This is a genomic window from Mammaliicoccus fleurettii, assembly GCF_002018435.1.
GTDB lineage: Bacteria > Bacillota > Bacilli > Staphylococcales > Staphylococcaceae > Mammaliicoccus > Mammaliicoccus fleurettii.
In genome coordinates, this window is record NZ_MWJM01000007.1 from 57,672 (window position 1) to 144,110 (window position 86,439).

74 protein-coding genes and 1 pseudogene (1 of these 75 cut by a window edge) are annotated in these 86,439 nt (G+C 31.5%); 31 read left to right on the forward strand and 44 right to left on the reverse strand.

All coding sequences use genetic code 11. From position 1 onward, the window contains the following. The 6 genes from B2G86_RS07225 to B2G86_RS07250 form a co-directional block, all read right to left on the reverse strand. Positions 1-225, reverse strand: partial view of a PTS lactose/cellobiose transporter subunit IIA gene (locus B2G86_RS07225; RefSeq protein WP_078357458.1) — the 5' portion only. Its footprint begins 90 nt before the window's first position; the window shows 225 of its 315 coding nt (coding positions 1-225); its start codon is at positions 223-225; its stop codon lies beyond the left edge, outside the window. A gap of 24 nt (positions 226-249) precedes the next feature. Continuing rightward, positions 250-1,230 (reverse strand): tagatose-bisphosphate aldolase, encoded by a 981-nt coding sequence (gene lacD, locus B2G86_RS07230; RefSeq protein WP_078357459.1) that lies wholly within the window; start codon positions 1,228-1,230, stop codon positions 250-252. Positions 1,231-1,234: 4 nt separating this feature from the next. Continuing rightward, on the reverse strand, positions 1,235-2,167 hold the full coding sequence (gene lacC, locus B2G86_RS07235; protein WP_078357460.1) for a tagatose-6-phosphate kinase: 933 nt from the start codon (positions 2,165-2,167) through the stop codon (positions 1,235-1,237). 12 nt (positions 2,168-2,179) lie between these two features. Beyond that, positions 2,180-2,695 (reverse strand): galactose-6-phosphate isomerase subunit LacB, encoded by a 516-nt coding sequence (gene lacB / locus B2G86_RS07240; RefSeq protein ID WP_078357461.1) that lies wholly within the window; start codon positions 2,693-2,695, stop codon positions 2,180-2,182. Positions 2,696-2,712: 17 nt separating this feature from the next. Further along, positions 2,713-3,141 (reverse strand): galactose-6-phosphate isomerase subunit LacA, encoded by a 429-nt coding sequence (lacA, locus tag B2G86_RS07245; protein WP_078357462.1) that lies wholly within the window; start codon positions 3,139-3,141, stop codon positions 2,713-2,715. A gap of 188 nt (positions 3,142-3,329) precedes the next feature. Continuing rightward, positions 3,330-4,085, reverse strand: coding sequence for a DeoR/GlpR family DNA-binding transcription regulator (locus B2G86_RS07250; protein WP_078357463.1), 756 nt, complete (start codon positions 4,083-4,085; stop codon positions 3,330-3,332). A gap of 446 nt (positions 4,086-4,531) precedes the next feature. On the opposite strand from B2G86_RS07250, the gene B2G86_RS13185 reads away from it, so the two are divergent. Further along, positions 4,532-4,636, forward strand: a complete 105-nt coding sequence (locus B2G86_RS13185; protein ID WP_142242930.1) for a type I toxin-antitoxin system Fst family toxin — start codon at positions 4,532-4,534, stop codon at positions 4,634-4,636. Between the two features lie 111 nt (positions 4,637-4,747). Here the strand turns inward: B2G86_RS13185 and B2G86_RS07255 are convergent, their stop codons facing one another. The 8 genes from B2G86_RS07255 to B2G86_RS07290 form a co-directional block, all read right to left on the reverse strand. After that, a complete protein-coding gene (locus B2G86_RS07255; RefSeq protein ID WP_078357464.1) occupies positions 4,748-5,404 on the reverse strand; it encodes a hypothetical protein in 657 nt (218 codons plus the stop codon). A gap of 36 nt (positions 5,405-5,440) precedes the next feature. Next, a complete protein-coding gene (locus tag B2G86_RS07260; protein WP_078357465.1) occupies positions 5,441-6,061 on the reverse strand; it encodes a TIR domain-containing protein in 621 nt (206 codons plus the stop codon). Beyond that, complete coding sequence (locus B2G86_RS07265; protein ID WP_078357466.1) at positions 6,061-7,461, reverse strand: SIR2 family protein; 1,401 nt, start codon at positions 7,459-7,461, stop codon at positions 6,061-6,063. Before B2G86_RS07265 ends, B2G86_RS07260 begins: the two co-directional genes overlap by 1 nt. Before the next feature lie 64 nt (positions 7,462-7,525). Further along, a complete protein-coding gene (locus B2G86_RS13505; protein ID WP_078357467.1) occupies positions 7,526-8,755 on the reverse strand; it encodes a restriction endonuclease subunit S in 1,230 nt (409 codons plus the stop codon). 1 nt (position 8,756) lies between these two features. Further along, complete coding sequence (locus tag B2G86_RS07275; RefSeq protein WP_078357468.1) at positions 8,757-10,307, reverse strand: type I restriction-modification system subunit M; 1,551 nt, start codon at positions 10,305-10,307, stop codon at positions 8,757-8,759. A gap of 4 nt (positions 10,308-10,311) precedes the next feature. Beyond that, positions 10,312-10,800, reverse strand: coding sequence for a restriction endonuclease subunit S (locus B2G86_RS07280; RefSeq protein ID WP_241837737.1), 489 nt, complete (start codon positions 10,798-10,800; stop codon positions 10,312-10,314). Between the two features lie 169 nt (positions 10,801-10,969). Next, the gene (locus B2G86_RS07285; protein ID WP_078357469.1) at positions 10,970-13,759 is read right to left on the reverse strand and encodes a type I restriction endonuclease subunit R; all 2,790 of its coding nucleotides are present in this window, start codon (positions 13,757-13,759) and stop codon (positions 10,970-10,972) included. A gap of 460 nt (positions 13,760-14,219) precedes the next feature. After that, positions 14,220-16,445 carry a beta-glucosidase gene (locus B2G86_RS07290; protein WP_078357470.1) on the reverse strand — a complete coding sequence of 742 codons (2,226 nt, stop codon included), beginning with the start codon at positions 16,443-16,445 and terminating at the stop codon, positions 14,220-14,222. 140 nt (positions 16,446-16,585) lie between these two features. Here B2G86_RS07290 and B2G86_RS07295 point away from each other — a divergent pair, with 140 nt between their 5' ends. Further along, positions 16,586-17,797 (forward strand): helix-turn-helix domain-containing protein, encoded by a 1,212-nt coding sequence (locus B2G86_RS07295; protein WP_078357471.1) that lies wholly within the window; start codon positions 16,586-16,588, stop codon positions 17,795-17,797. Positions 17,798-18,093: 296 nt separating this feature from the next. On the opposite strand, the gene B2G86_RS07300 is transcribed toward B2G86_RS07295, so the two are convergent. The 4 genes from B2G86_RS07300 to B2G86_RS07315 form a co-directional block, all read right to left on the reverse strand. Beyond that, complete coding sequence (locus tag B2G86_RS07300) at positions 18,094-18,606, reverse strand: YfiT family bacillithiol transferase (RefSeq protein WP_078357472.1); 513 nt, start codon at positions 18,604-18,606, stop codon at positions 18,094-18,096. Positions 18,607-19,065: 459 nt separating this feature from the next. Next, positions 19,066-21,414: an immune inhibitor A domain-containing protein gene (locus B2G86_RS07305; protein ID WP_078357473.1), complete on the reverse strand. Its 2,349-nt coding sequence runs from the start codon at positions 21,412-21,414 to the stop codon at positions 19,066-19,068. A 272-nt stretch (positions 21,415-21,686) separates the two neighbouring features. Then, the gene (locus B2G86_RS07310) at positions 21,687-22,205 is read right to left on the reverse strand and encodes a transcription repressor NadR (protein WP_078357474.1); all 519 of its coding nucleotides are present in this window, start codon (positions 22,203-22,205) and stop codon (positions 21,687-21,689) included. A gap of 1 nt (position 22,206) precedes the next feature. After that, positions 22,207-23,298, reverse strand: a complete 1,092-nt coding sequence (locus B2G86_RS07315) for a cysteine desulfurase family protein (protein ID WP_078357475.1) — start codon at positions 23,296-23,298, stop codon at positions 22,207-22,209. An 87-nt stretch (positions 23,299-23,385) separates the two neighbouring features. On the opposite strand from B2G86_RS07315, the gene B2G86_RS07320 reads away from it, so the two are divergent. From B2G86_RS07320 to nadA, 3 genes are read left to right on the forward strand one after another with little or no spacing between them, the layout of a single operon-like run. Further along, complete coding sequence (locus B2G86_RS07320; protein WP_078357476.1) at positions 23,386-24,960, forward strand: L-aspartate oxidase; 1,575 nt, start codon at positions 23,386-23,388, stop codon at positions 24,958-24,960. Then, complete coding sequence (gene nadC / locus B2G86_RS07325) at positions 24,911-25,744, forward strand: carboxylating nicotinate-nucleotide diphosphorylase (RefSeq protein ID WP_078357477.1); 834 nt, start codon at positions 24,911-24,913, stop codon at positions 25,742-25,744. The genes B2G86_RS07320 and nadC overlap by 50 nt, the downstream gene beginning before the upstream one ends. After that, the gene (gene nadA / locus B2G86_RS07330) at positions 25,745-26,845 is read left to right on the forward strand and encodes a quinolinate synthase NadA (RefSeq protein ID WP_078357478.1); all 1,101 of its coding nucleotides are present in this window, start codon (positions 25,745-25,747) and stop codon (positions 26,843-26,845) included. Positions 26,846-27,032: 187 nt separating this feature from the next. On the opposite strand, the gene fadH is transcribed toward nadA, so the two are convergent. From fadH to cstR, 6 genes are all read right to left on the reverse strand, one after another. After that, positions 27,033-27,797: a 2,4-dienoyl-CoA reductase gene (fadH, locus tag B2G86_RS07335; RefSeq protein ID WP_078357479.1), complete on the reverse strand. Its 765-nt coding sequence runs from the start codon at positions 27,795-27,797 to the stop codon at positions 27,033-27,035. A gap of 283 nt (positions 27,798-28,080) precedes the next feature. Continuing rightward, a complete protein-coding gene (gene xylE, locus B2G86_RS07340) occupies positions 28,081-29,541 on the reverse strand; it encodes a D-xylose transporter XylE (protein ID WP_078357480.1) in 1,461 nt (486 codons plus the stop codon). Positions 29,542-29,561: 20 nt separating this feature from the next. Then, complete coding sequence (gene xylB, locus B2G86_RS07345) at positions 29,562-31,052, reverse strand: xylulokinase (RefSeq protein WP_078357526.1); 1,491 nt, start codon at positions 31,050-31,052, stop codon at positions 29,562-29,564. Between the two features lie 5 nt (positions 31,053-31,057). Then, positions 31,058-32,380 carry a xylose isomerase gene (gene xylA / locus B2G86_RS07350; RefSeq protein ID WP_078357481.1) on the reverse strand — a complete coding sequence of 441 codons (1,323 nt, stop codon included), beginning with the start codon at positions 32,378-32,380 and terminating at the stop codon, positions 31,058-31,060. 281 nt (positions 32,381-32,661) lie between these two features. Beyond that, the gene (locus tag B2G86_RS07355) at positions 32,662-33,417 is read right to left on the reverse strand and encodes a sulfite exporter TauE/SafE family protein (protein WP_078357482.1); all 756 of its coding nucleotides are present in this window, start codon (positions 33,415-33,417) and stop codon (positions 32,662-32,664) included. Beyond that, positions 33,417-33,677 carry a persulfide-sensing transcriptional repressor CstR gene (cstR, locus tag B2G86_RS07360; RefSeq protein WP_000220507.1) on the reverse strand — a complete coding sequence of 87 codons (261 nt, stop codon included), beginning with the start codon at positions 33,675-33,677 and terminating at the stop codon, positions 33,417-33,419. The genes B2G86_RS07355 and cstR overlap by 1 nt, the downstream gene beginning before the upstream one ends. A 135-nt stretch (positions 33,678-33,812) precedes the next feature. Between cstR and B2G86_RS07365 the strand changes: the two genes are divergently transcribed. Continuing rightward, positions 33,813-34,877, forward strand: coding sequence for a DsrE/DsrF/DrsH-like family protein (locus B2G86_RS07365; protein WP_078357483.1), 1,065 nt, complete (start codon positions 33,813-33,815; stop codon positions 34,875-34,877). 33 nt (positions 34,878-34,910) lie between these two features. Beyond that, on the forward strand, positions 34,911-36,245 hold the full coding sequence (gene cstB / locus B2G86_RS07370; RefSeq protein WP_078357484.1) for a persulfide dioxygenase-sulfurtransferase CstB: 1,335 nt from the start codon (positions 34,911-34,913) through the stop codon (positions 36,243-36,245). A 113-nt stretch (positions 36,246-36,358) separates the two neighbouring features. On the opposite strand, the gene B2G86_RS07375 is transcribed toward cstB, so the two are convergent. Beyond that, positions 36,359-37,507, reverse strand: a complete 1,149-nt coding sequence (locus B2G86_RS07375) for an ROK family transcriptional regulator (RefSeq protein ID WP_142242931.1) — start codon at positions 37,505-37,507, stop codon at positions 36,359-36,361. 319 nt (positions 37,508-37,826) lie between these two features. Here B2G86_RS07375 and psm-mec point away from each other — a divergent pair, with 319 nt between their 5' ends. After that, positions 37,827-37,895, forward strand: coding sequence for a phenol-soluble modulin PSM-mec (gene psm-mec, locus B2G86_RS13190; RefSeq protein ID WP_103323307.1), 69 nt, complete (start codon positions 37,827-37,829; stop codon positions 37,893-37,895). Positions 37,896-37,979: 84 nt separating this feature from the next. Here the strand turns inward: psm-mec and mecI are convergent, their stop codons facing one another. Both mecI and mecR1 read right to left on the reverse strand, forming a co-directional pair. Continuing rightward, the gene (gene mecI / locus B2G86_RS07390) at positions 37,980-38,351 is read right to left on the reverse strand and encodes a mecA-type methicillin resistance repressor MecI (protein WP_000369214.1); all 372 of its coding nucleotides are present in this window, start codon (positions 38,349-38,351) and stop codon (positions 37,980-37,982) included. After that, positions 38,351-40,108, reverse strand: coding sequence for a beta-lactam sensor/signal transducer MecR1 (gene mecR1, locus B2G86_RS07395; protein WP_078357486.1), 1,758 nt, complete (start codon positions 40,106-40,108; stop codon positions 38,351-38,353). The genes mecI and mecR1 overlap by 1 nt, the downstream gene beginning before the upstream one ends. 96 nt (positions 40,109-40,204) lie before the next feature. Here mecR1 and mecA point away from each other — a divergent pair, with 96 nt between their 5' ends. Further along, positions 40,205-42,214 carry a PBP2a family beta-lactam-resistant peptidoglycan transpeptidase MecA gene (mecA, locus tag B2G86_RS07400; protein ID WP_078357487.1) on the forward strand — a complete coding sequence of 670 codons (2,010 nt, stop codon included), beginning with the start codon at positions 40,205-40,207 and terminating at the stop codon, positions 42,212-42,214. A gap of 45 nt (positions 42,215-42,259) precedes the next feature. On the opposite strand, the gene B2G86_RS07405 is transcribed toward mecA, so the two are convergent. The 3 genes from B2G86_RS07405 to B2G86_RS07420 form a co-directional block, all read right to left on the reverse strand. Beyond that, positions 42,260-42,688 (reverse strand): MaoC family dehydratase, encoded by a 429-nt coding sequence (locus B2G86_RS07405; RefSeq protein ID WP_078357488.1) that lies wholly within the window; start codon positions 42,686-42,688, stop codon positions 42,260-42,262. A gap of 96 nt (positions 42,689-42,784) precedes the next feature. Further along, positions 42,785-43,528, reverse strand: coding sequence for a glycerophosphoryl diester phosphodiesterase (locus tag B2G86_RS07410; RefSeq protein ID WP_078357489.1), 744 nt, complete (start codon positions 43,526-43,528; stop codon positions 42,785-42,787). A gap of 959 nt (positions 43,529-44,487) precedes the next feature. Then, complete coding sequence (locus B2G86_RS07420; RefSeq protein ID WP_078357490.1) at positions 44,488-45,657, reverse strand: hydroxymethylglutaryl-CoA synthase; 1,170 nt, start codon at positions 45,655-45,657, stop codon at positions 44,488-44,490. Between the two features lie 101 nt (positions 45,658-45,758). On the opposite strand from B2G86_RS07420, the gene B2G86_RS07425 reads away from it, so the two are divergent. The 3 genes from B2G86_RS07425 to brnQ all read left to right on the forward strand — a co-directional run bounded on the left by B2G86_RS07425 (position 45,759) and on the right by brnQ (position 49,657). After that, positions 45,759-46,916 (forward strand): thiolase family protein, encoded by a 1,158-nt coding sequence (locus B2G86_RS07425; RefSeq protein WP_078357491.1) that lies wholly within the window; start codon positions 45,759-45,761, stop codon positions 46,914-46,916. Further along, positions 46,916-48,193: a hydroxymethylglutaryl-CoA reductase, degradative gene (locus tag B2G86_RS07430; protein ID WP_078357492.1), complete on the forward strand. Its 1,278-nt coding sequence runs from the start codon at positions 46,916-46,918 to the stop codon at positions 48,191-48,193. Before B2G86_RS07425 ends, B2G86_RS07430 begins: the two co-directional genes overlap by 1 nt. 108 nt (positions 48,194-48,301) lie before the next feature. Beyond that, positions 48,302-49,657 (forward strand): branched-chain amino acid transport system II carrier protein, encoded by a 1,356-nt coding sequence (gene brnQ / locus B2G86_RS07435; RefSeq protein ID WP_198931331.1) that lies wholly within the window; start codon positions 48,302-48,304, stop codon positions 49,655-49,657. Between the two features lie 1,145 nt (positions 49,658-50,802). On the opposite strand, the gene B2G86_RS07440 is transcribed toward brnQ, so the two are convergent. From B2G86_RS07440 to pgaC, 4 genes are read right to left on the reverse strand one after another with little or no spacing between them, the layout of a single operon-like run. Beyond that, positions 50,803-51,843 carry an acyltransferase family protein gene (locus tag B2G86_RS07440; protein WP_078357494.1) on the reverse strand — a complete coding sequence of 347 codons (1,041 nt, stop codon included), beginning with the start codon at positions 51,841-51,843 and terminating at the stop codon, positions 50,803-50,805. Continuing rightward, on the reverse strand, positions 51,836-52,687 hold the full coding sequence (gene icaB, locus B2G86_RS07445; RefSeq protein WP_241837738.1) for an intercellular adhesin biosynthesis polysaccharide N-deacetylase: 852 nt from the start codon (positions 52,685-52,687) through the stop codon (positions 51,836-51,838). Before icaB ends, B2G86_RS07440 begins: the two co-directional genes overlap by 8 nt. Then, entirely contained in the window at positions 52,674-52,991 is a 318-nt protein-coding gene (gene icaD / locus B2G86_RS07450; protein ID WP_078357495.1) for an intracellular adhesion protein IcaD, read from the reverse strand. Before icaD ends, icaB begins: the two co-directional genes overlap by 14 nt. Next, entirely contained in the window at positions 52,943-54,187 is a 1,245-nt protein-coding gene (gene pgaC / locus B2G86_RS07455) for a poly-beta-1,6-N-acetyl-D-glucosamine synthase (protein ID WP_078357496.1), read from the reverse strand. The genes icaD and pgaC overlap by 49 nt, the downstream gene beginning before the upstream one ends. A 164-nt stretch (positions 54,188-54,351) precedes the next feature. Here pgaC and B2G86_RS07460 point away from each other — a divergent pair, with 164 nt between their 5' ends. Together B2G86_RS07460 and B2G86_RS13310 are read left to right on the forward strand one after the other, a co-directional pair. Beyond that, positions 54,352-54,915 (forward strand): TetR/AcrR family transcriptional regulator, encoded by a 564-nt coding sequence (locus tag B2G86_RS07460; RefSeq protein ID WP_158079029.1) that lies wholly within the window; start codon positions 54,352-54,354, stop codon positions 54,913-54,915. Positions 54,916-55,304: 389 nt separating this feature from the next. Then, a complete protein-coding gene (locus B2G86_RS13310; RefSeq protein WP_158079030.1) occupies positions 55,305-55,469 on the forward strand; it encodes a hypothetical protein in 165 nt (54 codons plus the stop codon). A gap of 77 nt (positions 55,470-55,546) precedes the next feature. On the opposite strand, the gene B2G86_RS07465 is transcribed toward B2G86_RS13310, so the two are convergent. Further along, positions 55,547-56,584, reverse strand: a complete 1,038-nt coding sequence (locus tag B2G86_RS07465) for a family 20 glycosylhydrolase (RefSeq protein WP_078357498.1) — start codon at positions 56,582-56,584, stop codon at positions 55,547-55,549. Between the two features lie 386 nt (positions 56,585-56,970). On the opposite strand from B2G86_RS07465, the gene B2G86_RS07470 reads away from it, so the two are divergent. The 11 genes from B2G86_RS07470 to B2G86_RS13560 all read left to right on the forward strand — a co-directional run bounded on the left by B2G86_RS07470 (position 56,971) and on the right by B2G86_RS13560 (position 70,442). Further along, positions 56,971-57,591, forward strand: a complete 621-nt coding sequence (locus B2G86_RS07470; RefSeq protein WP_078357499.1) for an NAD(P)-dependent oxidoreductase — start codon at positions 56,971-56,973, stop codon at positions 57,589-57,591. 544 nt (positions 57,592-58,135) lie between these two features. Further along, on the forward strand, positions 58,136-59,698 hold the full coding sequence (locus tag B2G86_RS07475; RefSeq protein ID WP_078357500.1) for an IucA/IucC family protein: 1,563 nt from the start codon (positions 58,136-58,138) through the stop codon (positions 59,696-59,698). Further along, positions 59,699-61,384: an IucA/IucC family protein gene (locus tag B2G86_RS07480; RefSeq protein WP_078357501.1), complete on the forward strand. Its 1,686-nt coding sequence runs from the start codon at positions 59,699-59,701 to the stop codon at positions 61,382-61,384. It begins immediately after the preceding gene. Further along, a complete protein-coding gene (locus B2G86_RS07485; protein ID WP_241837739.1) occupies positions 61,368-62,537 on the forward strand; it encodes an MFS transporter in 1,170 nt (389 codons plus the stop codon). Before B2G86_RS07480 ends, B2G86_RS07485 begins: the two co-directional genes overlap by 17 nt. Continuing rightward, positions 62,521-63,645: an alanine racemase gene (locus B2G86_RS07490; protein ID WP_078357503.1), complete on the forward strand. Its 1,125-nt coding sequence runs from the start codon at positions 62,521-62,523 to the stop codon at positions 63,643-63,645. Before B2G86_RS07485 ends, B2G86_RS07490 begins: the two co-directional genes overlap by 17 nt. Positions 63,646-63,834: 189 nt before the next feature. Next, positions 63,835-64,764 carry an ABC transporter substrate-binding protein gene (locus B2G86_RS07495; protein WP_078357504.1) on the forward strand — a complete coding sequence of 310 codons (930 nt, stop codon included), beginning with the start codon at positions 63,835-63,837 and terminating at the stop codon, positions 64,762-64,764. Continuing rightward, positions 64,754-65,752, forward strand: coding sequence for a FecCD family ABC transporter permease (locus B2G86_RS07500; RefSeq protein ID WP_078357505.1), 999 nt, complete (start codon positions 64,754-64,756; stop codon positions 65,750-65,752). The genes B2G86_RS07495 and B2G86_RS07500 overlap by 11 nt, the downstream gene beginning before the upstream one ends. Continuing rightward, positions 65,749-66,732, forward strand: coding sequence for a FecCD family ABC transporter permease (locus B2G86_RS07505; protein WP_078357506.1), 984 nt, complete (start codon positions 65,749-65,751; stop codon positions 66,730-66,732). Before B2G86_RS07500 ends, B2G86_RS07505 begins: the two co-directional genes overlap by 4 nt. A gap of 928 nt (positions 66,733-67,660) precedes the next feature. Next, complete coding sequence (locus tag B2G86_RS07515) at positions 67,661-69,718, forward strand: heavy metal translocating P-type ATPase (protein WP_420798271.1); 2,058 nt, start codon at positions 67,661-67,663, stop codon at positions 69,716-69,718. 15 nt (positions 69,719-69,733) lie between these two features. After that, positions 69,734-70,291, forward strand: coding sequence for a YdhK family protein (locus B2G86_RS07520; RefSeq protein WP_078357509.1), 558 nt, complete (start codon positions 69,734-69,736; stop codon positions 70,289-70,291). A gap of 73 nt (positions 70,292-70,364) precedes the next feature. Beyond that, positions 70,365-70,442 (forward strand): type II toxin-antitoxin system YoeB family toxin, encoded by a 78-nt coding sequence (locus tag B2G86_RS13560; RefSeq protein ID WP_256681906.1) that lies wholly within the window; start codon positions 70,365-70,367, stop codon positions 70,440-70,442. A gap of 139 nt (positions 70,443-70,581) precedes the next feature. Here B2G86_RS13560 and B2G86_RS07530 read toward each other — a convergent pair whose 3' ends face one another. The 4 genes from B2G86_RS07530 to dcuS form a co-directional block, all read right to left on the reverse strand. Next, on the reverse strand, positions 70,582-71,766 hold the full coding sequence (locus B2G86_RS07530; RefSeq protein ID WP_078357510.1) for an NAD(P)-dependent malic enzyme: 1,185 nt from the start codon (positions 71,764-71,766) through the stop codon (positions 70,582-70,584). 21 nt (positions 71,767-71,787) lie between these two features. Then, complete coding sequence (locus B2G86_RS07535; protein WP_078357511.1) at positions 71,788-73,137, reverse strand: 2-hydroxycarboxylate transporter family protein; 1,350 nt, start codon at positions 73,135-73,137, stop codon at positions 71,788-71,790. A 122-nt stretch (positions 73,138-73,259) separates the two neighbouring features. Further along, positions 73,260-73,973, reverse strand: coding sequence for a response regulator (locus B2G86_RS07540; protein ID WP_078357512.1), 714 nt, complete (start codon positions 73,971-73,973; stop codon positions 73,260-73,262). Beyond that, positions 73,967-75,574 carry a DcuS/MalK family sensor histidine kinase gene (dcuS, locus tag B2G86_RS07545; RefSeq protein WP_078357513.1) on the reverse strand — a complete coding sequence of 536 codons (1,608 nt, stop codon included), beginning with the start codon at positions 75,572-75,574 and terminating at the stop codon, positions 73,967-73,969. Before dcuS ends, B2G86_RS07540 begins: the two co-directional genes overlap by 7 nt. 89 nt (positions 75,575-75,663) lie before the next feature. On the opposite strand from dcuS, the pseudogene B2G86_RS07550 reads away from it, so the two are divergent. Then, a pseudogene (locus B2G86_RS07550) lies at positions 75,664-75,756 on the forward strand (type II toxin-antitoxin system YoeB family toxin); the annotation flags it as partial. 104 nt (positions 75,757-75,860) lie between these two features. On the opposite strand, the gene lhgO reads toward B2G86_RS07550, so the two are convergent. The 4 genes from lhgO to B2G86_RS07570 form a co-directional block, all read right to left on the reverse strand. Next, on the reverse strand, positions 75,861-77,051 hold the full coding sequence (gene lhgO, locus B2G86_RS07555; RefSeq protein WP_078357514.1) for an L-2-hydroxyglutarate oxidase: 1,191 nt from the start codon (positions 77,049-77,051) through the stop codon (positions 75,861-75,863). A gap of 63 nt (positions 77,052-77,114) precedes the next feature. After that, positions 77,115-77,819 carry a FadR/GntR family transcriptional regulator gene (locus B2G86_RS07560; protein WP_078357515.1) on the reverse strand — a complete coding sequence of 235 codons (705 nt, stop codon included), beginning with the start codon at positions 77,817-77,819 and terminating at the stop codon, positions 77,115-77,117. Next, the gene (locus tag B2G86_RS07565) at positions 77,820-79,742 is read right to left on the reverse strand and encodes a TRAP transporter permease (RefSeq protein ID WP_078357516.1); all 1,923 of its coding nucleotides are present in this window, start codon (positions 79,740-79,742) and stop codon (positions 77,820-77,822) included. Continuing rightward, complete coding sequence (locus B2G86_RS07570) at positions 79,732-80,754, reverse strand: TAXI family TRAP transporter solute-binding subunit (RefSeq protein WP_078357517.1); 1,023 nt, start codon at positions 80,752-80,754, stop codon at positions 79,732-79,734. The genes B2G86_RS07565 and B2G86_RS07570 overlap by 11 nt, the downstream gene beginning before the upstream one ends. Before the next feature lie 263 nt (positions 80,755-81,017). On the opposite strand from B2G86_RS07570, the gene B2G86_RS07575 reads away from it, so the two are divergent. From B2G86_RS07575 to B2G86_RS07595, 5 genes are all read left to right on the forward strand, one after another. Further along, entirely contained in the window at positions 81,018-81,410 is a 393-nt protein-coding gene (locus B2G86_RS07575; protein ID WP_078357518.1) for a (deoxy)nucleoside triphosphate pyrophosphohydrolase, read from the forward strand. 2 nt (positions 81,411-81,412) lie between these two features. Beyond that, positions 81,413-84,295: a DEAD/DEAH box helicase gene (locus B2G86_RS07580; RefSeq protein WP_078357519.1), complete on the forward strand. Its 2,883-nt coding sequence runs from the start codon at positions 81,413-81,415 to the stop codon at positions 84,293-84,295. A 197-nt stretch (positions 84,296-84,492) separates the two neighbouring features. After that, positions 84,493-84,936, forward strand: a complete 444-nt coding sequence (locus tag B2G86_RS07585) for a LytTR family DNA-binding domain-containing protein (protein WP_078357520.1) — start codon at positions 84,493-84,495, stop codon at positions 84,934-84,936. Then, positions 84,933-85,403, forward strand: coding sequence for a DUF3021 domain-containing protein (locus tag B2G86_RS07590; RefSeq protein ID WP_078357521.1), 471 nt, complete (start codon positions 84,933-84,935; stop codon positions 85,401-85,403). The genes B2G86_RS07585 and B2G86_RS07590 overlap by 4 nt, the downstream gene beginning before the upstream one ends. Then, positions 85,396-85,860, forward strand: coding sequence for a DUF4188 domain-containing protein (locus tag B2G86_RS07595; protein ID WP_078357522.1), 465 nt, complete (start codon positions 85,396-85,398; stop codon positions 85,858-85,860). The genes B2G86_RS07590 and B2G86_RS07595 overlap by 8 nt, the downstream gene beginning before the upstream one ends. Before the next feature lie 87 nt (positions 85,861-85,947). On the opposite strand, the gene B2G86_RS13195 is transcribed toward B2G86_RS07595, so the two are convergent. Next, positions 85,948-86,439: LPXTG cell wall anchor domain-containing protein (locus B2G86_RS13195; protein ID WP_142242932.1), on the reverse strand; the 492-nt coding region annotated here is incomplete at its 5' end.

Below are 86,439 nucleotides of genomic sequence, written 5' to 3' on the forward strand. Positions count from 1 at the left end.
CGTTACACTATATGCAATGTCTTCACCAGAAGCTTCTTTAGTTAATAATTCTGTTTGTGCATTATGTGCGCTTACAATATGTTGATTAGCATCTTCTATTAATTGTTCTGCTTCATTAAAGTCCCCTTGTTGTGCTGCATTTAAAGCGATGAGTAATTTTGATCTAGCATCTCCTGCATAAGCTACTATTTCAAAACCTAACATTGTTGTTTCTTCACGATTCATGGTTAACACTCCTTTAATCCCTTGTTATAATTTCTCCCTAACTGAAACAGCTGTTTGTTTAAGCACCTTATTTAATGCATTAATATTGTTAAACCCTTCTGTCTGCAACCATTTTCTAGCCGCTTCTTCCCCTTTTTCTATGTAAATAGGTACGACTCCTGCCCAAGTTGCCCGTCCACAAAGGACACCATTGAATTTAGCGCCAGATGCATGTGCAAATTCCAAAGTATCTTGAAATAATTTTGCTGATACACCTGCACTCAAATAAATATATGGTAGATTTGTAGAAGCTTCTTGCTCTTTAAAATATTGCATAGCTTCTTCTTTCGTATATACCATTTCACTTTCGCCAAATCCTTCAACGTACGCCATGTTTACAGGGACTTCGACTTTTAATACATCGACATTAAATCTCTCTTCTGAGAATACTTTCATAGCACCATTAACTTTCCTAGGCTTTACTTTAGCGAATTCAACACTTCCATTATCAGGAATGTTATCGTCATAAGTTAATACTTCTAAGAAGAATGGCATATTTTCAGCTACACACTCAGAACCAATTCTTTCTATGTATGCCTTCTTCTTAAGATTGATACTTTCAGAATCATCAACATCATAATATAGAAGAAATTTAACAGCATCTGCACCATGCTCTTTAATTCTTTTAACTGACCAATCTTCTAGACAATCAGGTAATCGTCCTTTAGTGTTCACGTCATAGCCTGTTTTTTCATAGGCTAATAATAATCCTGACTCTTCATTACGTGCTTTAGAAGCTGGTAAACCGTATTCGGGGTCCAGCAATATGGACGAAGCATATTCTGTCAAAGTTTCAGAAACCAATGACTTTAAATTTTCTATTTGTTCTAATGTTGGTTCTGTATCTTGATACTTGGCCATCATACGTTTTAAAGCACCTCGTTGATCAAATGCTAAAGCTGAAATGATACCTTTCTCATCGCTTAAACTTCTTAATTGTTCAAATTTCCGATCTTTTTTACTCATTTATTCACACCTCAATAATATTGATTTTGTTATAAAGGTCATCATAGTTCTTTAAATTGATAGAACCTGTAACTGTTTCTTGTGCGTTTAACATACCTATAGTATTCGCCTTTTTAAGTAATGCTTCGTCTGTTGCATTATTCATCAAAGCAGAAGTAAAACCAGCAATCATTGAATCGCCTGAACCAACAGGATTCACTACTTGAATTTGAGGTATATCTACTTTGTAATATTTGTCGTTATGTTTAGCGAATACACCATTTGAACCTAAAGAGACAACCACCCACTCGATATTTTCAAACATTGGGTTTGCTACTGCTTGCTTCAAGGATTCAATATCTTCATCTATATGTTCTCCAAGCAATTCAGACAGCTCATCGATATTCGGCTTAATTAACAATGGTTTATATTGTCCTCTTAACACTTCTATAAGCGCTTTATTAGAACAATCTAGTATTGCGGTAACAGCGTGTTTATCACAAATCTTTATTAAATTCGAATAAAATTTACTATCCACGTCTTTAGGTAAGCTTCCAGATATTACAACAATGTCTGATTTACTTACAAGTTCTTCAAAATGTGCTTTGAAATGCTCAATTTCTTCAGAACTAATAGTAGGACCATCTTCAAGAATTTCTGTTTGGTTTCCTTCGTGTAATATAGCGATACAATTTCTTGTGTTGCCTTGAATTTCAAAAAAATGATTGGTTATTTTATGCTCATTCAAAGATTGTTCAAGATATTCTCCAAGTTTACCGCCTTTTAAACCTGAAGCTACAACTTGTTCGTTTAACTGATTTAAGACTCTCGTTACATTTAATCCTTTGCCACCAGCTGTTTTACTCCATTTATTCGTTCTATTCACATGATTGATTGATAAATTATCCACTTGATATGATATGTCTACTGAAGGGTTCATCGTAATCGTTAAAATCATAATAATTTCCCTTTAATCATGATATTCACCTTTATCCCACTTCTCTAAAAATTCATCAAAGAACTGAGGATCTGTTTGGTTTTCGCTTTCCGTTTCTAAATATTTAATTTTGGAAATCAACTTTTTGTTCTCTTCAGTAGGTTTGTATTCAGCATCTATAAAAGCTTCAATAATATCGCACATTAATAATTCACCAACGATCTTGCCCCCAAAACCAATCACGTTAGCATTTAATTCTTCTTTTGCATAAATAGCAGTAGTCATATCTCTTACTAGTGCAGAACGTATACCTGGAACTTTATTAACAGCATTATTTATACCAACACCCGTCCCACAAATACATACACCTAAGTCTGCTTCTCCACTTGAAACTGCTTCTCCAACCTTTTTTCCGAAAATAGGATAATGTGTTCTTGCAAAATCATATGTTCCACAATCCATCACTTCATGACCAAGCGTTTTTAAAAATTGTGAAACTGCCATTTTTGTATCTGTAACAATATGATCACAACCAATTGCAATCTTCATATAAACTTCCTCCTTATTTAGCACATTTTATTTAACATATCGACACGAATTTGATGTCTTCCACCGTCATATTTACCATTAATAAACGCTTTAACAATGTTAATTGCAAGTTGTTCACCAACAATTTCTGAACCTAACGTAATCATTCTCGAATTATTATGTCCCCTAGTCATATACGCTGATCTTTCTTCAGAAACTTCTGCAGCAATCATGCCTTTTATTTTTGTTGCTACCATGAAACTACCTGCACCATATGCATCTATTACAATCCCTAAATTCTTTTCATTTTTCTGTACTTCTTTAGCAACATTTAAAGTTGCATCTACTAAATCAACATCTTTATCTTCTGTAGTATCGACAACTTTATAATTGTTGTTTAATAAATATTGTTTGATACATAATTTTAAATTTTTCCCATTCTCATCTGATCCGATTACGACATTCATTCATATCTTCCTTTCCATTTGTTTATTTCATGTTGCTTTAAACAATATAAACGCTTACAACAATCATTATGTTTAAATTATAAACTCAATTAAACATATATTCAACATTTATTGTTGCATTTTGTTTAAAAAGTATAAAAAAAAGACAAAACCTGTTTAGATTTTGTCTTTTTATGTTTAATTTTTATTTATATGATGACTTCTGTAAAATCTGCTATTATTTTATTTTTATCCTCGTCGTTACCATCTGTTATGACTCCGTTTAATGATTTTAAATCACAAAATGAAACGAAATCTTCTTTTCCAATTTTAGAAGAATCAACAAGTAAGTATTTCTCTATCGAATTTCTAAGCGCCAATTTTTGTGTATATGCTTCTTCATGTGTTGACGTCATTACGTCTATTCCTTTTACGCCGTTAGCGCTGAAGAACATTTTACTAAATCTCATTGTTTCTAATGCACTGTTTGTCATGTCCCCTGTGAACGATTCAGTAATTTCTCTCATTTCTCCACCTATTAAATAGACTTTGAAATATTCACTTTTCTTTTTAAATAAAATATTAAATACAGGCAAACAGTTTGTTATGACTGATAAATTTTTATTATGAATTTCTTCTGCTAAAAATTCTACAGTAGTACCTGGTCCTAGAAATACTGTGTTTCCTTCTTCAATAATTGTGGCTGCCTTCTTAGCTATTTGTTTTTTCTCTTCAATATATTGTGTATGCTTCTCTTTATGTGACATTTCTTTAAATTGAAAAGCCGAATTACTTCTTGCACCACCATGTATTTTGGTTAGTACACCCTGTCCATCTAATTCAGCTAAATCTCGTCTTATTGTCATATCAGAAACATTGAGTTCTTCAACTATTTCAGCAATTCTGATTGATCCTTTTCTATTTACTAAGTCTGTTATTTCATCTAATCTATCATATTTATTCAATGCATATAGCCCCCTTATAATATTGTTGATTTTACAATAAAATTGTTTGAAAAAGAAACATTTACATACTAATATATCAGACTTTGTTTGATTATGTTAATTTTTAATAAATTAATTACTTTTATAAAACAATTTCAAAAGTTAAATAGAACAAAGGTATTAAAGAAAAGCACCTCAATATGGGAGGTTAAATATATAATTGTGAATGAAAAAATCCCCTTACTACAGATATCGTAGTAAAGGGGGAATGTTATATTAACAAATAAATTCATTAGAAACTTAAATCAACTAATCTAGTATAAGATAATAAATTACCTATCCTCACTTGCATAAATCTAATATAAAAAATCAAAAATAAAGTATTCTCTAAACAACCATTAAACTAAAATATAAATGTCGTCAATCACACTTCATAGACACAGATTTCTGTGGAGGAGGTGATGTCTATGGAGATTATGCTTTCTAACATAGTCTCACCTATAATCGTAGGTGCGACACTTATGCTATTATCATACTGGTTAGATAAACGTAAGACAAAAGACGACAAATAACCAGCATCAAATAAACCCCCTTACTACCACAAATAGTAAGGGGGTTTGATGTATGTCTCGGAAATTATGCTCTATAGTTATTATACAAAATCTCCTAGATATTGTAAATAATCAACTTCTTAAAGATTTTGAATAATACAGATAATCATTTAGATAATCTAAAGTTAATATACATCTTTTATTCCTAGAATCCATTAGATATATCATTTCCTTTTCAAATACAGATAACATCATAATTAAAGATATTATTTGAATAGCTAATCCAAGCAGTAATAGAGCTAAATCTTTTAATTGTTCAAACTGCAAGACAGCATCATTCGAATTAAAGTAAAAAGCACAAAAAAAACCTGAAGGAATCCAGAATACATATAAAAAAATCCTATTAATTCTACCTTTTTTATTATTAAGATCATCTTTTTGTTCAGCAATTTCTATTTTCAATTCTTCTTTTAACAACTGAATACTGCTTTTATCATTAATATTATTCTCATTTAAAATCTTCATTACTTCGTTAGACATAGAGTATTTAATAACCTTAGACCTATAAGTTCTGCTTTTATAACCAATTATGATAGAACAGCTTAAAACAATAATAGTCAGAATGATATATCCCATTATAGAATTCAAACCAGAAAAAAAGTTCAAACAATATAATATAGAACAGATAATTCCTATAGTAAAAATTGATCTTAAAACCCAATCGAATTTATAAATTTTTTTATGTTTTTTATACACTTCATTTGAAACTTTGAAACATTTATCACTCAAATTTGAAACCCCCATAATAAATCGCAATGTTTCTATTTACATCTTTTTAGTTAAGTTAAATTCATTCAATCGATTTCTTTTCTCTAGAGCTAAATCAATATATTTTTGTGTATTTTCTTTAAATGTTTCGTAAGGTACTAAAGATATATATGAGTCATGATTAGAATCATATAGCTCAACACACTTATTCTTTTTAAATTCAGGCTTTATATTCAAAGTGTTTCTACTAACTAAATTATCAAATTCTAATAGATTATTAACAGTATGTTCTTGATTACAAGTAGAACAATTATGCACTGTCTCTCTCATAATTGATGCTTTTGCTTCTTCAGTGTACAAAGCTATAACACCATTTGTTTTATTTTTCCGTCTTTCTTCTAAGGAATATTTTAATTCATCATATAACCAATCATCCCATTTTCCATCACCATTTTTTTGATAATTAATTGCTTTTGGCGTTAGAATAACTATTGTTATCGATGTATTTTTTAATTTTTCATATAAGTAATCTTGTATTACCTCTTCTGATTGACCTGTTCTATCTTCGTTCTCAGATCTATTATATATTTCTCTATCATCATCAAAATGTTTTTCTAAATCTTCTTTTAAAGCTTGTCCATCTGAATATCTAAATGATATAAATATATTAGTTCCCATTAAAACTCTCCCCTCTTGCGTTTATTGTCATCTAATTTCATAATAATATCTTCAACTAATTCATCTACAGTTTCAAATTTCTTTTGCTTATTATTTTTGTGTAATTTTTTGTATATTTTTTCAGCAGCATGACCTGTTTGTCTTATCGGCAAATTGTATAAACCTAACTTTTCACTAATTTTATATTCTTTAATCATTCCATCAGAAATAACTAAATTTTTTTCTTCATCAAACTTGTTACCAAATAAATATATAGTAACTCCACATTCTTTTAGTAATGATTTTCGATATTTTTTATATTTTTTAGTATTGTTATATATTGGAAATGGACGAACTTTAAATTTACTTTTTATTATATTTGTTTTTATTTCATTATTTATAAATCCACTAGCTAAATTTCTTCCAACACCTGGACTTAAAGCATTTGTAACAATATAGCCTTCTTCACTTAACCTCTTACCGAGTTTTTCACAAAACTTATCTGCAGATATTTTCTCACTTTTTAACTTTATAGTTTCACCAACATCTTCATATGCCCCAGAAACAAATATTCTATTAGCTAAATATAATCGTTTTATATTTCTTAACACTTTATCTAAATCATTATACTCATTTATATATAAAACTTTAATACCGTATCTTAATAAATCATTTTTAAATAAATTTTCTTTAATTCTTTGATAATTAAACTCTTTTTCTGTTTTGCAGTCTTTTCTAATTTTTTGTTTCATAATACAATAATGCATTCTTGTATTACCTTCTAACATGATTCTAACTTTCCCTAAAATACTTTTAAGATTTGGGTCTTCAAAACTAAAACCAAGAAACAAAAATGTTTTACTTGTTAAATCAGCTTTCAATTTATTCAAAAATATTTCATTTTTTCTATCATATATTTCGTAATCATCTTTAATGAGTATTGCCGATTCTGGTATAGTTACGTCTCCATGCATTTTATAAATTTTTAAATCTGAATTTTCAGTATTTATAGACATATCACTCACACTTTTTTTCACATCAACAATCTTACCTGTTCTTTCAAATGCATTCTCAAGATAATGATCATAATTCGTTGTCCATATTGTTTTAATAGGTAAAGAGCTTATAATCTTATGTTTTTCATTTTCTTTACCATCTGTTTTAATTTTATTTTTAATAAGTTGAGAAATAGTATTACGACTACCTGTTTCATTGTATATATATTGTGCCACTGACACTAAATCTTCTTTCTCTTCTTCAACATCTAATCCAATAGAATGAGCATCCTCTCTCAATAATTCCTTCCAATTAAGACCACCAGAATCCATCGATAATCCGGCTCCGACAAAAAGTGCAGAATTGTCATTATGTAGTTCTTTTACATAGTTAAACAAAAATGATTGAATTTCATTAGTATCCATGACATTCCCCTCTATTTTTTTGAGATATAATATTGTGGTTAATATGTTAGTTGTGCCACATGGCCTATATAAACATCTTCTGTAAAAAGCCTTTTTTACGCTTTTTCAATAACTCAACTTTATCTGATTGTTTTAAAATTAATTCATCAAATTTTCTAAAGAAGCTACCTATTTTTCTTTGTTCTGAATAAGATGGTATTTGTAATTTCACTTCATAGAAATCTTTATCACTAATATTAAGCAATCCATCCATTCTTGCAGTAGAGCTTATTTTAGTTCTTAATTGACGATCAACAGATTTGTTATGAAAATATTTTTCTAAAAAATAGCTATCAATATTATTATTAGGTCTAAAACTTTTATAAACATTTGGCACCAAAGCTTCATCTTCTTTTAGCATATAGACAATGCCATATTTGGCAAGCTTTGAATTTCCTTTATTATATGACAAATCACCTTTTTTAATATGAGTGTATTTTCTCAAACTATTGCCAGCAATAACTTGAGAAAATCTTTCTTTTTGATTTAGCCAACCTCTTGAAGCAGATATAGTTAAAATGGGTAATTCTTTTGTCGTACTTTCTTGTCCTTTCAAAGAAACAGTTATATCTTTTAATTTAAAGTGGTTCCAATCTGAGTAGTTATTCTCATCTTTAAATCGTAGTTCTTGTGAGAATATCTTCTGCATATATCCCTTCTTCTGTTCCTCTAACAAAGCTAACTTCTTCTCCTCTAACTCAATCTGTTGATCAAGTTTGCTGAAAAATTCACCAATTTTTTGTTGTTCACTGTATGAAGGCAAATATAAACTCATTTTCGAATATTCTTCACTATTGATTCCTGGTTGACCAGATCTTATAGACATTGTAGCTACCCAATTATGATAATTATTAGTAAAAGTATATTGGAAAACAAATTCAGGTATTGAGCTATTATTAATTTTGAATTTTATCAAGAAACCTGCAAAATAGTATGTTTTGTTTTTATCATAATTTTTATGAATATATGTTTTTCCTGTACTTGCTCCTGTTCTTGCAAATAAAATATCATTTTTACTAAGATTATATTTCAAGTCAATTGTATCTGGGCTAGTTAATGTACTGTTAATTAGGGTTCTATTTTTTTCATTTATATCAGTAATTCTCACATATACATTTTCACCATCAAAGTTAGTAGCTGAGGCACCTATGCCATACATAGGTTTTTCACTAATTTCACCTAACTTCTTCTCTTCCCATTCTCCACTAAACCCCGGAAACCTCAATTCAGGTACATTCTTAACTTCATTAGTCATGTTACAACACTCCTAATTCTTTTAGATATCCATTTATTTCTTGTTCTAACTCTTCTATTTCTGAATCAATATCTTTAATTTCTTTCTGAACCGCTTCTAAATCAACTGGTTCTTCTTCTTCAAATGTATCTACATATCTTGGTATATTTAGGTTATAGTCATTCTCTTTTATTTCTTCTAATGTTGCTGCGTAACTATATTTATCTATGCTTTCTCTATTTTGATATGTTTCTAATATTTTACTAACGTCTTCATCTGTTAAGTGGTTCTGATTTTTTCCTTTTTCAAATGATTGTGATGCATCAATAAATAGTACATCATCCTCTTTTTCTCTACACTTCTTAAATACTAATATACTCGTTGGTATACTTGTTCCAAAGAATAGATTTGATGGTAATCCTATAATTGCATCTAGGTAATTCTTCTCTTCAATTAAATACTTTCTAATGACACCTTCTGCTGCGCCTCTGAATAGTACACCATGTGGTAAGACTACTGCCATTGTTCCATTGTCATCTAAGTGGTAAATCATATGTTGGATAAATGCAAAGTCTGCTTTTGATTTTGGTGCTAATTTACCATAATTGCTGAAACGTTCGTCATCTAAGAATGCTGGATCTGCACTCCATTTTGCACTATACGGTGGATTAGCTACGACCGCTTCAAATTTCTCTTCTATAATTGCTGGATTCTCTAATGTATCTCCATTTTCTATTGAGAAATTATTATAATTCACATCATGTAGTAACATATTCATTCGAGCTAAGTTGAATGTTGTACTGTTATATTCTTGACCATAATAATGTCTCACATTTGCTTCTCTACCTACTCTTAACAATAATGATCCTGATCCACATGTAGGGTCATAAACATTTTTCAAATCTTTCTTATTAGCTGTAACAATTTTAGCTAATATTTTAGATACTTGTTGTGGTGTATAGAATTCTCCAGCTTTTTTACCAGCTGTTGCAGCAAATTGTCCGATTAAATATTCATATGCGTCACCTAACATATCTATTTCTATATCACTATGTACAAATGGTAATGTTGATAAATTAACCATTACTTTAGATATTAATCTTGAACGCGCTTCGTTTGTATTACCTAAACGTGATGAATTTAAATCCATATCATCAAATAGGTGGTCGAAGTCATCTTCACTTTCTTGACCTCTAGTTGAAGTTTCTATTTTACTAATTGCTTTATGTAAATCTTGTACTTCGAAATCTTGTTTTTCTATTCTCTTAATTAATGAGCTAAATAAATCTTGAGGTTCTATAACGTAACCTATTCTTTCAAGTAACTCAGCTTCTAATCCTTCTTTATAGTCTTCAATTTCCCATGCTTTTTCATAAGTCATACCTTCATCTTCACTAAGCAATAGTTCAACTTGTACTTCTGTCTTTTCTGATAAATAACGATAGAAGATTAAACCTAAAATGTAATTTCTAAATTCACTTGCATCCATGTTTCCTCTTAAATCATTTGCAATACTCCATAATTTTTTCTGTAATTCTGCTTGTTGCTGACGTTGTTTTTCTGTAATTGACATAATCTTATTCCTCCTCGAATAGTTGTGCTGTTAAATAAGCATCCATAAGACTTTCTCTTTTTTCTTTTAAATATTTTAATTTTTTTCTTTTATAAGCTAAATCTCCAACTAATTGCTGTCTTTCTATAGATGGTAGAGATATTTCCATATCTTGCAGCTGTTTATGTGTTATTTTTTTAATCATGCTTCCACCTTGTTTAAACAAGTTTAATTGTTTTAAAGCTTTAGGTGAATGATTAAACCAATATACTAAGTAACGTGGATAGACTTTTTTACTATCTACTTCAATATGAGTGTAGTTATACGGCAATATTGAACCTGAATATTTGCTACCTACTAGAACACATTCTCCAGTAATCATGTTAAACACAATTTGGTCTTCGTATATACATTTGGCGTTATGATCTTCTTTAAGCGTAAGAAATTTTGGTTCGGGAACATCATATTTATATCTTCCTAAATCATAATCCATTGTGTTCTGATCATAAATCATAAGGTGCTTACCTTCATTACTTTCAGAAGGCTTCAACCGATTTATAATGGAACCACTATGATACTTTATTAAAGGTTTAATGGCACTCAACTCCTTGAAGTTTTGTTCTACTACAATAATATAGCACATAAAATAACTGTAGTAAAGTTAAACTACAGTTATTTTGAAGCTATTCAGTATTCCCATATTTTTTTACAGTTTCAATAACAAAGCTTTTAATTTTATTTGCATTGTTTCTTCTTACTAGGAATCCACCATCTAATCCTTTATCAATTGTGTTCTTATTAATATTTCCACTAAATTCATATTCATCAATAATATTTTCTAGTAAATCTGTTGGATAAGATTTATTTTTAGCAAATTCATCAATTTCACTGTGTTTAGCATTTTCTTCATATTTATAATATGCTTCATTAATATCAGTATCTTCATTTAAAGTTGGGATAACTTTATCTAAGAACTGACGAATTAAATCTGCTTTAAGACGTAATTGTTCATCGTCTGCTTTATCTAATAATGAATGAATTTGTTTTCTATTTTTATCTCGCTCTGTTTTATCTTTCAAATCAATTTGACCGATTAAGTTCATAATATATTGAACATTAATAATATCATTTCTTAGAATTTCTACATTAAAGTCGATGTCATCTAATATTGAGACTTCTTCTTCAGGATCTTTTTGTTGTTTAATCACTTTATCGTATAAGTTTAAATACTTACCTTTATAATCTTCAAATGTTTGTTCAGAAATACCTAGATGTTCTTGTGTAAATTCAAATTCTTCAAACGTTTTAAGTCTAACAAGTGTGCTAGCAAGTTCTCTAAATGAAAGTACAAATTCTTTTTGATCATCTTCACGTTCAAGTTTATCAACATCTTCTGGTGTTATAGCTATATTAAATAATTGTTTCAAGACATCTTTAAATGCATTTAAATACTCGTCGTATGAACCACTTAATACTGTATCTGTATTATCAGTTTGAGAGAATATTTCAATAGCTTCATCAGTTGCTTGTTTTAAATCTCTATAACACACTATATTGCCATAAGGTTTAGTTTCTTTTTCAATTCTATTTGTTCTTGAGTATGCTTGGATTAAATCATGATGTTTTAAATTCTTATCTACATATAATGTATTTAACTTCTTACTATCAAAGCCAGTTAAGAACATGTTTACAACGATAAGAATATCAATCTTTTCACCAGGCACTACCTTTTTCATTTTTTTAGAGACATCTGAGAAGAATCCATCAAAATAATCTGTAGAATGATTTGTTCGGAATGTATCATTGAAATCTGACATTACATGATCTAACTCAGCTCTAGAATAGACAAAGTCTTCATCCTCATTTGAATCTTCATTAGGTATAAACGAGAATATTGTTGTGACATTTAGATTATGTTTTCCATCTTCTTTAGCTTTTTTAAACGCTTTATAATATGCAATGGCCATTGGTATGCTCTGCACTGTCAACATAGATGTATAGTCACCATTTCTGGTTTTTTTATTATAATTTTCTATTATATGATCAGTGATACCTTCTATTCTTTTATCCGCCATCCATACTTCTTTTGTATTAATTTTGTTGACATATTCCTCAGGTAAATCTTTTTTAGGATCAAACGTTTTCGCATAATCAACAGAGAAGCCAAGTACATTGCCATCTCTAATGGCATCTTTAATTAAATAATGATGTAAACATTTGTCGAATATATCAGCCGTAGCACGACCGTCTTGACTTTTATTTACTTCAAACCTTGGCGTACCTGTAAAACCAAAATATTGCGCATTCTTAAAGTGTTGCTTAATTAATTTGTGCATTTCACCAAACTGCGTTCTATGACATTCGTCTATAATAAAGATTACTTTATCTTTTTCATATCTATCCATTACAGGATTATCAGATTTAATTGCATGTGACATTTTTTGTATCGTTGTAACAAGCAAAGGTAAAGTAGGATCTCCAAGTTGTTTTAAAAGCTTTTTCGTATTATCAGTTAAATCAACAGAGTCTTGTTGAAACTTATTAAATTCAGCTAATGTTTGACTATCTAAGTCTTTACGGTCAACTAAGAATATGACTTTCTCAATACCTTTTTGCTGTGATAAAATTTGACTCGCTTTAAATGAAGTTAATGTCTTACCACTCCCAGTTGTATGCCAAATATAACCATTATTATTCGTTTCTAAAGCACGGTCAATAAGCTTTTCTACAGCATATTCTTGGTAAGGACGTAGTGCCATCAAGGCTTTATCAGTTTCATTAACGACCATATAACGACTAATCATTTTTGCTAAATGACAAGGTTCTAAGAAACTGTCAATAAAGCTCTTTAAATGATTAATACGTTCATTCTTTTCATCACTCCAATAGAACATATGACTCTTCAAAATCGTTAAATCACTATTCGCATAATAACGTGTTTCCATCTTATTACTAATCACAAATAACTGAATATATCTAAATAACCCAGTATAATTCTGTTTACGATATCGTTCTACTTGATTAAACGCTTCAGAAATTGCTACGCCACTACGCTTTAACTCAATTTGAACTAAAGGTAATCCATTTATCAAGATCGTAACATCATACCTACTCTTATATGTATCTTTCACACTAACTTGATTTGTTACTTGGAATTTATTTTGACACCAATTATCCTTATCAAGAAACTCCAAATAAACAACTGATTCATCATCACGTTTTAACACATACTTATCACGTAAAATAACCGCACTATCAAAAACAGACTTACCATTAATATCTGTAATTAATCTATCAAATTCAGAATCCGTTAATGGTTTATTTTTAAGCTCATCCATGTGACGATTATTGAGTATATTTCTAAAGTTACTAATAAGTTCATCATGCAAATGAATATTCACACGCTCATAGCCAATATTACTTAATTGATCTAACACATCATTCTCTAAAGAATACTCACTTTGATATCCCATTTATTCCCCTCCGTTAATTGCCTAAAGTTATTTATTACAATATGTAAATATTTTTTCCAAGTTAACATTAAGTATTGTTCTCGTTAATATATAGCATAATTTCCATAGAAATAACTTAATACTATATTATTTTAGTATTCAACTTTATACACTTTGATTTTACCATAATGTAATTTATTTTTTTCAAAATTTTATAAATATTTAACTCTTATCCAAATACACAAACCATAAATTCTCATACTATTATATTAGTAAACAAAGTGTCCGTGAGATAATATCTTAGAAAATTAAAAAGAGCAGAAATTCTTTGGTAAAACTGAATTCCTGCTCTTATTTCTTATATAAATCATTCACACTTCTTCTGATTTGTGTAAATATGACTATCCTTACTTACTCTTCTCTCGACTTGTGTGAATATAGCTACCCTTGCTTACACTTCTCTCGACTTGTGTTAATATGACTACGCTTGTTTACTCAACTCTTCATTTGCTGCATCTATAAAGTCGCGAACTATTTTGATGTCTATGTTAACCATGATAAGTGAGCGTAATGGCACGTTCTCAAATATTGAGGTTAGTTCTGGGTTCTCTATTACGGCATCTATTATTTTATCTAAATTGTATTGTTCTAGTGACTGCTTGAATGCTTCTTTTCTTGTTACGATTTCTGATAGGTATGTGTCTTCGTGTATCTGATTTGATGTTGTTTGGTTTGTTATATTTAGTGTGATTGGTTGTTCTAATCGTATGTCTTCTACTGAAGATCCTGCATAAATTATATATTCTCCGTCGTCTATTTGCCATTGTCCTCTGTTTTCATTGTACCAACGCATTGCTTTATGTGGTATTTCAAAGTTGATTGTTTTTGTTTCATTCACTTCTAAAGCGACGCGTTCGAATTCTCTAAGTTCTTTGAATGGCATATCGATATCACTTGTACGATTTCCTATATAAATTTGTACAACTTCTTCTCCAAATATGTTCCCTGTATTTTTAATATCTAGACTAACCTTTAGACTACTCTCTTGATTCGTTATTTGCATATTACTGTAATCAAATGTTGTATAACTTAAACCGTGACCGAATGGAAATTGTGTTTCAATATTTTTTGTATCGTAATATCTATAGCCTACGTATATACCTTCTCTATAATTTTCATCTGCTTTACTTTGATTAAATGTTAAGTAGGAAGGGACGTCTTCAATCCGTTGTGGTACTGTTTCTGCTAATTTACCTGCTGGATTCTGTTTACCAGTTAATATATCGTAAATTGCTTCTCCTACCGCTTCTCCTGGTAAATATGTTTCAACGATAGATTTCACTTTATCCGCCCATGGCATAAGTACTGTTCCACCATTTTGTAAGACTATCGTTACGTTTTCGTTTTCTTTTGTTACTGCATCTATTAAAGCTAATTGATTGTCTGGTAATGATAAAGAGTCTTTATCTAGTCCTTCTGTTTCATAACTTTCAGGATACCCTAAGAATAATACTACTTGATCATTTTGTTGTGCTACTTTTACTGCTTGTTGTTGAAGTTGTTGATCTACTTCATGATTATTTATATTGTAACCTTGTGCATATACATATTGTTGATTTTTAAATGCTCCTAATGGTGTTACGACATGATATGGATTTACTTTAGACGAACCGCCACCTTGGTATCTTGGATTTTCTGCAAGTTCACCAATTAATCCTAATGATGAAGGTTTCAAAGGTAGATTTTCGTTTTCATTTTTTAATAGAACAATACTTTTCCGTGCAAGTTCTCTTGCGAAATCGTGGTAAGTTTCTTTGTCATAAGACTGTACTTCTTCTTTAATTTGATAGTCTTTCATTAAAGTTAAAACACGATCCACTGAAACATCTAAAATATGCTCGTCTAATTGACCATTTTTTATAGCATCTTTCACTTCAGTTAACGTAGCTTCACCTTTACCTGGCATTTCTAAATTTAGACCTGCCTTCAATGACTGTGCACGACGTTTAACTGCTGACCAATCAGATACGACTACACCTTGATATCCCCATTCATTTCTTAATAAATCTGTAAGCAACCATTTGTTCTCTGAAACAGGAACTTGATTCAAAAAGTTATAAGAACTCATTATTGTTGCAGGTTCTGCTTCTTTTACGATTGTTTCAAATGCACTAAGATAAATTTCTCTTAATGTTCGTTCGTCAATGTTAGATGAATTTGTAAAACGTTGATTCTCTCTATTATTAGTCGCAAAATGTTTAACACTTGCACCGACACCTTGAGATTGTAAACCTTTAATATATGCTGTACCAAGTTTACCTGATACAAATGGATCTTCAGACATATATTCAAAATTTCTACCTGCTAGAGGATTTCTCTTAATGTTAATCCCTGGTCCTAACAATACTTTCACTTTTTCACTTTTAGCGATTTGTCCTAAATATTCCCCGTATTGACGTAACAAATCTTTATCAAACGAACATGCAATTAATGCTAAACTTGGGAAACTAATTGTTTCAATACTTTGATTCAAACCTAAAGCATCAATATCCTCTTCTTGTTTCCTTACTCCAGAAGGTCCATCAGTAAGTAATAGTGACTTTAATCCTTCATTTTTCAATTCTTTTGTATACCAAAAATCTTGTCCCGTTACAATTTTGATCTTGTCATCTAATGATAAGTTTTTAATGATTTCACTATTTTTCATAGATACCACTACCTTTATATTGTTATAAATATCTGTAAAGATGAATGCTCTTTATATTCAAACTATAATATAGGACAATGATATTTAATTGTATTTATTCTAGAAAAATAGTATATTCTCTATAAATAAGGAGTGATTTTATGGATCATACTATAAATGATGAATTAGATTATATATGTAAACTGACACAAACTAATACGGGTATGAATATTTTCATCAAAACTTCAAACAACCTGATTAAAGAATATAAATTTCCTTATTTAGAAAACCCCTTTTTCTCTTCAGAAGACTTATGCGAACAACTTTTTACCGAAAATGAAGCAACTGCTGAAATACCGTTCATAAAATCACTCAATAACATAGAGTATTATTCATGTATAAGAACAGCAAAGTTCGACTTTATCATGGGTCCATGTGTATTAGAAGAAGTGTCTAATAATCTCTTTTACGATTATATTAAACGCCATAACGTACCACTTTATTTAAAGAAAAGTTTACAAACTTATTTAAACTCGGTTCCACATTATAAAAAAGCTAATCTCATTAACATGAGTCAACTTGTATACTTTCTATTATTTAGAAAACAAATTAAAGCGTCAGATATCGAAGACCATTCTCAAAACATAACTAATGCAGAAGAAAATATCGATTTTGAACTTTCAATTAAACGTGTAAAAGAACAATTACATCATGATATTTTATTAGAAAATAATTTTAATAAGTATATAAAAAATGGTGATGTAGAACATATAAAAAGTGCATTTAGAAATACACTGTATATAGATAAAGTTGGCGTAGTGACTCCAGACAATCTTATTCGAAATGATAAGAATTTAGCAATTGCAGCAGTAACAATTGCAACTAGAGCAGCTATAGAAGGCGGCTTACACTATGAAGTCGCATATTCACTAAGCGATATCCTTATTCAAAAAATAGAAACAGAACAAGAATTTGTACTCGTAAAAACAGTTGAACGAATCTTTATAGAATTTGCCACTAAAGTAAAGAACTTAAATACAACTAAATATTCACAACCCATACACCAAGTTCAACAATATATTTATAACCACTTATACCAACCATTAACATTAGACAAGTTGGCAGCACAAGTACATATAAGTTCAAAATACTTATCCCATCTATTTAAAGAAGAAGTAGGCGTAACTTTAAGCACCTATATAACAGAGAAAAAACTAGAAGAAGCTAAAATATGGTTAGATAACTCAAACCTATCCATTTCCGAAATCGCACATCAACTCAGCTTTTCAGATCAAAGCCACTTCATAAAAGTATTCAAACGCAATAACGGAATAACCCCAAAGCAATATCGAGTTAGTAAAGTAGAGAAATAAGAAGGAGGTCTAGTTGGTGCTGAGAAGAGATGCGTTATAAGCAGTTCCCAGCGAAATTGCTGATAAGAGGTGCAGTATAAGCAGTTCTCAGCGAAATTGCTGATAAGAGGTGCAGTATCAGCAGTTCCTAGCGATATTGCTGGTAAGAGGTACAGTATAAGCAGTTCTCAGCGAAATTGCTGATAAGAAGTACAGTATAAGCAGTTACCAGCGAAATTGCTGATAAGAAAAGCCATAAAAATTGACCTGATAACAAAAATAGAAGCTGAGACATAAATTTGTCCCAGCTTCTTAATTTATTTCGACAACGCTAATTTTATATGTGCAAGATGATGTTCTTCATGAAATGATAATTTAGCGATTTTATATGCTACTGTTGTTTCTCCGGTATCTTCGTGTAAGAATGCTCGATATAGTTGATCTTCTGTTAATTTACGACCAACTGCTACGATACGTTCGTTCATACCTTCTAACATTCTAAGTGAACATTCTATCGGTAAATCATTATCCGGTAATTTAATCCATTCTTCTTGGTCAAAAGCTACTATTGTCGGTATTCTATCATCTGTTAAAGCTATTTTTAATCGTTGATACATATTGAGTTGAGAGTCAGCTATGTGATGGACCAATTGTCTTACTGTCCAACTGCCTTCTCGATATGTCTTATTTAACTCTTCACTATCTAATCCATCTACAACTTTTCTTAACCGATTAGAGTAATTTTCAATTTCATCTAACCATTGCTGTATATGGTCCATTGTTACTTTTTCAGGTAATTCCAATTCTCCAATAGGAAATCTTGCATCCATGTTAATCACCTTTTTTAGTTATTTTAAATTCATCTTCATTATATGACATATTCTCTATTTCTTGAAATCTAAACATAGAAGCGACTAAGTGGCTGGGCAAATTTGTCCCAGAAAATCAAAAATTATTCTCTATTTCTTTTATCTTGTGTGAATATGGCTATCCTTGCTTACACTTCCCTCTACTTGTGTGAATATGGCTATTCTTGCTTACACTTCTTTGAACTTGTGTGAACATGGCTATCCTTGCTTACACTTCTTTGAACTTGTGTGAATATAGCTACCCTTACTTACACTTTCCTCTACTTGTGTGAACATGGCTATCCTTGCTTACACTTCTTTGAACTTGTGTGAATATAGCTACCCTTGCTCACACTTCCCTCTACTTGTGTGAATATGGCTATCCTATGAATAAGAGGCTGAGACAAATTTGTCTCAGCCTCTCCTAGTCTTCTTAATTTATTATTTTGTAATTTTAACTTTGCCGACTGTATTATCTTTACTTTTTGCTGTTACTTCAAATTTCAGACCGTGATTTGGTAATAATACGCCTGCATCTTTTTGTCCTTTGTTTGAGTAATCTTTGCTGTCGTCGAACAGTGGGTTTTTCTTAATTTTATTATCATGTAATTTATAACCTTCTGCATTTTTAAGTTTCATTTGAGGCTGATGGTCTAAACTGAATGCTGCATCTCTTATTTGGAATTGTGTTGTTGCAGGATCATCTGCTACACCTTTTTTCTCCCAGTTTAATGCATTTTGATCTGCATCAACAATACTAATGAAACCTTGTCCTGGATGGTTACTTACATTGTTATCAGAGAAACTCTTGTCTACATACCAAACTGTCAAACCTTTGTTATAAGACATTGTTCCGCCACCGCGTTTAATGTTTTGTAAGCCTTTATCTGGACCTGTGAAGTTTCTCCATTGTAATAAGTAATAGTTCTCGTCATATCTATTACCATCACTTTGTTCAAAGCCTTGTAATTCAAATTTAGAATCCGCTTCTGCATCATCACTTAAAATTTCTTTACCGTCATTTGATGATACTTTGATTTGGTCGATAAACCAACCAGGATTAGATTCATATTTATCAGTTACATATAAGAATCTTAGTTTTACTTTTTTACCATCGTATTTAGATAAATCGAATTTCGCATCAACATAGCCGTTAGACTTACCGTCTATACCATTACCTTGGTTTTGTCCACTTCCTGCTGGGTCATCGTTATTTGTGATACTTCCTTTAACGTTTTCCCAATTTTCACCGTCATCTGTAGATACTTGTACGTATCCGTAATCAAATCCTTGTTCGATGTCATACCAAGTTTTGAAATTTAATTCACTCGTCTTAGCTGATGTTAAATCTAAAGAAGAAGTCATAGAGTATTGAGAATCATCATCCGCTCCACTCCAGTAAGCCTTCTTACCTTGTGCTGGTTTTTGTATTAATGTAGATTTTTCAGGTAAATTAACTTTTAGAGCATCACTGTTTGTACCTTTAGTTGTTGCTTCATCAATTAATTCAGAAGTTTCGCCATTAAATTCAGTTGCATCAAGCTCATTACCTGTTTGCCAGTTACCACCATGTTGTTGTTGAAGCATTTCTTTCATGTATGGATCAAATCCAGTTGGTTCAGTACCTGGAATTGCACCTGCCCAACTTCCTGAAGACATAATTGACCAGAATGATACCGGTTCGCCTTTACCTGAATATTCCGTGTCGTACTCATCTGGTAAACCTAAATCATGTCCGTATTCATGTGAGAACACGCCTGCAGCACCATCTTCTGGTTGAACAGTATAATCAATAGCTGCTAATTTACCATCGAATTGGTCAAGACCTGAATCTGTACCAGGAATTGTGTAGGGTTCTCCTTGCTCATCGAAATCAAGAGACCATCTATGAGACCAAATTGCATCAGTACCTAATTTACCGCCGCCTGCTTCTTCACCTGGACCAGAATGTACAATCATAATGTGGTCAACGATACCATCTTTTTCATCATAAACACCGTCACCATCTATATCATCACGATCCCATTGATCATAGTCACTTAAATTAATGGTTGAATCTTTAGCAGCTTGTTCCAAAGCTTCTTTAATTAATTCTTTCGGCTTACCATCACTACCGCTATCATCTGGAACGTTACCACCATAATAACTTGCATCATGTTTTGCTTTATACCAACCATGTACTTGGCCGTCTACATCATAACTGCCACCAGATTGATTTTTATAATATTGTTTCATACTCATTAAGTTCTCATCGTTTGGACCTTTATAACCATTTTCTCCAAACACCATATCTTGAAAATGAGAAATCGGGTATTCGTCATAATACATATCCGTTTCGTCTTTCGTAATCGAACTGTTTGGATAGTCTGGAAATTCCATAGCAAGAACTAGTACTTTATCTTTACGCACTTTGCCATTATATTTTTCTTCTTGAACTTTATCTACACGCTTACCGTTATTTTGTTTCTTATACATTTCTTTTTTATTTTTTTCTAATTTACCAAGACGCTTACCATTATTCCCCTTGTTATATCGCTTATCAAAAAGGCCTTTATTAGGTATGTATTTTTGACGATATTGTTCACCTTTGTGATCCATATATTGCTTTAATTTTTCATCCTTTTGTTCAGGTGTATTCGAAGATTCAATCACACCTTCTTTTTCCAACGTTTCAAGCAAACGATCTTCATTAGGCGCGACATTATTTGCAGATGCTTGAGAAGCAAAAGCAGGTAATGCAATCAGAGCACTCAACGAAGCAATTGATAATTTCTTTAAAAATAAACTCACTTTAGAAAATCCCCCTTTTTATCTAATATAAATATATTATATACAATTATCCATAAAATAGTAGAAAGAATTCAAAAAATTCTAAATTTTATTATTTAGTATATCAAAATAATACACCCCCTATTAATTCGATAAGCCGAATAATATGGGGGTGCTAAGTTTAGAAATGTTGTGAACAGGAGGTGGGGGTGAGTAAATCGCAAGATATCTCTGGAGTCTTCGTGCGTTTTTACCAGATTTTACCTGAATCGCACGAAGTCTTTCTCACATCGTTATTCTACTATATACTGATGTTGCTTTAAGTCTCTTACAGCATTGTCTAATATTTTTTCTGTATGTGCTGAGATTGTATGTAAATGCAGATTATCTGTAAGGTGCGCTAACATTTGTCCTTCGAATTTCTCCATTTCACTTATAAATTTATCTAAGTCTTCTTGGGTTTCAATCATGAGGTCTGCTTTTATACTTCCATAAACTGGATGATCGATTGCGACATCATTTATCATTGCGCCATTGTCTATAATGATTTGCAGTTCTTCTTCCATTTGCTCGTTATCATGTTGGCAAACGATTACGCGTTTATATGCTTTTCCTTGTGGTTCATTATTGATAACATAACCTCTGCTAGTAGAAGTTATCATGTGATTTTGTGATTTGAGTATAGATATATCTTTCACAATAATTTGTCTTGATACATCAAATTGTTGGCTAAGTTGCTTCCCACTAATTGGTTTATTTGATGTCTCAAGTAATTCCAGAATTTGTTCTCTTCGTTTAAAAGGGTTATTCATTTCACTGATCTCCTCTTACAATTGTTTTTAAGTGATCAAAACATTTATCAATATCTTCTTTTGTCGTAAATTTACTAATGGATAAACGTATATATTGATCGTATGTTTTTTTGGGTATTGAGTCTATTTTAACTTGTAAACCTCTACTTAACAATGCACCATGACCGCAAGCTGTTCCTGTAGATATACATATATTTCTATTTGATAGATATTGCATTATATATTGTCCTTCATATTTTGGAGACAACAATGCAACTATATGTGGTGCACACTCTCTGTAAACTATTTGTGTAAACTCTAACTCTGTCGATTTCTTTATCATATATTGCTGCATAGATTTCATATGTTGTATGTTACTTGATAAAGATAATGCTTTTGTCATTGCTATAATACTTGGTGAATCTATTGTACCATTTTGTGTATACATTTCATGAAAGTAATATTCATTTAATGGCTTCACATATTCATGATTCATTAATAATCCACCTGAACCTTTAGTTCCATGAAACTTATGTCCCGAAAATGCATATGAACTAAATGATTGTACATCGGCAGTTTCTATTTTATGTACAGCTTGCACACCATCAACATGTATTGGAACATTATGATGTCTTGCGATCTCACTTAATGCCCCTACTGGCAATATGTAACCAGTCTCTGAATTCACATGTTGAGCTATGATTAGAAGGACTTCATCTGACATCATTTCTTTAGTTTTTTCTAAATCAACCTCCCCCGTACCCTCTAAAGGTAAGTCTAAAATTTCGAATTCTGTTTTGAAATTTTCCAACGCTGCATGTACTGAAGGATGTTCATATGGAGATACAAGTATCGTCCCTCCATTTTGTCCTTTTAAATAACTATGTATCGCAATTTCATTTGCATGTGAACCACTTCTCGTAAAAATAACTTCTTTGTTTGTTGAAAAGTGTTGCTTAATATAGTGTTTACATTCATCCAACAGTTGTCTTGTATGCAGACCTCCGATATGTAAACTTTCACTATTATAATATGCTTCTCTTTGTGTATCTTGATAAACATCTAGTACTTCACTATCAACCATCGTAGTTGATGCGTTATCTAAATAAATCATTTATAATCCCCCACTTGTTATTTATCTTTTAGTGTGTCAATATATTGTATATAAAATGATAACATATATGTAAAGTAAGGTGTAAACTTGAAAAAAGTTATAATTATTGGTTCTGGAATTGCTGCATTGTCTGCTATTCGCTCACTTAATGAACATACCGAGATTTATTGCATTACGAAAGATAAATTGAATACTCATAACAGTTCACTCGCACAAGGTGGTATTTGCTTTTCTAAATTTGAGGATGATGATGGACTTTCTCATATACAAGATACTTATAAAGCTGGTAATAAGCTCGGCGATATGACTGTTATTGAACCGCTCATCCAACATAGTCATGAGATTATCCAGCAGATGATAGAAGAAGGTTTAACCTTTGATAAACAAGTCGATAAACATAATTTAGACTTTGCAATGGAAGGCGCTCATTCTAAGCCACGTATTCTGCATATAGGCGGTGATCAAACTGGCGCATACATCACAAAATATTTAATCGATCAGTTATCATCAAAAGACTTAACGATTTATGAAGAAACTGAAGTTGTTGATTTATTAAGAGACGATTCAAACGAAATATGTGGTGTTCTTGCCCTCGATAAACATGGAAATAAGACAGAATTTTTAGCGCATGATGTCATTTTAGCAACAGGTGGTTATAGTAATCTCTACCCAACTAACTCAAATGCATCAACAACGATAAGTTCAGGTCATATTATTGCTTATCACCATCAACTTCCGTTACGACATATGGAAATGATTCAATTTCATCCAACTTTACTAGGGACTAGAAACGATACATACGGTCTCGTTTCAGAAGCTGTGAGAGGTCATGGAGGCTTTTTAGTGAACGATTTTGGAGAGGCATTTATGAAAAATATTCATCCTTTAGGTAGTCTAGCACCTCGAGATGTTACGAGTAGAGCCATTTTCCAACAACAAACAGAAGGTCATCAATGTTTTATTAACATAGAGCATATCGAGCATTTCTCTACACGATTTCCAACAATATACCAAAATGTCATGAGCCATTTTCCAAATGAATATCACAATCATCTTATACCTGTTACACCTGGTGCACATTACACAATGGGTGGCGTAGAAACTGATATTTATGGAAGAACGGATGAGCAACATTTTTATGTAATTGGTGAGGCAAGTAACACAAACTTCCATGGTGCAAATCGTTTAGCAAGCAACTCCCTTTTAGAAGGACTTGTTATGGGACACCTTTGTAGTCAAGCTATTAACCAATCTTCCATTAGAGATATTCATATGACTAATTCACAATCTTTGAGCATACCTAAAATGAATACTCATGAAGTTGAAAGAATGCGACAGTTAAGCTTTGAAATACTAGGCATTGAACGAAATGGTCATGATATGACGCAATATTTAAGTGACTTACAGCTATGTTTAAAAAATTCTACAGTTACAACTCAATGGTCAAAAGATGATTGGCAAAGATATGTTGCCATTAAGACGTTAGAGATGGTTTGTCTATCTGCTTTAAATCGCACTGAATCAAGAGGTGTTCACTTTAGAACGGATTACCCAAATGTACAACAAACATTACAACATACAGATATAGAAATTTTAATGGAGGATATATTTCATGCTAAACAAGTTGCACGTACAAGAAAAACTCAAACAATTTTACCTTGAAGATAATCATTATGGTGATTTATCGTCGAGCATTTTTGATATAAATCAACAAGGAACATTAACGCTATTAAGTAAAGATGAAGGTATTTTTTGTGGAGAAATCATTCTTCAAGAAAGTTTCAAAATCATCGAAAGTGATATTCAAACTGATATTGCAGTTAAAGATGGAGATTCAGTTAAAAAAGGACAAGTACTTGCAGTGGTTAAAGGAAGTGTTACTACTTTACTCACTATGGAACGCATCACTTTAAATTTAATTCAACGTATGTCAGGTATCGCCACGTCTACCCATCAAATCGTTCAAAAAGTACAACATACTAACGTTAAAATTGTTGATACGAGAAAGACGACGCCTGGATTAGGTATGTTTGAAAAGCACGCTGTTCATGTAGGTGGAGGTTACAATCACCGTCGAACATTAAATGACGGATTAATGTTGAAAGACAATCATATTAGCTTTAGCAAATCAATTGATGATCTAGTATCAAAAGCTAAAAGACATATCGGACCCATGGATAAAATTGAAATCGAAATAGAAGATGAGCAAACATTGACTGACGCTGTTCAAGCAGATGTAAATATTATGATGTTCGATAATTGTACACCTGAATGGATTAAAGAACATATCGTTAAAGTACCGAGTCATATTCAAACAGAAGCTTCAGGAAATATTAACATAAACAATGTCGTTCAATATGCAGAAACAGGTGTTGATTACATTTCTATCGGTTCATTATTTTATGATCAACATGCATTAGATATCTCAGCAAAGGTGGTTATTTAAATGTTCAATCCTACAATAGAAAAAGCACAATCTATACCTGAAAAATACTTAAATATGACAACAGAACAACTAGAAAATAAAATTACAACCATTAAAGAAGCGCTTGGAGAGCGACTATTTATGCCGACACATCATTATCAAAAAGATGAAGTAGCACAATTCGCTGATATAATGGGAGATTCTCTTGAATTAGCACGAATTTGTAAAGAAAATACTCAAGCTCAATACTTTGTTTTTAATGGTGTGCATTTTATGGCAGAAACTGCTGATATCCTTACGAACGACAATCAAAACATCTATTTACCCGATTTATCAGCAGGTTGCTCTATGGCAGATATGGCAAATATTGATCAAGCGTTACACGGATATGATGTCTTAACGAATCGATTAGGCGATAACATACTTCCGCTTACTTACGTAAACTCAACAGCAGCTATTAAAAAATTCGTCGGCGAAAATGGCGGTTCTTGTGTCACAAGTGGGAATGCAGATAGTGTGATTCAATGGGCACTAGATCAAGACAAACGCATACTGTTTCTGCCCGACCAACACTTAGGGCGCAATACCGCCTTTAAATTAGGTATTAAACTAGAAGAAATGGCCGTATGGAATCCTATTCAAAAAACATTAGAATTTGACGGAAATGATGAAGATATTAGAATTATTTTGTGGAAAGGACACTGTTCCGTTCATGAAAAGTTCTATCCAATTCATATAAAACAAGCACGTAAAAAAGACCCTAACGTCAATGTCATCGTCCATCCTGAATGTCAATTTGACATCGTACAAATGGCAGACTACGCGGGGTCTACAAAATATATTATAGATATGATAAAAAACGCACCAAAAGGCTCACATTGGGTGATTGGGACAGAGATGAATCTCGTTAATCGATTAAAAACAACATACACAGATGTTACTATAGAATCACTCAATCCACTTATGTGTTCATGTCTCACAATGAACAGAATAGACTTACCACATTTAGCATGGTGTCTAGATAAAATTCAAGACGGACATAAAGAGAACATCATCAAAGTAGATAAAGAAACTGCATATTATGCCAAGCAATCATTAGAACGCATGTTGAGTATCGTATAAACTATCCTATGACTAAGAGGTGCAGCAAAATGGAGACAGAGACAATTAATTTGTCCCTGCCTCTAATTTGCTTTTTTATTGTGGATGATTTATATAGCGCTAATGTGCTTGTTTTAGGAGTCTTGCTCGTTAGAATTTCTAACTCCACTCTATAACTTTATAATTTCACCATGCTTTCCACTGTTATCTAAAATGGGTTTCTATTTAACCATTGTCCACCATCCATCGTGATACAATCTCCATTTATATATTCCGCTTCTTTTGAAAATAAGAATCTAGCTAATCCTGCGATTTCTTCTGGTTGTCCCATTCTTCCTAATGGTACGCTATCTAATGTTTGTTGTTTTGCTTCTTCTGATAATGATAACTTTTTAGCGCCACCTGTATTATCTATTGGTCCTGGTGCAATGGCATTAACTGTTATACCGTATTTACTTCCCCATTCAACTGCAAGTGTTCTCGTCATTGCAAGTACACCTGCCTTAGCACTTGCTGAATGTATCACACCTGCTCCTGCAGTCCATGAATATGTTGCTACTATATTTAATATGCGCCCTTTGTGTCCACTTTTAATCCATTCTTTACCTACTGCTTGTGAACAATAAAATGTGCCATTTAAGACGATATCAATTACAGAGTTCCAACCATTTATAGTTAAATCTTCTGCTGCACATAAAAAGTTTCCTGCTGCATTATTAACAAGTCCATCTATTTTACCAAATGTTTTAATCGTTTCATCTACAGTATATTGTACTCTTTCAGTATCTCGAACATCCATATCTATACAAAGAACTTGACCATCATATTGTTCCATTTCTTTTTTAGCTTCTTCAAGACGGTCTAGAGTGCGACCAGTTATAACAACTTTAGCACCATCAGCAGCAAATCGTTTAGCCATTGCTTTTCCCATTCCACTACTGCCACCTGTTACGATTATCACTTTATCTTTCATATATATTCTCCTTAATGTTACTATATTTGAATAACTAAATTTAGTAAGCGCTTACATATAGTGTACAATAAGTTAGAATAAAGAACAATTGAACAGCTGTTACTAATCAATAAGACTATTGTCACTCTATATCACTATAATATAAAGAACCATCCAAGCTATTTAGCCTAGATGGTTCTTTGTTCTATTTTAATATCCAGATCCTACTTTATCTCCATCTTCATCGTACTCAGTTACTTCACCATCATCATCAATAATATATGATCCGGCTAAGTTACCCTCTTTAACTTCTATCTTGTATTGATTCTGTGAATACTGGTGGTTCAACATTGTCTGATGTTGTTTTTACTTTTTTATCTTTTTGCCATATTGTTTCTAACTCTTCTAATGTCTTACCTTTTGTTTCAGGGATGAATTTCCAAACGAATATTCCTGATAGTATACTCATTGCTGCGTAGAATCCGTATGTCATTGTTCCACTGATATCCATCATAAATGGATATGTTGATGTGATTGTAAAGTTTGCTAACCACTGTACGGCTACGGCAATAGCCATTGCACCGCTTCTTATTCTATTAGGGAATATTTCTGATAATAATACCCAAATAATTGGTCCCCAACTCATCATAAATGAAGCTGTATAAATAACCATGAAGATTAATGTAATGATTCCGAAGATCCCATTAGCTGTTAATACACTCATACCGATCATACCGATTGCCATTCCTGTTGATCCAATTATAAGTAATGGTTTACGTCCAAATTTATCTACATAGATTATAGCAATTAATGTAAAGGTTACATTTACTAATCCCATTACTACTGTTTGCATCATTGATGTATTGCTTCCTACACCTAAATTTTCAAATATTCTTGGTGCGTAATAAAGTGCAACGTTTATTCCGATAAATTGTTGGAATATTGATAGTAATATTCCGATAATAATAACTGTCTTACCGAAGCTGAATAATGGTGCTTTTATTTCTTTAGTTTTACTTTTTGTAGATAATATATCATTTAATACTTTCTTAGCATGCTCACTTGATGAATATATTTTGTTAAGTACAGTCAGTGCATCTTTATCTTTATTAACTAAAATTAAATACCTTGGTGTTTCAGGCACTAAGAATAATAATACGAAAAAGACGACTGCTGGAATTGCTTCTGTCATAAACATGTAACGCCAACCGATTAAATCAACCCAGCTTTGCGATTGACCGAATGTAATTCCATAGTTTACGAAGTATACGACTAACATACCAAATATAATTGCAAACTGATTCCAAGACACAAGTCTACCTCTTATTGAGGATGGTGAAATCTCACTGATATACATTGGTGAAATTGCAGAAGCTAATCCTACACCAATACCACCTATAATACGATAGATGTTAAACATAATAAGTAATCCAAGTGTTGATTCTCCTCTATCAAAAAACAGAAATTCTGGATAACCTGTTAAAACAGCAGAGATTATAAATAGTATAGCTGCTACTTGTAAAGATTTCTTACGTCCTAAACTTTTTGAAATATTTGAAGATAATATTCCACCTATGATACACCCTATTAATGCACTTGATACGGTTATACCATGTACGAAACTCCCATAATCAGCTGTAATATATTTTTGTAATGATTGTTCTGCACCAGAAATTACTGCTGTATCGTAACCAAATAATAGTCCACCAAGAGTTGCTATTAACGCAATCTTAAAGATAAACTTCTTATTATCATAACTACTCATTACCCCATCTCCCCAGTTCTTTATTTAAATTGAGTTAAACCTTTCGTTATTGGCTGAGTTGCAGTATAAATTAATTTATAGATGTTAAATAGTTTTTCATATGATTCTGTATGACTCGAAACAGGTGATACGTGTTCACGATAATTAATCCAAGTTTCGTTCATATCATTGAATGAATTAAACCATTGTTCACCCATTGCTGCTAGCATAGCTGCACCATATGCAGGGCCTTGTTCTTCTGTTCTTGTTGTAATTGGTACATTAAAGACATCTGCTTGAATTTGTAGCCACTCTGCATTTTTAGCACCGCCACCGATAGATACAATTTCTTTAATATCTATATCTTTACTTCTCATAATTTCAATACTTTCATTTATAGAATATGTAATGCCTTCAAGAACAGAACGTTTCATATCCAATTGAGTTGTATTTGCATCTAAGCCTATAAAGCTACCCCTAATAGATGCATCGTTATACGGTGTACGTTCACCTAATAAATATGGTGTATACATCAAACCATTTGATCCTAATTTTGATTTTGAAATATCTTGTAAAAATGTATTAAAGTCTTCAGATGGCTCAATCAATTGTTTGAGCCACTCTAAACTATAACCTGCAGAAAGTGTTACACCCATTACGTATTTTTGATTTGGTACACAATGACTGAAATAATGCATATTACCATCATTCTCGTAATTCGCACTATTCTCAATAGATAGTGCCACACCTGAAGTCCCAATACTTACAAGTTGTTTCGTTTCATCTGTAATTCCTGAACCGAGTGCTCCACAAGCATTGTCAGCTCCACCTTGATAAACATTTATTTCCCAGTCAATATTTAACTTCTCTTTAATGTCTTTTGTTAAAGTACCGCTTCTATCATGGGAAGCTATTACCTCTGGACAAATATTAAAATCAATATTTAATTGATTTAATATTTCTTTAGACCATTTTTCAGATTTAATGTTATACATAATTGTTCCAGCAGCATCTGATGGCTCTGTATAAATATTGCCAGTCAATTTATAAACAACATAGTCTTTAGGTAACATAAACTTATGAATTTTATTATAATTTTCTGGTTCATGTGCTTTTAACCACATTAATTTAGGAAGTGTAAATCCTTCGAGGACTGTATTTTGTGTATGTTTAAGTAACGTTTCTATACCAATAGCTTGTTTAATGTCTTCAACTTCTTGAGATGTTCGCGTATCATTCCATAAAATAGCTGGTCTTATACTATTACCATCTTCATCAACGACAACTAAACCATGCATTTGTCCTGAAAAACTAATACCTGAAATCGTTTCTTTATCAAACTTACTTAATAAGTGATTTAAACTATCTAATGTTGCTTTATACCAAATATTCGGATCCATTTCACTGTAACCAGATTGTGGATGCTCAGTCTTATAGCTAATACTGTGTGAATCAACTACTTCACCTTTTTTATTAACTACTATCGATTTCAAGCCACTCGTACCGATATCAATGCCAATTACGAAGTTCATCATTATCAGTCTCCATTATTAATATTTAAAATATATTGATTAATTTGAGTTTTAATAACTTCTAAATGATCAGATTCATTCTCGATTTTTTTAATATTATGTGCATATTCTTCAAGTTCTTTAAATGAAGTAGTACCTTCAACAATTTGTTTGCCTATACCTTCATTAAATGATTGGTATTTTTTATTAATAATATTTTCAAAGAAATTATCTTCTATCATTTTGTAAGCTACTTTTAAACCTAATGCAAATGTATCCATACCTGCAATATGTGTTAATAATAAGTCTTCTTGTTTAAATGAAGTTCTTCTAGGCTTAGCATCGAAGTTTAAACCACCTGGATTTAAGCCACCATTCTTAAGAATTTCGTACATAGCTAAAGTTGTATCATACACATCAGTTGGAAATTCATCCGTATCCCAACCTAGTTGTGGATGTCCCTGGTTAGCATCAACTGAACCTAACAATTGATTATCACGTGCATATCTCAACTCGTGTTGGAAAGTATGTCCAGCTAAAGTTGCATGGTTTGCTTCAATATTAAACTTGAAGATTTTATCTAAACCATATTTTTGTAAAAATGCATGTCCAGTAGCAACATCTGTATCATATTGATGAGAAGTTGGTTCTTTCGGTTTAGGTTCAATTAAAAATTGTCCTTCGTAACCAATTTCTTCAGCATAACTTTTCGCCATTTTGAAGAAATTAGCTAAGTTATCTAATTCTAATTTCATATCAGTATTTAATAAGCTTTCGTAACCTTCACGACCACCCCAGAATACAAAGTTTTCAGAACCTAACTTTTTAGCAATTTCTAAAGATTTTTTAACTTTTGCTGCTGCATATGCGTATACTTCAGCATTAGAAGAAGTTGCTGCACCATGAACAAAACGCTCGTGAGTGAAATTGTTAGTTGTATTCCATAATAATTTCTTACCAGTCTGTTTCATCTTCTCTTGAATTAAATCTACAATCACATCTAAATTTTCATTAGATTCTTTTAAAGTTTTACCTTCTGGAGCAATATCTACATCGTGGAAACAGAAATATTCGATACTTAATTTTTCCATGAATTCAAAAATTGCTTCAACACGAGCCTTCGCTTTACCCATTTCATCTAAATTAACCCAATCACGCTCAGCCGTACCAACACCGAATGGATCTGAAAGGTCAGCTGTGAACGTATGCCAGTATGCAACACTAAATCTTAAATGTTCCGCCATCGTTTTGTCGCCAAGTTTTTCTTCTGGATTATAATATTTAAAACTAAATATATTATTTGAGTTAGAACCTTCGTATTTTATTTTATCAACGTTAAAGTATGTCATGATAATCCCCCTAGTTTTAGTTGGTTAGTTTATTAAACAAACTAACTTTAAAAACAATATAGCATAACGAAATAAATATGTAAACGCTTACTCATTAAATTAAAAATATAGATTTAACCCAAATTTATTTTCATAACTTCTAGCTATTAGTGATCAGGTAAAATCTAAAAAATTCAAATATAAAAAAGGAGTGGGTAGAAATCTAATTTTATGAAAAAGATTTCGTATCCCACTCCTTTTAACCTATTATAGAAAATATCCTACATAAGTCATATGTGCAATTAAATTATAAATTGTATTATGGCGATTACTATTAATATAATTAGCATTCCTCGTTGAATAGAATCAGGTACTTTCTTACCCACTTTCAATCCTATCGGTGCAAAAATAATACTACCAATTATCAAAAAAATTGCACTTTCTACTGGTATATATCCTTGCATTAATTTTATAAAAAATGCCCCTACTGAAGATATAAAAGCAATTGCTATGCTATTGTTCACTACCGTATTCATTGGTAATTTAAATAATGCTAATAATACAGGAATGATGATAAATGCTCCACCTGCACCCACAATTCCCGAAATTACACCAATTCCAAATCCAACTATAATAAGTAGCAAAGGTTTAGATTTCGTCTCTTGTGTAGTAGGTTTAACTTTAATAAACATCAATATTAAAGCAAGTATGGCGATTATTACATATACCGTATTTACAAAAGTAGCATTAAACAAACTAGCTAAAATTGCCCCTAACATGCTTCCAATCAACATACCCCCTCCCATATATATAACAAGTTTAGGAGAGAAAGCTGGTTGTTTTCTTGCATTTAATGATCCACTAAGTGTACTGAAAAATACTTGACTAGAGGTAAGTCCCGAAGCAATATATGCACTATACGCAGGTATACCTATTAATGGTGGCAATATAAGAATAGCTGGGTAAATAATAATTGCGCCCCCAATACCTATTAATCCAGATATAAATCCACCCAGTACGCCAATTAGCAACATAATAGTCATATTTGCTATATCCATTATTTACTTTTAACTAATAAATTAACTGCTTCATTAATTAATTCTTGAGAACTTTCATTATTTTCTTCTGCTGTTTTGACGCATTCTATTAAATTTTCACTAATTATAATCCCCATTAAACGTTGTATAGAACCTTTAGATGCACTAAGTTGCGTAATTATATCTTTGCAATCTTTTTCTTCTTCCATCATTTTTACGACACCATTTAATTGACCTTGTATTCTATTTATACGATTAATCATTTTTTTATCATAAGTCATATTCATTTCCTCCACATAAATTGATTAAGTTAATAATAATAAATTAAAACAAAATTGTCAAATACCCCTATAGGTATTTGACAAATGATTCTATCCGTTTTATTATACCCTCATAGGTATTTATAGGAGGTAAGTATGGAACAATACAAAGAAGTACACATTAATTCATTAAACAAAGAAGAATTAGAAAAATTGGCAAAAATGGGTCAATTGATTGATGTTAGAACAAAAGAAGAATATGAATTAGGACACATTAACGGTTCAACTTTACACCCAGTAGAAGAGATTAAATCATTCAATAAGAATAGCAACAAAACGTATTATATACATTGTAAAAGCGGTAACCGAAGCACTAAAGCTTGCGATTATTTAGCCAAACAAGGTTATGATGTCGTGAATTTAAAGGGTGGATATAAAGATTATGAAGCAAAGAACTTCAATAGTGCTCCTTTAATAGAAAAAGATATTGAAATCAAAGAGAATCGTAAACAATTTGATTTTAGAGGTCTTCAGTGCCCTGGACCTATTGTTAATATCAGTAAAGAAATTAACAATATTTCAACGGGTGAGCAAATCGAGCTAACAGTTACAGATCCTGGTTTCAATAGTGATATTAAAAGTTGGGCGAAACAAACAGGGAATACCCTTGTAAATCTTACTGAAGAAGCAAATGTAATTAATGCAATTATTCAAAAAGAAAAGCCAAAAGAATTTGAAATCAATGACACTGCTACAGGTACAACAATTGTTTTATTTAGCGGTGAGTTAGATAAGGCAGTAGCAGCAATGATCATCGCAAATGGCGCTAAAGCAGCAGGTAAAGATGTAACTATTTTCTTTACTTTTTGGGGCCTCAACGCATTAAAAAAAGCGCAATCAACTCGCGTTAAAAAGAAAGGTATTTCCAAAATGTTTGACCTTATGTTACCTAAGGATCCAATACATATGCCATTATCAAAAATGAATATGTTTGGACTAGGTAATATTATGATGCGTTATGTAATGAACAAGAAAAATGTTGATTCTTTATACTCACTTATCGATCAAGCAATCGATCAAGATATAAAGTTAATTGCTTGTACCATGAGTATGGATGTTATGGGAATTTCAAAAGAAGAATTAAGAGATGAAGTCGATTATGGTGGCGTAGGTACTTATATTGGACATACTGAGCAAGCAAATCATAACTTATTTATCTAATTAATAAAATCTATTTTAAAAAGGAGTTTTTTTATGTTTTTCAAACAATTTTATGAAGACAATTTATCACAAGCATCTTATTTAATTGGATGTCAACGTACAGGAGAAGCAATGATTATTGACCCTATACGAGATTTAACAAAATATTTAAAAGTTGCAGATAAAGAAGGATTCACAATTACTAAAGCTGCAGAAACACACATTCATGCTGATTTTGCTTCAGGTATTAGAGATGTGGCAAATAAATTGAATGCAAGTATATACGTATCTGATGAAGGTAAAGATGAATTTAATTATAAAAATATGCCTAAACAAACACATTTCGTTAAGCATCAAGATATTATCTATTTAGGAAAGATTAAATTAGAAGTCTTACACACTCCAGGCCATACCCCTGAGAGTATTAGTTTTTTACTTACTGACGAAGGTGGGGGTTCCAGTATACCAATGGGATTATTTAGCGGTGACTTCATCTTTGTTGGTGATGTAGGTAGACCAGATCTATTAGAAAAAGCTGTAAATGTTGAAGGTTCTACAAAAATCGGAGCAAAACAAATGTATCAGTCCATACAATTTGCTGCAACATTACCAGACTATATTCAAATTTGGCCAGGTCATGGTGCAGGGAGTCCTTGTGGTAAAGCGCTAGGTTCATTACCTACAACTACTTTGGGTTATGAGAAAATAAACAACTGGGCTTTTAATGTTAAAGATGAAACTTCATTTATCGAAACTTTAACACTCAATCAGCCAGCTCCACCACACCATTTTTCACAAATGAAAAAAATAAATCAATTTGGTATGCAAATGTACCAACCATATAATGTTTACCCTAGTTCAAGCAATACACAAACTGCTTTTGATCTTCGAAGTAAAGAAGCATTCCATGGTGGTCATATGCATGGAACTATCAATATTCCTTTTAATAAAACTTTTATAAATCAAATTGGTTGGTATTTAGATTATGACAAAGATATTGAATTAATTGGCGATAAATCTACCGTTCAACAAGCTATTCATGCTTTACAATTAATTGGTTTTGAAAATGTAAAAAGTTACCGTTTGCCACAAACAAATATCGTCACATCATCTATTCATAGTTCTGAAATGACTGGTGAAGAACATAATGTATTAGATGTTCGTAATGATGATGAATGGCGTAAAGGTCATTTAAAACAAGCAATTCATATTCCTCACGGTAAACTTTTAAATGAAGATATACCTTTCGATAAAAATGACCTAATTTATGTACATTGTCAATCAGGTGTTAGAAGTTCAATAGCGGTAGGAATATTAGAATATAAAGGATTTACGAATATTGTTAACGTTAGAGGTGGCTATCAACATTTACCAGCATCTTTAAAATAGTTTTCTTCTGCAATAGAACTATAAAAATCCCTCAATCCGAAAATTCAATTCGGATTGAGGGATTTTTTTATAAAGACAATTACGAACTTTGATTATTCATTTGAATTAGTCTTTTATGATTTTATATCTAAGTATATATCATTAATCTGCAGTACTTTTTGGATAATTGCTAATGTGCCACCTAACAAAGTTGCAAATTTCACATTTGATGTTAATTTTATTTGAATTTCGTTACGTGAATATTGTTTGAACTGGTTCTTAATTGCTTCTAATATTTCAGGCATTTCATTGAACAATGGACAGTTAATGTAAATTGCATTCGGATTAAACTGGGTGTTTAAATTATGTATTAAAACAGCAATTTTATTTATAAATTGTTCCATTTCTTCAACTACGACTGGATTTTTTTCATTATAAAATTGAATTAATTTGCTAAGTGTCATCTTCTCATTTAGTTGATTACTTAAATTATGCAATAAAGCTTCTTGTGAAAAAATATCTTCAATCTTATGAAAGATCTCCACATTATCACTAACTTTTGAGACAAGTGTTTTTCCAATTTCACCCGCTTCTCCATTTGCACCACGATACAATTGATTATTAATTATGAGCCCAGCACCTATGCCTTTATGTATACTTAAAGCAATAAGATTATTGTAGGATAAATTATGATTAAAATTACGTTCATATAACGCTGAAAGATTCGCTTCATTTTCAACTACGACTGGAACATCAGCAATTCTTCTTATCTCTTTACCAATAGATATCCCTTCAGTTTCATGGAATGGTAAATATGTCACATGCTGCTCATTATCCACAACTCCATGTATAGAAACAGACACACCTAATAGTCCGTTATAAGTATCAAGTTTCTCCTGAATATCAATATGTTTTTTTATTATGCTTAATATACTACTAACCTTTTCATCAGGTAAATCATAAGATTCATGCTTAATGACATTACCATCAAAATAATTGTACATCACTTCAACAGAACTATAAGTTAAATCCAAAGAAATAAAATAACCATAAAGATGATTAACCTTCAGAAGAATAGGTTTTCTACCACCACTCTTCGTGCTATCACCCTCACCAACCTCATTAACAAGAGATTTATACTTTAACTTATTCAAAATACTAGAAATCGTTGCCTTATTAATCTCAAGATTTTTAGATATTTGAGTACGCGAAATATTATGATGGTTATAAATTTCCCTTAGCACTCTTTTTTCATTATCATTTATATTTAAAATATTTTCCATAATTGCCTACCCCATAAGTTATTTTGAATTTAGTTTATAGTTTATCATGTATTTTTATACCAACTATTTTAACATAAATTAAATTAAACCTTAGAACAACTTAAAACCTCACTTAGGTTATCATCTTCGTTCTTTTATTTTTTTTATTATTTCAATAAATTACGTATTTCCAATATGACGATTTTTTATGCAAAGTCGTTGTATGTTTTTCAAATTTTTGACATTTATGCAATCTAAATAGCCAATTAGGGAATTTTTAACATTTTTTATTTGTTTGATTTTATACTTAATGTATCTTAAATAGAAAGAGGGTATGCATATGGATTTCACTGGTGTTATTACAAGCATTATTGATTTAATCAAGACTTGCATTCAGACTTTCGGTTAATTTTTTCAACTAAAAAACAGAGGAAATATTCAACGACTTGATTGTTTCCTCTGTTTTCTATGTATTGTTGTAAACACAACAATTTTATTTTTTATTCAATATATTTCTCAATTCTTCTATTTCATCTTGTGATAGATCTTCTTTTTCTACAAAGTTTAAGACAAGTGAATTGAAGCCGCCTTTGTATACTTTGTTGATAAAGTTTTTAGATGTTTTATATTTTATATCACTTTCTTCTACTAGAGAATAATATTGAAAAATTTTATTGTCTTTTTTTCGATCTATAAATCCCTTTTTATACAATCTCGTTATAAGTGTACGAATGGTTTTTGGACTCCAGTCCTTTTGCATTTGTATTTCTTCTATTATATTATTCGCACTTGCATATTTTTTCATCCAAATGATATTCATAACTTCCCATTCTGCAGATGATATTTCATACGTTTTATTATCCATTATATTAACTCCATTTCTTTTAAAATACGCTCAGAAATTTGTTGTGCTTTTTCGCCATTCGCATTGTCTTCGCCTTTTAAATGTGTAGCAAAATAATACGTATTATCTTTCGTTTCAACATAACCTACGAACCATCCATTTGCTTCTTTGTGATTCACGATTCCTGTTCCAGTTTTACCTACATATTTATAAGTATCTTTTTGTTTCAAAGTCATACTATTTTCAACTTTTTCAATAGCCTTATTATCAAAATGCATGTTATGTTGTTTCATATTTTTCAACAAATTAACCTGTTCTATTGCAGAAATTTTTAATGAAGATTCATTCCAATAATTTTCATTCCCTGATATTTCTTCATTACCATATTCAATTTGATCTAAATAAGATTTAACCTCATCTTGTCTTAAATGTTTGTTTAAATTTTCGTAATACCAATTTACTGAATATTTCATTGAAGAATTTAAATTTTGATCTTGGTTCCATTCTTTAAATGGATATTGATGTTTATCCCATTGTTGTTCAGTATGATTTAATGAGAGTAAATTTTGGTCGAATGCCATTAACGCTAAATAAATTTTGTAAGTAGAATTAGGTGAATATCGTTGTTTACTTTCTGGTTCATTATAAATAGAATAAGCTTGCTCCCGTTCATTATAAAGCACAAAACTTCCATCAAATCCTTTGAAATACGGAGCTAGTTGATTTAATTTTTTATATGATACATTTGTTTCATATTTGTCTTGTTGAACATGTGCAGATAGTAACGGTGCTTGTATTAAAAGCGATATACTACATACAATATACGCAACAATACGCTTGTTTCGATTAGGTTTAGGCATTGAATCATAAAGTGCAATATACTTAACACGTTCTTTAATATTTGAATTAAAACCTAGTAAATATTGTGCTGCCACATTATTTATGTGCTGAGATTTTAAAATAGAGCATTTTAATATCGATTCACCATAACGTATATGTTCATGGCGATTCAAAATTTTTAAAACGTTTCTATCACATACTTTTTCACAGTCATTGTCCATCATTGTTTTACTTATATATAGTGCAGGATTAAACCAGAATATCATTTTAAAAACAACATAAAGCTGGTTGAATATTAAGTCATGACTTTTCACATGTGATAGTTCATGTAGAATAATATATTCAATTTCTTTGTCATTCATGGTTTCGACTACGACAGTTGGTAGTACAATTTGAGATTTCACTATACCAAATACCATCGGATTATCAATGTTTGAACTACAACTAATTGTTATATGCTTTTTGTAGAACTGCATCTTACTTTGACATACTTTAAGTCGTTCATTAAGATATGGCGATTCCAATGATGAACTCTTAATAATATTAATTTGTCGGAATGCCTTAAACATATAAAATAAGCACAACAAACTACCAAATACCCATATCAAAAGAATCATATACGTTATATTTGAGGTCTCAAACTGATTAACATTAATTGCTAAGTCTTTCGTAACAGATGATTGTTGACCATCTAACATATGACTAACCGAAGAAGTCGTGTCAGATACATTTCGATTCATCATATCTTTTGAAAATGTAAAATTCGATATTTTGTAAAATGGTATTAATGGAATTAACGTGGAGACGAGCACTAATAACCAAATCTTATGTGACATAATATTTTGAGTATATTTTATATAGAGCATTCTCACTAAAAAAATTACACATATCGTGAGCAATGAACTGATTATACTTAACATTAAAAATGATGATAACACCTGCTACACCTCCATATCACAAAAATTATAACATTATTTTGACATAAATACTACGTTTGTAATATACTACAAATGTAGTCCTATGTAAGGAGGATATTGATGAAAAAGATAAAAATTGTTCCACTTATTTTAATAGTTGTAGTTGTCGGGTTTGGTATATATTTGTATGCTTCAAAAGATAAAGAAATTAATAAAACTATTGATGCAATTGAAGATAAAAATTTCAAACAAGTTTATAAAGATAGCAGTTATATTTCTAAAAGCGATAATGGCGAAGTAGAAATGACTGAACGTCCGATAAAAATATATAAAAGTTTAGGCGTTAAAGAAATAAACATTCAGGATCGCAAAATAAAAAAAGTATCTAAAAATAAAAAACGAGTAGATGCTCAATATAAAATTAAAACAAACTACGGTAACATTGATCGCAAAGTTCAATTTAATTTTGTTAAAGAAGATGGTATGTGGAAATTAGATTGGGATCATAGCGTCATTATTCCAGGAATGCAGAAAGACCAAAGCATACATATTGAAAATTTAAAGTCAGAACGAGGTAAAATTTTAGACCGAAACAATGTGGAATTGGCCAATACAGGAACAGCATATGAGATAGGCATCGTTCCAAAGAGTGTATCTAAAAAAGATTATAAAGCAATCGCTAAAGAACTAAGTATTTCTGAAGACTATATTAAACAACAAATGGATCAAAATTGGGTACAAGATGATACCTTCGTTCCACTTAAAACCGTTAAAAAAATGGATGAAGATTTAAGTGATTTCGCAAAAAAATTTCATCTTACAACTAACGAAACAGAAAGTCGTAACTATCCTCTAGAAGAAGCGACTTCACATCTATTAGGTTATGTTGGTCCCATTAACTCTGAAGAATTAAAACAAAAAGAATATAAAGGTTATAAAGATGATGCAGTTGTTGGTAAAAAGGGACTCGAAAAACTTTACGATAAAAAGCTCCAACACGAAGATGGCTATCGTGTCACAATCGTTGACGATAATAGCAATACAATCGCACATACATTAATAGAGAAAAAGAAAAAAGATGGCAAAGATATTCAACTAACTATTGATGCTAAAGTTCAAAAGAGTATTTATAACAACATGAAAAATGATTATGGCTCAGGTACTGCTATTCACCCTCAAACAGGTGAATTGTTAGCACTTGTAAGCACACCTTCATATGACGTGTACCCATTTATGTATGGCATGAGTAACGAAGAATATAATAAATTAACCGAAGATAAAAAAGAACCTCTGCTCAACAAGTTCCAGATTACAACTTCACCAGGTTCAACTCAAAAAATATTAACAGCAATGATTGGTTTAAATAACAAAACATTAGACGATAAAACAAGTTATAAAATCGATGGTAAAGGTTGGCAAAAAGATAAATCTTGGGGTGGTTACAACGTTACAAGATATGAAGTGGTAAATGGTAATATCGACTTAAAACAAGCAATAGAATCATCAGATAACATTTTCTTTGCTAGAGTAGCACTCGAATTAGGCAGTAAGAAATTTGAAAAAGGCATGAAAAAACTAGGTGTTGGTGAAGATATACCAAGTGATTATCCATTTTATAATGCTCAAATTTCAAACAAAAATTTAGATAATGAAATATTATTAGCTGATTCAGGTTACGGACAAGGTGAAATACTGATTAACCCAGTACAGATCCTTTCAATCTATAGCGCATTAGAAAATAATGGCAATATTAACGCACCTCACTTATTAAAAGACACGAAAAACAAAATTTGGAAGAAAAATATTATTTCCAAAGAAAATATCAATCTATTAACTGATGGCATGCAACAAGTCGTAAATAAAACACATAAAGAAGATATTTATAGACCTTACGCAAACTTAATTGGCAAATCCGGTACTGCAGAACTCAAAATGAAACAAGGAGAAACTGGCAGACAAATTGGGTGGTTTATATCATATGATAAAGATAATCCAAACATGATGATGGCTATTAATGTTAAAGATGTACAAGATAAAGGAATGGCTAGCTACAATGCCAAAATCTCAGGTAAAGTGTATGATGAGCTATATGAGAACGGTAATAAAAAATACGATATAGATAAATAACAAAACAGTGAAGCAATCCGTAACGATGGTTGCTTCACTGTTTTGTTATGAATTATTAATAAGTGCTGTTACTTCTCCTTGAAATACAATTTCTTCATTTTCATTGTATGTTGAAAGTGACACTGTAACGAGTCCATTTTCTTTTTTTATGGATTTCTTATTTGTTATTTCAGCGATAACGTACAATGTATTACCCGGATATACCGGTTTAATAAATTTAACGTTATTCATTTGTGTTCCTGCTACAACTTCTTCTCCGTATTTACCTTCTTCTACCCATAATTTAAATGATATTGAAAGTGTATGCATGCCAGATGCAATGATACCTTTAAATCTACTTTGTTCTGCTTTTTCTTTATCTATATGCATATATTGAGGATCAAAAGTTGTTGCAAATTGGATAATTTCTTCTTCTGTAATATGAAGGCTTTTTGTTTTGAATGTTTCTCCTACTATAAAATCATCGTATTTCATATATGTCTCTCTTTCTTATTCAAATTAATTTTTTAGTATGTAACATGTTAAAGGTAAGTCTACCGTCACTGAAACGTAAGACTCACCTCTAACTTTCTATTGAGACAAATGCACCATTTTATCTGCATTGTCTGTAAAGATACCATCAACTCCCCAATTAGCAAGTTGGTTTGCACGTGCTGGTTTGTTTACAGTCCATACGTTCAATTCATAACCCGCTTCTTTTACCATTTTTACTTTTGCTTTAGTAAGTTTGGCATCTTCAGTGTTTACTATTTTAGCATTACAGTAATCTAAAAGTGTTCTCCAGTCTTCACGAAACGAAGTTGTATGGAATATAACTGCTCTGTTATATTGTGGCATGATTTCTTCTGCAAGTTTAACAAGCACAACATTAAAGCTTGAAATGAGCACTTCTTGATTCTGATTTAAGTTTGTTAATTGTTCTTCCACTTGCTTAACCATACTTTTAGAAAGTGCTAGTCCATTCGGTCCAGTAATACCTTTTAATTCTACATTTAAATTCATATTATATTCATTTGCTATTTTTACTACATCATCGAAAGTTGGCAAATGTTCATCTTTGAATTTTTCACCAAACCAAGATCCTGCAGAAGCATCTTTAATTTCATCATAATTCAATTCAGTTATTTCCCCGGATATATTTGTAGTCCGTTCTAAATAATCATCATGAATGATAATCAGTTGTTCATCTTTTGTAATTGCAACATCTAACTCCAACCAGTTTATACCTTCTACTTCTGACGCAGCTTTAAATGATGCAATTGTATTTTCCGGAGCTTTACTAGGTAATCCTCTATGTCCATATACAGTTAGCATATTACCTCTCCTTGCATTTTTATTTTTTTAATTAACGTAACTGTATTATCACATTAATCGCACTTTTATTTCCATTAAAAAGAGATGAATATCATAAATAAAGAAGTCGATAGATTCGTATTGATTATGGAGTTAATCTACGTCTCATCTCATTTTTAAAAAATCATTTATGTCCCAAGCTCCATTTTGTAATCAAGTCTAGTTTTTCTGTACCCCTTATCTGCAATTTTACTTAGAACTGCTTTTAACGTGCCTCTTATCAGCGATTTTGCATGGAATTGCTTTTAACGCACCTCTTATCTGCAATTTTGCCTAGAACTGCTTTTAACTTACCCCTTATCAGCGATTTTGCATGGAATTGCTTTTAACTTACCTCTTATCTGCAATTTTACTGAGAACTGCTTTTAACTTACCCCTTATCTGCAATTTTGCATGGAATTGCTTTTAACTTACCTCTTATCTGCAATTTTACTGAGAATTGCTTTTAACGTACCTCTTATCAGCAATTTTGCCTAGAACTGCTTTTAACGTACCTCTTATCTGCAATTTCACTGAGAATTGCTTTTACTATTCCTCTTATTAGTATAATCTCAGTAAGATTGCGTATAAAAATGAAAATTACAACCGATTTTGTAGTGCTGACGCCTGAGGGAATAGTATGTGTGAGAGACTACAGGCTCGAGCCATACCCCTAGGCAAGCATGCACGTACAAAATCGAAAGATTATATAAAAACGGATATTTACAACCGATTTTGTAAGTGCTGACGCCTGAGGGAATAGTATGTGCGAGAGACTAATGGCTCGAGCCATACCCCTAGGCAAGCATGCACGTACAAAATCGTAAGATAAAAAAATAAGCATATCACTGTAAACTTAAAAAAATCAGTTTAGTGATATGCTTATTTATTTCGAGTTAGGATTTATGTCCCAAGCTCATCAAGCACAATCGGCCACTAGTTTATTTCTCTATCTTATATGTTCTGATATGGTCTTCTATACTGTGTAAGTATACTTTTGAATATGGATCTTGTGTCAATTCACGTTCGAAATCAAATTCTTGATTATCAAATCTGTTAAAGAATGTTTCGTATTCTTCGACTGATAATTGCTCTCTAGATTCTAGCATATTTAAGTGTTTCTCTTTATCTAATGCTTTGTCATATCCTTCAACGATTGAACCACTAAAGATTTCTCCTACTGCTCCTGAACCATAACTAAATAGACATACTTTATCTTCTGGTTGGAATGTGTGGTTCTGTAATAACGAAATTAAACTTAAGTATAATGATCCTGTATAAATGTTACCAACATCTCTATTCCATAATACTGATTCTTGGTAAGCATCCATTAATCTATTTTTGATTGAATCTTCTACGTTTTCGTTTAAAATAGTCTTGAAAGCCTTTTCCCCCATTTTAGTAAATGGTACGTGGAAACAGAATGATTCAAAGTCGTTTACAGTATATCCAGTACGTTTAGAGTATTCATTCCAAACTGTATTAAATGATTCGATATATGCGTCTTTAGATAAAGCGCCATCTACGACAGGATATTTTTCAGAAGTTGGTCTCCAAAAATCGTATACATTATTCGTATATGCTACGCTATCGTCATTTAATTCTAAAATTCTAGGATTATGACTTAGTAATAATGCAACTGCTCCTGCACCTTGTGTAGGTTCGCCACCTGAATTTAATCCGTAACGTGCGATATCTGATGCGATAACAAGAACTTTTTTACCAGGATGGTTTGATAAGAAATCTTTTGCAAGTTGTATTGCTGCAGTAGCAGAGTAACATGCTTCTTTCATTTCTATACAACGCGCGAAAGGTTGAATATTTAATTGATTGTGTATTTCAACAGATGCTGCTTTTGAGTGATCAATTCCCGATTCAGTAGCTACGATTACCATATCGATATCTTTTTTGTCTTGCTCAGATAAAATATCTTGAGCTGCATTAATACCCATTGATATAATATCTTGGCTCACAGGATTAACAGCCATTTTTGTTTGGCCAATACCAATCTTGAATTTATTTGGGTCTACTTCACGAGCTTTTGCCAAATCATCCATGCTAACATAGAAATTTGGGATGTAAAAATCTAATTTATCAATACCTATTGCCATAATAATTTCCTCTCAATATGTTATTTTATAGTTAAATCATATCAAAATAACATATTTAATGACAATTATTAATAAATAAATTTTTTAAGGAGAACATAAACATGAACAAAGTTGTAATAGTTAGTGCTCAAAGAACACCTGTAGGAAAATTCAGAGGAAAGTTGAGTAACTACTCTGCAGTAGAATTAGGGACTGCTGCATTAAAATCTGCAATTAACAAAATTCAACTAGATCCTAATCATATAGAAAACGTTATTTTCGGGAATGTCATTCAAGCAGGTACTGGTCAAAACCCAGCACGTCAAATAGCAGTTAACGCTGGTTTACCTTATTCAACACCAGGTATGACTGTGAATGAAGTTTGCGGTTCAGGTCTTAAATCTATTATTTTAGGTAAACAACTGATCCAACTTGGAGAAGCAAATGTTGTTGCTGTAGGTGGCGTTGAAAGTATGACGAATACACCAGACCTTATTCTTAAAAAAGGTGATTCACCAGTAAAAAGCTTTATGCATGATGGATTAACTGATGTGTTTCATCAAATAGCTATGGGCTTAACTGCTGAAGAAATAGCAACTAAATACGAAGTTACTCGTACACAACAAGATGAATTTGCTATGAACTCTCATTTGAAATCTGACAAAGCAACAAAAGCAGGTAAATTTAACGAAGAGATAGTACCTCTTGAAGATTTAAATGGTGAAACTATGACTTCTGATGAATTAATTAGACCTGAAAGCAATATGGAAGACTTAGCAACTTTAAAAACAATTTTCAAAGAAGATGGCTCTGTTACAGCTGGTAACGCATCTGCTTTAAGTGATGGCGGTTCTGCTTTAATTCTTATGAGCGAAGCATATGCTAAAGAAAATGGTTATACAATTTTAGCTACTTTAGGACAACATGCCGAAATAGGTTGTGATCCATTATACATGGGTTACGCACCTTTTTATGCAGTAGAAGCTTTGTTAAATAAAACTGAAAAAAGTATTGAAGATATTGATTTAGTTGAGATGACAGAAGCTTTTTCAGCACAAAGTATTCCTGTGAAAAAGAATCTCAACATACCAGATGAGAAATTCAACATATACGGTGGCGCGATTGCTTTAGGACATCCACTAGGTTCAACAGGATCTAGACTTGTTACGACACTTACTCATGCGTTGAAGCAAGAAGATAAACATACTGGCATAGCGACTGCTTGTATTGGCGGTGGCCTAGGTATCGCATTAATGATAGAAAAAGGAGCAGGACTTTAATGAAACCTTTAACAAAAGATTTCAGACACTTATCCAGACCAGAAAAAATTAATCAATTAAAAGAACATGGTTGGATTCAAGAACAATCTGAACAAATATTACTAAACAATTCAGAAATAGATAAAGAATTATTAGAGAACTTAATCGAAAATGTAATCGGTCAAGGGACTTTACCAGTTGGCGTATTGCCTGAAATTATTGTGAATGGTAAATCGTATGCTGTTCCAATGATGGTTGAAGAGCCTTCAGTTGTAGCTGCAGCAAGTTATGGCTCTAAATTATTTAACAAGTCCGGTGGTCTAAAAATCATTCAAAGCGACAATATTAAATTAGGTCAAATTGTATTTGATAATGTAACAGACACTACACAATTATCTAAAGACATCCTTGAATTAGAACAAGAAATACACCAAATGGCTGATCAAGTCTATCCATCTATTTTAAAAAGAGGTGGCGGATATCAAAAAATCGAAACTGATGAATTTCCAGAAGAAGGTATGCTGTCATTAAAAGTATATATCGATACTCGTGACGCAATGGGTGCTAATATCATCAATACAATTCTTGAAGGTATTGCACATTATTTAGAAGAACAATTAGACGACACTGATATATTGATGAGTATTTTATCAAATTATTCCACAACTTCAGTTATAAGCATTCAAGGTGAAATCGCTGTATCTGATTTAGAAAAAAGTAATATGAGTGGCGAAGAAGTTGCACATCGTATGGAAAGAGCTTCTGTATTAGCTCATATCGACCCATATAGAGCTGTAACACACAATAAAGGCGTTATGAATGGTATAAGTTCTGTCGTACTTGCTTCAGGTAATGATACAAGAAGCGTTGAAGCTGGTGCGCATGCTTATGCTAGTAAAGATGGTCAGTATAGAAGTTTAACTACTTGGAAATATGATAGAGAAGGACAATGTCTTGTAGGGACAATAGAGCTACCTTTAACACTTGGTATTATAGGAGGTAGCATTGATCTCTTACCGATGTCTAAAGTTACTTTAGATATATTAAACGTTGAATCAGCACAAGAGTTAGCTCATATTGTAGCAGCAGTCGGTTTAGCACAGAATTTCTCTGCATGTCGTGCACTCGTTTCTGAAGGTATACAACATGGTCATATGAACTTACACTACAAATCTTTAGCGATTAAAATCGGTGCAAAAGGTGTCGAAATAAATCTCATAACAGAAGCGCTTAAAAATATGGACAAACCAAATTTAGAAACCGCGCAAGCATTGCTTTATGAAATGAGAAATAATTAAAGATAGTATATAGATACACTATTTATTTCTTAGTACTTATTGACTTTCCGCTCTTGTAAAATATAAGATAGTGGAAGCGAAAAAAGACTAGGAGAACACATCATTATTATGAAAAACAAACTAAGTTTCAAAGAAAATCTATATATAGGGTCATTATTATTTGGCTTATTTTTCGGTGCAGGAAATTTAATATTTCCAATACATTTAGGTCAAACAGCTGGTGCAAATGTTTTTACAGCTAACTTAGGTTTCTTAATTACTGCGATTGGATTACCATTCTTAGGTATTATTGCAATTGGCATTTCTAAGACGAATGGCATATTCGAAATAGCAACAAGAGTAAATACTAAATATGCTTATATTTTTACAATTTTACTTTATTTAGTCATTGGTCCATTTTATGCATTACCAAGACTTGCGACTACATCATTTGAAATTGCTTTTACGCCATTCATTTCAAAATCATCTATCACGTTATATTTATCAATATTTAGTATTCTATTCTTTTTAGTTGCTTGGTTCTTCTCGAAGAAACCATCTAAAATTTTAGAATATATCGGCAAATTTTTAAACCCGATATTTTTAGTATTGTTAGGCGTGCTTATTTTATTAGCTTTCATTAATCCGATTGGTAATATTTCTAGTGCTTCAATTAGTCCTGATTATGAAAACAGCGCATTGTTAAAAGGATTTATAGACGGTTACAATACGTTAGATGCATTAGCAGCACTTGCTTTCGGCATCATTGTTGTTTCAACTATTAAAAAGCTTGGTGTTACAAATCCAAATCACATTGCGAAAGAAACTTTTAAATCAGGTACTATTAGCATCGTGTTAATGGGTGTTATTTACAGTTTGTTAGCATTTATGGGTACAATGAGTTTAGGTCATTTCAAAGCTAGTGAAAACGGTGGTATTGCATTAGCGCAAATTGCTCAATATTACCTAGGTGATTATGGAATAATCCTATTATCATTAATTATTATTGTTGCTTGTTTAAAGACTGCAATTGGCTTAATCACAGCTTTTTCAGAAACATTTACAGACCTATTCCCTAAGCAAAACTACTTAATGTTCGCGACAGTAGTCAGCATTATATCATGTGTATTTGCTAATGTCGGTTTAACAAAAATTATCGAATATTCAACACCAGTATTGATGTTCTTGTATCCATTAGCGATTACAATTATATTGCTAACACTATTTAGTTCATTATTTAATCACTCAACAATCGTTTACCAATTTACAACTTATTTCACAATGATTGCTTCATTTGTAGACGGTATAAAAGCTAGCCCAGAATTCATTGCGAATACTAAATTTGCACATGTAGTCATTACATTTGGAGAAAAATGCTTACCGTTCTTCACTATCGGTATGGGTTGGGTACTACCAGCTGTAATAGGCTTTATTATAGGGTTCATCGTATACAAATTTAAAAAAGAACGTTATACAGCAGCATAATTAATAACTATTTTTATAAAATCTTACGATTTTGTTCGTGCATGCTTGCCTAGGGTATGGCTCGAGCCTATAGTCTCTCACTCATACTATTCCCTCAGGCGTCAGCACTTACAAAATCGTACAAATATTCATTTTTATACAAAAATAAGAGCAGAAATTCAATTTTAATAATGAATTTCTGCTCTTTTTAAAGTTCTAGGATATTTATGTCTTAAGCTCTAATTTGTAATCAAATCTACTTTTATAGATACCCTTATCAGCAGTTTTACTTAGAATTGCTTTTAACACTACCCTTATCAGCAATTTTGCCTAGAACTGCTTTTAACGCACCTCTTATCAGCAATTTTGCCTAGTACTGCTTTTAACACTACCCTTATCAGCAGTTTTGCCTAGTACTGCTTTTAACGCTAACCTTATCAGCAGTTTTGCCTAGTATTGCTTTTAACACTACCCTTATCAGCAATTTTACCTAGTATTGCTTTTAACACTACCCTTATCAGCAATTTTACCTAGAACTGCTTTTAACGCTAACCTTATCAGCAGTTTTGCCTAGTATTGCTTTTAACACTACCCTTATCAGCAATTTTACCTAGTATTGCTTTTAACACTACCCTTATCAGCAATTTTACCTAGAACTGCTTTTAACGCTAACCTTATCAGCAGTTTTGCCTAGTATTGCTTTTAACACTACCCTTATCAGCAATTTTACCTAGAATTGCTTTTAACAATACCCTTATCAGCAATTTTACCTAGTATTGCTTTTAACACTACCCTTATCAGCAATTTTACTTAGTACTGCTTTTAACGCACCTCTTATCAGCAATTTTGCCTAGTACTGCTTTTAACACTACCCTTATCAGCAATTTTACTTAGAATTGCTTTTAACACTACCCTTATCAGCAATTTTACCTAGAACTGCTTTTAACGCACCTCTTATCAGCAATTTTGCCTAGTACTGCTTTTAACGCTACCCTTATCAGCAATTTTACCTAGAACTGCTTTTAACACTACCCTTATCAGCAATTTTGCCTAGTACTGCTTTTAACACTACTCTTATCAGCAATTTCACCTAGAAATGCTTTTAACGTACCTCTTATCAGCAGTTTTGCCTAGAAATGCTTTTAACACCACCCTTATCAGCAATTTTATTTACTATAAGGTTGTCTTCCCATTACAAACTTTAATACATGGAATTCTTTTAATAATATGCCTACGCCTAAACAACATCCTACGATAAAGAGTAAGGATACTGGTATGAATATAATTGTTTTTTCTTGGAATATGCTTGTGTATTGGAATATATATTCAAGTATGATTGGATGTAATAAATATATAAAGAATGAATACATACTTAGGATCTCGACTGAGTTATACATAAATGTTTCAAATTGCGAACTGAAATTGATTAGTAGTAAAAATGCAAAACTAATATATAGTAAAATGCGATAATCCATACTACTTACCATCCAGTAATCGTGATCTCCTACTAATTCAAAAGTTAAATATGCTGCTATTGTTAAAAATATAATTAATGCGATGTTTTTACTTACAAAGTATTTTATTTTAGCGTAATTATGCCCTAAATATGAGCCTAAGAAGTAGTAGAATATCCAACCAACGATAAATGTTTCGGGACTAAATGGATAATATGTCTCCACAAATTTCGTTACGCTGTCTATATTTTGATGACTATATAAATAGACTGTGTTGACGATAAATGCAATGATGAGACTCCATTTTGAATACAATATTTTAGAGTTAATTCGATAAATCAACCAGTTTAATAAGAAGAACTGAATTATGATAATAATGAAATAACCATACCAATTACCTTGAATAACATTCTCTAAAAATTGTTTTAGAAATGAATTATTTAATTTAAGGCTTTCAGAATAACTATAAAATGCACCCATAATAAGATATGGTAGTAAAATGAATTTTAAGCGTGATTTTAAATATCCTGGCTTTAGTTTCTCGTCATAATTTAAAGTTGTTAATAGCTGAGATAATATAATAAATGAAGGTGTCCCGATGATTAATATCATTCTAATCCAATATAGTACTTGGATTTGATTATCATCTGGTTCGTTTGTATTACTAAATTCTGTCAGGACATGCGTTAACACGATCAATAAACAGAGAAATGTTCTTAAATATATAAATTCTATGCGTCTTCCTTTATTCATGATTAAATCCTTTCCAGTTTTTAACGAGTTTGTTAAAGGCATCATCACTTACCATAACTCTTGGAATTATATAGTTGTCATTGTCTGCAACTACTGCTTTTTCTTTCAAAGTAAACCCATATTTGATTGAAGTGTCTGCTTTAAGTTGATCAACTACTTCATCACTCATTTGACCATATGGATATGCAATAGCGCGTGTATTACCATCTAATTCGTCTTTAATATATTGTGTGCTTTTATTCATATCTTTCTTAATACCTGTTGTTTCAGCTGATTTAATAAGTGTTGATGTCTTCTTTTTCATTGAATGCATATTATGTGTATGTGATGCAAAATCCCACAATCCACTGCGTTTCATTTTTAACAATTCTTTTTTAGACGAAAGACTAATATTGTGAAAATCATCAGACCCTACTTTACCTGTTATGACAAATCCTGTAGCGTGTACATCGTATTTTTTCATAAGTGGGAAAGCATTGTCGTATATACTTTCATCCATGTCATCAAAGTTGATCCAAACACAATTTTTAGGGAATTTGCCATCTTCTTTATATTTTATAAACTCATCTAAAGTGACAAAGTGAGCTTTATGTTCTTTCAACCACTTAATATGTGATTCAAATTCTGTATCTGTAACACTGTAAATTTTCAATTCTTTACTATTTGAGAAAGCGGATAATAATTTATCAATCCATGTATCTTCTCTAACTCTATGATAATTTAATGCTAGACAGCCATTTTCTTCTCCACCCAATGATTTCTTTTTAGCAAAAGTAACGTCATCATGTGGATACAAAAATATACATAACAAAAAAACGATCATAAATCGTTTACATTTCATCATAAGGTAATACTCTCTTTCTTTTAACATTAAAGATAAAAGTACACATTAAATAAATAATGATGATTGCTGACCCTATCATGAAATAGCTAAAGATTGTAAAGATATCACCTTTGTCAATATTTAAAATCACTCTTACCATTTGGATAAAATGATTATTGTAAGGTAATAACGACCCAACCATTACAAATAAAACTGTTACACAATATAACCAAAGTATTGTTGATGCTATAAATACGATTGTTTCTCTATAAATATTTAATCTTGATTTGACTCTTTTAAGTTCCCTCTGTCTGGACTTGTCCATGTAGCAAACTCTCCTTTTTTACGTTTTAGTGCTTTTGGAAAAGCAACAATCACAACTAACGCATTGATTATCCAATAAAATGTTGGATACCAACTTAAGAAAATAACAAACAAATTATTTTTGCGCTCATACCTACTATCAATCATTAATGAAAGTGTAAATTGTATAATGTTAACGAATGTAAGTAAGAAGGCAGAAAGTAGAAAAATGTTTAATTGATAATCGTAAAAATAATAATCCAAGAAGTTTAACTGGAGAAGTGTGTACGCTAGTATGACAACTATTCCATACACCCAAACTACAGAGAGAATTTGTTCAAGAAATAGTAACCATAATGAAACATTACGTACTTTTAGCATGTTTTTAAAATCTCTTAATATAACTTCGTGCCCTCCTTGAGACCACCTTACTCTTTGTTTCCAAAGTCCATTAAATGTCTCCGGTACAAGCATCCAACATAACGCTCTTGGTTCATATTTAATTTTGTAACCTGATAAATGAAACTTCCATGACACAGCAATATCTTCTGTAATCATATCTGTATCCCAGAAATCATTTTTCTGTAATGCTTTTTTGTTAAATAACGAGAATACACCAGATATTGTATTAACATATCCATTTATTGTTTGTGCTCTTTTAATACTTCCAATCATACTTGCATATTCAATCGTTTGAATCTTGCCTAACAATGTAGACTTATTACGAATACGTGGATTACCTGTCACTGCACCGATTGAAGCGTCATTGACTAAACTTTCAATCATATAATAAGGTGCATCGTCATCGATAATTGTATCTGCATCCACACACATCAAATATGGATATTTCGCAAGTTTAGCTGCAACATTTAAAGCATTTGCTTTTCCTTTATTCTCTTCTAAATTGATGAATTTGATGTGATATTCATCTTCTAGCTTTAACAGTTCTTCTTTCGTGTGATCCGAACTACCATCATTAACGGCGATAATTTCTTTCAGTGGAAAAGATAACCCATCTAAATTCTTAATCGTGTCCGCTATTGTCTCGGCCTCGTTATAACAAGCTATAATAAACGAGATACCTTCTGACGGATGGTAGTTAATATTTTTACGCTTTAAACGCCTTTCGATAAAAATATAATAAATTAATGTCCCAATTATCCAAAAAATCGACATAGTAATGGGATAAGCAATAAAAAACATCAATAATAATTCCATAATTTTCCTCCTAACTAACGACCGGTAGTTTGTCAGATAATTATATCATCTTATTTAAAAAAGGCAATGCGTAATTTATTGAGTGAAATGTAAACGCTATACCAGATGATTTTTAGCTGATTTTGATGTATAGTTATCCATATGAAATAAAGGAGGCAATGGCAGTGAATAATACATCTGAGAAACTTATCCAAATAAGTATGAGAACCTTTTCTGAGAAAGGTTATTATGGAACATCACTAAATAATATTGCCAATGAATTAGGTGTCAAAAAATCAAGTTTATATAACTATATAAAAAGTAAAGACGACCTTTATGGGATATGTTTAGAAAAGTGTATGAAAAAAGGACTAAGCTTAATTGAAAACATTAATACACAATCAGATAATTTACATGAAGAACTTCTCTCCTTTCTTCGAAGATATATATATGATTCTGATTATATGGTGAAATTCTATTTACAATTATCATTTGCGCCATGTAACTTCACAAAAGATATAGAAGAATATAACGATAAATTTGCTGTCGTCTTTAGTGATAAATTAAGACAAATACATTCGTATAATCAACTAAAAATAGATCAAGACGATTTCGTGTTATTTGTTAATATGTTTGTAAACGGTTGGCTTTATAAAAAAGCCTTCGTACAATCAGCGACAACCCCGAAAAAAATTATAAAAGAATTCGAACAACAAGCTAATTTGTTGCTAAATAGTATCCAAAATTAAGAAAAATAAATACATTTTTTTATTACCGCATTCACAACCAAATAAACACATGACTTAAGTTTTGATTATTTGATGTGTAAAGAGGCTGGGACAAATTAATTTGTCCCAGCCTCTTGTCATTATATTTACTCTTAACTGATGAAGTGCTAACTAACAACCCGCTCATATATGATTATTTTATATAAATAAGATAATTTAAATGATGAATTTAAATACATTTGTGGTTAAATTTGTTTTCAAAACCTTTTGAATTATGTATAATTTGATTTAAAAAGAAAAGATGAAATAACTTTTTAAAAATTTTTAAAGTTTTTATTTACAGTTTTTGTTAGAAGTCTATAATTTTCGGGTATTACAATTATAGAATTTGTAGAGGAAGAGGTTTAACAATGGTCATGAAACATGGGAAAGACTATTACGAAGATATTAGTGATGATTTATTATATGTGTCTCAAAAAATTAATCAAAAAATTTCTGATGATGTATACAACTTGTCAGAAGAATTAGACACAATAAAAGAAATTATAGAAAGGTTGGAATCCCCATCAGATTAATTTATGAAAATTTTTTACTATAACTATTCCCATCATTTTTGGGAGTAGTTATTTTTTTATATACATTTCAACTTATTTCACGAACTGAAATAAGCTTTTATTAACGGTATTTCTTGGTTAATCAATTCTGTTTGTGACATATTCAATGCATCTTCTCCCCAAAATGATAAGGCTGATCCTTTCACGTTGTCACTGTCTACTTCTTGATAAGGTTCATTAGTGTAGAAAAACTTATTATATGCATATGCCCAACTTATGTAATCAGCTTGTTCTTCGATATCTGCATTAGTAAATTGATTCGATGGTAAAAAGTATAATGAATAAAAGTTATAATTATATATTTTGAAATCATATTCCGCGAAATCTTCTACAGTTAAATCTGATTTACTGTTTTCATTTTGTTTCCAATATAAAATTGAGAACGTATCATTTAAAGACTTAATCCCTTCATGCGAAATCATATCGTTCCACATTTGAGGCTCATAACCTTGCCCTGCAGCGTAACTTCCAATGTTATTCATATAACTTATAAAATCACTTTGGTAAGCACCCCCGCCTGGCACTTCATCTCCACCTAATACTATTCTTTGCTGGCCATTATATTTTGGTTGATTAAATAATGTTGTTATTTCACCTATGTGTCGCTTACTTATAGCTAAAGCTTTATCATTTGAGAAAAAATCAAACGTATTATCACTATAGTCACTAATAATTTGATTATACAAATCTTTATCCTCATTCTTTATCAATGATAAAAGAGCTTTTGAATGGGAAGGAAAATCAATATCTGGAACTACCATTACATTCAACTCATTGCTGTATGCTATAAGTGATTTTATTTCTGCTTTTGTTAAATAATTTTCATTTGGAATACCTTGATGCGAGAAATAATCTGACTCGATTGCATAATTTTCATCATCAGAAAAATGCAATTGAAGATATTGTCCATTATTTTCATGAATAGTATCGACTATTTGTTTTAAGGACTCTAATGAGTATTCTTTTCTAGCAATGTCTACCGAAACACCTTCTTGAATACTTTCTGCACTTACATCTTTAAATGAAAAAGCAGTGCTAAATAAAAAAGTTATAACAAGTGCAAAAATAAATTTCATATAGCCACCTATTTTCTATAGTTTGTAGAGACTGCGTTGAATATGAAACATATAATAAATGAAATAAAATATTTTTAAAAAATCAGCAAACTAAATATAATACTAGTATAATGTTTTTACAATAATCAAAAATATGCAATATAATGTTCTTGGTATAGAAGTTCCCCGCTAATCCTAAAATAAACATATATAATAGAAGAAATTCGTATGAAATAACCGATTTTCGTTAGCATATTACCTTTTAAATAAAGTAATTTGTTTTTCCGATAAAATATAAAATATAGATTAACTACAGGTTGTATATTTTATAAGTTTGTTATGTAGCATATATAAGCGATTTTTAATAACATGAATATGAGAAACTACTGACAAGGGAGATAAAGAACATGAAGATATCAATTTTTGGTGCAACAGGAAGAGTTGGTCAAGAAATATTGGATCATGCACTTAACGACGGACATGACGTGACAATATTAGTTAGAAATAAAGAAAAAATAGCACACACACATAAACACTTAAATATTATAGAAGGAAATGCCTTAAATAAACGTGATGTGGAAGAAGCAATACAAGGAAATGAAGTAGTGATAAGCGCGCTAGGTACAGATGGTTCAACAACATTAACAGATGTTATGCCGATGATTATTGAAGAAATTGAACAAGAAGGCATCCGTCGCATCATCACAATAGGAACTGCAGGAATATTACAAAGTAAAACAGAAAGTAACCTGTTACGCTATCAATCAAACGAATCAAAAAGAAAAACTACACGCGCTGCAGCTGAGCACCATAAAGTGTATGAGCTGTTAAATCAATCTTCACTAGATTGGACAATTGTGTGCCCAACTTATTTACCAGACGGAGAACGGATTGGTAAATACCGCGTTGAACAAAATTATTTACCAGATAATGCTGTGAAAATATCCGTACCAGATACAGCAGACTTCGCTTATGCTCAAATATCGTCAGATGAATATATTAAAGCACGCGTTGGCATTGCATATTGATCATAGATTTCAATTAGAATATCGCGTTTCGCATTTTCGGGTCGATAATTTATTTTATCGGCCTGTATTTTGCGTTTCTGGACCGCTAATTTATTTTATCGGTCCGTATTTCTCGTTTCTGGACCGCTAATTTATTTTATCGGTCCGTATTTCTCGTTTCTGGACCGGTAATTTTATTTATCGGTCCGTATTTCTCATTTCTGGACCGCTAATTTATTTTATCGGTCCGTATTTCCCATTTCTGGACCGGTAATTTTATTTATCGGTCCGTATTTTGCGTTTTCGGGTCGCTAATTTATTTATCGGCCTGTATTTCATGTTTTACTTCCATCCCACTAGAATGTTTCATATGAAACAGTTCTAGTGGGATTTTCTTATTCTATTTTAGTCAAATATGACTAAACATAATATAAAAAGAATACTCAATATAATAGCTTGCAATTATTTTTTATTATTACCTTTCATTGACAAAATACTCAAACATTTTATAATTGAGAATGTTTCTCACTATAAAATATATAAATTATAAAGGAAGTTGATTTTTTTGGAAATTGTTGCTAACGATTACATTCAAGATATACATAATTATTTTCAAGATTTCACTGTGGAAGATATAGAAATTCTATACAAGAAGGCTTACGACGAAGTTATTGGTCGTGTTAATCAACTTGCTAAATTTGAACATATTGATCAAGACTCTATTTTTAAAGATGCCCGTATTGTGAATGAAATTCGCAATTCTATTCGCAATTTAACGTTGAGTTATATTCAATTTGAACAAGACCATAACCAATATGCTAAGAAATATCATAATATTTTTGAATTTGTTGAGAATGAAGCACTAACTGAGGTCTTTTTTGAACAAAGTGTAACTGAGGGACATCCTTTTCATCCTATGACTAAGACCAAATTAGGTTTAGATATAAATGAGGTAATTAAATATTCTCCTGAATTTCGAAATTCAGTAAAAGTTATTCCTGTATTATGTGACGCGACAATCGTTAATGAAGTCCATACGACTCAAACTAATGAATTAGATAAATTTAAGCAGAGGGTTCATGAATACTGTCAGTCTCATCAAATACAGCTTAAAGATTATTCGTTACTGTTTATTCACGAATGGCAACTCGAATACTTCATGAGACCACAGTTTGAAGACTTGTTCACGAATCAATTTATGATACCTTTATACGATTTAGCTGTTGAAAGTAGTCCGCTATTATCATTTAGAACTTTAGATGTTGCAGAGCTGAATTGTATTGTTAAGACGGCAGTCAATGTACAAGCTACAAGTGCAGTTAGAAATGTCTCTCCCGCTTCTATCCACAATGGCATTGTACTTAGTGAAGCTGTTGAACGTATATACCGTGCAAATGGATATCATAAGAGTTATATCCAACGAGACTTATCTGGCGCTTATTTAAATGTTAATCAAGAGCATGCCAATAAATGTAGTTATATGTTGAGAGAACGTATACCCCATGATACTAATAGCCATCATTTAGTATGTGGTAGCCTTATTACTAAAAGTTTCATTACTAAGAAGCATATATTGATTGAATGCATTGAAACGATAATGAACGCTCAAAATGTATCATTCGAATCTGCTGGTGAGCTATTCTTAACTGAATACGCACATATTTTGTTAGAAGCTACTTATCGATTAATTTTAGAAGAAGGCATTAGTTTAGAGGCACATATGCAAAACAGTACTGTTGTAATAAAAGACGGCATGCCTATCTCTATTTATGTTAAAGACTTTGGTGGTGTAAGACTATTTGATCGAGATATAGACATTGATTCTTCTACTGGATTAATCACTGATTCATTTGAAGATTTATTATCCGTATTCTCTCACTCAGTACTTTATAATCACCTATTCCAACTGATACAAGTATTGGAATCTTACGGTTATAAAAGTGAAGAAGGCTATACGATTATTCGAAGTATAATTGCTGAACATCACGAACATTGTGCACCTGAAATAAATATTTTAGAACAACCCGCTTTCAATATTAAATCATTATTAAAAATGAGAATTTTCTCTGAAGGTTACGACTATCAATATACAAAAATTAATAATCCGTTATTCATGGAGGACAAATAAATGCGTTGGACTAACGAGGTATATGCAAATACAGAAAAATACGAGCGCCATTACATCGAACAATGTATACAAGATAGCATTACGATCACATTCAAGAAATTATTAACTTGTTTGTATGAAGAAGTCACACATCCCATTACACGTGTAGAAACAGTAAATGATATCTCAGTATTATATATTAGCGATCGTATATACATCACTTACGATTCACGCAATCATCATATTCAAATAATTGAAGGTGAGACTACGCTTAATATACATGATCCACTTGAATTGATAAATTGGCTTAATCATCACAGCAATGACGCATTTAACTATCATAAATTACTTGTTGAAATAGAAAATCATCTTATCAATCAAGCAATGAGTTTCATTCACTGTTCGCATACACCTAAAAGTGATCATCCATTATTACACAGTGAACAGTATGTCATTACAGGACATAATATACATCCATGTGCTAAGACAAAATTAGGACTATCTTTCAAAGAAGTCATGCAATATTCACCCGAATATAATCAAGCTTTCAAACTTAACTGGTTATTCGTTAAAAAAGGATTACTTTATAACAATTTAGAAACATCCGAAATGAATACAATAGCAGAATTTAGTGGCTATACGGGATTAATTCCAGATGGTTATGACTTAATACCTGTTCATCCTTATCAATACGAACATGTTATACCTAATGTTTATCATGAAGAAATTCAATCCAAAGAAATTATCCCATTACAACATAAAGGTGGTTTAGTTAAAAGTACTTCATCATTCCGAACTGTCTGTCCATTAGATGCCATTACACCCATTATTAAACTGCCTGTAAATTCACAAATGACTTCAACGATACGTTCGATAAGCAATAATAGTATTATTAATTCTAAAATTATTGGAGAATATTTTAAATTAATATATAAGACTGACAAACGTCTAAATGATATTAGTTTGCCTGTTTTAGAATATGGCGGTATGACTTACATTCACGAACAAGAAGATAAACAACGTAATTTATCATTTATCCTACGAGAAAATAACACGCAATACTTACAAACACAATCATTGCTTTATACTGCCACATGTTTATTTGAATTTAACGAAAATAACAAAAAAGTTTACATCGATGTTATTGAATCAGCTCGCGAAACGCAAACACCAATCGATTGGTTCGATCAATATACTTCGATATTAGTTGAGACTGCCCTCACACTTATGACGAAATATGGCATTGGCTTAGAAGCACATCTGCAAAATATGTCATTTGAATTTATTCACGGTGTCCCTACTCGTTTACATGTAAGAGACTTTGGCGGTCTACGTATTGATACGAGTCGCGTTCCCGAATGGTTAAAATTAAGCGATGCTTTAACAAACGCTACAACGGATAGCATGTACGAAAAAGTGCAAAACACTTTAATTAGCAATCATTTAAACACGCTCGTTCATCATTTTAGCGAAGATTTTCATTATGATAAGAAACAATTATGGCATCGTATTAATCGTAAATTCAAAGCTGTATTTGAAATGTTAAAAACTCAAAACAGAGAACATACTGAAGCAGATATAAAAGCATTCTACACAGAGACTATAAACGAAAAAGCATTGTTAACGATGCGCATATCAAATGATAAACAAGATATTTATGTACAAAGAGCAAACCCGCTCTTAATGAATGATGAAGTTAAAATTTAATTCTTATCATCGTTTTATAAGTTCTCAGTGTATCGCTCGAACGATTGATTGGGTAGATATTATTGCGTTAAATTGGATTACGTTGCAGCTAATGGGAAGTGCCATCTATATCGCTTATATTAACTTTGCAAGATTAATGCCACAGTTAGCCTTTGCGTTTATTATTGGTAAACTCATCGACACCGTTAGCTCAACAAAGTTAATGTATATCATCCATATATTTAATATGTTGTTAACGGTAAGTGTAGTTTGTGCATTTTGGCAAAAATGGAATATTTATATCATTCTATTTATCATTATGGTGCGGTCCTTCTTCCAAGCAATTGATACGATTCAAAGGAATGCATTGATTCAAAGTTTCGTGTCACCTGACCGCTTGCATAAAGCTATCAGTTTAAATGCATTAATATTAAATCTTGCGAGATTGATTGGTCCATTTCTTGGTGGTTTATTATTAGCACAGTTGAACTCGAACGTCGTCTTATCATTGCCGATACTAGGAAGTTTAATGGTCATATTACTCAATCAAACTTTACCTGAAGTACATCATCAAAAGAAAGCAAAACATAAAATATGGTCATACTTAAGATCTCAACCAGTTATCATACTGCTGATGTTATCAAGTATGTTCTCAATGTTGTTTGGCTTTTCTTATACGATTATTCTACCTAGTATTGTAGACGAACAATTTGGTAGTCGCACGATGATTTATTCACTCTTTACAGCAATGATTGCAGCAGGTTCTATTATCATATTGCTGATTTTTATGCATTCAAAAGACATGAACAGTATAAAAAGTTTAAAACTATGGACTGTTATATTTATCATCACGATTGTATTACTCATGTTCATAAAAAATATTTATTTATATGCTGCGGTCCTATTATTAATGGGCTTCGCATCACAAGCCTTTAGAACAACTAATAGAATTCTTGTACAACAACATGTAGAAGCTAAATATAGAGGCTCTGTATTATCTATTTCCATGATGGATAAAGGATTCATCCCGCTCGGTGGTATTTTACTGAGCTTTATATTCGAACAGTTCAACATACAAATTGTTTATATCACAATGATTTCTGGACTGCTCTTAACACTCATTTGCGTCATGCTCATGATAAATAAGGAGAATCAATATGAACAGAATAGCTAAGACACTCGATGACCCAAATCATGATTATTATATTTACGATTTAACAGAATTAAAAAATAGAATCAATTGGATAAGGTCTGTTACTAAACATGATATTTATTATGCCGTAAAGGCGAACTCAAATCTCAAAATTTTAGAAACGCTTTTACCTTTTGTTTCAGGATTTGAGGTTGCCTCTTCAGGTGAAATTGAAAAAGTAAGATCGCTTTCTTCAGACATTCCCATTATATATGGTGGTCCAGTGAAGACTAAGAGACACTTAGAATATGCATTAGAAGAACATGTAAAGTCTATTCAAGTAGAAAGTCTATTTGAACTAGATTATTTAAAAGATTTACTTAAAGATTCTAACCAAACTATTGAAGTGATGATTCGAATTAATTTAAGCAATATTAAATCTACAGCAAAGTTGAAAATGGCAGGTGTTCCAACACAATTTGGCATGCCCTACAGTGATATCAATGAAGCCATGCAAATCTGCAAAGAAACGAAGGGTATCACATTCACTGGTTTTCATTTTCATTCAATGAGCAATAATTTAGATGAGGATGCACATGTAACATTCATAGAAAGTGCAGTCGAATTTACAAATCAATATAAAGCACATTTACCTGAAGACTATTCCATCAATGTAGGTGGAGGTATTGGTATAGATTATGATGAACAAAAGCTGTTTGACTTTGACTACTTTGCAACACGTATTCACCACTTACCTCGCTTAACATTTGAATTAGGTCGTTTTGTTACGGGACCAATTGGTTATTATGCAGCAAATGTATTTGATATTAAATCCATGCATGACAAGACATTTGTATTATTAAATGGTGGTACAAATCATTTCAGATTTCCTAAAGCATGGAACCATCATCAGCCTTATGAAATTTTAGAATCCAAAGATACAATTGATAGAACTAAATCAATCATTGATGATACAGTCGTATTTGCAGGTAAATTATGTACCCCTAATGACGTATTCGGCCAACCTTATAAAATTAACCATATAAAAACAGGAGATTGGGTCGTGTTTAAATACGCTGGTAGCTATGGATACGACATCAGTCATTTACAATTTTTATCTCATGAACTACCTGTCATACGCTATATTTAAGCACAACTATACACAGATTTCGTATATCCGAGTTTTATGGTATATTTATCACCATGTTCAGTATTTTAGTTCGAATATATACATAGGTTAGAATCACAATCAAATTTTATATTGACAAAAAAAGGAAATATTTTATAATTGATAATGAAAATCATTATCATAAATTTGACTTAGAAAGAGGTAAAGCAAATGAGAAGACTTTTATCATTATTATTAGTTTTAGTTGTAATGCTTGCAGCTTGTGGTAGTAAGCAAGAGGAATCTTCAAGTAAAGATACGCATGAAGTTAAACATGCTATGGGTACAACTAAAGTGCCTAAAGATCCTAAACGTGTTGTAGTCTTAACAAATGAAGGTACTGAAGCTGTTGTTTCAATGGGCGTTAAACCAGTTGGAGCTGCTAATTCATATACAGGTAATCCTTGGTATAAACATTTAGAAAAGAAATACAAAGGTATTGAGCCAGTTGGTGGAGAAAGTGAAATCAACTTAGAAAAAATCGCTAAATTAAAACCAGATTTAATTATCGGTAATAAATTCAGACAAGAAGCTCAATACAAGAAGCTTTCCGAAATTGCTCCGACAGTATTTTCAAACGAATTACGTGGAGATTGGAAAGATAACTTCAGTTTATATGCAAAAGCTTTAAATAAAGAAGATAAAGGTAAAGAAGTTCTAAGCAATTATGATAAACATGTAGAAAAAGCTAAAAAAGAAATTGGTGATAAAGCAAATTCAGAAGTTTCAATGGTTCGCTTTATGCCTGGAGACGTTAGAATATACCATAAAGATACATTCTCTGGTGTGATCTTAGATGAGTTAGGAATTAAACGTCCTAAAGGTCAAGATAAAGATGACTTTGCTGAAAAAGGTGTTACGAAAGAACGAATGAAAGCAATGGATGGAGACTATATCTTCTACTTCACTTTCCAAGAAGATGATAAGAAAGTATCTCAGTTAGAAAAAGAATGGATAAATGATCCAGCATTTAAAGACTTAGAAGCATCTAAGAAAGGTCATGTCTATAAAGTAGATGACGCTGTTTGGAACACTTCTGGTGGTGTGTTATCTGCCAATATGATGATTGACGATTTAAAGGAAAAGCTAAGTGAAAAATAAATACCTTTGGTGGTTTCTCCTATTCACAGGATTGTTTATCTTACTATTCATCTTAAGTATGATGCTCGGTTATAAACATTTCAGCTTTTTAGATATATGGCATCATTATATCAACGGAGAAACAATTAAAGATCAACGTGTACTCACACATTTAAGACTACCTCGCGCAATTTTGGGCGGGGTTGTCGGTGTTTTAATGGGTATTAGTGGTGTAATGATCCAAACCATTACCCGTAACCCATTTGCAAGCCCTGGCATCATGGGTGTTAACAGTGGTGCGAGTTTAATGGTAGTAATTGCTACTGTTGGATTCGGTATGAACGGTGGATTTCAATTAGCATTTATGGCTTTCATCGGTACAATCATTATTGCAACACTAATCATTTTAGCAACAACCTTACCTTACAAACCGTTTAATGCAATGGAATTAACTTTATTCGGCGCGAGCATTAGTGCATTTTGTATGGCAATTACACAAGGTTTGCTTATTTATAATGAATCAGCAATAGAAGAATTAATATATTGGTTAAATGGTTCTGTTGCTAATAAAAATATCAATATTTTAATCTATATTTGGCCATTCATTGTTGGCGGATTAATCATTGCTTTATACATGGCTAAACCACTCAATTTATATATGTTGAGTGATGATGCACTGAAAGGTCTTGGAGCTAAAATATTAACCATTAAAATATTTACAATGATTGCAGTTGTCCTTTTAAGTGGTACCGCAGTTGCATTAGCAGGGCCGATTTCATTTATAGGTCTTATTACACCACACGTTGCAAAATTGATATGCAAGTCACATAACCACTTTATCGTCATACCATTATCAGGTATATTAGGTGGCTGTCTTCTATTACTAAGTGATATTTTGAGTCGATATTTACTCATGCCGAGAGAACTTCCTGTAGGTATTACAACAGCACTGATCGGTACACCAATATTCATTTATTTAATTCTTAAACGTAAGGAGTTAACAGAATGAAGAAATTAATCACACTAATCATAATGCTCATGTTAACTACTATACTTACGCTCATGTTAGGAGATAGTTTTATCGCGCCACAAAATGTATTAAGCGGCCTCTTTAAATTAGGAGATCCTTATACAAATCTTGTTATTAATACATTAAGACTGCCAAGAGTCTTACTCGCAATCGTAACAGGTGCAGCCCTCGGTATCGCAGGGTGCGTCTTACAATTCATCACTAAGAATCCTTTAGCATCACCAGATGTCATTGGTATATCACAAGGTGCAAATGTTGGGTCTTTAATGTTTTTAATAGTGTTAACAACAAGTACAGAAGCGTTATTATTACCCCTTACTTATCAACCGATATTCTCTATGCTAGGAGCTGTCATTATTACAGCACTATTGTACTTTTTAGCTTTAAGAAAAAGTTACAAACGAGACCGTTTAATCTTGATAGGTATTAGTTTTAACATACTTTGTCAGGCAATTGTTATGTTCTTAATTTTGACTTCAAATAAACGTAGTGCCCAAGCACAAATATGGATTACAGGTTCAGTACATCAAGCAGAATATAATCAAGTTATGATAGTAGGAAGTATATTACTCATCGTAATGTTTATACTGTTGTACTATGCAAGATCATTTGATGTACATTATTTAGGAAGAAACTTGTCATTTGCATTAGGTAATCCTTATCAATACATAACCGTCATTGCCCTCATTTCAATGAGTATCTTAATAGGTATATCGATGAGTTACGTAGGTGGCATACAATTTGTCGGATTAATCGCACCACATATTGCAATGAGACTCGGAGGACATCAATTTAGAAATCGCTTGTTATATAGCGCAATCATTGGTGCAATCATTATATTATTGAGTGACTTAATAGGAAGAACCATCTTCTTACCAAAAGAAATCCCAGCAGGAATATTCACAGCACTCATCGGTTCACCATTCTTTATGTATTTGTTAATCAAAAGTAGAAAATAATATAAAAACGAAGAGAATGGGACAAAATAGTTGTCTCAGCCTCTTCGTTTTTTGTTGTATATGGATAGAATGCTGTGGATCTAGGTAAATCTATCCGAATCGCACGAAGACTCTATTTACTAACTAGAATCCTGAGACATTGACTTGTCATAATAGTGTTTAATAAGTATAGAAATAACATATGCCCAAATATCCAAATAACATGTTCATTTAAGCTATATTCAAACATATCCCTTACTGACAATTTTATAAGAAATGGATACAAAATAGTGAAAGTGATTAATAATATTATAAAAAATAGCGGTTTTAAATTAATGTAATTAACATAAATAACAATAGTGAGGATTACTATGATTAAAGTAGTTAAGTAATGGTAGCTCAACTCTTCTATCAAAGTCATATTTTCATAATTCCTTATAAAATCTACGTTTAATAACACGTCAGAAGTATGAAAATTTGTTATTAAATCAAGAATTAAAAACAAAAAATATATAATAAGTGTAAGTATTAAACTTATAATTAATGGCGTTATGATTAAACGTGTTTTACTCATTCACACATCTCCTATACACAAAACAAATTTTTAAGTCATTACATATTTATCCTCTCACCACTACACTTTTTTAGTCTCTTACTATTTCATTCAAAATTTCTATTTGTTTGTCTCTTTCTTTTATAATTGAAGAAAGATTATTGTCATTTTTTAAATTGATTACGCGTATTGCATAATCTTGTATCTCCATATTTTCAGCTCCAATTTGTATCTACCTTTCTTATTTATAAAGTTCTTGGAAGGTTTGTTATCACTATTTACTGTAAACCATGATTGTTGTTATTGAACAATAAAATCACTAATAAATCATTCCACTATATACCTGCATGGGGTATATGATATACTATGATTATTAACTAATTATTTTAAAATTTTATAAATAGGAGGTTTACTATCTTGAATAAAGAAAACGAACATAATCATGGACACCATAACCATCAAGATCATGAAACCCATGGTGATCACAGTGATCACGCTCATCACCATGGTGATTTTAAAAGTAAATTCTTTATTTCATTAATTTTCGCAATACCTATTATTATTCTATCACCTATGATGGGGATAACATTGCCGTTTCAATTTTCATTCAAAGGTTCAAATTGGATTGTATTAGTTCTTGCTACAACATTATTCTTTTATGGTGGAAAACCATTTATTACTGGTGCTAAACATGAAATTCTAAGTAAAAAACCTGGTATGATGACATTAGTCACGCTAGGTATTTCTGTTGCATATATTTATAGTTTATATGCATTCTATATGAATAACTTTACTAACGTAGCACATACTATGGACTTTTTCTGGGAGTTAGCTACTTTAATTGTCATTATGTTATTAGGTCACTGGATTGAAATGAATGCTGTTGGTAATGCCAGTAATGCTTTGAAGAAAATGGCAGAACTCTTACCTAAGACAGCTATAAAAATAATCAGTGAAGACGAGCGCCAAGAAGTAAAGATATCTGAAATTGATATTGATGATATCGTTGAAGTTAAAGCTGGTGAAAGCATACCCGCTGACGGTATCATCATACAAGGTGAGACATCTATTGACGAAGCATTAGTAACGGGTGAATCGAAGCTCGTTCCTAAAGTATTTGACGATGAAGTTATTGGCGGTTCTATCAATGGTTCAGGTACGATACGAGTAAAAGTTACTGCTACTGGTGAAAATGGCTATCTCTCTCAAGTAATGGGACTTGTAAATCAAGCACAAAATGATAAGTCCAAAGCTGAGTTATTATCTGATAAAGTAGCTGGTTATTTATTCTACTTTGCAGTTAGTATCGGTTTAATTTCATTTATAGTATGGATGCTTATCCATAATGATGTTGATTTTGCACTTGAACGTCTTGTAACAGTACTCGTCATTGCTTGTCCACATGCTTTAGGATTAGCAATTCCTTTAGTTACTGCCCGTTCTACATCTATTGGTGCTCACAATGGTTTAATTATCAAAAATAGAGAATCAGTAGAAACTGCCCGACATTTAAGTTATATCATGATGGATAAAACAGGCACATTAACTGAAGGGAATTTCTCAGTTAATCATTATGAAAGTTTTGATAAACAGTTAAAAGATGAAGATGTATTGAGTTTATTTGCTTCCTTAGAAAGTAATTCAAATCACCCACTTGCTACTGGTATTGTCAATTACGTTAAAAGTAAAAATATTTCCTATTCTAGCCCTAAGGAAGTCAACAACTTACCAGGTGTCGGACTAGAAGGTACTGTTAATAATAGAAAATTAAAAATAACAAATGTCACTTATTTAGATCAAAATAAATTTGATTACAATAAAGACCAATTTACTAAACTTGCTAAAGAAGGCAACTCTGTTAGTTATTTAATTGATGACAAACAAGTTATTGGTGTTATCGCACAAGGTGATAAAATTAAAGAAACTTCAAAACAAATGGTTTCAGATCTATTATCTAGAAACATCACACCTGTCATGCTTACAGGTGATAATAACGAAGTAGCCCAAGCAGTTGCTGAAAAATTAGGTATTGATGATGTCCATTCACAATTAATGCCCGAAGATAAAGAAAATATTATTAAAGATTATCAATCAAAAGGTAGTAAAGTGATGATGGTTGGCGATGGTATTAATGATGCACCAAGTCTTATTAGAGCCGATATTGGCATGGCTATAGGTGCAGGTACCGATGTTGCCGTTGAATCTGGTGACGTCATACTCGTTAAAAGCAATCCATCAGACATTATTAGTTTCTTAAATCTTTCTCAAAATACAATGAAAAAAATGATTCAAAACCTTTGGTGGGGAGCTGGATACAACATTATCGCTGTACCTTTAGCAGCGGGAATACTAGCTTCTATCGGAATAATCTTATCCCCTGCTGTAGGAGCTATACTCATGTCATTCAGTACGATTATCGTAGCAATTAACGCTTTCACACTAAAATTAAACTAATAAGGAGATTTAAAAATGATTAAAAAATTAAGCTTTATTTTATTAGCATCAGGATTGGTATTATCAGCTTGTTCATCAGATAAAGAGGACGAAAACAAAAAAGATAAAAATCACAAGCAAGAAGAAAATATGGAGCATATGGATCATAAAAGCGATAGTAAAGTTCCTAAAGGTATGAAAACTACAGAAGACAGTAAATTTAAAAAAGATGATAAAGTTACGATTACAGAAGGTCATATGCCTGGTATGAAAAACGCTAAAGGTACGGTTAAAGGTGCATATGAAACTTATGCTTATGAAGTAACTTATACACCTAAAGATGGCGGAAAAAAAGTTAAAAATCATAAATGGGTCGTTAATGAAGAAGTAGCAGATGCACCTAAAGAAGGATTCAAAAAAGGAGACACTGTTAAATTAGAAGCAGACCACATGAATGGTATGAAAGGCTCAGAAGCAAAAATAGATGATGTAAACAAAACAACTGTTTATGTAGTTGATTATAAATCAACGGAAGATGACAAAATGGTTAAAAATCATAAATGGATGACAAGCGATGAACTAAAAGCACGTTAAATATAAGTTTATTAATTTTATCAAACAAAAACCTAGTATTTTCAAGAAAAAGATAAGAAGTTGGTAAAAAAGAATTAATTATAAACATAGACTAGTATATACAATTAAAGATTCATCTATCTTAATTATTTCTTGTAGGTATCATTACTGACTATATAATGATTTGAGGCTGAGACAAGTTAATTGTCTCAGCCTCAATTTTTTATTTATATTTCTTTATTTCCTGGGTAATCTCAATGTGTTGATCTCTTTTTTGAATAAAGACACGTGCTGCAAAGTTACATATTCATTTACTTAACTAATACTTCTACCTGATTTCTCACACATTTCTTAACGGATTCTGAGACTTGTTCTACGACTCTTTTGTCTAATGAGTTTGGTATGACATAGTTTGTATTGAGTTCGTCGTCTTCTATTGTTGAAGCGATTGCTTTGGCTGCGGCAATTTTCATGTCTGTTGTTATGTGTTGTGTTTGTGCGTCTAACACACCTCTAAATATACCTGGAAATGCTAATAAGTTGTTGATTTGGTTAGGATAATCTGAACGCCCTGTTCCAACAACTGATGCACCTGCTTCATATGCTTCTTCTGGATATATTTCCGGTGTTGGATTTGCTAATGCAAATATGATTGGATTAACGTTCATTATTTTTATATGTTCTTTTGTTAATGCTTTTGGTCCAGATACGCCAATGAATACATCTGCATTTTGTATAACGTCATCTAGTGTGCCTCTTTGATTATCAATGTTAGTATATTCCGCAATTTCTCGTTGAGTACTGTTTAGCCATGTTTCAGATTTGCTTAATACACCTTCTAGACTAACCAATGTGATGTTTTTATAACCCGCTTCTAACAATAATTTAGCTATAGCAATACCTGCGGACCCTGCTCCGTTTATAATGATTTTTGCATTAATATCTTCATTTTCTACGACTTTAAGTGCATTGATTAGTGCTGCTAGTACTACAATTGCTGTTCCATGTTGATCGTCATGAAATACTGGGATATCTAATTCTTCGATTAATCTCTTCTCTATTTCAAAGCAACGTGGTGCCGATATGTCTTCTAAGTTTATTCCAGAAAAATTAGGTTGTAATGCTTTAATTATGGAAATGATTTCTTCTGTATCTTTTGTATCTAAAGAAATTGGAAAAGCATCAACGTTTGCTAATTGCTTAAATAGAATACTCTTACCTTCCATTACAGGTATTGCCGCTTTTGGACCAATATCTCCTAAACCTAGTACAGCAGTTCCATCTGTAATAACAGCTATCATATTGCCTCGCGCTGTTAATGTATTAGCTCTTGTTTCATCATCAGCAATTGCTCTACAAACTTCTGAAACACCTGGTGTATAAACAACACTTAAATCTTCTACTGTATTCACTTCAACTTTACTTGTAATTTCTATTTTACCTGCATGTTCATTGTGTAGATTAATAGATTCGCTATATTCGCTTCTATCTGTCATTTTAAATTCTCCTTATATTTTTTAACTCAATAATTTTAATAGTAATGATGCTAAAATAACTGTAGACACTCCCCCGATTCTCGTTGCAACTTGTGCAAATGGCATGAGTGCCATACGTTTAGAAGCTGATAATATCGCAACATCTCCTGTACCACCTAATCCACTATGACAACCTGTAACAATAGCTGAATCAACTGGATACATTTTCATTAATTTACCTACGAAATATCCAGAAGCGATCATTGTTAATACGACTGAAGCACATACAACTACATATGCTGGCGTAACAATTTTCACAACATCTTCTAAAGGAATATAAAGCATGCCAAGACCTACCATTAATGGCCAAGTTAAACTTGTAGATATGAATTTATATAAATTGTGTGCACCATCTTCCATTTTATGTGGCATCACTTTTAAACATTTAATTAGCGTTGCAAATAAAATCATAATTACAGGTCCAGGTATACCGGTGAACTTTTGACCTAGCGTACCCACAATAAAGAAACTACATGCTATAAGTAACCCTGCGCCCATAAGTGAGAAATCAATAACTTTTTCTTTCTCTTGCTCTTCAAGGATTTCATCACCATTTTTTGATCTTACTAACTTTCCGTTTCCAGAAAGGTGAGTTTTCTTTTCACCTAAGCGCATCATTAATCCAGCGCAAATTACTGCGAAAATATTACCGATAACTGCTGCTGGAATCATTTGAGAAACGAATGACTCTGCAGAACCACCTAATATAGATGAATATGCAATTGATAAAGGTAGAATACCTTCACCAATTCCACCACCGATAATAGGAACAACAATATAAAATAAAGTATGTTGAATATCATAACCAAGTAGAAGGCCAACTAGTAGACCTGCAGATACTGCTAAAATAGTACCAACGACTAAAGGTACAAACATACGTGTAAATCCTTGAATCAATACTTTACTATTCATACCTAAAATACTTCCTACAACAAGACAAGAAATATAAAAATACAAAAAGTTAGACGTCTTCATTAAAGTTGTAACCGCTTCCATTGAAGACGTATTAATTACATCTAAAAACACTAAAATAGAAGGTACTAACAAAGCTAAAATCGCTGGACCTCCAATTTCCTTTAAAATTGGAATCCTTTGGCCAAGATCACCTAACAATATTCCTAAAATCATAATGACAGCAAACCCGCCTATCATGTCTGCTGGTAATGTATTATATATGGATGCAGTTAATATAATTGCTGCTAAAATAACGTAAAGTGGTAATGGTAATACACCCACTTTAGCTTTTAATAACTTATCCCCAATATTTTTAAAATTATTTTCAAGTGGCATCTCACTTTGAGTAAGCGCTTTCAAATTTGTCTTCGTGTTCATAAATATCCCCCTTAATTGATATAAGCTTATTTTATGTAAAGCTTATAAAAATTTATAGGTTATGAAATTTTAATTATCTTTTTGTAATTAAAAAAACCAAACTAAAAGTGATGTAGTTTGGTTTATACTATATACGATTTTAAATATTTTAAGTTATCTTTTTTAAATTTATAGAAATAAATTGGGCGACCGATACCATATGTTAAGGATTCTTCTAATACATCGATATCAGTTAGAAATTTTAAATATTTTCGGACGGAAACTCGTGAAATATTTGTGATTTTTGAGATTTCATCTGTTGAAAATTCACTTTCTTCAAAATAATTCATTTTCTCAATTATTATTTGTAGTGTCTCTTTTGTTACACCTTTTGGTAATTTAAGATCTGACTCCAATTGAATCGTAGTTTTATTTAAAAGGGCTGCATCTATATCTGCTTGTTTAATATGGCGATTTTCATTATAAAAATTTTGCCCTTGCTTGTATTTTAACAATGATTTTTTGAATCGCTCAAATTCAAATGGTTTTATTAAATAATCTACTGCTCCATAACGAAATGCTGTCTGTATATCTTCTACATCTGATGCTGCAGTAATTAATATAGCATCTATTTTATAACCTTGTTCTCTTACATATTTCAAAAATGTTAAGCCATTTTCTTCTGGCATATAAATATCGAGCAATAATAAATCTATTTCTTTAGTTTTTATAACGCTCATTGCTTCTGTAACATTTTGTGCAATATCTACTAATGCGTGAGGATCTATTTTTTCAATAAATTGTCGATTGATTTGAGCAACCATAGGGTCATCTTCTACAATAAGTATGTTTAACATTTATCTTCTTCCTTTTTTGGATAGTTTATAACGACTGAAAATTGTACATTACTTGCTTCATTAGAATCAATTTTAATATTACCTTTAAGCTTTTCAACGCTTTGTTGAACTAAATGTAAACCATATCCTCTATTTTCGCCTTTAGAAGAAACACCTTTTTCAAAAATTTGATCATCTAATTCATTTTCAAGTATTAATCCTGAATCAATAACATCAATCATTAATTGTTCATTTTCGTATTTCAAATGTACATCAATCGTTTTCTTTTTAACAGAAGAAGTCACTAGGGAGTCTATACTATTATCAATTAAATTACCTATAATCGTAATCATTTCATGTGTGATGTATGAATAATTTGGTTCAGGAATTGTTGTGTGATTCATAATAGATAGCTTAATATTCTGTTCTCTCGCTAAACTTAATTTACCAATTAAGAAACCAGCTAACACTGCGTCTTTAATTTTAGACGTAATATCTCCACTTTCTTGGCTGCCGAGTTCAACTATTTCATGTATGTATTGCTTCAAATCATCATAATGTTCCATCTGTAGCATACCAGAAATAACATGTAGCCTATTACTAAACTCATGTGATTGTGCTCGTAAAGTATCAGCGTATGTCTTAACACCAACTAATTGTTCCGATAATTTATTCACTTCAGTCTTATCTCTAAAAGTCGAAATCGCACCGACTGTTTCATCCTTAACAATAAGTGGCACTCTGTTCACTAATATCTTTAAACCATTAATGTTCTGTTCTTTATCACGTTCAGGTTTACCAAGCTCAACAACTTTTGGTAATTGTGTAGAAGCCATATAATCATTAATCTGCATACCAATAGGATTATCCTTTAGACCAGCCTTTTTAAAAATATCCATTGCAGACTTATTTACTAAATTAATTTTACCTTCCTTATCAACAGCTACAATGCCTTCATGAACAGACTGTAACATTGTATTTCTTTCTCCCAGTATTTTCGCAATATGGGAAGGCTCTAATCCAAGTAAAATTCTCTTAATATATCTAGACAACAAATATGCACCAATGGCACCGACAAACAATCCAATAATCGATCCAATAACAATTTGCTTATTACCATCCGCTAGAGCATCAGACACACTTTTCATAGGCACACCAACAGCAACAACACCAACTTGTTTACCATCAGAATAAACAGGTGTAAAAGACCTCAAAGACTTTCCAAGTGTCCCCTTAGAAATTGAAGAACTCACATGACCATTGAGAGCATCCTTCTCATCCCCACCTTTAAAATGCTTTCCAATCAAATCCTCATTAGGATGAGATTTTCTAACACCATTCATATCCATAACAACAATAAAACTCACATCCGTCGACCGTTGAATATCAGAAGCATACTCTTGTACCTTCTTACTACCATCATTATCCACCAAAGCCGACTGAACAACCCCAGACCTTGCAACCGTCTTACCAATAACCTCAGCCTTCTCCTCAGTCGTCTTATGAATTGTGTCCTTAATCGTATTGCTAATCAATATACCAGTTATCAACAAAGAAAACAGAACCACAATACAGACCACAATAATAACTAATGTACTTAACTTTAATCTCTGTTTCCTCAAAACCCAAAACCGCCTTTAGTTATAGTTAGTAAACATTTAACATATGTAATTAATTAGTAAAAATATATCATACTATCAGTTATTTTGTTTATTATTGTAGAAGAATTAATTATGAACATAGAATGGTATATACAATAAAAGATTCTTCTATCTTAATTATTTCTTGTAGGTATCATTACTAACTATATATTGATTTGAGGCTGAGACAAATTAATTGTCTCAGCCTCGATTTACGTAAAGTATTTGAAATTAATGATAATACTTCTGCTTTTTCAACAATTTATTTTCACAGTTTTTTATACTCTTTTGCAATTTCTTTTCCAATTTCTATTGAACAAGTGGCTGCTGGTGATGGTGCATTTAAAACATGTAATGAATGCTTACCTTTTTCAAAAACAAAATCATCTAATAATGTACCATCATTTAACATTGCTTGTGCTCTTACACCCGCTTCTATTGGTTTGATATCTTCATTTTTTATTGAGGGAATGAGTTTTTGTGCATTTTTAACAAAGGCTTTTTTATTAAAGGATCGATAATATTCTCCTAATGCTTCTTTGATATTTTTTAATCCCATCTTATATAACCCAGGAAATTTTAAAATTTCTAGTGTTTCATTTTTATGAAAATCTATTTTTCCATATGCTTCTTTTTTTAATCCAAGTACCGCATTTGGTCCGACATCAACACCTCCATCAATCATATTTGTAAAGTGTACTCCTAAAAAAGGCAAATCAGGATTTGGTACTGGATAAATCAAAGTATTTACATATTTTTCAGCATTAGTATTAAGTTGATAGTATTCTCCTCTAAATGGAATGATTTGAATAGTTGTATCTACACCACTCATTTGAGCAATTTTATCACTATATAAACCAGCACAATTAATTATATTTTTAGCTCTAAATTTTTTACTATGGCTTTCTACAATAATATTATCCTCTGACACTTCAATGTGTGTCACTGGAGTATTAAATTCAACTTTTCCACCTAATTCTTCAAATAATAATTTAAATTGTTTTGTTACTTTTTTATAATCTACAATCGCCGTTTCTTCTACTTTTATACCACCTACTGTATTCACATATGGTTCAATCTTATTTACTGCTTCCGCATCTAGTAATTTTACTGAAAGTCCATTTTGTAGTCCTCTTTCATATAATTCATGTAATTTTTTTAACTCTTCCTCAGCTGTAGCAACAATTATTTTGCCACATTGATTAAATGGAAGTTTGTATTTTTTACAAAAATCAATCATAGATTGTGAACCCTTTTTACTAAATTCAGCTTTATGTGAACCTGGCTTATAATAAATGCCTGAATGAATTACTCCACTATTATGACCAGTTTGGTGTTCTGCAAAACTCTTTTCTTTTTCTAATACTAAAATATCTAACTCAGGATTTTGTAATTTTAAATGATATCCAGTACTAAACCCAATAATACCTCCACCAATAATTACTACATCAGTTTTCATAAAATCCTCCTTACACATTAATATCACAAGCTTCTACTTCAATTCCAACATTCTTCATACATATCACCTGCACCTTATATCGCCCAATTTCTTTCTCATTGTAACTAAATGTTTTTTCATTGCTTTTTTTGCATTAGATTCTTCTTGATTTTTTATGGCATTATATATAATTTCATGCTCTTTAATTACACTTTCTCTTTTTTCAATCATGCCTTTATTTAAATTCAATGAATATTCCAATGCATTTAAATGGATTTCTTCTAAATTCTCAAAAGTCTTAATCATATATTGATTTTTAGTACATTGCACTATGCATTTATGAAAATTATAATCTGCTTCTAAACCAAGTGCATATTCATCTTGATGTGCTTTTTTATATTCTTGAAATGCATAATCAATAAATGTCATATCTTCTTCAGTTCTTCTGATAGCACAAATTCCAGCAGCTTCAACTTCTATAATGGTTCTCATTTCCAAAATATCAAGCAAATCTTTATCTGAAAATCTTCCAAAAGCATGCTGTCTAAAAGAATCTGAAGCATCATTATTTATAACATAACTACCTTTACCTTGAAATGACTCAATATATCCGATAGAATCAAGCTTGCTTAGTGCCTCTCTTATAGGATATCTACTTACTTCAAATTCTTTTGACAATATTGACTCTGAGGGTAGTCTGTCACCTATTTTATATTTATTATTTTTTATTCTTGTAACTAGCTCTTCAAATATAACTTCTGATAAACGCTTTGAACTATCATGTTCCATTTAGGATACGCCTACCTTCTTAGTTTTAATATAATGCATCCCAATTAACAAAATAACACCTATAATTCCAATAATACTTGTTATCATTTCAGGGAAAATAAGCATTACAGCAAACGCTATAAATAAAATTCTTTCTATTATATTTAATTTAACTAATAAATAATTACCCATACCTACTACTAAAGCGTATATACCAACTAATGAAATAACTATTGTTACAATTAATTCACCAATATTAATATTACCAGTTGGATTATTTAATAATAGCTCTGGATTATATACAAGCAAGAATGGAATAATAAATCCAGGTAGCGCTAGACGTAAAGCTGTCCAAGATGTTTTTACTGGATCAGCATTTGCTATACCTGCACCAGTATATGCTGCTAGTGCAACTGGTGGTGTTACATTAGACATTGCTCCAAAATAAAATACAAAGAAATGAGCTGCAAGTGGTTCCACTCCTGCTTGAACTAAAGATGGAGCCACAGTAACTGCAACTACTATATATAGAGCAGTTGAAGGTAAACCAAAGCTTAGTACTATACAAGTTATCATAACCATTATTAATATTACTATTAGGTGTCCACCTGCTATATCAATAACATTATAAGCAAGCATAGACCCTACACCTGTCATACCTACAGTAGCGATTACTATACCAACCGAAGCACAGGCTAAAGCTACTTGAATTGAACCTTTAGCACCATCAATTAAAGCTTCAAAAAACTTTTTAAATGTTACTCTTGTTGATTTATCCTTAGTTAAATATGAAGCTAATATTGCGGATATAATACCGGAAAACCCTGCAAATATTGCTGTTTTTCCTATTAATAATGCTACAATTACAACTATAATTGGTAATAGCAACGTGCCTCTTTCTTTTAATACCTCTCTAATTAAAGGAATGCTGTCTTTACTTACCCCTTTTAATCCTTTCTTTTTTGATTCTGTGTCAATTGCCCATACTAAAGCAATATAATAGAATAATGCCGGTATAATACCTGCAAGGACTATCGTTGTATATGGCACACCAAGAAAACCTGCCATTATAAATGCAGCAGCCCCCATAATAGGTGGCATAATCATACCACCAGTTGAAGCTGCAGCTTCAACACCACCAGCAAACCTTGGTGTTAGTCCAATATTTTTCATTAAAGGAATTGTAAATGATCCAGTAGTTGCCACGTTAGCAACTGCACTACCATTTAATGATCCAGTTAAAGCACTTGTAATAACCGCTACTTGTGCAGGACCTCCACGACGCTGACCTGCTACAGCTAATGCTAAATCATTAAATAATTTACTTGCACCACTTACTCCTAAAAATGCTCCAAATAAAATGAATAACATAATGTATGTTGCTGCAATTGATAGCGTACTACCAAATATACCTTCAGTAGTCATATAGAAACGATATAATAATCGTTTAATACTAAATCCTGAATGTGCAAAATCGATAGGAAAATAATTTCCGTATAAGGCATAAATTATTGCAAATATACTTAGTAATGGTATAAAAATTCCAATCGTTCTTCTTGTAATTTCAAATAACACTATGATAGCTATGACAGCAAATATGTAATCAGTTGTATTTGCTTGTGATGCTCTATCAACATGTAAAGTAGTGTAATTAAGAATAATGTATCCAATACCCACTATTGTTAAAACAATGAAAATTATATCAACAACAGAAGGTCGTGTTTTTTCAACTCCTTTTTTACTAGTTGGGTATAACATAAACCCTAGTAATACTATTAGTATTAAGAATATTGAATTTTGATGAAAAGTCTGTAAGTTTAAAAAGCTTGAGGCTGATAAAACAAATATAGACAAAATAATTGCTATGCCATTAAATAAATATTTACTGCCACCTTGTAATTCTCTAACTTGAGACATCACTTCTTTTTCTACTTTATTTTTCATCTTGATTACCCCCTTCTTTTTCTTTAACTTCTTCAGGGATTAATCTGTCATCAATTTTAAGACCTTTTTCTTTATAATATCGATATGCTCCTTCATGCAAAGGCGTATTTAAACCATTAAGAGCAGTCTCTAATTTCATTTCTTTCGCTGAGTTATGTACATCTATCATGAAATCACGATTTTCATGTAACATTTTCGTTAAGTTATAAACCATATCTGGGTCCATCTCTTTAGTTGTTACGAGTATATTTGGTTGTGCAATCGTTTGAATATCTTTTTTCTGTTTTGGATATGTACCTTTTTTAATCGTATAACGATACCAAGTATCTACTTGGCTATTAATATCTTTCATTTGTTTATCAGTAACCTCTAAAATCGATGCATTTACTCCTGAAGCATACATATCTGTTATAGATGATACAGGTACACCTGCTGGTAAGGAACCACCATCTAATCTTCCATCTCTCATTGCTGATATTGTTTCTTCGTAACCTAAATATTCAGGTGAAATATCTTTTTTTGTTTGTCCTATACCTTTCATCATCATTAAAGTTGACTGTTCAGTACCACTAGCTCTAGGTCCCACTGAAAATGAACTTCCTTTTATGTCAGCAATTGTTCCAGTTTTTACATCACTATTTTTCAAGACAAAGTGTTCGACATTTGGCCAAATCATACTCATTGAACGTAATGAATCATATTTTTCATCTTTGTAAATACCTGTTCCTTGAGATGCTTGTGTTGAAATCAAACCTTGTAAAATTGAAAAGTCGGCTTCATTTTGTTTCATTAAATCAATATTTTCTACTGAACCAGCAGAAGATTGACCATTAAATTTAGTATTTTGATCTCGATAATGTTTAGTCCATAGTTGCCCCATGCCTACTCCTATTGGGTAATAGGTACCTCCTGTTGATGCAGTTGCAATGTTATATGTTTTCTTTTTTTCAAAATTACATCCAGCTAATATTAATGCCATACATATTAATAAACTCATCAAGCGAAACTTCATAAATAATCCCCCCCCTAAATTTAAATAAAGCGCTTTCACTTGTATTACAAGTCTATATTGTAATTTTACTTTTTTCAATGAATTTTTAAATATATGCAATTATTCATTCATCATTATATATATATTTCTAATTTTTTCAGATATAAAATTTCACTAAAATCATCTAAAATTGCACCTTTCTTGATCGTAAATTTACATTTTATTACCGTAGCGGCAATATTTTGTTAAAATATAAATAAATACGATATTTTGGAGGTAATATTTTGAAAAAACAAATCGAAGTTGTTGGTGCTATCATTTTTTCTAATAATAAAGTTCTTTGTGCGCAAAGAAATGAAAATATGAGTTTACCTCTAATGTGGGAATTTCCTGGTGGTAAAGTTGAAAAAGATGAATCTGAAATTGATGCATTAAAACGTGAAATAAAAGAAGAAATGTTATGTGATTTAGAAGTTGGAGAGAAAATCACATCTACTGCTTATGAATATGATTTTGGAATTGTTAATCTTCATACATATAAATGCAAATTAAAAGAAAAGATGCCTACTTTGACTGAACATAAAAGTATTAAATGGCTAGAGGTTAATGAATTAGAATCGTTAGAATGGGCGCCTGCAGACATACCTGCTGTGAAAATTATTGTAGATGAGGGATAACAATGAATAATTTATTAGAAGACTTTAATCAGTCGCTACATAAAGGATTTATTGATCGTACTATCTCTCATAAAGGTAATTTCATGCCTAAATTATTGATTAATAATAAAGAAGAGAATGTACTTTCAACGATTATTAATGAACTATATAAATGTAAATCATTTACGATTTCAGTTGCCTTTATTACTGAAAGTGGATTAGCTAGTTTAAAATCACACCTTTATGATTTAAATCAAAAAGGCATTAAAGGTAAAATCATTACATCTAACTATTTAGGGTTTAATACACCTAAAATGTATAAAGAATTATTGAAACTTAATAATGTTGATGTCAGACTGACCGATGTCAACGGATTCCATGCTAAAGGTTATGTATTTGAGCATGAACATTATGCTTCTATGATTGTTGGAAGTTCTAATTTAACTTCGAATGCACTAAAAGTAAATTACGAACACAATATCTTACTTTCTACTCAGAAGAATGGTGATCTTGTTTATAATGTAAAAGCGCAATTTGATGAACTATGGGAGAAGAGTTCCCCACTATCAAATGCCTGGATTAAAGAATATGAACTTACATATGATGAGCGCAATTTAAAGAATGCTATACGTATTACACAAGAGCAAAATGAAATTCAAAATAATATCAATCAAGCTGGTAAAATCGAACCGAATATAATGCAAAAAGAAGCTTTACATTCATTAGCTGAACTTAGAAAAAGTGGTAAAGATAAGTCACTCATTATTTCTGCAACTGGTACGGGTAAGACCATTTTGTGTGCACTAGATGTCAGAAGCTATAATCCGAATAAATTTTTATTTATTGTTCACAATGAAGAAATCTTAAGGAAAGCAATTGAAGAATTCAAAAAAGTACTACCTTTTTCCAAAGATGAAGACTTTGGATTATTAACTGGTAAAAATAAAGCCATTCATTCCAAATATTTATTTGCTACAATTCAAACATTATCAAAAGATGATATATACAGTCAGTTTGATCAAAATCATTTTGATTATATCGTTTACGATGAAGCTCATCGTTCTGCAGCTAAGTCATATCAGAAAGTGTTCAACTATTTTACTCCTAATTTCGTTCTAGGAATGACCGCTACACCAGAAAGAACAGATAACTTAAACATATTTGAAATGTTTGATTACAATATCGCTTATGAAATCCGATTACAAAAAGCTCTCGAAAGTGAAATACTTTGTCCATTCCACTATTTTGGCGTTACTGACTATGTTCGTGATGGTAAAGCTACTGATGATTTTAGTAGTTTAACTGATTTAACTTCCAATGAAAGAGTCAAACATATATTAGAAAAAACTCAATACTATGGATACTCTGGTGATGAATTAAAGGGACTTATTTTTGTTAGTAGAAAAGACGAAGCAAAAGATTTAGCTGAAAAATTAACATTACATCAAGTACCTTCAAGAGCTTTAACAGGTGAAGATAATTCAGAAAAACGACAAGAAGCGATCGAACAGCTTAAATCAGGAGAAATCAATTATATCATTACCGTTAATCTATTTAACGAAGGTATAGATATTGCGCCTGTAAACCAAATTGTTATGTTGAGAGAAACTGAATCTAGTATTATCTTTATTCAACAACTTGGTAGAGGACTTAGAAAGAGTGATAATAAAGAATATGTAACAGTTATAGACTTTATAGGTAACTATGAAAAGAACTACCTAATCCCTGTCGCTTTATCCGGTGATCAATCACAAAATAAAGATAACTATAGAAGATTCTTAACTAGTAATACTGTCTTAAGTGGTGTTTCAACAATTAACTTTGAAGAAATCGCTAAAAAGAAAATATACGATTCACTCAAACAAGCCAAATTAAGTGCAGCATCTCATATTAAACAAGCCTATAACGAAGTAGAACAAAGAATAGGTCGAATGCCTTTACTCATGGACTTTATTAGACAGAACTCTATAGATCCTAGCGTCATATATTCATCTGAAAGTAACTATAAAAATTATCACGAATTTCTTGTTAAATCAAAGAAAATAGAAGACCAACTAACTGAGAATGAAAAGTTGAATTTAACATTCTTATCTAGAGAAATAGCACCCGGACTAAAGAACGTAGATCATACAATTTTAAATGCAATAATCGAAAGACCACATAAAATACAAGAACTATTAACACTCGCACAAAAAGTAGATCCTAAAGTTACACTTAAAGATATCGAAACAACTTTAAAAATATTAGACTATAGCTTCTATAGCGTTACAATAAACAAAACATATGGCGAGCCAATCATAACAATTTCAAACGATGAAGTAACATTAACAAAAACATTTGCGGCATCACTTGAAAACCTACTTTTCAAAACATATGTAGAAGATATAATCGAATTAGCACAATATAATAACACAACACATCATGGAAACCAAAACCGTCTCATCCTATACAACAAATATACAAGAAAAGATTTCGTTAAATTACTAAACTGGGATAAAGATGAATCCAGTACAATCTATGGATATAAATCTAAACATAATACCCTACCCATCTTTATCACATATCATAAACAAGATGATATCAGTGATAATACAAAGTACGAAGATGAATTCCTTAGCCCAGACGAACTCAAATGGTTCACAAGATCAGACAAGACATTAAACTCAAAAGAAGTAATCGAAATTATGGCACATAAAGAAAAAAATATAGATATGTATATTTTCGTTAAAAAAGAAGATTCAGCAGACGGAAAAGAATATTATTTCCTAGGAAAAGCACACTATCTAGAAGGCACAGCAGAACAAACAATCATGCCAAACGAAAAGAAAAACAACGTCGTAACGATGACATTATCCATGGAAAAACCTGTACAAGATGAAATTTATAGGTATATAATTGAGGAATAGAATCTAAATAATCATTCGCATGATATTCCTTTATCGACAGCCTTACCTCAGTCTAACAAGTAGACTGAGGTTTCTTTTATTTTATTACTAAGCAATTCATTTTCCCTACCACTTACTCACTTATATTTACCACTTAGCGAAATGATATAGTTTTTTCCAACGAAATTTGTTTTACTTTAGTTAAGGAGGAGGACATTATGAAATATAAAGTTAACTATGACGCTTCTTTAGAACAAGATGATTTAATCATCAACTGTCATCCTGACAATCAGAATATAGAAGAAATGATTCAATTAATACAAACTCATGCAGATCAAACTTTCTATCCTGTTAAAAACAGGCGTGATGAAACGCATATTGTGAAACAAAATGATATTTATAGTTTTCGCATTGAAAACAAACTATTAAATATCTATACATTAAATGGACAATATACTTATAATGAAAGGCTTTATAAATTAAAAAAGCATTTAAGTGATAATTTTTTACAAATATCCAAATCAGAAATCATAAATGTAACTTTTATAGATCATTTAGTACTAAATAAAAGTGGGATTATAGAAATTAAATTTATTAATAATGATACAACTTTTTCATCAAGACGATATTTAAAGGAAGTTAAGGAGGTATTAGGTTTATGAAACGTTTATGTAATGGTGCGATAATAGGCATCTCAATTGGTGTCATTATTTCAATTGTTTTCTCTCTACTGTTTGCTAGTGGTGGTTATGACCCTGTTAATCCACATTCTTATATGGGTGAAATTTACTTTGAATATTTAGATGATATCCAAATTATGATAATAGCCGTATGTGTTTGGGCAATGATAGGTATAACATTCAGCCTAAGCACATTAATATTTACACACCTTAAATATTCTAGAATCATAACGACTATTCTTCATTTTCTAATCATGTTAATTATATTTTTCCCATTAGCTATACTAGCAGGATGGTTCCCCTTCAAAGTGTCGGCAATATTAATTTTCTTCATCACATTTATTGTGGTTTACTTTATTATTTGGACAATACTTAATAAGAAAAATAAAAAAACAATTAATGAAATCAATACTTATATTAAAGGGAAAAGGGTTGATCAAAATGAATAAAGGAAGATTTACAGTAGTTCCCGAAAAGGATGTCACTGTATTTTTAATAGGCGTTCACATCAACAAACCTTTACAAGTCCATAAATGGCTACCTGTCATTTTAGCAATGCCAGCGATGCTTAAAGAATTATCAAATCATAAATCAATAGGCTGTCTATCATTTGAAATGTTCTTTAAATATAAAGGCGTAAATATCATACAATACTGGGATTCAAACGAATCATTATTAACATATTCAAAAATGCCTAAACACTTAAAAGCTTGGAAAAGATTTAGTAAGCAACTTAAAGGTAATAATGCAGTAGGATTCTATCACGAAACATATAACGTTAAAGAAAATAATTATGAAAATATTTATCTTAACATGCCTAACTTTGGATTAGGAAAAGCAGTATCCCCACAAGAAGTAACAACCCGCACACATTCAGCAAAACAAAGACTACAAGCAAACCAATAAATCATACTTATACAAATAAACATCCCAACCCGAAAGATTTAATTTCGAATTGGGATGTTTTTATGTTGTGGATAATGAGTTATAAATTTAGTTCTTACGTCTGAATGAAACTAATACAATTCCAAGTACCATCAAAATCATTATAATAAACGTAGTTACTATAGGATGATTTTGGATAGCTTCACCAGTATTTGGTAAAACACCTTGTTTATTTTCTTTATTTTTTTCATTCTTGTTTTGTTCTTTCATAGTTGAATCTTCCGGCTTAGACTTCCCTGACGTAGATCCTTCTGTCGTCGGTTTACCTGTTGTTGGCTCTTCCGTTGTCGGTTCTTCTGTTGTTGATTCCTCTGTCGTCGGTTCCTCTCTCGTCGGTTCCTCCGTTGTTGGCTCTTCCGTTGTTGGTTCCTCTGTCGTCGGTTCCTCTGTCGTTGGTTCCTCCGTCGTTGGTTCTTCTGTTGTTGGTTCCTCCGTTGTTGGCTCCTCTGTCGTTGGTTCCTCTGTCGTTGGTTCTTCTGTTGTTGGTTCCTCCGTTGTTGGCTCCTCTGTCGTTGGTTCCTCTGTCGTTGGTTCTTCTGT

Bases quoted from the DNA above. Each gene is read 5' to 3' on its own strand.
- lacD (WP_078357459.1), bottom strand. From the start codon at position 1,230: ATGAGTAAAAAAGATCGGAAATTTGAACAATTAAGAAGTTTAAGCGAT.
- lacC (WP_078357460.1), bottom strand. From the start codon at position 2,167: ATGATTTTAACGATTACGATGAACCCTTCAGTAGACATATCATATCAA.
- lacB (WP_078357461.1), bottom strand. From the start codon at position 2,695: ATGAAGATTGCAATTGGTTGTGATCATATTGTTACAGATACAAAAATG.
- lacA (WP_078357462.1), bottom strand. From the start codon at position 3,141: ATGAATGTCGTAATCGGATCAGATGAGAATGGGAAAAATTTAAAATTA.
- B2G86_RS13185 (WP_142242930.1), top strand. From the start codon at position 4,532: ATGGAGATTATGCTTTCTAACATAGTCTCACCTATAATCGTAGGTGCG.
- B2G86_RS07260 (WP_078357465.1), bottom strand. From the start codon at position 6,061: ATGGGAACTAATATATTTATATCATTTAGATATTCAGATGGACAAGCT.
- B2G86_RS07265 (WP_078357466.1), bottom strand. From the start codon at position 7,461: ATGGATACTAATGAAATTCAATCATTTTTGTTTAACTATGTAAAAGAA.
- B2G86_RS13505 (WP_078357467.1), bottom strand. From the start codon at position 8,755: ATGACTAATGAAGTTAAGAATGTACCTGAATTGAGGTTTCCGGGGTTT.
- B2G86_RS07275 (WP_078357468.1), bottom strand. From the start codon at position 10,307: ATGTCAATTACAGAAAAACAACGTCAGCAACAAGCAGAATTACAGAAA.
- B2G86_RS07280 (WP_241837737.1), bottom strand. From the start codon at position 10,800: ATGATTTATGATCAGAACACAATGGATTATGATTTAGGAAGATATAAA.
- B2G86_RS07285 (WP_078357469.1), bottom strand. From the start codon at position 13,759: ATGGGATATCAAAGTGAGTATTCTTTAGAGAATGATGTGTTAGATCAA.
- B2G86_RS07290 (WP_078357470.1), bottom strand. From the start codon at position 16,445: ATGAAAAATAGTGAAATCATTAAAAACTTATCATTAGATGACAAGATC.
- B2G86_RS07295 (WP_078357471.1), top strand. From the start codon at position 16,586: ATGGATCATACTATAAATGATGAATTAGATTATATATGTAAACTGACA.
- B2G86_RS07300 (WP_078357472.1), bottom strand. From the start codon at position 18,606: ATGGATGCAAGATTTCCTATTGGAGAATTGGAATTACCTGAAAAAGTA.
- B2G86_RS07310 (WP_078357474.1), bottom strand. From the start codon at position 22,205: ATGAATAACCCTTTTAAACGAAGAGAACAAATTCTGGAATTACTTGAG.
- B2G86_RS07315 (WP_078357475.1), bottom strand. From the start codon at position 23,298: ATGATTTATTTAGATAACGCATCAACTACGATGGTTGATAGTGAAGTA.
- nadC (WP_078357477.1), top strand. From the start codon at position 24,911: ATGCTAAACAAGTTGCACGTACAAGAAAAACTCAAACAATTTTACCTT.
- nadA (WP_078357478.1), top strand. From the start codon at position 25,745: ATGTTCAATCCTACAATAGAAAAAGCACAATCTATACCTGAAAAATAC.
- fadH (WP_078357479.1), bottom strand. From the start codon at position 27,797: ATGAAAGATAAAGTGATAATCGTAACAGGTGGCAGTAGTGGAATGGGA.
- xylE (WP_078357480.1), bottom strand. From the start codon at position 29,541: ATGAGTAGTTATGATAATAAGAAGTTTATCTTTAAGATTGCGTTAATA.
- xylB (WP_078357526.1), bottom strand. From the start codon at position 31,052: ATGAACTTCGTAATTGGCATTGATATCGGTACGAGTGGCTTGAAATCG.
- xylA (WP_078357481.1), bottom strand. From the start codon at position 32,380: ATGACATACTTTAACGTTGATAAAATAAAATACGAAGGTTCTAACTCA.
- B2G86_RS07355 (WP_078357482.1), bottom strand. From the start codon at position 33,417: ATGGATATAGCAAATATGACTATTATGTTGCTAATTGGCGTACTGGGT.
- cstR (WP_000220507.1), bottom strand. From the start codon at position 33,677: ATGACTTATGATAAAAAAATGATTAATCGTATAAATAGAATACAAGGT.
- B2G86_RS07365 (WP_078357483.1), top strand. From the start codon at position 33,813: ATGGAACAATACAAAGAAGTACACATTAATTCATTAAACAAAGAAGAA.
- cstB (WP_078357484.1), top strand. From the start codon at position 34,911: ATGTTTTTCAAACAATTTTATGAAGACAATTTATCACAAGCATCTTAT.
- B2G86_RS07375 (WP_142242931.1), bottom strand. From the start codon at position 37,507: ATGGAAAATATTTTAAATATAAATGATAATGAAAAAAGAGTGCTAAGG.
- mecI (WP_000369214.1), bottom strand. From the start codon at position 38,351: ATGGATAATAAAACGTATGAAATATCATCTGCAGAATGGGAAGTTATG.
- B2G86_RS07405 (WP_078357488.1), bottom strand. From the start codon at position 42,688: ATGAAATACGATGATTTTATAGTAGGAGAAACATTCAAAACAAAAAGC.
- B2G86_RS07410 (WP_078357489.1), bottom strand. From the start codon at position 43,528: ATGCTAACTGTATATGGACATAGAGGATTACCTAGTAAAGCTCCGGAA.
- B2G86_RS07420 (WP_078357490.1), bottom strand. From the start codon at position 45,657: ATGGCAATAGGTATTGATAAATTAGATTTTTACATCCCAAATTTCTAT.
- B2G86_RS07425 (WP_078357491.1), top strand. From the start codon at position 45,759: ATGAACAAAGTTGTAATAGTTAGTGCTCAAAGAACACCTGTAGGAAAA.
- B2G86_RS07430 (WP_078357492.1), top strand. From the start codon at position 46,916: ATGAAACCTTTAACAAAAGATTTCAGACACTTATCCAGACCAGAAAAA.
- brnQ (WP_198931331.1), top strand. From the start codon at position 48,302: ATGAAAAACAAACTAAGTTTCAAAGAAAATCTATATATAGGGTCATTA.
- B2G86_RS07440 (WP_078357494.1), bottom strand. From the start codon at position 51,843: ATGAATAAAGGAAGACGCATAGAATTTATATATTTAAGAACATTTCTC.
- icaB (WP_241837738.1), bottom strand. From the start codon at position 52,687: ATGATGAAATGTAAACGATTTATGATCGTTTTTTTGTTATGTATATTT.
- icaD (WP_078357495.1), bottom strand. From the start codon at position 52,991: ATGGACAAGTCCAGACAGAGGGAACTTAAAAGAGTCAAATCAAGATTA.
- pgaC (WP_078357496.1), bottom strand. From the start codon at position 54,187: ATGGAATTATTATTGATGTTTTTTATTGCTTATCCCATTACTATGTCG.
- B2G86_RS13310 (WP_158079030.1), top strand. From the start codon at position 55,305: ATGGTCATGAAACATGGGAAAGACTATTACGAAGATATTAGTGATGAT.
- B2G86_RS07465 (WP_078357498.1), bottom strand. From the start codon at position 56,584: ATGAAATTTATTTTTGCACTTGTTATAACTTTTTTATTTAGCACTGCT.
- B2G86_RS07470 (WP_078357499.1), top strand. From the start codon at position 56,971: ATGAAGATATCAATTTTTGGTGCAACAGGAAGAGTTGGTCAAGAAATA.
- B2G86_RS07480 (WP_078357501.1), top strand. From the start codon at position 59,699: ATGCGTTGGACTAACGAGGTATATGCAAATACAGAAAAATACGAGCGC.
- B2G86_RS07485 (WP_241837739.1), top strand. From the start codon at position 61,368: ATGAAGTTAAAATTTAATTCTTATCATCGTTTTATAAGTTCTCAGTGT.
- B2G86_RS07490 (WP_078357503.1), top strand. From the start codon at position 62,521: ATGAACAGAATAGCTAAGACACTCGATGACCCAAATCATGATTATTAT.
- B2G86_RS07495 (WP_078357504.1), top strand. From the start codon at position 63,835: ATGAGAAGACTTTTATCATTATTATTAGTTTTAGTTGTAATGCTTGCA.
- B2G86_RS07505 (WP_078357506.1), top strand. From the start codon at position 65,749: ATGAAGAAATTAATCACACTAATCATAATGCTCATGTTAACTACTATA.
- B2G86_RS07520 (WP_078357509.1), top strand. From the start codon at position 69,734: ATGATTAAAAAATTAAGCTTTATTTTATTAGCATCAGGATTGGTATTA.
- B2G86_RS07530 (WP_078357510.1), bottom strand. From the start codon at position 71,766: ATGACAGATAGAAGCGAATATAGCGAATCTATTAATCTACACAATGAA.
- B2G86_RS07535 (WP_078357511.1), bottom strand. From the start codon at position 73,137: ATGAACACGAAGACAAATTTGAAAGCGCTTACTCAAAGTGAGATGCCA.
- B2G86_RS07540 (WP_078357512.1), bottom strand. From the start codon at position 73,973: ATGTTAAACATACTTATTGTAGAAGATGACCCTATGGTTGCTCAAATC.
- lhgO (WP_078357514.1), bottom strand. From the start codon at position 77,051: ATGAAAACTGATGTAGTAATTATTGGTGGAGGTATTATTGGGTTTAGT.
- B2G86_RS07560 (WP_078357515.1), bottom strand. From the start codon at position 77,819: ATGGAACATGATAGTTCAAAGCGTTTATCAGAAGTTATATTTGAAGAG.
- B2G86_RS07565 (WP_078357516.1), bottom strand. From the start codon at position 79,742: ATGAAAAATAAAGTAGAAAAAGAAGTGATGTCTCAAGTTAGAGAATTA.
- B2G86_RS07570 (WP_078357517.1), bottom strand. From the start codon at position 80,754: ATGAAGTTTCGCTTGATGAGTTTATTAATATGTATGGCATTAATATTA.
- B2G86_RS07580 (WP_078357519.1), top strand. From the start codon at position 81,413: ATGAATAATTTATTAGAAGACTTTAATCAGTCGCTACATAAAGGATTT.
- B2G86_RS07585 (WP_078357520.1), top strand. From the start codon at position 84,493: ATGAAATATAAAGTTAACTATGACGCTTCTTTAGAACAAGATGATTTA.
- B2G86_RS07590 (WP_078357521.1), top strand. From the start codon at position 84,933: ATGAAACGTTTATGTAATGGTGCGATAATAGGCATCTCAATTGGTGTC.
- B2G86_RS07595 (WP_078357522.1), top strand. From the start codon at position 85,396: ATGAATAAAGGAAGATTTACAGTAGTTCCCGAAAAGGATGTCACTGTA.